Source organism: Mycobacterium sp. OAE908, from assembly GCF_017872775.1.
In the GTDB taxonomy this organism is placed as follows: domain Bacteria; phylum Actinomycetota; class Actinomycetes; order Mycobacteriales; family Mycobacteriaceae; genus Mycobacterium.
Genome location: NZ_JAGGJL010000002.1, coordinates 1 through 113,294, shown reverse-complemented (window position 1 = coordinate 113,294; position 113,294 = coordinate 1). Strand labels below are relative to the sequence as shown.

The following is a 113,294-nucleotide window of genomic DNA, read 5'->3' as shown; positions in this document are numbered from 1 at the left end:
CGCTCTCCCCTTCGTTCTGCACAATGTTTCCAAGGGTTTTGGCAATGGCGACCTGTTGCTCGTCGCTGATCTCCTGGCCGCGGAAGAACACCACCCCTCGCTGCTCCAGCGTGGCACGGATGTTGTCGGCTTCCCGTCCACTGAGCAGCGTTTCGAGATCGGTCTTGATCTCACTGCCGATCCGCGGGCTCAGGTCGACGACATCGAGTTGGGCGGAGGTAAGTCCCATGTTCAGCTCACTCTCGTGAGAATGGTTTTGGCGGAGTGCTTTACGCGCGGTTGCTTCCACAACTCCACTGCCAGGGAAACGGTGATCAAGGAGTAGAGCAGGTTGCGCAGGTTGGCGACGTCGTCGGGCAGGGGTTCGGAGTAGTCGAACTTGTCGATGTAAGTCACCGCCTCTTCGGCGAGCGGAAACACCTCGTCGTAGAACGCCTGGATTTCTGACATCGAGCTGTTCACCCGTTTCAGGTAGCGCTCGTGCCCGTCTTCGATCGCCCACTCCGGGACCAGGTGCTCCAGCCGCGAAAACTCCGGGGGCAGAGTCGCAGTCATCGCTTTTCACCCGCTTCGACGTATTCTGCGACCGTCTTGTGGAGATGGCGCAACAGGATCTCTTCGTCGTTCATCGTGAAATGGGTGAGCGCACCACTGTTCAGCATCGCCTGTAGCCCTTCCGACGGGCTGGCGTCTTCCAGGATGATGTCGTTGAGGAACGTCACCGTCAGCTCCTGGCCGAGCCGCTCCTTGTGTGTCTTGGGCGGCTGGTAGAACATCTCGACTTCAAAGATGTGCGAGTGGGGACCGGTCGGCCAGTGAGTGTGCGTGGAGAAGCCCGACGACCCGAAGATGAGCACGAAATTGGGAAAGAACTGGAACGAGTCGAAACCATATTTCTCCGACCGGGTCGGATTGATTCCCGGCGGCATCGGCCCCCGATCGACCCGCTTGTTCCACGGGCCTGCGGCGCTGGCCTCCATCACGCACTCAATCGGCTTGGAGTACGGCGTTTTCTGCGATGGCTCTCCGGAGAACGAGAACATCCGGTGCGGACCCTTCATCTGGTAAGCGAGCGCGTCGGTAAACGGATTCGGTTGATCAAACGCTTCCCTGGCCTCAGCGGTCAGGGCGCCGAAGGAGGAGGCATGCAGATAGGGTCCGTGATAGCTCTCGGCGAAGCTGTCGACGAAAATCTTCCAGTTGCACTGCAATTCGGTCTTGAATCGGTACACCTGATGCGGGCCGGCGAAGGGGTAGCCCTCGATGCCGTGTGCCAACTCGCCGAGATACGAGCGCAGCGGTTCGGTGTTGTGCGGGTCGAGGTTGATGAAGATGAAGCCTTCCCACACTTCGCATTGAATGGCAGGCACTCGACAACTATCCGCGTCGAAGTCGAGCAGCAGATCCGTGCGAGTGGCCGAGTGCAGCGAGCCGTCGAGCTTGTAGCGCCAACCATGGAAGCGGCAGTAGAGCAGTGGGGCGCGGCCGGCCACCTCCTGAAACGGGTCGTCCTCCCAGAGCATCTTGTTGCCGCGGTGCGGGCAGATGTTGTGGAAGGCACGGATCACGTCATCCTTGCCCCGCACGACGATGACGGAGGTGTTCAGGAACCTCAGTTCGCGGGTGAAGTAGCTGCCGGACTTCGGCACGCGTTCCACCCGGCCGACGTAGAGCCAGGTCTTGGAGAAGACATGCTCACGCTCCTTCTCGTAGAAGTCGGGCGAGACGCAGTCTTCGAGTGATACCGGACCTCGGCCGAGTTCGGGATAGGCGTCGGTCCAATGTCCGCTTGCGGGTTTGGTCACCAGGCTGTTGTGACTCATGAGGCCTGACGGTACAACTGGCTGATTGACCGAAATAGCCGCAAAACCGCAACACCCTGTTGCATATTTGGAACACATGGAGCAGAACCTGCCCTTCGACGTCGACGCCTTGCTGGTTTTCGGCAAGGTGGTGGAGTCGCGGAGCTTGTCGAAGGCGGCGACGTTGCTGGGCATGCCCAAGTCGACGGTCAGCCGCAAGCTGACCAGGCTGGAAGCCGACCTTGGCATCAAGCTGCTGCGCAAGAACACCCACCAGCTCACCGTCACCGACCTCGGCCAGCAGGTCTACGCACACGCGATGAACATCCTGACCGAAGCCAACGGCGTGCGCGCCCTGGTCGAGGCCAGCAAGCAGGAACCGCAGGGCGAACTGCGAGTAGCCATACCGGTCTTCGTCGGCATCGATTACGCGTCCAGAGTCGGCGCCACCTTCCTGCAGCGGTATCCCAATTCGCAACTGGACATCCGACTCGTGGACAACATGGTCGACCCGATCAAGGACGGATTCGATGTGGTGTTCGGGACCGGCCCGCTACAGGATTCGACGCTGATCGCACGAAAGGTGTTCAGTCTCGAGCTCTTTCTGTGTGCCTCGCCGGACTTCGTCGCACAGTTGGCGGAGCCGATCGTCGAACCCACGCAGTTGCACGGCCTGCCCTTTATCGAGTTCGGCTTCGGCGGTCCCCACAAGATCGTGCTACGGAACAACCGGCGGCGACATGAGCTTTCGCCTCAGGTTCGGGCGCGGGCCAACAACTTTCAGGTATGCAAGCAGTACATACTGCACGGGCTCGGAGTCGGCGCGATGCCCACCCAGATCCTCTGCGCGGACGAACTCCGCGACGGCACGATCGTGCCCGTACTGCCGAAATGGAAACCCGAACCGTTGGACGTGCACATGATCTATCCGTTCGAGCTGTCGTTCTCCACCCTCATCAGCGCCTTCTACGAGGCGGCGTGCGACATCATCGTCGAGAACATCGCCCGCACCTGACTGCGATTTCGGCGCGCTAATCCATGCACAGCGACGGTTAGCGCGCCGAAATCGCTAGAGGCCCAACGACTTAGCGATGATCACCTTCATCACCTCGCTGGTGCCCGCATAGATGCGGGCCACCCTGGCGTCGGTGTACAGCCGGGCGATCGGGTACTCCATCATGTAGCCGTATCCGCCGAACAGCTGTAGACACCGGTCGATGACGCGCTGCTGCATCTCGGTGCAGAACAGTTTGACCCGCGCGGCGTCAGCGGCCGACAGCTCACCGTCGACGTGCAGGGCCACCGCCCGGTCCAGCATCGCCTGACCTGCCTCGACCTCCGTCGAACACGCCGCGAGTTCGAATTTGGTGTTCTGGAACGACGCGACGGGTGTACCGAACGCCTTGCGATTCTTCGTATAGTCGATGGCCGCAGCGATCGCCGAGCGGGCCTGTGACACCGAACCGACGGCGACGGTGAGCCGTTCCTGCGGAAGGTTGTGGCCGAGGTATCCGAAGGCCTCGCCCTCCTCCCCCAGCATGTTGGCAGCAGGAACGCGGACGTCGACGAACGACAACTCCGCGGTGTCCTGCACCTTGCAGCCCATCTTCTCCAGCTCCCGCCCGCGGGTGAAGCCGTCCATGCCGTCCTCGACGACGAACAGCGTCAGACCCTTGCGCCGGTTGTCCGGATCGGTTGCCGTACGGGCCACCACGATCACGAGGTCAGCCTGCATGCCGCCAGTGATGAATGTCTTGGCGCCGTTGATGATCCAGTCGTCTCCGTCGCGCACCGCAGTCGTGCGCATGCCCGCGAGGTCTGAACCCGTGCCGGGCTCGGTCATCGCGATGGCCGTCAACAGGGTCCCCGCGGCCAGGCCGGGGAACCACCGCTTGCGCTGCTCCTCGTTCGCGTAGTGCAGGAAGTAGGGCAGGATCACCTCGAGCTGAGTGCGCACCGTCGACAGCGTGACCAGCGCGCGCGCCGCCTCCTCCTGCATGACGACGTTGTAGCGATAGTCCGGCTCCCCGCCGCCCCCATACTCGTCGGGGATCGCCATCCCGAGCATGCCGAGCGAGCCCATCCTCTCGAAGACCTCACGGGGCATGCGGCCACCCTTCTCCCACTCGGGATAGGCGGGCACGACCTCCTTTTCGACGAAGTCGCGGCACAGCTCCCGGAAGGCTTCGTGATCCTTGGTGAACAGATCGCGGCGCACTGGTCCTCCTCTTCAGTTCTTGTCTATGCGATGAGTTCGACCAGTGTGGCGTTGGCCGTCCCGCCGCCTTCACACATGGTCTGCAGGCCGAAGCGAATCCCGTTGTCGCGCATGTGATTGATCATGCGCGTCATCAGCACCGCGCCCGAAGCACCGAGCGGGTGGCCGAGCGCGATCGCCCCGCCCAGCGGGTTGAGCTTGTCTTCGTCGACGCCGGTCTCGGCCAGCCAGGCCAAGGGCACGGGCGCGAACGCCTCGTTGACCTCGAACACGCCGACCTCGTCCAGCCCGACACCGGCCTTGTGCAGCACCTTTTCGGTCGCGGGGATCGGGCCGGTCAGCATCAAGACCGGGTCCGCTCCGGTGACCGCGCCTGCGCGGTAGCGGACGATCGGCGTCAACCCCATCGCGACCGCATTCTCCGCCGTCATCACCAGCAGCGCGGCCGCGCCGTCGGAGATCTGCGAGGAGTTGCCTGCGTGAATGACGCCGTCCTCCTTGAAGGCAGGCTTCAGGCCGGCCAGCTTCTCGACCGTCGTCCCCCGGCGAATTCCTTCGTCGGCCACGACCGGTTCACCGTCACCGAACACCGGCATGATCTGCGTTTCGAACGCGCCGTTGTCCTGCGCCTTGGCCGCCAGTTCGTGGGAGCGCACCGAGTACTCGTCGAGACGGGTACGCGAAAAGCCCCACTTCTGCGCGATCAGCTCCGCCGAGATGCCCTGGTTGAATGAGAAATCCCCATAGCGCGCAAGCACTTTCGGTCCGTAGGGCATGCCCGTCGCGCGCGCCGAACCGAGCGGGACCCTGCTCATCACCTCGACACCGCCTGCCACGACGACGTCCTGCTGGCCGGACATCACGGCTTGCACGGCGAAGTCCAGCGCCTGCTGGCTGGACCCGCACGCGCGGTTGACGGTTGTTCCCGGAATGGTCTCCGGCCAGCCGGCGGCAAGCACCGAGTAGCGGCCGATGTTGCTCGACTGGTCACCGACCTGCGAGACGCAACCCCACACCACGTCGTCGACGATGTCCGGGTCGATGCCCGCGCGTTCGGCGAGCGCGTTGAGCACGATCGCCGACAGATCGGCGGCGTGCATCTCGGACAGTCCGCCGTTGCGCTTGCCGACCGGTGTGCGCACCGCCTCGACGATTACGGTTTCACGCATCGATCTCACTCCGATCTCGGTACGGCCCATCGGCCGGTGAATGCGGGCTCGCGCTTCTCGGCGAACGCCGCGTACGCCTCTATGGAGTCTGCGGTGGCGAAATTGCCGGGTTGCGCGCGGGCCTCATTTGCGAGCGCTTGGCGCAGGGTCGCGTCGGCACCGTCGTTGAGCAGCGCCTTGCTCTGTGCCAGCGCGACGGGCGGGCCTGCCGCGAGCCGACCGGCCAGGTCGACGACAAACTGGTCGATCGCGTCTGCTGGTTTCACCCAGGTGACCAACCCCAGCGATAGCGCTTCCTCGGCGTCGATCATGTCGGCGAGCAGCACCAGACGTTTGGCCTGCTGCAGCCCGACCAGCTTGGGCAGCAGCCACGACCCACCGAGGTCCACCGACAGCCCGCGCTTCGAAAAGACTTGGCAGAACCGCGATTCGGGCGTCGCGACCACGAAGTCGCAGCCAAGCGCGAGGTTCCACCCCGCGCCGACGGCCACACCGGTCACCTTTGCGATGGTGGGGATGGCCAGCTCATGCAACGCCAGCGCCACGTCGGTGAGCCTGCGCAGCTTGTGCCTGGGGTGGATGTCCTCGGGGACAGAGATGTCTGCACCCGAGCAGAAGGCGCCGCCCGCGCCGGTGATCACCAGGGCGCGCACGTCGTCGCGGGCGGTGGCGCGCAGCGCGTCGGCCAGCTCACGCCACAGCTGCGGGTTGATCGCGTTCCTGCGCTCGGGACGGTTCAAGGTCAGCGTCCGGACGCCGTCGTGGTCGGTCGACAACAGCACCTGTTCTACGGTCATCAGCAGCTATCCAATGACTCCGTCGGCTCGCAGCGTGGCGATCTCCTCCTCGGCGAGCCCGAGTTCGGCAAGCACCGCATCCGTGTGTTGGCCCAAGCCGGGCACTGCCCCCATCGGCGGATCGTATCCGGCGATGACGGGCGGCGGCAGCAGCGACGGAATATCACCCTTGGAGGTGCCGATGGTGCGCCAGCGGTCACGCGCAGTCAAGTGAGGGTGGACCACGACTTCGCTCGGGACGTTGTATCGCGAGTTGCCGATGCCCGCGTCGTCGGCGGTCTTCTGGATGTATGCCAGGTCGTGTTGGGCACACCACGATCCGATGGCTTCGTCGAGAATGTCGCGATGCGCGCAGCGCCCCGGGTTGGTGGCGAACCGCGGGTCATCAGCGAGGTCGGGGCGATCGATGATTTCCCTTGCCACCCTTTGCCATTCGCGGTCGTTCGTGGTTCCGAGCACCACGGTATGGCCGTCGCGGGTAGGAAACGCACCGTAGGGCGCCACTGCGGGCGAGCCGACGCCGAGCGGTTCCTGGTCAATGCCGGAGTGCTGGGTGTAGGTCAGCGCATAGCCCATGACGTCGGTCATCACGTCGAAGAGGCTGAGTTCGACGGACGGCGCGGGGCCCGCTGGACGATTACCACGCCCGACCAGCAACGCCAGGATCGAGATCGCGGCGTACAGGCCGGTGGTGAAGTCCGCCATGGCCGGCCCGGGCTTGGCGGGCATGCCCGGGTAGCCCGTGATCGCGCATGATCCCGATTCGGCTTGTACCAGCAGGTCATACGCGCGCTTGTGCGATATCGGACCGCCCGGTCCGTACCCGTCGATCTCGACGGGAATGACGTTGGGGTGGCTGTGCGCCAGGTCGGCGGCGGCGATGCCCATCCGGGCCGTCGACCCCGGTGCGAGGTTCGACACGAACGCATCGGCGCGATCGAGCAGCCGGTGCAGGATCTCCATACCCTTCGGCGACTTGGTGTTCAGCGTGACCGACTCCTTGCCCCGGTTGCACCAGACGAAGTGCGCGGCGAGTCCGCCGGGGCCGTTGACCACGTCGTCGTAGTCGCGGGCGAAGTCGCCACCGTTGGGGTTTTCCACCTTGATGACCCGCGCCCCGAGATCGGCGAGGACGCGCGTGCACATCGGCGCGGCCACGGCCTGTTCCATGGCGACGACGGTGACACCGGCAAGAGGGGCGGTCACATGACCATTCCGCCGTCGACCGGCAATACCTGCCCGGTGATGTACGACGCGGCGTTCGACGCCATGAACACGAACGCTCCTGCGATCTCCGCCGGGTCGGCCCAGCGCTTCATCGGGATTCGGTTCATCATGTTCGCCGCGAATTTCTCGTTGGTGCGGATGGTTTCCGTCATCGGTGTGGCCGCCAGCGGGGCCAGCGCGTTCACGTTGATGTTCTTGGTCGCCAACTCACGCGCCAGCGATTTGGTGAAGCCGATGATGCCGGCCTTGGCCGCCGAGTAGTTGACCTGCCCGAGCGTTCCGGTGAGACCGGCGGCCGACGTCACGTTGATGATGCGTCCGGTCCCGTCGGTCGGGATGTACTGCAGGGCAGCCTGAGTGACGTTGAAGGCGCCCATCACGTGAATGTCGAACAGCAGCCGGAACGACTCCTGCGTGGTCTTGTCGAACATCGCCGGCTTGGTGACGCCCGCGTTGTTGATCACGATGTGCAGCGCGCCGTCAGCGAGTGCGGCCGCCTGCGCGGCCGCCGCGTCCGCGGAGTCGCGATCCGACACGTCAAGGGCAGCCGACTCTGCCCGACCGCCACCGTCCGAAATACGTTCGGCCACAGCGGCGGCGCCGTCCTTGTCGAGGTCGGTGACGAGCACAGCTGCGCCCGCCTCCGCCAGCGCTGTGGCGACGGCCGAGCCGATTCCGCCCGCGGCGCCGGTCACCAGCGCCGAGCGGCCGGTCAGGTCGAAATAGTTGGTCATCAGTAGCTCCTGGGCATGCCGAGCACGTGTTCGCCGAGGAAGTTCAGGATCATCTCCTGACTGACCGGCGCTATCTTCATCAGGCGCGACTCGCGGAAGTACCGCGACACGTGGTACTCCTCGGAATAACCCATCCCGCCGTGCAATTGCAGCGCTCGATCGGCGGCACCGAAACCGGCATCAGCGCACAAGTACTTCGCGGTATTCGCCTCGCGCCCACAGGGTTTGCCGTTGTCGTACAACCAGGTCGCCTTGCGCAACACCAACTCCGCGGCATCCAGCCGGGCCAGCGAATCGGCCAACGGGAATTGCAGGCCTTGGTTCATGCCGATCGGCCGGTTGAACACCACCCGCTCGTTGCCGTACCTGACGGCCTTCTCGAGTGCCACCCTGCCGATGCCCAACGCCTCGGCGGCGATCAGCATCCGTTCGGGGTTGAGCCCGTCGAGGATGTACTTGAAGCCCTTGCCCTCTTCGCCGACGCGGTCGGACACCGGCACCATCAGGTCGTCGATGAAAACCTCGTTGGAGCTCACCGCATTTCGGCCCATCTTGTTGATCGGCCGGATGTCGACATGGTCGCGGTTCAGATCCGTCAGAAACAGCGTCATGCCGTCGGTCTTCTTGGTCACCTCGTCGTAGGGAGTGGTCCGCGTCAGCAGCAGGATCTTCTCCGACTCGAGCGCCTTGGAGATCCAGACCTTGCGGCCGTTGACGCGATAGTGGTCGCCCTCGCGCTTGGCGAACGTGGTGATCCGCGAAGTGTCAAGGCCCGCACCGGGTTCGGTGACGCCGAAGCACACATGCAGATCGCCATTGACGATCCGGGGCAATGTGGCCTTCTTGAGCTCATCGGAGCCGTGCTTGACCACCGGCTGCATGCCGAAGATCGACAAATGGATGGCGCTGGCGCCGTTCATCGCCGCGCCCGAGCGAGCGACCTCCTCGAGTAGCAGCGTCGCCTCGGTGATGCCCAAGCCGTGGCCGCCGTACTCTTCCGGGATCGTCATGCCCAGCCAGCCGCCCTTGGCGATGGCGTCGTAGAACTCCTGGGGGAACTCGTGCGCCTGATCCTTGGTCATCCAATAGTGATCGTCGAACTTGCCTGCCAACTCGGCGACGGACTTACGGATCAGCTCCTGATCCTCGGTCAGCTCGAAACTCATCCCGCCGGGCACGATGCCCCTCCTCAAGTCACATAGCAGTACGCCGGTGCGTGAACGGTCCGTCCGCACCGGCGCACTTCACCCTTAAAGCTACGACCTAGTCCTTATTGCCCGACAACTCCTTGGCATTCGCGGCGAAGTCCGCGAAGTTCGCGCCGCCGTGCTCGTGCTTGGACATCGCCTGGATGGAGACATCGTGGCCCTCGGCCGCCTTGCGCAGCGCGCCAACCGTCGCCTGCTCCTTCGGGATGTGGGTGAACGGATCCCAGTGATACCAGCGCATCGCGTTCTCGAAGGTTATTTTGTTGACCTCGTCGTCGGGCACGTCGTTCTTCTCGAGCACCTCGTGCAGTTGCTCGGGGGCGCCGGGCCACATGCTGTCGCTGTGTGGGTAGTCGGCTTCCCAGCAGATGTTGTCGATGCCGATGTCATTGCGCAGTTTGACGCCAACATGATCGGAGATGAAGCAGGTCAGGAAGTGCTCGCGGAACACCTCTGACGGCTTCTTGCCCTTGAAGTCCTGACCCGTCCACGTCGAGTGCATCTCATAGGTGCGGTCGGCCCGCTCGAGGAAGTAGGGAATCCAGCCGGTCCCGCCCTCACTCAGGGCGATCTTGAGGTCTGGGTACTTCTTGATCGGCTTGGACCACAGCAGATCCGCGGCGGCCTGCACGATGTTCATCGGTTGCAGGGTGATCATCACGTCCATCGGCGCATCCGGGGCTGTGATCGCCAACCGGCCCGACGAACCGATGTGCACGTTCATCACGGTGTCGGTGTCGACAAGCGCCTCCCACAGCGGCGTCCAGTAGTCGTCGTGGAAACTCGGATATCCCATTGCCGCCGGGTTCTCGGTGAAGGTCAGCGCATGCACACCCCGCTCGGCGTTGCGGCGCACCTCTTTCGCGCAGGCCTCGGCATCCCAGATCACGGGCAGACACATCGGAATGAACCGGGCCGGATACGCCCCGCACCATTCCTCGACGTGCCAGTCGTTGTATGCCTGCAGCAACGCCAACGAGAACTCGGGATCCTCTGTCGCGAACAGCCGGCCTGCGAAGCCCGGGAACGACGGGAAGCAGATCGAGCCGAGGATGCCGCCTGCGTTCATGTCCTTGACGCGCTCATCGACCTGCCAGCAGCCGGGCCTGATCTCGTCGAGGCCCTGCGGTTCCAGGCCGTACTCCTCCTTGGGTCGGCCGGCCACGGCGTTCAACGCGACATTGGGGATCACCACATCACGGAACTGCCAGGTGTCGCTGCCATCGGGGTTGTGCACCAACCGTGGCGCTTCGTCCAGGTACTTCTTCTGCAGATGGTTCTTGAACATGTCCGGCGGCTCGACAACGTGATCATCAACGCTGATCAGGATCATGTCGTCTTTATTCATGCCTCGACTCCTCCTCGACGCCGGGGCGTCATTGGACCAGTGATGTTCTCTATCTGAGGAAACTACCTTCTCATTCCGCGAGAATCAATGTCCGTTACCGGCGTCATGGCCTCCAGGCAGCACCGTTGCCTCCTTGCGGGCACGGCTGTGACCGGCACGTCTGCTGTCTGGCATTGACCAAATGTCAGAAAAGTGGAAACCTATTGGCGAAATATGAGAACCTGATTCTCGTGCGTGAGAGGAGACCACCCGTGCGGGTGCCACCGCTGCCTGCAGACCAGTGGGACGACGCCGTCGACCACGCGCTGTCCTCGCTGCCTGAAGAGCGGCGCAACCCGCAGGCGTCGGGCAACCTGCTCGCCACGCTCGTCCGTCATCCGAAGCTGACGCGGGCCTTCCTGCGCTTCAACAACCATCTGCTGTATTCGTCAACGCTGCCGCCGCGACTTCGCGAACTGGCGGTGCTGCGAGTCGCCCACCGTGCCCAGTCGGAGTACGAGTGGCGTCACCACGTGCGGATGGGCCTCGAGGCCGGGCTCACCGAAGAGAACATCGACGGCATCCAACGCGGTGAGGCAACCGACGATCTCGACCGCGCGATCATCCACGCCGTCGACGAACTCCAGGACAAGTCCGTGGTGTCCGACGAGACGTGGGTGGTCCTGACCGAGCACCTCGACGAGCGTCAGTGCATGGATCTCGTCTTCACGATCGGCTGCTATGGCGCACTTGCCATGGCCATCAACACATTCGGCGTAGGACCCGACTCCGAAACGAACTCAGAGAGGTAGTAAACAGTGGGACATTTCCCGAAGCCGGCCGCCGGAAGCTGGACCGAAAATTGGCCAGAACTCGGCACTGCGCCAGTCGATTACACCGACTCCATCGACCCCGAGCACTACAAGCTCGAGCAGCAGGCGATCTTCAAGAAGCTGTGGCTGAACGTCGGGCGGGTGGAACGACTGCCACGCAAGGGCAGCTATTTCACCAGAGAGATGCCGTCGGTCGGCGCAGGCACGTCGGTGATCATCGTCAAGGACACCGACGAGCAGGTCCGCGCGTTCTACAACATGTGCCGCCACCGCGGAAACAAATTGGTGTGGAACGACTATCCGGGCGAAGAGGTTTCGGGCTCGTGCCGTCAGTTCACATGCAAGTACCACGCCTGGCGCTACAGCCTCAAAGGCGACCTGACCTTCGTTCAGCAGGAGGACGAGTTCTTCGACCTGGAAAAAGCGAAGTTCGGTCTTGTGCCGGTGCGTTGCGAGGTTTGGGAAGGGTTCATCTTCATCAACTTCGACAACGACGCCGAGCCGCTGGTCGATTACCTCGGTGACTTCGCGAAGGGCCTCGAGGGCTATCCGTTCCACGAGATGACCGAGACCTACACCTATCGTGCGGAAGTCAACGCGAACTGGAAGCTGTTCATCGATGCGTTCACCGAGTTCTACCACGCACCGGTGCTGCACCAGAAGCAGGCGACCAAGGAGGAAGCCGACAAGCTGCTCGGAATCGGCTTCGAGGCATTGAGTTACGACATCAAGGGCGATCACGCGATGATCTCGTCCTGGGGCGGGATGTCGCCGCCCAAGGATCTCAACATGGTCAAGCCGATCGAGCGGGTCCTGCACAGCGGTCTGTTCGGACCGTGGGATCGCCCGAAAATCACGGGCATCCTTCCCGAGGAATTGCCGCCTGCCATCAACCCCGGCCGCTACGACAGCTGGGGCACCGACTCTTTCGAGTTCTTCCCCAACTTCACGCTGCTGTTCTGGGCGCCGGGTTGGTACCTCACCTATCACTACTGGCCGACCGACGTGGACAAGCACATCTTCGAGTGCACGCTGTACTTCGTGCCCGCCACCAACACCCGTGAGCGGCTGGCCCACGAACTCGCCGCGGTGACGTTCAAGGAGTACGCGTTCCAGGACGCCAACACCCTGGAGGCCACCCAGACGATGATCGGCACCAAGGTGGTCACCGACTTCCCATTGTGCGATCAGGAGGTCCTGCTCCGGCACCTGCACAAGACGGCAGGCGACTATGTGGAGAAGTTCAAGAAGGAGAACATCGATGTCTAAGCTCCCTGCCGAGTTCGCCGACCTGGAACGGTTCTCCGACTGGTGCCTGCCCCACGAGGAGGATCGCTACCAAAAGCGGCTCTCCTCAACGATGGCCGAGATGCAAGAGTTCTATGACGCCGCGTTCCCGCGACTCGAAGCCGTCATGGAATACTGCGACTCACGATTCCCTCTGGACGGAATGCCCGACGACGCAAAGGCTCTCATTCACATGATGCAGTCATTGGTCAACGTGTCGTTCCCAATCGAGGTATGGAAGCAGCCGCGTGTGCTCGACAGCGGCGCCGCGTACATCCAATGCACAAAGGAGCCGGTGGTCTAACCGTGCCGACCCTCAAAGCAGCGGGTCTAGTTGACGTCGAAGCCGGCGAGATCGTCCGGCCGGGAATCGTCCGGGTCGAAGACGACCGGATCGTCGGTGTTGGCGGCGACCCCGAGGGAGACGTTATCGATCTCGGGGACGCCATCCTGCTGCCCGGGCTGATGGACATGGAGGTCAACCTCCTCATGGGCGGCCGCGGGGAGAATCCCGGCCTGTCCCAGGTGCAGGACGATCCCCCAACCCGGGTGCTGCGCGCGGTCGGCAACGCCCGCCGCACGCTGCGCGCCGGCTTCACGACCGTGCGCAACCTCGGGTTGTTCGTCAAGACAGGCGGTTACCTGCTCGACGTCGCGTTGGGCAGGGCGATCGACGCCGGGTTGATCGAGGGACCGCGGGTGATCCCTGCCGGCCACGCGATCACCCCGACCGGCGGACATCTCGACCCGACGATGTTCGCCGCGTTCATGCCGGGCGTGCTCGAGTTGACGATCGAAGAGGGCATCGCCAACGGCGTCGACGAGATCCGCAAGGCCGTGCGCTATCAGATCAAACACGGCGCCCAACTGATCAAGGTGTGCTGTTCGGGCGGGGTCATGTCGCTGACCGGAGAGGCTGGCGCACAGCACTATTCGGATGAAGAGCTTCGGGTCATCGTCGACGAGGCACACCGGCGCGGCCTGCGCGTGGCCGCGCACACGCACGGCGCGGAGGCGGTCAAGCACGCCATCGAGTGCGGTATCGACTGCATCGAGCACGGCTTCCTGATGGATGACGAGGCCATCAAGATGATGGTCGACAACGACCGGTTTTTGGTGACCACGCGCAGGCTGGCGCAGGCGATGGATGTATCCAAGGCTCCGAAAGAGTTGCAGGACAAGGCCGCCGAGATGTTCCCCAAGGCGGAGACCTCGATCAAGGCCGCCTACGACGCCGGGGTGAAGATCGCCGTGGGTACCGATGCGCCGGCGATCCCGCACGGCCGCAACGCCGATGAACTGGTCACGCTGGTCGAGTGGGGCATGCCGCCGGCAGCGGTGCTGCGCGCGGCCACCGTCGTCGCGGCGGATCTGATCAACAAACCCGACCTGGGCCAGATTGCCGAGGGCTATCTCGCCGACATCATCGCGGTTCCCGGTGATCCTTTGGCGGATGTTACCGTTACACGAAACGTCAACTTTGTAATGAAGGGCGGTAAGGTCTTCCGACATGACGCGCACTGAAGATCTGGTCGAGATCCAGCAGCTCCTGGCGAAATACGCGGTCACCATCACCCAGGGCGACATCGATGGCCTGATCTCGGTGTTCACTCCGGACGGCACTTACAGCGCGTTCGGCTCGACGTACACACTGAACCGCTTCCCCGAACTCGTCGACGCGGCCCCCAAGGGTCTGTTCATGACCGGCACGTCACTGGTCACCCTCGACCCCGACAACCCGGACGCGGCCACGGGCACACAACCGCTGTGCTTCATCGAGCACTCCAAGCACGACATGCGCATCGGCTACTACAACGACACCTATGTGCGCACCGACGATGGGTGGCGGCTGAAAACCCGTGCCATGACGTTCATTCGGCGCAGTGGCGAGCACGATTCGGGTCGGCCGCACGCGATCGGGAGACCAGAAGCCGGATGACGGATCTGTTCGAACCCGCCGCCTTCCGCACCGCGCTGAGGACGTGGCTCGACGAGAACGATCTGACGCCTCCGCCGGACGGCGGGTCGCTCGACGCCCACCAGGCGCAACACCTGCGCGTGTTGAAGGCGCTGTACGACGCGGGCTGGATGCGTTATGGCTGGCCCGAATCGGCTGGCGGTCTGGGCGGTCCGGACATCCTGCGCGCGATCGTCGGCGAGGAGATTGTCGGCCGTGGCATCGACCATCCAGGGCCGTATTCGATGCTCGACGTACTGACCCCGACCATGATCGACTATGCGCAACCCGAACTGGCAGCCGAGATGGTGCCGAAGCTGTTGTCGGGCCAGGAATCGTGGTGCCAGGGCTTCTCCGAACCCGGCGCAGGCAGCGACCTCGCGTCGTTGACCACCCGTGCCGTGCAGGACGGCGATCACTGGATTGTCAACGGGCAGAAGGTGTGGACGAGCTTCGCGCAGTACGCGACTCGGTGTGTGCTGCTGACCCGGACCGGCGGACCGGACACCCCCAATCACGAAGCCATCACCGCGTTCTTCGTCGACCTGGACTCCCCCGGCGTCACGGTGCGACCGCTGCGAACCATGCACGATGTCGACGAGTTCTGCGAGGTGTACTTCGACGACGTGGCGGTGCCGGCCGACCGCATGCTCGGCCGACCTGGGGACGGCTGGCGACTGGCCATGGACCTGCTGCCCTACGAACGCTCGACATGCTTCTGGCAGCGCATCGCCTACCTCTACTCGCGGTTCGACGCGCTGATCGGTGAAGTCAAAGGTCAAGGCCAAGCAGTGGATTCGGATATGGGCGAGGCGTATCTGGCGTTGCACACGCTGCGGTGCCGGTCTCGCGCCACCCAGCACCGTCTTGGCGAAGGCCTGAAGCTGGGCCCAGACACCTCGATCGACAAGGTGCTGCTGGCCGGCGCCGAACAGCGGCTGTACGACACCGCTCACGATCTGCTGCCGGGCGCCATCGAACTCGACGACACCCCGTGGCGCACGGAGTACTTGTACTCGCGCGCGGCCACCATCTACGGCGGCACCGCCGAGGTGCAGCGCAACATCATCGCCCGCCGTCTGCTCGATCTCGGGAAGGAGTGACCGTGGGCGTGAATTCCGAGCTTGAGTTGCTCGAAGACGGACTGCGCAAGACCATGCTCTCGAAGTCCGGGCCGGAACTCGATGCCGCGCTGACTGAACTCGGCTGGGCCGAAATGCTGTCCGACATGCTCGAGGTAGCCGTGCCGATGGTGTTCCGGCTACTCGGCGAAACCGGTTCGCACGCTTCGGTTCTCGTCGACGTCGTGCTGCACGCCACCGGCAATACCATCGGCGACACCGTGGAGTTGCCGCTGCCGTATGCCGGCAACACCTGGGTGGTGTGGGACCGCACCGGTGCCGGCGACGGGTCGACTCTTGGCGGACTGCCGCTGCGCCGGGAGGAGGAGGGCTATCCCATCCGGGTCGCGGAGGCTCGCGTTGCGGTGGGCTGGTGGCTGGTCGGCGCGTCAAGGGCGATGCTGACCCTGGCGCGTCAGCATGCGCTGGATCGCACGCAGTTCGGCCGACCGATCGCGTCGTTCCAGGCGATTCGGCACCGGTTGGCGGAAACGCTGGTGGCGATCGAAGGAGCCGAGGCGACGCTGAATCTGCCCGGCGTCGACAATCCAGATCTGACCGCGCTGCTGGCCAAGGCCGCCGCGGGCAAGGCCGCGCTGACCGCAGCCAAGCACTGTCAGCAGGTACTCGGTGGTATCGGCTTCACCGCCGAACACGATCTGCACCGTCACGTGAAGCGGGTCCTGGTGCTCGACGGATTACTCGGCAGCTCAAGGGAACTGACTCGCAAGGCGGGAGCGGGACTGCGCGCCCGCGGCTCAGCCCCACGCCTGGCCCAGCTCTAAAGGCCCCGCTCCAACTACCGCGAGCGTGCGTGTCTGCACACGACACGCCCGCAAAATGTGGCATTTCGCGCACGCTCGCGCTATTGAATGTTGGCCTTCATCTCTTCGAGGTTCACCAGCACAGGCCATCCACCGACGCTCAGCGCATTGCCGTGGCCGGTCTGGTGAATGTCGAACACGGACTGAATCGCCGCGTAGAAGCCCTGCACGTCGAGCGTCTGGTTGACCGCACGCTTGGCCTGACGCAGCGCGAACGGTGGCATCTTGGCGATCTGCTCGGCCAACGCCCGCGTCTCGGAGTCGAGCGCGTCGCGCGGCACCACCCGGTTGACCATGCCGGTGGCCAGCACCTCGTCGGCGGTCATCGCGCGACCGGTGAACAGAATCTCCTTGGCCTTACGCGGTCCCAACTCCCAAGTGTGGCCGTGGTATTCGACTCCCCCGATGCCCATCAGCACCACTGGGTCGGAGAACTGCGCGTCGTCGGCGGCGATGATCAGGTCGCACGGCCAACACAGCAGCAGCCCGCCGGAGATACACCGGCCCTGCACGGCGGCGATCGACGGCTTCGGCACATTGCGCCAGCGCAACGTGTACTCGAGGTAACGCTTGGCCTCGTGCTGGATGATGAAGTCGAGCGTGATCTTGTCGGGAACGGGTCCGCCGCCACGCAAATCGTGACCAGCCGAGAAGTGTTTTCCGTTGGCGCGCAACACGATCACCGTCACCTCGGGATCCTCTGCGGCGCGGGTCCATGCGGCATCGAGTTCGTCGAGCAGTTCAGGATTCTGCGCATTGGCGGCCTCGGGGCGGTTCAGCGTGATGGTGCCGATGCGGTCGGCGACCTCATAATCGATGTACACAGTTGTTCCTCAATTTCGGGGTAAGCCCAGCACCCGCTGGGCGATGATGTTTCGTTGGATCTCCGACGTCCCGCCGGCAATGGTGCCGCCGAACGAGCGGACGTAACGCTCGAACCAACCGGTGCGGTACACGTCGAGATGCACGGCGCTATACGGGCCCGAGAAGGTCGGGTGCGCCAACGCGTCAGCGCCCGCCGCCGCCAGCGCGTGCTCGGCGGCCAGCTGCGAGGCCTCCGACCCCAACAGCTTGAGCACCGACATCGCCGAGGGATCCTCGTCGCCGCGCGAAGCTGCCGCCAACGCCATTGACCCCATCAGGCGAAGAGCCTGGTTGTCCATCACCAGCGTCGCGTAACGGTCACGATCCAGCGTCGTGCGCGGACAGAAATCGTCGACGAACTCCTGCAACCGGTCGGCGTAGCTCAGCCACAACATGTTTCGCTCATGGCCGAGCGAACCATTCGCCACCCGCCAGCCTTCGTTGAGCGGTCCGACCAAATTCTCTGCAGGCACCCGCACATCGTTGAAGAACACTTCGTTGAAGTCGAGATCGTCGCGGTCGCATACGGACGCGAACGGCCTGCGCACCACGCCCGGAGCATCGGTCGGGATCAACAGCACGCTGATCCCTTTGTGTTTGGGGGCATTTGGATCGGTGCGAACAAAAGTCAGCAACACGTCTGCATCGTGGGCGCCAGACGTCCACACCTTCTGGCCGTTGACGACGAACTCGTCACCGTCCAGTACGGCCCTGGTGCGCAGGGACGCCAGGTCCGATCCGGCGCCGGGCTCGCTCATGCCCAGCGACGCCGCGATGTCGGCACGCAGAATCGGGATAGCCCATTTCTGCTGCTGCTCCGGTGTCCCGAACGAGATCAACGACGCCGCGATGATGCCGACACCCTGCGGGTTGAATGTCAGGTAGGCAGCCCTGCGTGTGAGTTCCACCTGATGCACGTACTGCTGAAGAATGGTGGCGTTGCGGCCGCCGAATTCGGGTGGGTAGCCGGGACACAACCAGCCGTTCTCGAACATCAGCCGTTGCCATCGCCGCGCCCAGTCGGGGACGTCACTGCTCGAGTGGGAGCGAGCCAAGGCCTCTTCGTCACTGGGCAGATGTCCGTCCAGGAATGCCACGAACTCCGCGCGAAAAGCCTCGACGTCAGCGTCGAAATTCAGCTGCACGGCGCTCCTGGGAAAGAAAAACTAAAGACTTCTGTTATCTCCAAAATGAGAATACTATTCTCATGGTGAGAAAGTTACAATCTCTGACACGTGAACCGCGAGGGGGTCGACGACCGCGATGGCAAGGCGTTCTCCGGTACAGTCAGTGCATGTTTTGCCTAATCGGCCTGGATCCGAGCCGCCGGTGACTAGTCCCAGCGAAGAACCCGCCTGGAAGCAACGCGCGGTCGAGCGATCGATCAAGACAGCGAAGCTTCGGGCCGCGCAGCGCGTTCAGCGGTTCCTGGACGCCGCCCAGGCGATCATCATCGAGAAGGGCAGCACCGACTTCACGGTCCAAGAGGTAGTCGACCGCTCGCGGCAGTCGCTGCGAAGCTTCTACCTGCAGTTTGACGGTAAGCATGAGCTCCTGCTCGCCCTGTTCGAGGATGCCCTCAGCCGGTCGGCCGACCAGATCCGCGCCGCGACGGACAGCCAGAAGGACCCGCTCGAACGCCTCAAAGTAGCCGTCAAGCTGCTGTTCGAGTCCTCGCGACCAGACCCCACCGCAAAGCGGCCGCTGTTCACCGACTTCGCGCCGCGGCTACTTGTCTCCCACCCCACGGAGGTCAACGTCGCCCACGCGCCACTATTGGCCCTGCTCACAGAGCTGATGGAGGCCGCAAGCGAGGCCGGCGAATTGCGGCCCGGCATCAACCCCAAGCGGATGGCCGCGATGACGATGCAGACCGTGATGTTCGTCGCGCAGCACAGCGGCGAGTCCGCCGATGGCGTTGCGCACCCCATCACTGCGGACGAAGTCTGGGACTTCTGCTCCCACGGATTCGCCTCCAGCTAGCGCGAGAATTACGTTCTCACTGACGTAGAATCAGGCTTACACTCAGTGAGTGCCCGATCTCTGGACCGACCTACTGGCCTGTTTTGATCTGCACCCGGTGCCGTCGGGGGGCACCGGACAAGGCAACGTCACCGAGTTCGAGGGCCGCAATCAACACCTGGAATACCATCGCGTGTTCGGCGGCCAACTGCTCGGCCAATTCCTCCAGATAGCGTCGACGATCTGTCCGGACAAGGCCGTCAAATCCCAGCACGCAGTGTTCGCGCGCGAAGGCCACGCCGATGAGCCGATCCACTACCGCGCCACCTGCCACCATGACGGTCGCTCCTTTGCGACGGTGGCCGTCACCGCACAGCAGAGTCGCGGAATAGTGGCGACCTCGTCGATCTCCATGCACGCATTCGAGGATGGTCCACAACGTCAGTCGATCGACGATGTGCCCGCTGTCCTCGGCCCGGAGCATCGAGTCGCACTCGACCTGATCCCGTGGGAGACCCGCGCCGACGTCGATCTGACCGCCACCACCACCGGGCCTCCGGAGTACGAAGTGTGGATGCGCACGCCCGCCGTCGAGCCGGCGCTGGCACCCGCGCTCGCCGCCTACGGCACCGATCTCACGCTCATCGGAACCGCCCTTCGGCCGATGGAAGGCGTCAGCCATCGAGGCAACGGCACATGGTTCACGTCCGCGGTCACATCCCACACGATCTGGTTTCATCGGCCGTTCCGCACCGACTCGTGGTTTCTACTCAGGCAGCACAGCCCGCTACTGGCGCACGGCCGCAGCTTCGGCCGCGGCGACATCCTCACCGAGGACGGCACGCTGGTCGCCTCGTATGCCCAAGAAGCGCTCCTGCGATTCCCGGACTGAACTCGATGTCTCCAAATGCGTTGCCTCATAGAATCTTTCACCGGCCGATCGGCACCGTCGGCGCCCGCGCACTGCGGGCCGTGATCGAACACCCACGCATGATGCTGATCGGCGGCGCCGACGTAGTGACCTTCCGCAGGTCGCCACGACACTGGCGCGAGAAGCTGATTCTTCTAAGCAGAGAGCTTAAGTTGCAAGAAAAGAGTCTGTTATTGACACCCGCGGCCCGCCGATGCCAGAGTTGTGAGACAAATACAGTCCATATGTCTTACGCCCCTGCTCAGCGAGAGGCAACACCGTGACGATCAGTGCGGAGAATTCCGACGTGCAACACGCCGCGACCGCGGACGAGTTGTACTACGACCCGTACAGCGTCGAGCTCAACATGAACCCGTTTCCGGTGTTCGCCCGCATGCGCGAGGAAGCGCCGCTCTACTACAACGACAAGCACGACTTCTACGCGTTGAGTCGATTCGACGATGTCAACAAGGCCGTGATCGACCACGAAACATTCATCTCCGGCCGCGGCGCACTGCTCGAGATCATCAAGTCCGGCATGGAGATCCCGCCAGGCACACTGATTTTCGAGGACCCGCCGATTCACAACATCCACCGCAATCTGCTGTCGCGGATGTTCACGCCACGCAAGGTGCTCGCCCTGGAACCCCAGATCCGCGAGTTCACTTCGCGCTGCCTTGACCCGCTGGTTGGCACTGGCCGATTCGACTTCGTCAACGACCTCGGCGAGCAGATGCCGATGCGGGTGATCGGCATGCTGCTGGGCATCCCGGAAGAAGATCAACGCCGAGTGACCGACCACGGCGAAGCCACGCTGCAGAGCAAGGAAGTCAACCTGCTGGCGACGGGCGAGGTGTTCGCCGAGTTCATCGACTACCGCACCGAGCACCCGTCCGACGACATCATGACCGACCTGCTCAATGTCGAATTCACCGACGAGACCGGCACCGTGCGCCGGCTCAGTCGTGACGAACTGCTGATGTATCTGACGGTGGTCGCCACCGCGGGCTCGGAAACCACCACCCGGCTGATCGGCTGGGCAGGCAAGACGTTGGCCGAAAACCCCGACCAGCGTCGGGAACTGGCCGAGAACCCCGCGCTGATTCCGCAGGCGATCGAGGAGATCCTGCGCTGGGAGCCGCCAGCCCTGCAGATCGCCCGATACGTCGCCCGCGACGTCGAGTATTACGGGCAGACCGTGCCAGAAGGTTCCGCAATGCTCATGCTTGTCGGCGCCGCCAACCGCGACCACCGTCGCTTCCCGCCGAACGGGGATGTGTTCGACATTCATCGGGAACCCCACTCGCACATGACGTTCGGGGCGGGCACCCACTTCTGCATGGGCAACGCGCTTGCGCGCCTCGAGGGCCGGATCGCGCTCGAGGAGATCCTCAAGAGATTCCCGACGTGGGAGGTCGACTGGCCCAACGCCCGTCCGTCTCAGACCACGGCGGTCCGCGGCTGGGAATCCATGCCCACCCTGGTTTCGTGAAAAGTGTTCCACTACTGACGAATTGGAGTTGTCAATGACTGGACGTGTTGAAGGCAAGGTCGCTTTCATCACCGGTGCGGCGCGCGGCCAGGGCCGGGCGCATGCGGTGCGCTTGGCGTCCGAGGGTGCCGACATCATCGCCGTCGACATCTGTAAGAAGATCGACACCGTCGACCTGATCGCGGCGTCCACACCGGAGGATCTGGCCGAGACCGCGGATCTCGTCAAGGGCCACAACCGTCGTATCTACACCGCAGAGGTCGACGTCCGCGACTACGACGCGCTGAAAGCCGCGGTCGACACCGGTGTCGAGCAGCTGGGACGCCTCGACATCATCGTGGCCAACGCCGGTATCGGCAACGGCGGCCAAACGCTGGACAAGACCAGCGAAACCGACTGGACCGCAATGCTCGACATCAACCTGGGCGGGGTGTGGAAGACCGTCAAGGCCGGTGTCCCCCACATTCTGGCCGGCGGTCGCGGCGGCTCGATCATCTTGACCAGCTCGGTGGGCGGGCTCAAGGCCTACCCACACACCGGCCACTACGTCGCGGCCAAACACGGCGTGGTGGGTCTGATGCGGACCTTCGCCGTCGAACTGGGCGCCCAGAACATCCGCGTCAACTCGGTGCACCCGACCAACGTGAACACCCCGCTGTTCATGAACGAAGGAACAATGAAGCTGTTCCGACCCGATCTGGAGAATCCGGGTCCCGAGGACATGAAGGTCGTCGGCCAACTGATGCACACCCTGCCCATCGGCTGGGTCGAGCCCGAAGACATCGCCAACGCCGTGCTCTTCCTGGCCTCCGACGAAGCCCGCTACATCACCGGCGTCACGTTGCCTGTCGACGGCGGCAGCTGCCTGAAGTAGCGCGCTCGCTCGCCGAAAGCGACGTGATCACTCGCCCTGGGGTGCTTCGATAGACCCGGGGGTGGAACATGAAGCGACTCAACGGCATGGATGCCATGCTGCTGTACAGCGAGACGCCGAACCTGCACACGCACACACTCAAGGTCGCGATCGTGCACGCCGCCCAGTTCGACGGCGAGTTCAGCTTCGACGTGTTCCGCCGGACCATCGCCCGGCGGCTTCACCTGCTCGAACCGCTGCGCTACCAGCTCATCGACATCCCATGGAAGCTGCATCATCCGATGTGGCTGGAGGACTGCCCGGTCGACCTCGACTATCACCTGCGCCGCGTCCGGGTGCCCGAGCCTGGCGGGCGCAGGGAACTCGACGCGGTGATCGGCGAGATCGCGAGCACACCGCTGGACCGTACCCGCCCGTTGTGGGAGTTCCATTTCGCCGAAGGGATGGCCGACGACCGGTTCGCGCTGATCGGCAAGGTGCATCACACGCTTGCCGACGGCGTGGCGTCGGCCAATCTGCTGGCCCGGCTGATGGACCTTGCCGGTTCCGCACATGACGAGCGTGACGACCACCCCACGTGCGAGGCGCCCACCACCGCCGACCTGCTGCGTGCGGCGGGCCGCGATCACGTCCAGAACATCGCCGCATTGCCCCGCCTGACGCGCGACGCGGTCCGTGGCGCAAGCCGCGTCATGCGGAAAGCCCGCGAGCGGGAGGACCACGAGGGCATGGCCAAGATGCTCAAGACCCCGCCGACCTTCCTCAACCACGTCGTGTCGCCGGTACGGACATTCGCGACGGCTGCCCTGTCCCTAGCCGAAATCAAGGAAACTGCAAAGCATCTCGGCGTCACGTTCAATGACATCGTGTTGTCGATGGCCGCTGGCGGTCTGCGCGAGCTGCTGTTGCGCTACGACGGACAAGCGGATCGCCCCATCCTGGCGAGCGTCCCCGTCAGCACTGACCGATCTGCGGACCGCATCACGGGCAACGAGATCAGCGGCCTGGCCGTTTCACTGCCGGTGCACATCGACGATCCGCTGGAACGGGTACGGCTCACGGCGGTAGCCGCCAACCGGGCCAAGGAGGTCAACGAACTGTTCGGCCCGCAGTTGCACGGGCAGATGATGGAGTACCTACCGCCTCCGCTGACCCCCGCCTTGTTCCGGTGGCAATCCAAACGGGCGGCGCGCAGCATGATCATGAACGTCGCGGTGTCGAATGTGCCCGGACCGCGACAGCGCGGACACATCGGCGGTGCGCCGGTCAGTGAAATCTATTCCGTCGGAGTGCTTTCCGCGGGAAGTGCTTTCAACATGACCGTGTGGAGCTACGTCGACCAACTCGACATCGCGGTGCTGTCCGACGATCGGACCTTCAAAGACACGCACGAGGCTACCGACGCGATGATCCACGCGTTCGGCGAAATTCGAAGGGCGTGTGGACTTTCCGACGCGAGCACCGTCGAGACCGCAATGGCCCCGGCCTAGCCCAGCACGGGGTAGCGGCGTTCGCGGGCGAGTTCGTCGAGCGCCTTCTGCATCACCGCGCGCACGTGCAGGTCGACCTCGTCGACATCGGGATTCTCGCCGAACTCGGCGGCGATGTCGATCGGCTCGAGCACGCGCGCGACGATCTTGGCGGGCAACGGGATGTTCGGCGGAAGGATCACCGAGAGCCCGAACGGGAACCCGACGCTGATGGGGAGGATCTGCGCGCGCAGTCGCTGCAGACCCAGCCTCTTGGCGATCGAATCGCCACGGGCGAGGAACAATTGGGTTTCCTGGCCGCCGATCGACACGACAGGGACGATCGGTACGCCCGTCTCGATGGCGGTTCGGACGTAGCCGGTGCGACCGGCGAAGTCGACGACGTTCTCAGTCAATGTCGGGCGGTATGCGTCGTAGTCGCCGCCGGGGAACACCAACACCACTGCGCCATCCCGCAGTGCCTTCGCCGCGTTCTCGCGGCTGGCCTCGATGACACCGGCACGGCGCAGCCAGTCACCCACGTTGGCCATGAATACGCCCCAGTGCGCGAGCGTGTAGAGCGGCCGATCGAATCCGAACTTCTCATAGAACGCCGGCGCGAAGATCAGCACATCAGGGGTGAACATCCCGCCGGAGTGATTCGACACCACCAGCGCCCCGCCCGCCTTCGGCATCAGTTCCAGGTCGCGCACTTCGGCGCGGAAGTACCGCTTGATGATCGGGCCCACCCGGCTGGTGAGCTGCCTGGTGAAACCCGGATCCCACTTGGCCACCTCTGGCTTGCCCGCCCCATTGCTGCTCATGTGTAGCCCGTTCCCCGCTGCATTTCCCCCGAATCAGAGTATGGTACTTTCCTAAAAAGAGAATGTCATATCCGCAGGTAGGGAGCCATATGTCGGACACAGTGCTGGTCACGGGCGGCTTCGGTTTGGTCGGCTCGGCGACGGTGCGGCAACTTGCCGCCGACGGCCGCGACGTGGTGATAGCCGACCTCGAAACGCCTGCCAATGTCAAGAAGGCAAATGGGCTCCCCGCCGGTGTCGAGGCGCGCTGGACCGACCTGACGGATCCGGGGCAGGTACAGCGCCTCGTCTCCGACGTCGCACCCGCGGCGATCATCCACCTCGCCGCGATCATCCCGCCGCTGATCTACCGCAATGCCAAGCTCGCGCGTCGCGTCAACGTCGAGGCGACGGCCACCCTGGTCCGCATCGCCGAGGAACAACCCAGTCCGCCCCGCCTCGTGCTGGGATCGAGCAACGCGGTGTTCGGCCCGCGCAATCCGCACCGCACCACCGCGCCCTTGACGGCCGACGATCCGATGCGGCCCTGCGACCTGTACAGCGGCACCAAGGCCGAGGCGGAAGAAATCGTGCGGTCGTCGAAACTGGACTGGGTGGTGCTGCGGTTCGGCGGTGTGCTCACCTCCGATTTGTCGACCATGCCGCTGAGTGGGGACGCGATGCTCTTCGAGAGCGCTCTTCCCAGCGACAACCGGGTGCACACCGTCGACGTTCGCGACGTCGCGCGTGCATGTGCCGCTGCGACGACCGCCGACGCCGTCGGGGAGATCTTGCTGATCGCCGGCGACGACTCCCACCGGCACTGCTATGGGGACCTGGCGCCGGCCATGGTGTCAGCGCTCGGCATGCCAGGCGCCATTCCGCCAGGGCGGCGAGGAGACCCCGACAGCGAGAAGGCCTGGTTCGTCACCGACTGGATGGACCCGACGCGGGCACAGGAAGTGCTGCAGTTTCAGCATCACTCGTGGTCCGACATCATGTCCGAGTTGTCCGCGAAGTTCTGGTTCATGCGGTACTGGGGCCGGTTGCTCGCGCCGATCGTGCGCGAGGTGATGAAGCGTCGTTCGGTGTATTGGAATGCACCGGGGCAGTACGCCGATCCGTGGGGTGCGATCAAAGCCAAGTTGGGCGATCCGTCATGGGATCCGCCAACTGAACCCGCCTGACCGCATAGTGTTCGCGCCGTGGAGAGTTTCGAAGGGCGCGCAACAGTCATCACGGGCGGTGCGAACGGCATCGGATTCGCGACAGCCAAGGAGTTCGGGCGCCGCGGCGCACGGGTGATGCTCGGCGATATCGATCAGGCCGCGCTGGATCAGGCGGTCGCTACTCTGCGTGCCGACGGCGTCGATACGCACGGTGTCGTCTGCGACGTGCGCAAGCTGGATGCCGTGACCAACCTCGCTGATGAGGCGTTCCGTGTCTTCGGCGACGTGCACGTGGTGTTCAACAACGCAGGCATCGCGTATGCCGGCCCAATCGTGGAGACCAGTCACGACGATTGGCGCTTCGTCATCGACGTCGACCTGTGGGGGCCGATTCACGGCGTCGAAGCATTCCTGCCGCGCCTCATCGCGCAGGGTTGCGACAGCCACATTGTGTTCACGTCATCGTTCGCGGGGCTCATCCCGAACGTTGGACTCGGCCCGTATTGCGTTGCGAAATATGGTGTTGTCGCGCTTGCGGAGACGCTGTCGCGCGAGGTGCGGCCAAACGGCATCGGGGTCTCGGTGCTGTGCCCGATGATCGTCGAGACCAACCTGCTGGCCAACACCGAACGCGTTCGCAGCGCCGACTACGGGCCTGCCCACTCCGAAGCCGAGACGGTGCAACAGTTGGCGTCAGACCCCACCGACGACTCTGTGCTCAACGTCGACGACGTGGCCCGCTTGACCGCCGACGCGATTCTGGCGAACCGCCTCTATGTGCTGCCACACCGCGCGGCGCGGGACTCGATCAAGCGTCGGTTCGAGCGCATCGACCGCACCTTCGACGATCAGGTCGCCGAGGGCTGGACGCACTAGCCCGGCCCCAGTTGGTAGTCGCCGGTCTGCGGGTTGTGGTACCAGCCGCCTGCGGCCTGCGTGCCACCGTCGACGTGGATGGTCTGTCCGGTGATGTAGCTGGACATGTCCGACGCGAGAAAGACTGCTGCACCGGCCATTTCGTCGACGTGTCCGGGGCGGCCCATCGGAATCATGTAGCTCGCGCTTTCCGATAGCCCATTCGGCGCCACCCGCAGCAGGCCTTCGGTGACGGTCAGATCAGGCGCGAGCGCGTTAACGCGAATGTGGTGCGGCGCCAACTCGAGGGCGGCTGTCTTGGTGTAGTTGATGACACCGGCCTTGGCCGCAGCGTATGCGGCGTAGCCCGGCGCAGCCCGAACGCCTTCGATCGACGTCACGTTGATGACGCTGCCCGGCAGGCCGGAGTCGACAAGGCCGCGGGCGATACGTTGCGTGCAGAGCAGCACGTGGCGAAGGTTGCTCTTGTACAACGCATCCCAGCCGTTTTCGGTGGTTTCGAGCAGCGGTGACGAGAACACGCCGCCCGCGTTGTTGACGAGGATCGTCGGGACGCCCAATTCTGCTCTGGTGCGCTCGAGCGCAGCATCGACTTGCTCGCTGTCCCTGACATCAGTCACGATACCCAGCGCGCCGATGGCTTCCTCGGCCGAAGCGCAGGTATCGGTGTTGCGTTCCCAAATCGCGACGTGTGCACCGAATGCGGCGAGGCCTTCGGCGATGCCGCGGCCGAGGCCCTCTCCCCCGCCGGTCACGACCGCGACGCGGCCGGTGAGCAGGATGTCGGAGGGGTCGATGGCCATCGGCTGGAAGCTATCAGACCTTCGAGCCGTGCATGGCCGGAGCCGTGCCGATGATGCCCTTGGCTTCCAGTTCGTCGATGTCCTTGTCGCTGAGCCCGAGTTCGGCGAGCACTTCGCGGTTGTGCTGTCCGAGCAGTGGCGCGGGCTGGCGATGGACCCGGCCGGGCCCACGTGTCGATCGGAACGGCAGCGTGCTGTGCGGCGTACTTGCGTTCACGGGATGGTCTACATCCTCGAAGAATGCGCGAGCGGCGAGTTGCGGTAGCTCGGATTGGCGGTGCGGCTGGATGACCTTGGCCACCGGTACGCCGTGGCGCCACAGCGTGTCGACGATGTCGTCGCCCGTGCGGGTTTCACACCATGCGGTGAGCTGCCGGTCGATCAGGTCGTGGTTCTTGCGCCGACAATCGGCGGATGTCAGGGCGGGATCGGCGGCCCACTCCGGATGGCCGAGCGCCTCGGTAAGCCCGGCCCACTGCTCGTCGGTGGCGACGGCCACCGCGACCCAGCAGTCGCGTCTGCCGAACTCGTCGATCTCGTTGGCGCGGTACAGGTTTTGCGGTGCCGCCGCCGGTCCCCTGTTCCCGTCACGCTGAAGGAGCGCACCGTACGCGGAGTATTCGATCACCTGCTCGGCGGCGACGTTGAGCGCCGCGTCGACCATCGCCGCCTCGATGTGCACACCCTGCCTGGTGCGGCGGCGGTGTTCCAGCGCGAGCAGCAGTGCATTGAGCGCATGCACGCCCGCGTTGGGATCACCGACCGAATACGGCTCGTATGGGTTGGCGTCGGGATAACCGGTCAGCCAACTGATCCCGGATGCTGCCTCGATGACATAGGCGAACGCGGGGTTGTCGCGCCATGGCCCGTCCAGACCGAAGCCCGGCATGCGCAGCATGATCGCATCTGGCCGAACCGCTTGCACCGCAGCGAAGTCCAGGCCGATCTGCTCGAGCACCCGCGGCGTGAAATTCTCGACGATGACGTCGGACGTCGCGATCAGCCGCAGGAGAAGATCGCGTCCCGCGGTGCTCTGCAGGTCGAGCGTCAGCCCCTTCTTGTTGGTGTTGAGTCCCGAAAAGATCGGCGACCTCTCCCACCACTGCTCCTCGGTGATCGGGATACCCGCGATGAGCCGGGTGCCGTCGGGTCGTCGGGTCGACTCCACGTGAATGACCTCGGCGCCGAGCATGGCGAGCATGTGGGTGCACGACGGCCCGGCCCAGAACGTTGTCATGTCGACAATCCGCAAGCCCTCGAACGACATTGGCCCGGCCATCTCTCGCTGACGTGGACCGCGCCTGCGGTAGTGGTCGGTGTGCTCGCCCAACCGCGGGGCGGCCTTTGGTTGCTGCAACAACTCCGGCTGGGTCCGGTACGGCGGCCCGGGCTGGGTGAAGCCGTCGCGTGGATTGGCGACGAACGAACCACGCTCGACGAAGTGATCGAGGGACTCGATGTTGGCGCCGTTGGCGACCGGTGCGTTGGGTATCCGGAACGCCGTCGCCAAGTCCCGGATCTCGTCGACGGTTTGGCTCTCGACCCAGGCGTACAGTTCGTCGGCCTTCTCATTGGCCTGTTCGGTGATCGACAGCGGCGACTCCTCGTCGATCCAGTCCTGATGCCCGGTCATCGCGCACAGGTCGAACCACTGCTGTGCGGTGCCGCAGCCGATGTCGATCAGGCCGTCCTTAGCCCTGGCGATGCCGGGCACGGTGAGCCGACGCGCGTCACGCCATGGCCTGCCCAGCATCTGGAAGTAACTCACCGGATAATAAGTCAGGCCGAGGATCTGGGTTTCCAGCATCGACAGGTCGATCAGTTCTGCGGCGCCCCGCAGCCGGGAGGCCATCGTCGCCGCGCTCGCATATGCCCCGGCAAGGTACTCGCCTACCTGGCCGCCGACGAAAACCGGTGCGCGGTCGGCGGATCCGCGGCCAAGACCGACAATTCCGCCGGACCATGCCTGCAGCGTGAATTCGGTGGCGGGGCGGTCGCGCCAAGGCCCTTCGAGGCCGAACGGCGTGATGGCCGTGACCGTTAGATGGGGGTGTGCCTGGTGGATATCGACGGGTGTGAGGATCGAGCCGGCTGACCATATGACCGCATCCGCGTCCGCAAGCAGGGTATGGATGAAGTCCATGTCGGCCTCGGGCCTGGCGACGACACTGTGCTTGGAACACGCAAGGAAAGTGAACAGTGCACCGTCGCCGTCGGCCGGAATCGCAGCCCCGGATGCGGACCATCGTCGCAGCGGATCACCCTCGGGCGCTTCGACTTTGACGATCTGGGCCCCGCCGTCGGCCAGCAGCTTGGTGCAGTACGCGCCGGCGATGCCACTCGATAGGTCGACGACGAGGTACCCGTCAAGCGGGCCGTTCACGACAACCGGTCCAACCCCTGCGCGAGATTGCAGTTGTTGCGAGCAAGTGCGAGTGAGCCGCGCAGAAAGTGCAGTTTCGCGGAATCGCGCCTCACGCCACTAGTCCTTCTTCTTGCGGTTCGACTTGCTGAGCCTGAAGTCTGGCGGGAACTTGTCGTCGTTGTCGTTGACGGCGTCGGCCAATCCGCTGTCGATCGCTTCCATCATGTCCAGGTCGTCGGCGTCGTCGTTGGCGACACCGCTGCCCATCGACTCGAAGAAAGCGGACAGCAGGCTGCCCATGTACTCGCCCTGATGCTGCTTGTAGACCTCGAAGAAGACTTTCTGCTGAAAAACGGTGTCGACAGGCCGGTTTCGCGCGCATGCCCGCGCGTACTTGTCGACCTCGGCTTCGAGTTGATCCCGCGTCACGACCTTGTTGAGGAAGTTGCAGTCATACATCTCCTCGGCGGTGAACGGACGTCCGGTGAATACCATCTCCTGGAACTTGCGCAGCCCCATCATCTGCACCCACGTCCACATCCGCGGACCCCAGCCGTAGTACCGGAACGACGGGTGGCCGAACAGCGCGTCGTCGGAGGAGATCACCAGATCGGCGTCGGCGCACTGGTAGAAGTGCCAGCCGTAGCAGTAGCCCTTCGCTTCGACGATGCTGATCTTCTTCAGCTCCTGCAGCGGCCGGTTACCGGCCTGGACGTTCGCGTACCAGGCGCTGATCGTCGCACCGTGCCGGAACGACCCCTTCGGCGGGTAGGTGACCTCACCGACACCGTCGTCCTCCAGCCGCAGCTCGGCCAGTCGCAGGTCGGTGTTGTCGTTGCCCTCCATGAACTCCGGAAGATCCGCACCGCTGCCGAGGTTGTCGCCGACGCCGCGGATCACGACCACCTTCACGTCGTTGTCGACGGTGGCCGCGCGCAGCAGATCGGCATAACGCAGCCGCGCCGCCGATGTCGGGGCGTTCAAGTACTCCGGACGGTTGAAGGTGATGGTCGCGATCTTGGTCTTGGGATCCTTCTCGTACAGGATCAGCTCTTCGGGCTTGGGCCGCTCAGCCATTGGTTGCTCCTACTGCCGCCGGAGATGGGCTTGACGTCAGCACCTCGGGACCGTCGGGTGTGACGAGGACCGCCTCGCGGCCGAACACCGCGCCGACGCCCTCCTGCCAGACATAGCCAGTGACGGACAGCACCATGCCCGGCTCCAGGATTTCAGCCGCGGCAGTGGCCTGCAGTTGCGGCGTCACCACCGGGGGGTCGAATCCCAGCCCCAGACCGTGGGCAACCGGCATCGGCGGCAGCGGCTCGCCCGCGGCCTGATACGCAGAGAGAAGATCACTGGCGGGCCGGCCGGGGCGGCACGCCGCGGAGAGCTTGTCCCACAGTATCTTCCAACGGTCGGACAGCGCCGACGCGTCGACGTCGACGGGCCACGTCCGGCCCACTTCGCCGACGTACCCGTCTGCCAGTACACCCGCGGAGAAGGCGACCAGGTCGCCCTGCTCGATCCGCCGGTCGCTGCGAACCGCCCGCCACGGATGCTCGCGCGATGTCACCCAGGCACCGTCCTGCGTCGCAGGAGTGCTCACCCCGCCTGCGGCCTGCGCCTCGAGCATGAGGCCGGTGAGTTCCTGCTCGGTGGCGCCCGCCCGCAGCTCAGCGACCGCGGTGGCCAGGGACTCCTCGGCCACCCGAAGCGAGCCACGCAGTGCGGTCACTTCGTCCGGCGTCTTGATTCGCCGGGCGGCCCGCATTGCGAGTTCGCCGTCGACGAGCTCCGCATGGGGAAACGCCATCGGAAGCAACTTCGCGAACGATGGTGTGAGAGCGTCGGTTCCGACCCGGCGAGCTGTGGCGGCACCCTCGATGTCCTTCAACACGTCGATCAACGTCATCGGGTTCCACGCAAGACCGTAGAGATGGTCGTGCGGGATGTCGGCGGGGATGCCTTCGTCCCAGGTGCTGTTCAGGTGTATCTCGCCCGTGGACCGCACGACCGTGCAGATCGGCCCGAATGGGCGAGTGCCCGCCACCCACAGCTGCGGTGCGCCCGAAATGTATCGAACGTTCGCCTGTCGCCCGAGCACCAGCACGTCGAGATCGTGTACTTCCATCTGGGCCAGCGCACGCTCGCGCCTGCCGTTTCGCAGTGCCCGCTCGTCGGGCAGGATCTCAGTCTTCATAGGGGGCATAGGGGTAGTCGGTCAACGGCACGTAGCCGTCCTCGGTGATCACCACAATCTCCTCGCTTCGATAGCCGCCGGTGCCGTCCTCCCAGACCACCGGCTCGAGCACAAGCACCATCCCGGCCGGGAACACGAAGTTGTCGTCGAACTCCTCGCCGAGATCCGTTCCGATCATCGGCATTTCGGCCGCGTTGGTGCCGATGCCGTGGCCGAGGTAGAAGTGCGGCAGCCATGGCTTCTGCCCGCCGTTGGCGGCGATTGCCGCGCGGGCCAGGTCACCAGAGGTCGCGCCGGCCTTCGTCACCTTCAGCACCGCATCGAGGATGTGGCGCCATTGGCGGAACTGATCCTGCTGACGGGCCGACGGCGTTTCGCCAACCAGCCAGGTGCGCCCAAAGTCGGAGCAGAACCCGGTATGGGTGATGCTGACATCGGTCCACAGCACATCGCCCGCGGCGAGTTCACGTTCGGTCGTCAACAACGGCAGCGCGAGATCGCCGTGCGTCGTCCAGGTGCCCTCGGCCTTGGAGGTCGGCATCACCTGCCAGATGGCCTCGAGCATGTTGGCCGTCGCGCCCAGTTCAAATGCCCTGCGCACGAATTGTGCCGACAGGTCGATCTGCCGAACACCCGGCGCCAGCGCCTTCTGCACGTCGACGACCGCCTCTTCGGTGATGCGGCACGCCTTTCGGATGCAGGCGATCTGATCGGGTGTCTTCACCAGCTTGGCGGCGCCGACGACGGGAGCGGCGTCAGCCGGAGCGCCGCCAGGAAACAGCCGGTTCGCGGCGCGGCGCATCGCGCCGGTGAGCTCGTCGACGGCGACCGTCGCGCCCGGGCGGATCAGCTCCGCGAGGACCCGCGCGAAATGGTCGACGCCTTCGTCGAATTCGAGGAAGAGCGCGGAGTGCAAATGGTCGGACGGAATCTCGGACGCCGACGCGGCGCCCTCCCGGAACGGCATGAACAAGTGCGGGTGCTCGTCGTCGGCCAGCACGATCGCGATGGGCCGTTCGACATGGGAGAGTCCCGCGTCGAGCAGCGGCCAGCTCGCCCCGGTGGCGTACACCACGTTGCCGTTGCCCAGCAGAATCAGGGCGTCAACGCCGTTGTCGGCCATCGCGGCCCGCAACCGGGCGCCGCTCTCGCGGTACATCCGGGCTCGGTCAGGCAGGTCCGGGATGTCAGCGGCGGTGGTGACCGCGGTCAGAGATGTGGTCATCCGTCGATACCCAGGAACTTCTTGATGTTTCCGCCCACGATCTTGACGGCGTTGTCGGGGCCGACCGCGTCGACGACCGTGGCCAACGACTTCTCGGAGTAGCCGAATGTGCTCTCGTTGTGGGGGTAATCCGACGACCAGAACACGTTGTCCACGCCGATCCGGTCGATCAACTGCAGACCGAGCGGGTCCACCATGAACGAGGCAGCCATGTGGTGGTTCCAGTAGTACTGAACGTCGTGGGCGAGCTCATGGTTGAACATGTGCCGGTACGAAGCCAACATGTGCTCGGCGTCCTGTAATGCCGTTGGCACCCAGGCGATTCCACCTTCGAACCAGCCGATCTTGAGTGTCGGGTGCCGGTCGAGGATGCCCGAGAAGACATACTTTGCGAATTGCTCGCGGAACGAGTCGACGTTGATCATCATGCCGACGACCACGCTGTTGTTCTCGCATGGCGTCTTCGGCGGGGTCTCACCGATGTGATGCGTGACGGGCAGGCCCGCGGCCTCGATCTCGTCCCACATGGCGTCCATTGATGCGCCGCCGTAGTCGTAGACGTTGCCGTCATCGTCCTTGCCGGGATTCAGCGGTAGCAGGAACGTCTTGAGTCCCAACGCCTTCAGTTCCTCGAGCGTGCTCCTGGTGCCCTTCGGATCCCACCAGTTGATCAGTCCGACGCCGTAGAAATGGCCGTTCGACCGCTCCTGCAAGTCCGCCATGTACTCGTTGTAGATACGGAAGACCCGCTCGCGTATCGCCTTGTCGGGATAGTGGAACAGCGCCAGCACGGCGTTCGGGAAGGCGAGTTCCTTGTCGATACCGTCCTCGGCGAGCTCTTGGATGCGTGCCTCGATGTTGTTCGACGCGGCGCCCGCCAGGTCGTCGTATTGCATCAGCACCCGGCCGAAGTCGCCGCCTACCCACGACTTGCCCTTCATGCCGACCATGTATGCGCCGTCCTCGTACCAGATGCGCGGGGCTTGACCCTTGAGGTCATCAGGAAAGCGTTCGAAGAAGATGTCGTCGGCGACCGAGATGTGGTTGTCGGCCGAGAAGATCTCGGTTCCTTGAGGAAGACCGGTGAGGCCGCCCTCCAGGGCGTGGCCGCGGCGGTTCTTCGGTGCCCCCCAGCCTTCGGCCGGATAGAGAGTCGTTGTTGACGCGGTGGACATCGGTACTCCAATCACCAGGTAACGGGAAGTTCGTAGACGCCGTAGGCGAGGCGGTCGTGCTTGAACGGCACCTCGTCGAACGGCACGGCCAGACGCAGCGTCGGAATGCGCCGCAGCAATGTGTGGAACACGATCTGCAGTTCGGCGCGCGCCAACTGCTGGCCGACGCACTGGTGACGGCCGTAACCGAAGCCCAGCTGCTGACCCGCGTCACGGGTGAGGTCGAGCTTGTCGGGCTCCGGATACGCGTTGGCATCCCAGTTCGCGGGGGCAAGGTCGAGGATGATGCCCTCGCCGGCACGTATCGTCTCGCCACCGATCTCGATGTCCTCGATGGCCACCCGGCGCTGCCCGTTCTGGATGATCGACAGGTAACGCATCAACTCCTCGACGGCGTTGGCGATGAACTTCGGGTCATCCGAATCACGCAGCAGCGCAGCCTGGTCGGGGTTCTCTAGCAGGGCAAGCACCCCGATGCCGATCATGTTGGCGGTGGTCTCGTGCCCGGCGATCAACAACCCCGTGCCCAGCTGCGCGGCTTCCTTGACGTTGATCTCGCCGGCGTTGACCCGCTCGGCCAGATCCGAAACGGCGTCCTCTGACGGGTGCTCCATCTTCTTCTTGACGAGGTCGATCAGGTACCCCGCCAGGCTCATCGCGCCCTTCTGGCCGTCCTCCGCGGTGGCATACCGGGCGAGTCCGACGTTGGCGTGATGCTGGAAGAATTCATGGTCTTCGTATGGCACGCCGAGCATTTCGCTGATCACCCTGGTCGGCACCGGCAACGCGAGCTTCGCGACGATGTCGGCGGGCTGCGGGCCTGCCAGGATCGCGTCGATGCACTCGTCGGTGACTTCTTGGATGGCTGGGCGCAGGCCCTCAACGCGCTTGAACGTGAACGGCTTTGACAGCATCCGGCGGAACCGGGTGTGCTCCTCGGCGTCGGAGGTGAACACCGACCGGGGCCGCTTGTACACCGTCGAGAGCATGTGCTCGTTCCAGTGCGGGAAGCCCTCGCGGCGGTCGTCGACGCTGACGCGCGAGTCGGCGAACAATTCGCGCGCCACCTCGTGGCCGGTGATCAGCCACGGGGTGCTGCCATCCCAAATGCGCACCCGCGACAGCGGTTTGGCCGTACCCATGTCGAGCACCTGCGGCGGCGGCGCGAAGGGGCAGCGCGCGTCACGGTCCATGGGGTATTCGGGGATGTCCAATTGCGTCAGGGTTTCCGACATGTCATTCCTCGATATCGATGGCCAGGGCGGGGCAGGCCGCGGCGGCCTTACGGACGTTCTCGGCCTGCTCGGCAGGCGGGTTGTCGGTCAGGAGCAGCACGACGCCGTCATCGTCGCGCTGGTCGAACACCTCGTCGGCGTTGAGCACGCACTGGCCAGAAGAGACGCATTTGTCTTGATCGACAGTCACTTTCACGTCAGGGGTGCTCCGTCACCGGTGCGCGCCACATTCCGACGATCGCATCGATCAGGCCCGTTCCGACCGCACCCCAACTGGTTCTGGGCACGTCGGCGCCTTCGGCGAAGGCACGCTCGAAGTCGGCACAGGTATGCATCATCAGGTTGCGTGCCATGATGTTGCGTTCGGTCACCACGGCCATCGGCAGATCCGGCAGGCAACGGGTGATCCCGTCGACCACTTGCACCAGCGACGGCGACGCGAGCGCATCCTTGATGACGATCTTGTGATACTCCGGGTCGGTCAGCGCCTGGGCGGCGAACCGCGCATACCAGGTGGGATTGCCGAGCTGCGCCAGGTGCTCGGTGAGCGAGCACACCAGACAGGCGATCCAGTCACGCAACTCCGTCGAATCGCCGGTGTCGGCGACCATCCGCTCGAGCAGTCGCTCGATGGACGCTCGGTGTTTCTGCTCGATCGCCCGAACCAGGTCGGTCTTGGTGCCGAAGTGATAACCGACGGCCGCGTTGTTGCCTTGCCCGGCGGCCTCGCTGACTTGCCTGTTCGACACGGCGAACACGCCGTGCTCGGCGTACAGCCGCTCGGCGGCCTTCAGTATTGCCTCCTGGGTACTGCTGGCCCGATCGGCGCGCACGGTCCTGGCGGTAGTCACCTGCCCAGTCAACGCCGCCGTGCGTCTTAAGTCAAGCGACTGATTTAAACAGCTCACTTGCGCGGAATCACCTTGCCCGCGACCGTGCCGCCGTCCACCGGCAACACCGTTCCGGTGACATACCGCGAGCGATCGGTGGCGAAGTACAGCGCCGCCTCGGCCACATCCTCGGCGGTGCCCTCGCGCTTGAGTGGGCGATCGTTGCGCATCTGCGCGCGGATCTTCTCCTCGAACTCCGCGAGCTTCTCCAGGTCCTCGCCCGCCGCCGACTTGCGGACAATCGCGGTGCGGATATTGCCGGGGGCGATAGCGTTGACGCGAATCTCGTAGTGCGCCAACTCGATTGCGGCGGACTTGGTGAACTGGATGACCGCGGCCTTGGAAGCGCGGTACGTCATGACGCCGCCGCCGGCCTGGATGCCGCCAATCGAGGTGATGTTGATGATCGATCCGCCGCCGTGCTCGGACATGTGCCGCGCCGCGTCGCGCGTCCCCGCCATCACGGCACCGACGTTGATCGCCATCACCTTGTGGAAGTCAGCCAGGTCGTCATCCATGAAGCGCCGGTGCATCGTCCCGGAAATGCCTGCGTTGTTGACCATCACATGCAGTCCGCCGTAGCGCTCGACCGCCGTCGAAACCAGCCGGCCGACCTGCTCGAAGTCGGCTACGTCGCTGTCGACGAACGATGCGTCGCCACCGAGTTCTGCCGCCAGCGCCTTGCCGCCGTCGCGGTCCACGTCGCCGATCACGACCTTGGCGCCTTCTGCTGCGAACCGCCGCACCAGTCCTTCGCCCAGCCCCGAGGCGCCGCCGGTGACGACGGCGACCTTGCCCGTCAGTTCGTTGACCATGACGCAGGCACCTTTCGTTGCACCTCGCTCAGGAAGTCGACCAACACGTGGTTGACCATCGACGCCTGCTCAATCTGCGGACAGTGACCGGCCTTTGGGATCACCACCGAGCGACCGCCGGGTATCTGGCCGGCGACCTCGGCCGCCCATCCGGGCGGCAGGAGCTTGTCGCACTCCCCCTCCACCACCAACGTCGGCACTGCGATGCGCTCGTAGGCTCGCTTGCTCGACGGCAGCGCGGGCGGCTCCAGACCCGGTCGCCGAAACCGTGCCGCCGCCAACGCCTCCCACGCGCCTGGTGCGATGCTGGACTCGTAGCGGCGGTGCACGTAGGCGTCATCGGCAGGATATGACGGGTCGTGAAAGAGCGCCTCGACGATGCGGCGCATCCCGGGAACCGTTGCGTCGTAGTCGTAGAGCGCGGCCGAGTGCTCGTTGCGCTGGATCTCACCGCCTCCGCAGATCATCACCAAGCTGCGGGCGGGCAATACCGGAGCTTCCGAGGTGGTGTCGACGAAGAGGTTGATGGCGCCCATCGAGTTGCCCACGAAATGCGCCGATTCGACACCGACCGCCGCGCAGAACCGCGCGATGTGCCTGATGCGCATGCCGCGGCCGTCGTTGAAGTCGATGACCTTCGCGGAGCCACCGAACCCCAGCATGTCCGGTGCGAGCACGCGATGGTGCTCCGCCAGCGCGGCGATGCTGCGCTCCCACCCGATCTCTGCGCTGACGCCGAACTCGCCACCGTGCAGCAGGACAACGGGATCGCCCTGTCCCGCTTCGAGATAGCTGGTAACCAACCCGTCGACCAGAATCGTCTTGCGCGCGACGTCCATCACGCCGTTTCCCAGGCGGCGCGGGCGAACGTGAGTAACTGGGTGGCGAGCAGGTCAAGCTGTCCCTGCACGCCGGTGTCCGCAAGCCGGCCCGCGCTGTCCCAGATTTGGTCGGCCGAGTTGATCGCGACTCCGAGTGGGGTCGGCCACGCGCGCAGGGCGTGTCCGATGCTGCGCAATTGGCCCAGGGTTCCGACCGCCGCCTGCCATCCGTATGCACAGCTGATGCAGCCCCACGGGGTGTTGTCGAGATAGACCCGAGGATCTTCGCGGAGATCTTCGATGTAATCCAGTGCGTTCTTGACGAGTCCGGACACCGCTCCGTGATAACCGGGTGAGCCGACGACGACGGCATCGGCTGCTCGTAGTGCGCCGACCAGTTCGAGCGCCTTGGGCGTGCGCTCTAGTTCATGCGGCGCATACATCGGCAGGTCGAGGTCCTCGCCAGAGAAGAACTTCGTCCGCCCGCCTTGGCGTTCAACGGATTCCAGGCAGTACCGCAGCGCGCGCTCGGTGGACGAGTTGGCCCTCAGCGTTCCGCCGAGCCCGACGACCAGTGGCGCACCGCCCGTGGTTGTACTTGCAGTCATGTCCTCACCTACTTGATGGCGATCGGGTTGATGGGTGAGCCGACGGCACCGGTCACTCGTAACGGTGGTGCGACGAGCTGGAATTCATAGACACCGTCGGCGGCGCAGTCCGCTGCCAGCGCAGTCAGGTCCCAGTACTCGCCGAGCATCAGGCCCATGTCTCGCAGGCAGAGCATGTGCATCGGCAGAAACGCGCCTTCGACCCCGGACACCGGGTTCTCGACCATCAGGTTGTCGGCCGCGACTGCCGCGACCTCGTGGTCGTGCAGCCACTGCGCGCATGTCCAGTCGAGGCCCGCTCCAGGTTCGCCGCCGTCACCGGTCTCCAAAAAGCGTGCCCACCAACCGGTTCGGACCAAGACGATGTCACCGCGCGTGACGGTGACGCCTTGTGCTTTCGCGGCCGCGTCGAGCTCGTCGGGCGTGATCGGATCGCCCATTTCGCAGAAGGTCTCCACACCGCGGAGCGCGACGATGTCGAGCAGCACGCCGCGGGAGGTGATGCCCTTGCCGTCCACCTTGTCGATACCGCAGTAGAAGGCGCCGGCACTCGTGACGGAGTTCGCCGGAAAGCCGTTGTACAGGTAGTCCTCGTAGTAGACGTGCGACAACGCATCCCACTGGGTGGCGGCCTGCAGCGGCATGATGATGATGTCGTCGTTGAACCGCATCGGGTTGCCCTCGAAATATCCGGCCAGCTGGCCGGCCGCGGGGTTGGTCAACCATTTGGGTCCGTACTGCAGCAACGTCGCGGCGTCGCCGCCGTCGATGGTCATCACGTGTAGCGGGTTCTGCCGGAAGTGAAACGCGCCTTGGGGCCCCGAGGATCCGAAGTCGACGCCAAGCGGAAACACCTTGCCGTGCTTGACGAGGCCGGCCGCCTCGGCGACCTTGGCCGCCGTGATGAAGTTCAGCGTTCCGAGCTCGTCGGCGTCGCCCCAGCGTCCCCAGTTGCGAACGTCGTCGGCCACCCGGCGGAAATCGGTCATGCTTGCCATCACTTGCCTCCCGGCTTCATCGTCGCGGCGCCGACCGTGCCGCCGTCCACCCAGATCACCTGTCCGGTGAGGTAACTGGCGGCCCGGCTGTTCAAGAAGACCAGCACACTGGCCTGTTCATCGGGTTCAGCGGCCCGGCCCAGCGGCGTGCTGAACGAATCGAGGAACTCCGGGCCGTACGCCGTCCGCAGCTGGTCGAGAATCGGGGTGTCGGTGACACCCGGTGCGGTGCAGTTGATCCGGATTCCCTTGGCGCCAAGGGCTGTGACATTGGCCATCCCGTAGAGGATGATCGCCTCCTTGGACAGCCGGTAGCCGCCACCGTCAGCGACCGGCCGCGGATTGCGCTCGCACCATTCGATGCCCGCGGCCATCGACTCAGTGTCCAGCAGGCCGGCGGTCACAGAGGCGTTTTCCCGGAAGGCCGACGCCGCCAGCGACGCCACGTTGGCGATCGCGGATCCGGGCGGCATCTTGGGCACCAATGCCTCGGTGAATCGCCGGGTGCCGAGGAAGTTGATGGTGACCACGCGCAGCGGGTCGCCGATGCCCGACGAAACGCCCGCGATGTTGAACAGGGAGTCGATTGGACCGGCTATCGCCGCGGCGGCCCGATCGATCGACGCGGCGTCGCCCAGATCGACCGCGTGAAACTCCTTGAGCTGCAGCGCAGGCCGTTGAACGTCGAGGCCGACGACCTGAGCGCCGAGATCGGTCAGCTGCCGTGCAACGGATGCACCGATACCGGACGCACATCCGGTGACAACGGCGCGGCGGCCGTCGTAACGGAACAGCTCATCGGTCTGCGTCACTTGTCCGCGTTCGGATTCCTGCTCGTCCAGCCCTCTCCCGACTTGAGTTTGGCGGCCGCAGCCTCGATACCGGCGTTCATTTCCTCCATCGCCAGCGACACCTCGTTGGCGGTGTAGTTCTCACGACCGGTAGGCAGACCGCCGAATGAGTAGGTCTCGTCGAACAGCGGAGCCGTCGACGTCGGCCTGCGCGCCTCTGCCTTCTCCAGAATCGGCGCCATCCGCTTCGCCTTCTCGGCGGCCGCCTTCTCCTCGCGCTCGATGAACTCGGGCAACACTTCGGAGCCCATCAGCTCGATCGACTCCATCGTCTCTTCGTGGCGGCGCGGAGTCAGCAGCAGGATCAGTTCGTCGACCCCGCTCTCCTCGTAGCCCCGCAGGAACTCCCGCACGGTGGCGGGGCTGCCGATCGGACCGCGGTCAGGCCCGTAGACGATGCTCGGATCCTTTTCGATCTCCTCGAGGTGGCGCTGCCACACGCCGGTGCGACCGGGCGTGTGCATGCCGGTCATGTAGTAGTGCATGATGCCGAACGCGAAGAACCCGCCGCCCTTGCCGAGGCGCTCGATGGCCTGCTCGTCGGTCGGTGCCACCATCATCGACAAATCGCCGCCGATGGCGAGGATGTTCGGGTTCATCTGCGGCGTGACGGGCACCGCGCTCTCCTCGAACTCCTTGTAGTAGCCGTTCACCCGCTCTGTCAGAGGGCCCGGTCCGGTGTACGCGAAACTCAATGCGCCGAGACCCTTTTGCGCGGCCATCGACACCGACGCCGGGCGGGTGCATGCGACCCATACCGGCGGGTGTGGCTTCTGTAGCGGCTTGGGAACCACATTGCGCGGCGGCATTTCGACGTGCTCGCCCTTGAATCCGGTGAACGGCTCTTCGATCATGCAGCGGATCGAAACCTCGAGAGCCTCTTCCCACATCTTGCGTTTGTCGGCCGGATCGATGCCGAAGCCGCCGAGCTCGCCCACCGATGACGACTCGCCGGTGCCGAACTCCACGCGGCCATTGGACAGCAGGTCCAGTGTCGAGACGCGCTCGGCAACGCGAGCGGGGTGATTGACCGCGGGCGGCAGATGCATGATGCCGAAGCCGAGCCGAATGTCCTTGGTGCGCTGGCTCGCTGCGGCGAGGAAGATCTCCGGCGCGGTGGAGTGGCAGTACTCCTCGAGGAAGTGGTGTTCGGTCAGCCACACCGTCGAAAAGCCCGCCTTGTCCGCGGCCTCGACCTCGTCGAGCCCGTCCTGGAAAAGCTTGTGCTCATCGTCGGGCGTCCACGGCCGCGGCAGCGGGAATTCGTAGAACAGGGAAATCTTCACTTGCTTCCTCCTTGGGAGATCGAGCGGTCTTGTCGGTTGATCCCGGATGTCGCTGCGATGTGTGTGGCCGCGACGTAACCGAACGTCATGGCCGGGCCGATGGTTGCGCCCGCTCCCGCGTAGCTGCGTCCCATCACAGCAGCCGACGCATTACCCACGGCGTAAAGGCCTTTCACGATGCTATCGTCCTCGCGCAGCACGCGCGCGAACTCGTCGGTGCGCAGACCGCCCGACGTGCCCAGGTCGCCGAGGATGATCTGGAACGCGTAGTAAGGCGGCTTGCCCAGCGGATACAGGTTGGGGTTGGGCAACGTCGGGTCGCCGTAGTAGTTGTCGTAGGCGGAGTCGCCGCGGTTGAAGTCGTCGTCGTGGCCCCTGCGCGCCAACTCGTTGAAGCGCTCGGCCGTGGCACGCAGATTGGCCGCAGGCACGCCGATCTTCGCGGCGAGTTCATCAAAGCTGTTGGCCTCCTTGACCACACCGGACTCCAGCCACGCCTTGGGCACTTTCCAGCCGGTGGGTACCGGCGCGAACGGAATCTTGGGGATCGGGAGATGACCGGCGACGACGTATCGGTGAAAGGACCGGATGTCGGTGATCAGCCAGCACGGGATATGGGTGACGCCGGAGCGCTGGCCGTCGATCATCGCGTGGGCGAAGTCCATGTACGGCGCCGCCTCGTTGATGAAGCGCTTGCCGTCGCCATTCACGACGAACTGGGACGGCATCATGCGCTCGTTGAGCATGAACTGCAGTCGTCCATCGGGCCAGCAGATCGCGGGGAACCACCAGGCTTCGTCGAGCAGGTCGGTCGAGCCGCCGACCTTCTCCCCCGCCCTGATTCCGTCGCCGGTAGCAGCGGGATTGCCGAAACTCCAATCCTTCTCGAGCACCGGAAGATGCTGCCGGCGCCAGGCCATGTCATGGTCGAACCCACCGCTGGCGAGGATCACCCCGCGCCGGGCCTGGATGCGCACCAGCTTGCCGTCCTTCTCGACGACGGCGCCCGTAACGGTTCCGTCGACATCGGTGATGAGCTCGGTCATCGGTGAGTGCAGCCACAGCGGAACGCCTTGCTGTTTGAGCGCCAGCCGCATCCGAGCAGCAAGTGACTGGCCGATGGCCGCCATCCGGTCACCGAACACCCGTGCGCGAAACATCCGCCAAATCAGTTTCAGCAGCACCGCTTTGCCTCGCCAGTTCTGCCGCACCTGGTAGAACAGCCGAAGATCCTTCGGGGCGAACCAAATTCCCTTCGGTGCAAGCGCCAACGGGTGCAGCAGGTTCTGCTCCTCGTCGCCGAGCTTGCGCAGGTCGATGGCGGGCACGTTGATGGTGCTGCCGAGTTCGGAGCCGCCGGGCAGTTCCGGGTAGTAGTCGGCGTATCCCGGTTTCCACACGAATTCGAACCACGGGCTGAGCTTTTCGAGGAACTCCATCATCTTCGGCGCACTGTCGACGTACTGCCGCAGCCGCGCATCGCTGACCAGGCCGCCGGTGATCTGCTTGAGGTAGCCGAACACCTCGTCGGGATCGGGGACGTAGCCCTCCTTGCGCTGGCTCGGCGCACCCGGCACCCAGATGCCACCGCCGGACAACGCGGTCGAACCGCCGAACTGCGGAGACTTCTCGACCACGAGCGTCTCGAGTCCCGACGCGTCGGCGGCCAGTGCCGCAGTCATGCCGCCGCCGCCGGAGCCGATGACCAGCACGTCGACGGTGTGGTCGAAGTGGTCAGACATCGAGTACCGCCGTTCGGATCGCAAAACCTGCGATCAGTTCCGGTGCCGCCCGGTAGAAGCGATGCTGTGTCTGATAGGGCCCGTGCGCGGCCAAGGCCGCGAAAGCGGCCACCCACGTGCGGATTTCGTGTGCCGAGTGGCCGGCTTCCTTCTCGATCCACGCGTTCGACCACGCGTCGACGTCGGCAAGCCGGTTGGAGTCGAGCAGTTCCAGAAAGGCATGGTCCCAGTCGGGGTTGAGGGCTTGCAGCGAGCCTTGACCGTGTGCGAACTCGCGCGCGGCCTCCATCACGGCGACCTGCCTGGCCTGTCGCTGCTCGGCTGTCATCGGGTTGCCATGCACGATCCGGTCCAACGCCGCAGGAGGTGCCGTCGCCAATGTCGGCACCGGCGGATCGTGCGACAGCCCACCGGATCCGATGACCAGTACCCGCTTGCCGAGCGTCGCAAGGTACGTCCCCACAACGGAACCCAACGCCCGCACCCGACGCAGTGGACCAAGCGGGGTGGCGACCGAGTTGATGAAAATCGGGATCACCGGGCGGGCCGTCGCGTCGCCGAACAACTTCTGCAGCGGTTGCACTGTGCCGTGATCGACATCCATGCTGGCCGAGATCGCCACGTCGACACCGGATTCGAGGACCCCCTTGGCACATTCGGTCGCGATGTCCTCCGGCACATCGAGTGGCCCGGCGTAGGTGTCGTAATCTCCGACGCCTTGCGCTGCGGTGCCGATGCAGAACGGCGGCATCGTCCGGTAGAAGAAGCCGTTGTAGTGATCAGGCGAGAAGATGACGACCAGTTCGGGGTCGTACGCGGCGACGAAGTCGCGCGCCTGCCCCAGCGCGGAGTCGATGTCGTCAAGCAGTTCCTGCGACGGTCCCGGAAGGTTCAGCAGTGGGCTGTGCGACATGCAACAGAGGGCGAGTGGCACCGTTACCTCCTCCCTGGGTCAGACAAAGCACTTTGAACAGTGATGTGGACATCTCGGGTGCGCGTTGGGCGATACAAGCGCCCGCGACGCAGCGATCGGGCCGCAGGAACAGCACCGACTCGGTATGCGCGTCGAACCACGATTTCAGCGCGCCGGTGCGATCGCCGACGATCCCGACGTCGGGGTCGTCGTGCCCGGTCCAGTGCAACTGTGTCATCGGCCGAGCGGCAAAGAACTTGGTGCCCAACGCCTTCCAGCGGTCGAACACCTCGGCGCCGAGGAACGCGCGTGGGTTGTTGCTCCAACACAGCACGGCGAAGCCCGGCCCCAGCACATCGTCGAGCAGAACGTTCTGCTGTTCACGAGTGTCGACTCGCGGCTGGATGAACAGGGTGCCCGTCGGTGAGGTGTCCTCACCGACGTGGACCACCGCGCCGTCTGTGTACCGCGGCATGGGCTTGAACCGCATCTCGAGGATGTAGCGCTTGAGCGTGGGCACCACGGAGGCCGCGTGGATGACGCGGTCGCGCAGCGCCGCCACCCGCCGGTTGGTCGGCGAGATGACTCGGCCCACCAACGTCGACAGGTCGATCATCGCGCGGGCGTGCTTGCGACGTTCGACGTCATAGGTGTCGAGCAGCGCGTCGTCGGCGTGGCCGTTGACGACCGCGGCGAGTTTCCAGCCGAGGTTCGCCGCGTCCCGGATGCCGCTGTTGTAACCCTGTCCCTGCCACACCGGCATCAGGTGCGCGGCGTCGCCGGCCAGCATCAGCCGTCCTTTCCGGAACGCCCCTGCGATGCGCGAGTGGTGGGTGTAGACGCGGTGCCGGATGATGTCGACGCGCTCGGGATGCGGAACAAGTTGCGCGAGCATCCGTCTGACGAAGGCAGGATCCTCGGCCTCTTCGTCGGACTCGTCGCCGTGGATCATGAACTCGAAGCGTCGGATTCCGTGCGCAATGGCGATCGAGACATACGGGCGCGCAGGATCGGCGCCGACTTCGCTGTTGGGGTGGCCGAGCGGATCGTTGGCACAGTCGATGACAAGCCACCGCGTCGAGGACGTGGTGCCGTCGAACGACACCCCCATCAGGCGGCGGGTGACACTGCGACCGCCGTCGCACCCCACCACATAGCGTGTCCGCACGGGCTGCTGCCCGTCGGCGAACTCGAGCGTCACGCCCTCTTCGGTTTCGACGCACGTCTGCATCCGATGCCCGAATCGAACCTCGACGTGGTCGAATCGCTCGAGGCCGCCGAACAATTCAGCGTCGACCATCGGCTGAACGAAGCCGTTGCGCTTGGGCCAGCCGAACCGCGCATCGGGCGGGGCCATCTCGGCAAGCAGCTTGCGCTTGGCATCGAAGAATCGCAGGATCTGGTTCGGGACAGTGTGTGGCAGGACGCGGTCGACAAGGCCGATCGACTGGAAGGTGCGCAGCGCCTCATCGTCGAGGCCGACGCCGCGGGGATAGTCGATGAGAGTGTCGCGTTCCTCCACGACTAGTGTCCGAACACCCTGCAGGCCAAGGATGTTCGCCAGAGTCAGGCCCGAAGGGCCTGCCCCGACGATGACGACATCCGCCTCGTTGGTCATCGTCAACGGCCCAACAGGAACTCGAGGTGAAGCGAGTTGAACGTCTTGGGATCCTCGTACTGCGGCCAGTGCCCGCAGCCCGGCATCACTTCGAAGCGGGCGCCGCGGATCATCGATGCCATGCGGCGACCTTCAGCGACGTCGGCGGTCGGGTCGTCGCTGGTCCACACCACCAGCGTCGGCGCGGTGATCGCGCCATACTCTGCTGGGCCGAGCAGGTTGCGTGCGCGAATCTCCGGATCCTGCAGCGCCATAATGTCTTTCATTGCCGCAACGAAGCCGGGTTGGCGGTAGACGCGTTGTCTGCTTGCGACGATGTCGTCGTAATCCTTGGACTTGTCGGCCATCAGCCACTTGATCCGCGCCTGCACGGTTTCCCATGACGGATTCTCCGCGGCCGCCATCGACAACGTGATGATCCGCTTCATCACCTCGGGGTCGGCTTGTGAGCCGCCTGCGGTGTTGAGCACCAGCCTGTCGATCCGATCGGGGTGGTCGATCGCGGCGCGCGCGGCGACCCAACCCCCGAGCGACTCGCCGCTGATGTGAGCACGCTCGGCACCGATCGCATAGAGGAACGCCATCAGGTGATCCACATAGTGCCGCACCTCGAGCGGATGCCCCGGCTTGTCGGTGTAGCCGTGGCCGAGCATGTCGATCGACCAGGTGGAGAAGTGTTCGGCGTGGGCTTCGAGGTTGCGCACGTACGCCTCGGCGTGACCGCCGGAGCCGTGCAGAAACACCAGCGCAGGACTGCCGGGATCACCGGCGTGCAGGTAGCGGGTGCGCACTCCGCCCGCGTCGAGGTAACCCTGCGAGAACGGGACGCCCTGAAGGTCGCTCCAGATGCTCTCGAAGTCCGTCACTGCTTCCCCTCTTGACGGCGAGAATCCGATTCTCGTATTTTGTAAGCACTCTGCTCATTTATCGCACATCCATGTGCACTATAGTCAGAGCATCACTCTCGCAGAGTGGATCTGTCAAGGAAGGGGCGCGATGTCGTCGGAGGGCGCAGCCCGGCATGGAACCGAGCCGACACCGAACGGTGCGCCGGGCTCGCAGACCCTGGCCAGGGGCTTGGCAGCATTGCAACTGGTCGCCGCGTCCCCGAACGGGTTGACGGTGCAGCAGGTCGCCGACGACATCGGCGTCCATCGCACGATCGCCTACCGACTGCTCAGCACGCTCGCGCAGTTCCGGATGTTGGTAAAAGGCGAGGACGGCAGGTATCGATCAGCCGCCGGACTCGCGGTGCTGGGCGCGTCGTACGACAACAACGTGCGGCAGCTGAGTGTGCCGACGCTGCGCAAACTGGCCGACGGACTCGGCACGACGGTGTCCCTCCTCGTCGCCGAGGGCGATCAGCAGGTGGCGATCGCGGTCATCGTGCCAACCAATGTCTTCTATCAGCTGAACTTCCACGAGGGCAGCCGATACCCGCTGGAGCGCGGCGCCGCTGGTATCGCGCTGCTCGCCAGCATGCCGCCGCGCCCGGGCGAACGTGAACTCGTTCCCCAAGCGCGACAACAGGGTTGGATCATCACCCACGGTGAAGTCGAGCCGAACACCTTCGGCCTTGCGGTACCGGTGAGGCGCCGGCCACCGTCTCCGCCGACGTGCATCAATCTCATCTCGCACCGCGAGGACGTCGTGATGGACGGCAGAGACGCGGTCATCAAGGCCGCCGACGAACTTTCCGCGATCCTGAGCTGAAGGAGCCTCGAACATGAGCGACTGGGACACCGAAGTCGACGTGGTCGTGCTGGGCAGCGGCGGTGCGGGTTTGACCGCCGCACTGACCGCGGCGAGCAACGGCGCGTCGGTGGAGGTCTACGAGAAGGCGGCGACGGTCGGTGGCACGACTGCGGTTTCCGGGGGCATCGTCTGGATTCCGGCGCACAGTCGGGCGTCCGATGGCGAGTTGCCGGTCGAGGACGCGATGGCGTACTTGCGTGCCCAGTCTCTCGGTTTCATGGACGACGAGCTGATGGAGACATTTGTCCGGACCGGCGCCGAAATGTTGGATTACGTTGAGGCGCATAGCGAGTTGCAGTTCGAGATCGCCGAGGGGTTTCCTGACTACAAGCCGGAACTGCCCGGCGGACGTCCCGGCGGCGGGCGGTCGCTGAACGCCCGACCCTTTGACCTGGCGCGGCTCGGCGAGTGGCGGGACCGAATCACGTCGTTCCCTGCGGATTTCAGCAATGTCGGCATCGACGCGGAGACACGCGCGAGGATCCACGCGTCGGTCGACAACGAAGACGGCGACTTCTGCGTGGCGGGCACCGCGTTGATCGCCGGGCTCCTCAAAGGTCTGCTCGACCTCGGCGTCGCGCCGCGGACGAATGCCCGTGCGGTGGAGCTGATTGGCGACTCGTCGGCGATCACGGGCGTGCGGATCGATGTGGACGGCATGGATATTCGCGTTGGTGCCCGACGCGGTGTGGTGCTGGCGACCGGGGGGTTCGAATGGGACACCAAGCTCGTCGAGGCATATCTGCGCGGACCGATGCACGGGGCGGTGTCACCGCCGAACAACACCGGCGACGGGCTGCGGATGGCGATGGCACATGGCGCCGACCTGGCGAACATGGGCGAGGCGTGGTGGGTGCCGATCGTGCAGCTGCCCGACGACACGTTCCAGGGGCATCCGCGCAGTCGCAGCGTGCGCCTCGAGCGGACCCGGCCGCGCAGCATCATCGTCAACCGGTCCGGCAAGCGGTTTCTCAACGAGGCGGGCGAATACAACTCGATGGCCGGACCGTTTCAATACCTCGACCCGCGCGACGGGTACGCGAACGACCCGGCGTGGATCGTGTTCGACTCGCTACATCTCAAACGCTACGGCTTCCTCGGTGTCGCGCCCGGCGAGCCTGCCCCAGAGTGGTTCTCCCCGTCGGCCGACCTCGCCGAACTCGAGGCGAAGACCGGCATAGACGCCGACGGCCTCGCCCGCACGCTGGCGGCGTGGAACGTCAACGTCGCTCACACCACCGACCCCGACTTCGGCAGGGGCTCAAGCGCTTACGACGGATACTGGGGCGACGACAAAGCGACCACGACCGCGGGCAAGACGCTTGGCCCCATCGACACCCCGCCGTACTACGCCGTGCCGGTGTCCGTCGGCGCGATGGGCACCAAGGGCGGCCCACGGACCGACCGCGACGGTCGCGTCCTCCACGTCAACGGCTCCGTCATTCCCGGGTTGTTTGCCGCGGGCAACGCGATGGCGGGGGCAACCGGCAAGGCATACGGCGGCGCGGGCGGGACGCTGGGCCCGGCTATGGCCTTCGGCTACCGTGCGGGTCTTGCCGCTTCAGCCAGCTAACGCCGAGGCGATGAAGTAGCTGCCGAGCAACATCGTCGCCATCAGCAGAACCCACCCGTCAGTGAGGCGACGCAGCAGCACCGGAGCGTGTCGCACCTCCATGAACTCCCGAAAGATGATGCGCACTTTGACAAGAGCGATGACGATAGCGGCGACCGTGACGACCGTGCTCGCCTTCAGCGCCCCGTGGTCATCGGCCGAGTGGTCCAGCCAGATGTAAGCCAGCGTCATGGCGGTGAGCACGAGCCAGACGATCGCCAGCCTCTTGTTGAAAGTTCCGCTCACGGCTCACCTCACCACGTAGAGCAATGCGAAGATCAGCACCCACAGGAAATCGACGGTGTGCCAATAGGTGGCGCAGGTCTCGACCAACTGCTGCGATCGCCTGGCGGGACTCCACAACTGGTAGACCGCAACACCCATCACAATGAAGCCGATCAGCAGATGCAGCAGGTGGATCGATGTCAGAAAGAAGAAGTGCTGGAAGAACTCGTTGCTGGTGAATGTGTTGCCGAGCCGAATCTCCCTGCCCCATTCGAGCACCTTGGAGACCAGGAATGCGACACCGAACCCGATCGTCAGGAACGCGTCTCTCAGTGCGTCCCGGTACGCCCCTTCGCGAGAAGCCTGGACGCATCGCGCGATCGCCCACGAACTCAGCAGCAGGGCAATGGTGTTGAACACCCCGAAGCGGAGATCCAACGCGGCCTGGGACTGCAGGTAGAGCTCCCGGTTCTGAATCCGGCCGACGAGATAGACCGAGAAGTACCCCGTGAAGAGAAGTGATTCGAAAAGAACGAACACCCACATGTCCGGTTGCCCCGGCACGAACCGGGTAGCCTGGCGCCCGGCTTCCGTTGAGGAGTCTTCCTGCAGATTCGTCACTGCATCGCCCCCACCGAATCATGTTGGGTGCGTTGATGTTTGGGCGGTACTTCAGGCAGGGGTCCGGTGCCGAAATCCTCGCGAACAATCATCCTGCGCAGCAGCACGATGAAGCAGGCGGTGTAGGTGACGAAGACGACCATGTTGATCCACCATGCGATCGCACCGTTCCAGGCGAAGACGCCGCGTTGGAAGATCCATGCAGGCGCGACGACGAATTCGGTCAGCGCATTGCACAGGCCCAGATAGCCGAACCACTTCGGGAACACGTCGTTCTTGTCGATCAGGATCGCAACCAACCACACCAAAGAGCCGATCATGAACACACCCATGGTCCCGCTGAACGACAGGAACGCGAAGTCGTAGAGCCAACGGATCATCTCGGGATCGCGGTCTGGCCGCATGGCCCCGGCGGTCATCGCAATGGCCATCACCAACATGCCAGGAATGGCGCTGAGCGAATACATGACGAGGTACGAGTATCCGAAAATCCGGCTCACCGACATACGCCGCATCGAATATGCGAGAAGAGCATTCATCGGCGCGCACAACCCCGAGATGAGAAACACGATTCCGAACCCGGCGAGAATCCCGTAGTGCCGCGCGTCGAACCATTGCACGACCATCGGGGTGGTCCAGGCCGGGCTCGGCGGCGGCTGAACGCGGGTGACCAGGAAGAACAGCACACCGTACAGCTGATAGAAGATGACCATCACCCACCACGCGAACCACAACTCGCGCTTGGGATGATCGCGCACGTTCGACAACAACCGGCGCAGCGTACTCATGCGGTGATCCGCTCCTCGGCGCGCCGACGCAAGATGGATGGGCCGAGAACGACTCCCATCACAACGATCCAAGCGGCGATCGCGATGTTCTTGACCCAGAACGACAGCAGTCCGTCCCACGCCAGCGGCCCGCTGAACGTCAGCGCCGTGAACGCGGCAGGCGCCAAGGCAACCGCGACAAGAATATTGAAATGCGCCACCCACATCTTGAAGACGGGTTGCTCCTGACGGTCCCAGTAGATCGCCAGTGCAAGAAGCAGGCATTGCGCGATCAGGTACGGAACCGAAATGGTGAACGTGATCCAGGCAAGGTCATTGAGCAGCTGGGTCAGCTCCGGCGCACGTTCCGGACGAAACGAGCCCAGCAGCCAGAACATGTTGGCAATCAAGAAGAGACAGGGCGGCCCGCCCGCGCAGGCGATCAGACTGTAGGACAAGATCGGCGTGCGGTGCGCCATTCGACGTACCTGCATCGCCAGCAGCATGACCGTCGGGATCAGACCAACACCGAACCAGTTGAACAAGATCATGCTGTAACGAATCCGCGCGGTCTCGTCGCGATAGAAGCTCGCGATTTGGTCCGCGGACATCGTCGGTGACATCGGGTGCACGAAGCCAGGGAAGATGAAGAAGGCGGATACCCAAATGATGGCGATCGCGGGCAGGGTCCAGAACAGGATCAACTCGCCATCCGTGCGTCTCATCGTCGAACCCCTCGCTCAGCGTCGGTAGCCGATCGGCAACTGGGACGGTAGCCGATCGGCTACTAGACGGTCAATCCTCGGTTACCCTCGTGGCTGTGACCTCCACCCACGAGGACCGCAGGTTCAGCGCAATCACACGGACCGCCGCGCAGACACGTGTATTGGACGCCGCGTTGAAACTCATTGCCGAGCGCGGTGTCAGCGGCACGTCCCTGCAGATGATCGCCGACGAAATGGGTGTGACGAAGGCGGCCGTCTACCGCCAGTTCAAAACGAAGGAAGAGATCGTCATCGCCATCACCGAGCGGGAGATGAGCAGGCTCGAGGATGCCGTCGAAGCCGCCGAGGCGCAGGGCCACCCGCTGCGGGCGCGCCAGGTTCTGCTCGACAGGATGATCGAGCAGGCCATCGAGCGCCGTGGCGACTTCAGTGTTCCGCTCTTTGATCCCGTCATCATTCGGCTGCAGGCCGAGTACGAACCGTTCCAGCGGTTCATCGAACGTCTCTACGCCGCGCTGCTCGGCACGGAGGCCGGCGTCGAGGCGCGCCTGCACGCTGCGATGCTGTCGAGCGCGATCAGCGTCGCGGTGATGCACCCGCTGCTGGCCGACGTCGACGGTGAGACACTGCGCGCGCAGCTCAACGAAATGACACGACGGATGCTCAACCTGCCCGCGTCAGCCGCTGGCGGCTAGGTTGTCACGCTTGACCTTTCGTATTGGTCAGCTGCTCCGCGGCTGTGTACGGATCGTCCAAGCCCTCGGCGACTTGTTTCGCCAGTCGGTCTAACTCCGAATGGTTCCGCAGCTGTGTTTGTGCCAACGACAAGATCTGCGCCCTGGCACGCGCGATTCGACGTTCCGGGCTGTCCGCCCGATGGTGCTCCTCGATTGCGTCCACCAGCTTGTCGATGCCTTCGCCCTGCGCGGCAACGAGTTTGAGGATCGGCGCCATGGTCTCGCCGCGAAGGTCGCGCACTGTTTGGTCAGCGCCCTCGCGGTCCGCCTTGTTGACGACGACGATGTCCGCCACTTCCAACAAGCCGGCCTTCGCGGCCTGAACCGCATCGCCCGCACCGGGATTCAGGATCACGACCGTCGGGTCGGCGACCGCAGCGATCTCGATCTCCGACTGACCGACGCCCACGGTTTCCAGCACGATCTGGTCATACGACAGCGCAGCCAACAGCCTGATCGCCGCCGGAACCGAGGCCGCCAGCCCGCCAAGATGTCCCCGGGTGGCCACCGAGCGGATCAATACATCGGAGTCGTTGATATGTGCGGCCATTCGAATGCGGTCACCGAGCAGCGCTCCCCCGCTGTACGGCGACGACGGGTCAACGGCGAGCACCGCGACGCGCATGTCTCGCTCCCGGTAGGCACCGACCAACGCGCCGACCGTCGTCGACTTGCCGGCGCCCGGCGGTCCAGTCACGCCGACGATGCGTGGCGGCGTCGTCGGCCCGACCGCATCGAGAACCTCATTGCGGCGCGGACTCTCGACCAGGCTCAGCAACCGGCCGGCGGCACGGATGGACCCGTTGCGCGCCGACTCGATGAGCTCGTCGATCGTCATCGCCCTCAGTCTAGGGAGCTGGAACCTCGATCACGGTGGCGGAACCCATTCCGCCGCCCGCACACATCGCCGCGACACCGATACCGCCGCCGCGCCTGCGCAGTTCATGCACCAGCGTCACAAGCATCCGGGCTCCCGTCGCCGCGACGGGGTGGCCGAGCGAGCAGCCACTGCCGTTGGGGTTGACCTTCTCGGGGTCGAGGTCGAGCATCTTGATCGTGGCCACGCACATCGAGGCGAACGCCTCGTTGATCTCGAACAGATCGACATCGGCGAGTGAAAGTCGAGCCCTGCCAAGCGCTTTCGGGATCGCTTCGACAGGCGCAAGGCCCGTCGACGCAGGGTCCACGCCTACCGACGCCCACGACCGGATGGTCGCCAACGCGGGCAGCCCCAGGCGATCGCTGGCGATGCCAAGTATTGCGGCGGCGTCGTTGCCGCCGCAGGCGTTGCCCGCGGTGATCGAAAACCCTTCGATCTCGGGGTGAAGCGGCTTTAGCGCGGCCAGCTTCTCCAGAGTGGTGTCGCGCCGCGGATGCTCGTCGACCTCGAACAGGCCGTGCGGCGTCTCGATGGGAACGATCTCGTGCTTGAACCGTCCCTCGTCAATGGCCTGAATCGCCTTGCGGTGCGAGCCGAGCGCCCACTCGTCCATCTCCTCGCGAGACACCCCGGCCTTGACGGCGGCGTTCCATCCGACGGTGATCGACATGTCCATGTTCGGCGCGTCCGGCCGGTTCGGATGGGTCGGCGGGAACCAGTCGACTACTTCGTCACCGACCCGACGCGTGAACCGCGGTGACGTCGACGCCGAGTTCACCCCGCCCGCCAGGATCAGCTGATCCATACCGGCGCGGATGCTCGCCGCTGCGCTCTGCACGGCGGCCTGGCCCGCGGCGCAGTGCCGATTCACCGCAAGGCCCGGCACCGACGGCAGCCCGGCGGTGATCGCAGCGTGGCGGGCGACGACACCGCCGCCGTAGAGGCCCTCGCCGAGAATCACGTCGTCGATTTGCGAGCTGTCGAGATCGGATACCGCGGCGCCGACAACGTGCTCTGCCAGCTGATACGCGTCGGTGTCACGCAGTGTGCCCTTCACGGCGGTGCCGATGGGTGTGCGCAGCGCGGACACGATGACGGCGTCAGGCATGGGTGTCTCCGTTTCGTATGAGAATGCTATTCTCTCAGTTCGAGAGTGCCAGTTGCAAGAAGGGGAACCACATGCAAATCGCAGGTAGCTCGGCGATCGTTGTCGGCGGAGCCGGTGGCCTGGGTGAGGCAACCGTTCGACGCCTGCACGACGCGGGAGCCAAGGTCGTCGTTGCCGACCTCGCCGATGACAAAGGCAAGGAACTCGAAAACGAGCTCGGCGTGCGCTACGTCCGCACGGACGCCACGTCCGAAGAGTCGGTCAACGCGGCCATCGCGGAAGCGACGTCGCTGGCTCCCCTGCGAATCTCGATCGACACCCATGGCGGCCCGGCCGGCGGCGGGCGGCTGGTCGGCAAGGACGGTTCTCCGCTGAGCATGGAGGCCTTCGAGAAGACCATCACGTTTTATCTGACCGCGGTGTTCAACGTGATGCGGTTGGCGGCAGCCGAGATCGCGAAGTCCGAGCCGCTGGAAGAGGGCGGGCGTGGCGTGATCGTCAACACCGCATCGATCGCGGGCTATGAGGGGCAAATCGGCCAGCTGCCCTACTCCGCCGCCAAGGGTGGCGTGCTGGGCATGACACTCGTTGCGGCGCGCGACCTTTCGCCACTCGGGATCCGCGTCGTCACCATTGCGCCCGGCACCATCAACACCCCGGCATACGGCAAGGCTGCCGATCAGCTGGAGCAGTACTGGGCGCCGCAGATTCCGTTCCCCAAGCGCATGGGTCGCTCGACTGAGTATGCGCAACTGGCGCAGAGCATCATCGAAAACGACTATCTCAATGGGGAAATCATTCGTCTCGACGGGGCGCTGCGGTTTCCCCCGAAATGACCCTGGCGGGGAAAGTCGCGTTCGTCGCCGGCGCCAGCCGAGGCATCGGGGCGACGATCGCCCAGGCGTTGGCCCGCGAAGGTGCGGCCGTCGCGGTTGCTGCGCGCTCCGAACACGAGGGCAAGGTACCGGGCACGATCCACACGGTCGCCGACCGAATCACGTCGGCCGGTGGCCGCGCCATCGCTGTCTCGTGCGATGTCACGAGCGAGGATTCGGTCGAAGCAGCTGTCGCACAAACGGTTTCGGAGTTCGGTGGGATCGACATTCTGGTTGCGAATGCGGGGGTGCTGTGGCTCGGCCCGATCGAGTCGACTCCGCTGAAGCGGTGGCAGCTGTGTCTGAACGTCAACCTGACCGGTGTCTTCTTGGTGACGAAGGCCGTGATCCCGCACGTGAAGGTGCGCGGCGGCGGGTCGCTGATCGCGATCACGACGACCGGCGTCGGTATGGTCGAGCACGGCTCGAACGCGTATTGGGTGTCGAAGGCCGGCGCCGAGCGGTTGTACCTCGGCCTGGCCGCGGATCTCAAGGCCGACAACATCGCGGTGAACTGCCTCAGCCCCTCGCGGGTGGTGCTCACCGAGGGCTGGGCCGCCGGTGGCGGCGGCATGCAGATTCCTGACGAGATGGTCGAGCCACCCGAGGCGATGGCCAACGCCGCGGTGCTCTTGGCGCATCAGGATGCAACTGGCATCACCGGTACGATCCAGCGCTCAGAAGAACTCGTCCCCTAGCACTCTTTGGGAAAGGGCCCGCGAATGAATCAGGTCTCCGTAATCACCGGTGGCGCAGGCGGAATGGGGGTGGCCACGGCCAAGGTCGTCGGCCAAACCCACACAGTCGTCCTCTGCGACGTCCGGCAGAACCGGCTTGATGATGCGACCGCCACGCTCAAGGACCTTGGAATTGCGCCAATAGTCGTCAACTGCGACGTCACCGACCGGCAGGCGGTCAACCGTCTGCTCGCGACCGCGGCCGATCTCGGAAAGATCGCCTCGGTCATCCACACTGCTGGGGTCAGCCCCAGCATGGGCGACGCCGAGTTTGTCATGAGGACCAACGCGATTGGCACGGTGAATGTCAACGAGGCCTTCTTCGCGTCCGCCGGCGAGGGATCGGCGATCGTCAACGTGGCGTCGATGGCGGCCCACATGCTTCCCGAGGAGATTATTCCGGCGGAGCGATTTCCGCTTGCCTTGCGGGACGAAGCGGCCTTCATGGACCACATGATCTCGGCCTGCAACCTCGTACCCGAGGAGGCGCGACCTGGCATCGCCTACGCCGTGAGCAAAAGCTTTGTCAGGTGGTACAGCACGTCGCAGGCCGAAAGGTTCAACGGTCGGGGCCTGCGCGTCGTCTCGGTTTCTCCAGGGTCCATCGACACCGAAATGGGCAGGCTCGAGGAGCAGGCCGGCGCCGGTGCGATGGTCGCCGACGCCGCAGTACCGCGGTGGGGCAAGCCGGAGGAGATGGCTGAACTGATGGCCTTCTGTGCAAGTGATCGAGCCGGATACCTCACCGGCACCGATATCCTCAACGACGGTGGAGTGATCGCCTCGATGAGAGAGCGCGCCAGAATCGCCGCCCAAAACACTTGAGCGAGCGTGCGTGTCCGCACGCCGACACGCCGCGAAATGCGTACAGTCCGCGCACGTTCGGCGCCGTCGAACGTGACAAAACGGCGCGTCCACGGTTGGAGTTCCTCTTCATCGACGCGGGAGAGCTGCCCCAGCAGTCAGCTGAAGGGCGTGTTCCGCAGCTGACTTCACGATTCCTCAGCCAAACCCGCTCGTTCGGCGCAGTCTGTGGCGTAGTGGTGCAAGGCCGCGTGGGGAGGAAGTGCTATGCCACGAATCATGGGGTTCTCGCATGTCGAGTTGACGGTTTCCGACTGCGACCGGGCTGCCGTCTGGTGGAACGACGTGCTGGGCTTCACGCTGGTGCACCGGGTCTCCACGGATGTATTCGAGATCCGATCGCTGCTACATCCCTCGGGTATCAACGTCAACGTGATGACTCATACCGCGACCGCGGAGGGTGGCGCGTTCGATGAACGGCGCGTGGGCCTCGATCATCTCGCATTCCAAGTCTCGGATCGAGACGAATTGCAACAGTGGGTAGAGCATTTGGACGCACTGGCTGTACCGAACTCGGGAATCATCGACATTGGGTATGGACCTACAGTCGTGTTCCGCGATCCCGACAACATGCAGCTCGAGCTGTATGTCCACCCAGATCCGAATACCATACAGATGACCGACGCGGATTCCCCTGAGGCGCAAAAGATCTTGGGCCGCGGGTAGCGAGCGACCGCAGAATGCCACCAAACCGCGGCATGTCGTGCACAGACACGGTCGCTCGCGGTAGTTGGGGTGTGCGGTAGTTGGGGTGTGCGGTAGTTGGGTTACTTCTCCTTGGCGATGAGTCCGTCGACGATCTTGTTGAAGTCAGCGGTCCCGAAAGACACGTACTCGGACAAGTTCGCGTAATCGAGCGACGCCATCACCGACTTCTCGAGTTGCATGTTCATCAGGCGCTTGGTGCTCTCCAGCGCTTGTTGCGGCAACTCCATGATCTTCTTCGCGCACGCGATCGCCTCGGCCAACGGGTCGGCGACCACATGGTTGGCCATCCCCAACTCGAGCGCTCGCGCGGCCTTGATCCGCACACCGGTAAATGCGAACTCCTTGGCCTGCAACAAGCTGATCTGCGACGGCCATACCAGCGGCCCGCCGTCGGCGGCGACCAGTCCGATCGACACATGTGGGTCGGCGAAGAACGCCGTCTCCGCCATGTAGACGATGTCCGAGAGCGCCGCCAGGCTGCAGCCCAACCCGACAGCCGGACCGTTGACCGCGGCGACCACGGGGATGCGGCAGCGCACCATGCCGATGACAAGGTCACGGCCGTGCTTGATGGTCTTCTGACGCAGCGCCTCGTCGTTGCGCAACTCGTCGAGGTAGTTGAAATCACCACCTGCCGAAAAGGCCCGGCCAGCGCCGGTGATCACGGCCGCCCGCGCGCCGACATCCTCGTTGAGTTCCTCCCAGATCCTGGCCAGCCCCACGTGCAGCGCGTCATTGACCGCATTGAGTTCATCCGGGCGATTGAGCGTGATGATGCGCAGACCGCCGTCAGCCTTGACATCGATTTCCGCTGGCATGCCATACATTTCAGACCCCTAATCCCAGAATGCGCGATGCGATGATGTTCTTCTGAATCTGGCTCGTGCCGCCCATCACGCTCTGCGCGCGGCTGTACATGTAGGCGGCGAACAACTCGGGGTCGCTGGTGCCGACGGTCTTCAGCGCGGCATGGCCGACGGACTGCTCGACCCACGTCATCAGCAGCTTGTCCAGCGATCCCTGCGGACCATGGGTGATGCCGTCAAGCTGCTCGGACAACCGCCTGCGCACATGCAATCGCAGCATCTCGGTCTGCACCCACGCCCACGACAACTCCTCGGGCGTAGGGCCGTCCACCCGGGTTGCCAACTGCCGCACCAGTTTTCCGTACCGTGCCGAGAAGCCGAGCGTCGACGGCTCCCGCTCATGGCTGACAACCGTCATCGCCAACTTCCAGCCCTCACCCGGTGCGCCCACCATGTTCTCGGCAGACACCCGAGCACCGTCGAATTCGACCTGACCGAATTCCTTGGTGACCCCGCTGATCATCTTCAACGGTCGCTGGGTGACACCCGGCTGATGCATATTGACGATGAAGGCCGAGATGCCCCGGTGCTTGGGCACATCCTTGTCCGTGCGCGCCAACAACAGACACCAGTCTGCGACATCCGAATAGCTCGTCCAGATCTTGTGCCCGTGGATGACGTACTCATCGCCCTCGCGCGTCGCAGTGGTGGTCAGCGACGCCAGGTCGGACCCCGCACCCGGCTCGGAGAAGCCCTGGCACCATCGCTCGGTGCCATTGATCATGCCGGGCAGGAAACGCTGCTGTATTTCCTTGCTGCCGTGGTGGCCGAACGCGACGACTAGATATCCCAGGCTCGGCCGGGCGGGGGCGCCGGCCTTCGCGATCTCCTCGTCGACGATGACGTCGTACACCGGCGGAAGGTCCTGGCCACCATATTCTTTGGGCCACGACGTGCCGAAGAAACCGGCCTGATAGAGCGCCTTGTGCCAGTCACCCTGAGCGGCCCAATAGTCGTCGCCCGACGTCGGGAACTGGCCCTTCTGCTCCGTCAGCCAACCGCGTAACCGTTCCCTGAACGCGGCCTCGTCCGGTGAATCACGAAAGTCCAATGGTCAGCTCCTCCAGTGTCACCGGCCATGTCTCGGTGGCCGTCAGCACCCGGCGCAGGTAGACATGGGCCAGGCATTCCCAAGTGTTGCCGATACCGCCGTGCACCTGGATCGATGTCTCGCAGACCGTGAGTGCCGCACGCGCACAGTAGATCTTGGCTACCTTCGCCGCCTCGATCGCCTCCGCGGCGGGCAGTTCGTCGACAGCCCACGCCGCGTGGCGCAGCACGCTGATCGACCCTTCGATCAGCGCCAAGCTTTCCGCCAGCAGATGTCCGACCGCCTGATAGGACCCGATGGTCGCGCCGTACTGCTCGCGGACCTTCGCATAGTCGACTGCGAGCGCCTGCGCGCCACGCGCTGCACCGACCAGGTCGGCACACGTCACCGCGAGCGCCAGCGCGCGCCAGCGGGCGGCGTCATCTTCGGAAAGCTCGCTCAGCTCAGCCGGTGATTCGACCACTCCCCCAAGGCTTCCCGTCAAATCCACCGATGCCGGCGCGCGGTCCGGGACCGACGGCTCCAGACCCAGGCGGGTCAATTCGTCGGCAAGCACCGGCCCCAGGAAAGGCACATCGACGAGGCCACGCGCGAATTCCTCAGCCACGATAGCGACCTCGACGCCTGATGCGCCGTCAGACCGCAACGTCCGAAAGCCCGTTGCCTCGACGGCCTTCTCCAGCCGGGCGATCCGACTCGCGTCGTCGAGGTCAGCAACCGAACCCGGCCCGAGGTCATCGGCCAGCTTGGCTGCGGCCTCCCGCAGCTGTTGCTGTTCACTGGTCAGACGGACGTCCACAGACGCTCCTTCAGCACTCGACGCAATACCTTCCCCGATGGCAGGCGCGGTATTTCGGGTACGAACACCACGCGGTTCGGCCGCTTGTAGGACGCTAGCCGGTCTGCCACCAAGGCCACCAGCACGTCCGCCTCGACCGGGCGACATGTCTTCACGGCAGCAACGATGGCCTCACCGTTCGCCGCGTCGGGCACCCCGAACACCGCACAGTCTTCGACGGCTGGATGTCCGTGCAGCACGGCCTCGATCTCCGCCGGAGCCACCTGAAACCCCCGCACCTTGATCATCTCCTTGGCTCGATCGGTGATCCGCAGCCAGCCGCCGACATCCAGATAGCCGACATCGCCGGTCCGATACCAGTCCCCCGAAAATGCCTGCGCCGTCGCCTCACTCGGCAGGTAGCCCGCCATCACCGAATCCGAGCGCACCTGGATCTCCCCGATCGCGCCCGGCGACAGCACCTCGCCGTCGTCCAGTGACACGATGCGCACGCTGACCCCCGGCACCGGCCGACCCACGGTGTCGAGCCGCGCCCCGTCGAGGTCGTTACACGCAATGACCGGCAATTCGCTGGTCCCGTACGCAGTTACCCAGCTCACGCGCGTCCTGGCGGTGACGGCCTCGGCGACGCTCTGCGTGACGGGCGTTGCGCACCACATGATGTAGCGCAGCGACGACATGTCATAGTTCTCCAGCTGCGGATGCGCGGCCAATGCCAAAGCGATTGGCGCGACGGCCATCTCGACAGTGATCCGATCTGTCTCGATGTGGTGCAACATCAGGTCGATGTCGAACCGGCGGTGCAGTCGGATCCATGTTCCGGTGTCGAGCGCCATCGCGATGTTCAGCAGACCCAAGATGTGCGACGGCGGCGTCATCACCTGCATGCGATCGGCCGACGTCAGCTGCAGCGCATCACGCCAGTGCCGCACCGCGACGGCGAACGAACCGTGGGTGTGCCGCACCGCCTTGGGCATGCCGGTCGTGCCGGAGCTGAACACGAACAGCGCGTCGCTATCGGGAGCAGGTTCCTCGAAGGTTCGTTGCCCAGGTGTGATCGCCTCGTCCAGCGAGAGCATCGGCATCACTTCGGCGAGCACCGGATGATCGCCGACCGCATGTGACGGCCCAGTCAGCGCCACGGCGTTGGAGACCTCGGTTCGCTTCCAGGCCGGACTCAGCAGTACCGCTGCCGCACCGAGCCGCCAGATGGCCCATAGTGCGATCACGAATTCTGGGCGGTTCGACGACATCAGTGCGACCCGACTGCCCGACCGCACGCCGCGGTGTTCCAGCACTGTGGCCATCCCGTTGGCGAGGGCGTCGAGCTGCGGGAGGGTGTATTCCCGCTGGTCGAAGGCGAGCGCCGTCCGCTCACTCACGTCGCGCCCGCTCCTTTCCGCCAGTTGAGAAGGTTTCCGTTGTCGAGGAGAATGGTATTCTCTTATTATCAGAATGACAATGCCAGACGACAGGGGGACCATGCCGAAGCCGCACCTGTTCCACCGTGCGACGGTGTCTCGGATCATCAAGGAGACGGCCGACGCCAGGACCTACGTGCTGGCCCCCGACGAGTCGCCGTTCCCCTACAAGGCCGGACAGTTCTGCACGTTCAAGGTGTGCGTCGACGGCAAGGACCTGTACCGGTCCTACTCGATGTCGAGCGCCCCGGAGACCGACTCCGAGATGGCGACGACGGTCAAGCGGGTGCCTGGCGGCAAGGTGTCGAACTGGATGCTCGACAACCTCGTCGAGGGTGACGAGGTCACGCTCACGCGGGCCGCGGGCACCTTCTGCCTGACTGAATCGACCGGACCGCTGCTGGGGTTCAGCGGCGGAAGCGGCGTGACACCCATCCTCTCGCTCGTCAAAAGCGCGTTGGCGACTACCGATCGCCCCGTGCGACTGCTGTGCGCCGACAAGGACCGGGCGTCGGTGATCTTCGACGCGGTGCTCGACGACCTGGTCACGCGCTACCCGGACCGACTGTCGGTGGTTCGGCATATCGATGCCGAGAGCGGGCTGATCGATCCCGCCGCGATCGTCGGCTTCGTCGGCGCCGACACCGCTGCTGACTGCTATGTCTGTGGCCCAGAGGGTTTCATGTCCGTCGTGACATCAGCGCTGCCAGGCCCGGGACGGATCTTCATCGAGGACTTCGACGCGACGCCGCAGGCTCACGAGCCCGCAACCACTGAGCAGGTCGGCGACACCGGCGGCATCATCACGATTCACATTGACCGCAAGAAGGCCGAGGTGCCTCGGGTGCCCGGCGAAACACTGCTGGAAAGCGCGCGGCGTGCCGGAGTTTCGCCGCCGTTCTCATGCGAGGCGGGCAATTGCGGTACCTGCATGGCGCGGCTGTCCGAAGGCCACGCGACCATGAAGGTCAACGACGCGCTGGAGCCGGACGAGGTCGAGGACGGCTATGTGCTGACCTGCCAGGCGATTCCGGATACGCCGTCGGTCACTGTGCACTACGAAGACTAAGACTCGACGTCGCCATGCTCGTCGAGCGACGGTGGGGGCCGGAACTGCGGCTCGTAGCCTGCGATGCGAATCGGGCTGCCCACCAACCTGAAATCCCCCGCCGTGACCAGCGCCTCGGGTGTTGCCTCCAACGCTTCGGGAAGCGTGCGGACCGCCGCCGCCGGAATGCCGAGTGGACGCAGCCTCGATTCCCAGCCGAGCGCGGTGTCGGTGGCCAGCGCCGCGGTGACGACCTTCAGGACCTGATCACGCTTGGCAGCGCGCTCCGCCATCGTCGGGAATCCATCGATTTTCGCCTCATCGGCGAACGCCTTCCAGAACGCGTCGTGCGTGATGAACAGCGCCAGATATCCGTCGGCTGTCGAAAAGAGTTGCGCTGGAACATAATACGAGTGTGCTCCGTATGGGTAGCGCTGCGGCGCCGCGCCGTCGTTGAGGTAGGCCGACGCCCGGTAGTTCAGCTGCGACAACATCACGTCGCGCAGACACACGTCCACCTGGCCGCCGCGCCCCGAGACGATCTGAGCGAGCAACCCGAGCGCCGCGGCGAGCCCGGTCGAGTTGTCGGCCGACGAGTAGCCGGGCAACGTCGGAGGCCCAGCGGGATCACCTGTCATGGCGGCGACACCTGTGGCCGCCTGGATGACGTAGTCGAACGCCGGGTCATCGCCGCCGTCCAACCCGAAACCGGTCATCGCAACGCAGACGATCTTTTCGTTGAACTCTCGCAACGCTTCGTACGTGAGCCCCAGCCGCTTGATCGCCGACGGTTTCATATTCACCAGCAGCGCATGCGAATTCGCGACGAGCTCACCCAAGCGCCTGCGCCCCTCCTCCGAACGCAGGTCGAGGCACACGCTCTGCTTGTTGCGGTTCAGGCTGGCGAAGTAGCTGTCGCTGACCTGCCGCGAGATCTCGCCGCCGGGCGGTTCGATCTTGATGACCTCTGCGCCCAGATCGGCCAGCAGCATCGTTGCGTACGGGCCGGCCAGCATGACACCGACCTCGAGGATGCGGATGCCGGCGAGGGGGCCTTGATTCATCGCACTGCGGTGGCCAACTGCGAAATGACTTCGCGTGTACGGTATTTCGAGGCGATCAACTCGTCACGGTTCTCACCGATCGGCAACAACCGCACCGAAAGGTCGGTGACACCAGCGTCGGCGAATTGCCGGAACCGCGCCAGAATCGCCTCTTCATCGCCGGCGGCGGTCAGGTCGCCGACATCGCGGGCATCGCCGCGATCGAGCAACTTCTGGTAATTCGGCGACGTTTCCGCCTCGGCCAAAATCCGATTAGCCCGCTCCTTCGCCGCGTCGATCTCAGAATTGGCACACAGGCACACCGGAATGCCCGCGACGATCCGTGGCGCCGGACGACCCGCATTATCGGCGGCCTTGGTGATCCGCGGGGCGATGTGGTCGCCGATCGCCCGCTCGTCGGCCATCCACAGCACCGTCCCGTCGGCGAGTTCGCCTGCAATCTGCAGCATCACCGGCCCGAGCGCCGCAATCAGGACGGGCATCGGTGAATCAGCGCCAAGCACAGTCGGATTGTGCACGGTGAACGAGTCGTTCTCCACGTCGACGTCACCTGGACCCGCGAGCGCCTTGTTGAGCACCTCGAGATAATCGCGGGTGTAGGCCGCTGGCTTCTCATACGGGATGCCGAGCATGTCGCGCACGATCCAGTGGTGTGACGGCCCCACGCCCAGCGCCAGCCGTCCGCCGGTGCCTGCATGAACCGACAGCGCCTGGCGCGCCAACGCGATTGGATGCTGAGCCTGCAGCGGCACGACCGCGGTGCCGAGTTCGATGCGCGATGTGCGTGCGCCCATCAGCGACACCATCGTGAGGCAGTCGAAGTCGTTGGGCACCTGCGGCATCCACGCAGTGTCCAGCCCCGCCTGTTCAGCCCACTCGATGTCCTCGAGCAGCTTCTTGACCTTGCGCGCCATGTCACCGCGCTCGGCCCCGATCATCACGCCAAGGCGCATGTCAGTCCACCTTCTCCGATGTCAGCTTGCGCACCTCTGCGACGAGAACGTCCAGCGCTGTGCCGGTGGGAAAGACCGCTGCCGCGCCGGCATCCAAGAGTTTCGGGACGTCGCCCTGCGGGATGGTGCCGCCGACGACAACGGCGATGTCACCTGCGTCTGCGGCCCGTAAGGCTTCCACCGTGCGCGTCGTCAGCGCGACGTGCGCTCCGGACAGGATCGAAAGGCCAACCAGCGCAACGTCCTCCTGCAGCGCGATCGACACGATGTCCTCGATGCGCTGACGGATGCCGGTGTAGATGACCTCGAAACCGGCGTCGCGCAACGTGCGCGCGACGATCTTCGCGCCTCGGTCGTGACCGTCGAGGCCCGGTTTTGCGACAAGAACACGAACGGCCATCTAGAACACCACCGGTTGCTGGAACTCGCCCCACACGGCCTTGAGAGCCGAGACCATCTCACCGACAGTGCAATAGACATTGGCGCAGTCGATCAGCTTGTGCATCAAATTGTCATCGCCTTCCGCCGATCGCGACAGCGCGGCCAGCGCATCGGCCACCGCCGCCGGATCGCGCTCCGCTTTGACCTTGGACAGCCGCTTGAGTTGAAGATCGCGGCCCTCGGCATCCAGTTCATAGGTCGCGATCTCCGGTGGCGGTTCGTCGGCGACGAACTTGTTGACGCCCACGACCGGGCGCTCGCCGGACTCGATCTCCTGGTGGATCTTGAACGCCTCGTCGGCGATCAGGCCCTGCAGATAGCCGTCCTCGATGGCGCGCACCATGCCGCCATGGTTCTCGAGATCAGCCATGATCTCGACGATCTTCGCTTCGGTGGCATCGGTGAGCGCCTCGACGAAGTACGACCCGCCCAGCGGGTCGGCCACCTTCGTCACCCCGGTCTCAAAGGCCAAGATCTGCTGCGTGCGCAGCGCCAGCGTCGCCGACTCCTCACTGGGTAGCGCGAACGGCTCATCCCAGGCGGCGGTGAACATCGACTGCACCCCGCCCAGCACCGCGGCCATCGCCTCATACGCCACCCGCACGAGGTTGTTCTGGGCCTGCGGCGCATACAAAGACGCCCCGCCGGCCACACAGCCGAACCGGAACATCGACGCCTTGTCCGTGGTGGCACCGTAGCGCTCACGCACGATCGTGGCCCAGCGCCGGCGACCCGCCCGGTACTTGGCGATCTCCTCGAAGAAATCCCCATGGGTGTAGAAGAAGAACGAAATCTGCGGCGCGAACTGGTCGATGCTCATCCGGCCGCGCTCCACCACGGTGTCGCAATAGGTGACGCCGTCGGCGAGCGTGAAGGCCATCTCCTGCACCGCATTGGCGCCCGCGTCCCGAAAGTGCGCACCGGCCACCGAGATCGCGTTGAACTTGGGGACCTCGGCCGCACAGAACTCGATCGTGTCGGCGATCAACCGCAGCGAGGGCTCCGGCGGCCAGATCCAGGTGCCGCGCGAGGCGTACTCCTTGAGGATGTCGTTCTGGATGGTGCCGGTGAGCTTGGCCCGCGGCACACCCTTCTTCTCCGCGGCCGCAACATAGAAGGCCAAGAGGATCGCCGCCGTGCCGTTGATCGTGAAACTGGTGCTGATCGCGTCCAACGGGATGCCGTCGAACAGGATCTCGGCGTCGGCCAGCGTGTCCACCGCGACACCGACGCGGCCGACCTCCTCCCCGTACTCGGGATCGTCGGAGTCATACCCGCACTGCGTCGGCAGATCCAGCGCCACCGACAACCCCGTGCCGCCCTGATCCAACAGATAGCGATAACGGCGGTTGGATTCCTCGGCGGTCCCGAAGCCCGAATACTGCCGAAACGTCCACGTCTTACCGCGATACCCGCTGGCGAAGTTGCCCCGGGTGAACGGATAGGTACCCGGCGCAGGCGGATCGCCCGCGCGGTCGGCCGGTCCGTACACCGGCTCCAGCGGGATCCCGGAGGGGGTCTGTACTGGGTCGTTCATCAATGGATAACGTACTTGCAAAAAATGAGAATGCCAATACCGCTCTGTGGAAACATGCACTGGGCGCGGGGCGCGGAAGCGGGCTTCGCACCGGCGAAGGGCCGGTACACAGCGATTATGAGACTTGCTTAGAATGAGAATGCCAATTCCAATCGGGTAGCATCCCGGTGAGGCACCCGAGGAGGCCCATGTCCACCTTCACTGACCGCACGCTCGTCGTCTCGGGCGGCAGTCGCGGCATCGGGCTGGCGATCGCAATCGGTGCCGCCAAGCAGGGCGCCAACGTCGTGCTGCTGGCCAAGACCGCCGAACCGCACCCCAAGCTGCCGGGCACCGTGCACACCGCCGTCGCCGACGTCGAGGCCGCCGGCGGCAAGGGCGTCGCGGTGGTGGGCGATGTCCGCAAGGAGGAGGACGTGCAGCGCGCCGTTGACACCGCGGTCGAGCACTTCGGCGGCGTCGACATCGTGATCAACAACGCCAGCGCGATCGCCACCGAGCCGACGGAACAGCTGTCCGCCAAGAAGTTCGACCTGATGATGGACATCAATGTCCGGGGCACGTTCCTGCTGACGAAAGCTGCGCTGCCGCACCTGCGTAAGTCGGCGAACGCGCATGTCGTGACGCTGGCGCCGCCGCTGAACATGAATCCCTACTGGCTGGGCGCGCACCCGTCCTACACGCTGTCGAAGTACGGGATGACGCTGCTGTCGCTGGGCTGGGCCGCCGAGTATGCCGATACCGGCATCGGGTTCTCCTGCCTGTGGCCGGAGACGTATATCGCGACGTCGGCGGTGGCCAACCTCGCCGAGGGCAAGCTGATGTCGTCGTCGCGCACCCCGGACATCATGGGCGATGCCGCGGTCGAGATCCTGTCGCGCGCTCCTGCCGACGTGAACGGCAAATGTTTCATCGACTCTGCGGTGCTGGCCGAAGCCGGCGTCACCGACCTTTCCAGCTACGGCGGCGGTGACGATCCCATCCTTGATATCTTCGTCGACAAGCCATGAGTATTTCGTTGCTGCTGGAGATGGCAGCGTCGTCGAATCCGGACCGCACCGCGGTGGTTTCCGGCGAGATCCGGCTGACCACAAGTGAACTGAGCGACCTCGCTGACGGCGGGGCCGGCGTCATCGCTGCCTCAGGTGCCCAGCACGCGGCATATGTCGGTACCGGTGGGGCGATGCTGCCGCTGCTGTTGTTCTCCTCGGCACGCGCAGGGGTCGCGTTCACGCCGCTGAACTACCGGCTAAGCGAGGACGGCCTGCGCCAACTGATCGACCGGTTGCCGACGCCGCTGGTGATCGCCGACGACGAATACCGCGATGTCGTCGCGGGCGCAGGTAAGCAGGTCCTCAGCTCCGACGAGTTCATCGACGCGGCCCGAACCGCAGAACCCGCCGCCGAATTCGCCGACCCTGACGACGTCGGCGTGGTCCTTTTCACTTCCGGCACCACATCGAAGCCCAAAGCCGTTGAGCTGACGCACAACAACCTGACCAGTTACATCACCGGCACCGTCGAGTTCGATTCCGCTGAACCTTCCGATGCCGCCCTGATCTGCGTGCCGCCGTATCACATCGCGGGAGTCAGCGCAGCGCTGTCGAATCTCTACGCGGGCCGAAAGATGGTCTATCTGCAGCAGTTCGACGCCAACGAGTGGGTACGCCTGGTGCGCGACGAGGGTGTCACATCGGCCACCGTCGTACCGACCATGCTGGACCGCATCGTTTCGGTGCTCGAGACCGAACCGGTCGCCCTTCCGACCCTGCGCAACCTGGCCTATGGCGGCTCGAAGGTGGCACTTCCCTTGGTACGCAAGGCACTTGGCCTGTTGCCCGCCGTCGGCTTCGTCAACGCCTACGGCCTCACCGAGACCAGTTCGACCATCGCGGTGCTCACCCCCGACGATCATCGGGAGGCGCTGGCCGCAGCCGACGAAGCGGTCGCTCGTCGGCTGGGATCGGTCGGTCAACCGGTGCCCAGTATCGAGGTGCAGATCCGCGGCGAAGACGGCAGCGTACTCGGGCCGGGTGAAACCGGAGAGCTGTTCGTGCGCGGCGAGCAGGTTTCGGGCCGCTACACGGACATCGGTTCGGTGCTCGATGCCGACGGCTGGTTCCCCACCAAAGACGTTGCGATGCTTGACGAAGGCGGCTACCTGTTCATCGGGGGTCGATCCGACGACACGATCATCCGCGGCGGCGAGAACATCGCGCCCGCCGAGATCGAGGACGTCCTCGTCGAGCATCCCTCGGTACGCGACTGTGTGGTCGTCGGTCCCGAGGATCCCGAATGGGGCCAGATCATCGTCGCTGTCGTGGTTCCCGCTTCGGGCGCCGCACCTGACCCTGACGAACTGCGCGACCATGTGCGCGCGCAACTACGTGGATCTCGCACACCCGATCGGGTGGTGTTCCGCGACGAACTGCCGACGAACGCGACCGGCAAGGTGCTGCGCCGCGAACTGGTCGACGAATTCCAAAGGAGTCGAACATGATCAAGAACGGCACCCGGCTGCAAAGCCAGGTCTGCGACACCCAGGTGATCGTTGTGCGCAGCGCCGACAGCCTCGACGACTTGCGTGCCGGCGGCGTGCCGATGGTGCCGCTCGACGCCGAAAAGTCAGCCGACGCCAACTTGGACCCCGACTTTGCCGACGGCAACGTGATGGGCAAGCGCTACGTCGACGAGAACGGTGCCGAGGTGCTTGTCACCAAGGCCGGCGCTGGCACGCTGAGCATCGGTACCACCGCGCTGAATCTGAAGGAAGCCAAGCCGCTACCTGCCAGCGACTGACACTATGGGCCGATGAGGCCACGCAGCCTGGTCGTTCGATATGCGGCAGGCCTTGCGTTCGCCTACCTGCTGTCGGCTGCTGAGGTCGTCGCGATCGTCATCTCGGTCAGCCGAGAAACGGTCCTCGAAGCACAATCGGTCCTGAACGTCACGAATCTGATCGCGACCGCCGCGATCATCGTCGTCGGAACCTTCTCGGTCGGGCTGAGCGGCGTGGCATTGGTAGCTCGTGCACTCGGCCGCGCTGCGAATCCGCCAAAGACGCCCAACATCACCAGGCGGCAGTCCGCAATTCTGTTGACGCCGTGGGTCCTCGCAGCCGCGGTGATGATTCCCCTGAACGTCGACGCGGGCCTACGTGTGCTGATCCTGATTGTTTCAGCGATCATGTTCGGTTCCACCGCGACCGTATGCACCGGGTTCCTGTTCACCCAGCGTGCTCTGCGCGCGTTGATGGTTGCCGCCACATGGGATTTGGAGCATGCGGAGCGAGCGCCTGGCGTTCGTGCCCGTTTGATATTGATGTGGACGATGTGTTCGGCGCTCCCGGGCGCCGGGATAGTCGTGCTGGTGATGTTGCGGGCCAATGGCTGGATCATTCAGCGCGACGCGCCAATTGAGGTGCCGGTGTTGGTGCTCGCATTGGTCGCCGTGGTGCTGGGCATGCGCGCGATGATTCTGGTCGCGTCGTCGATTTCGGATCCGATCCGCGATGTCGTCGACGCAATGGCGGAGGTCGAACGCGGCCATCTCGGCGACAAAATCGAGGTGTATGAACGATCCGAACTCGGCCAACTACAGAGCGGGTTCAACCGCATGGTGGCGGGTCTGCAGGAACGCGACCGGTTGCGGGATCTGTTCGGCAGGCACGTCGGTGAAGAAGTCGTCCGTCGCGCGATCGAGGAACACGAGTCGGTATCGGAAGACGAGCGCGAGGTCGCGATCCTGTTCATCGATCTGGTCGGCTCAACGCAACTGGCGACGAAGCGTGAACCGCATCAAGTGGCCGCCGTGCTCAACGACTTCTTCCGTATCGTGGTCGCGCAGGTGGACAAGCGCGAGGGCTTGATCAACAAGTTCCAGGGCGATGCCGCGCTGGCGGTGTTCGGCGCACCGCTGCACATCGACGATCCGGCGACCGCAGCCTTGGCCACGGCGCGCGCTTTGGCCGAGGAATTGCGGCTGCTTCTCGTCGACTTCGGAATCGGGGTATCCGCCGGGCCGGTCTTCGCGGGCAACATCGGAGCGGAAAACCGCTATGAATACACGGTTGTCGGCGACGCGGTCAACGAGGCCGCACGGCTGGCCGACCGGGCCAAGGACTTCGAGAGCCGGGTGTTGTGTTCGAGCGCCGCGATCGAGCGCGCCGATCAGGCCGAGCAGAGGTGCTGGAAGCTTCAGGGCTCGGAGATGCTGCGCGGGCGATCAGAACTCACGCAGATCTCGGTTCCCGTTCGGTAATCGCCAACTTGCGTTAGTTGCCCGGCCCGAACGGGAATGCAAGGGCATGTCGCCTGACGTCCGCACAAACGAGACCGGCCGCGCCGACCCGGGCCCCGAAGCCGTGCGTAGAGCGGTTCGCGGCGCGTCGATCGGCAACCTGGTGGAGTGGTACGACTTCGCGGTCTATGGCTTCCTAGCGACCTACATCGCACAGAAGTTCTTCCCGCCCGGCAACGAGACCACGGCACTGCTCAACACTTTCGCGATCTTCGCGGCTGCGTTCTTCATGCGACCGCTCGGCGGATTCTTCTTCGGGCCGCTCGCTGACCGGATCGGCCGCCAACGGGTCCTGGCCCTTGTCATCTTGCTGATGTCGGGCTCGACATTCGTCATCGGTCTCGTTCCCAGCTACGCCGTCATCGGCGTGGCGGCACCACTGCTGTTGCTGCTGCTGCGCTGCATCCAAGGCTTTTCGGCGGGCGGCGAGTACGGCAGCGGCGCATGTTTCCTGGCCGAGTACGCACCCGACAAGCATCGCGGGTTCGTGGTGTCGTTCCTGGTTTGGTCTGTAATCGTCGGATTCCTATTGGGATCGCTCACCGTCACCGGCCTCGAAGCGGTGCTTTCCGACGCCGCGATGGACCACTACGGCTGGCGGATTCCGTTCCTGATCGCCGGCGTACTGGGTGTGGTAGGCCTCTACATCCGGCTGCGACTCGAGGACACACCGGATTTCGAGGCGCTGCGTGAGGGCGGAGAGGTGTCCGCCTCGCCGCTCAAAGAAGCGATCTCCTCGTCGTGGCGGCCGATCCTCCAGATCGCCGGACTCGTAGTGATTCACAACGTCGGTTTCTACGTCGTGTTCACTTTCCTGCCGAGCTACTTCACAAAGACCCTGGGCTTCACCAAGGTGGACGCCTTCGTCTCCATCGCCGTGGCCAGCCTCGTCGCGATCGTTCTGATCCCGCCCCTTGGCGCGCTGTCAGACCGGATCGGGCGCAAACCTCTGCTCATCACGGGGGCGGTCGGATTCGCAGTATTTGCCTATCCCCTTTTCCTGCTGCTGAATACCGGCAACTTGGCCGCGGCGATCACCGCTCACGCCTGCCTGTCGGCGATCGAGTCGGTGTTCGTTTCCGCGTCGCTGGCGGCCGGCGCCGAACTGTTCGCCACCAGGGTGCGCTCCAGCGGCTATTCCATCGGCTACAACCTCTCCGTAGCGGTGTTCGGCGGGACGGCGCCGTATGTCGCCACCTGGCTGGTGGCTCGCACCGGCAACGACGTCGCGCCCGCCTACTACGTCATCGCCGCGGCTATCGTCTCGCTCGTCACCCTGCTCACCATGCGCGAAACCGCAGGCCGTCCGCTGCGGCAACTGGTATCCGTGGACGCCTCTAGGTGAACACTCGCAGTTCGTCGCAATAACACCGGCGCGCCGCCGACATGCAAAGATGCTGGGACATGCGGGTCGACGGGCGGGACATCACCGTTTCGGGCAGCTTGCTGCAACCGCTCACCCGGCGTACGAACGACATCCTGCGACTGGCCCTTGCAACGGTGTTCCTGGCTGCCGTCGTCACAAGCTCGCTGATCACCCGCTACGAATGGGTGACGCTCGAGAAGTCCATCTCCGAGATCGTCGGCGTGCTGACACCCACCCAGTCGAATCTGGTGTATCTGGTGTACGGCCTTGCGATCCTGGCGCTGCCGTTCGCGATCCTGATCGGGTTGATCGTCTCTCGGCAGTGGAAGCTGCTTGCCGCGTATGCCGCCGCGGCGTTCCTGGCGTTCATTTCACTGTCGATCACCGGCAACGGCATCTCCGCGCCGCGATGGCATTTCGACTTGTCTGACCGGTTGGACACGCTCCTTTCGCAGTTCCTCGACGACCCGCGATGGATCGCGATGCTGGCCGCCGTGCTGACGGTTTCCGGGCCGTGGCTGCCCGCCCGGTGGCGGCGGTGGTGGTGGGCGCTGCTGCTCGCCTTTGTGCCGATTCACCTCGTGGTCAGCGCGGTGGTGCCGGCACGGTCGCTGCTCGGTCTGGCGGTCGGTTGGTTCGTCGGCGCATTGGTGGTGCTTGTGGTCGGGACGCCCGCACTCGAAGTGCCGCTCGACGGCGCGGTGCGCGCGCTGGCCCGGCGCGACTTCTTGCCGTCGACGCTGACCGTGGTGCGCCCCGCCGGCCGTGGACCGTTGCTGCTGTCCGCCAAGTCCGACGAGCCCGACGCGGTGGCCGTCGTCGAGATGTATGGCCCAAATCAGCGCAGCGGCGGGTTCATCCGCCAGTTCTGGCGTTGGCTGCGGTTGCGCAACCGCGAGACGGCGCCACTGCAGCCCTCCATGCGGCGCGCGGTCGAGCATCGCGCGTTGATGGCCATCGCGATCGGCGATCTGGGCGTCGCGAGCACGTCGACACTGGCGATGGCGCCGCTCGACCGCGGTTGGACGCTGTACGCACACACTCCGCCATCGGGTACCCCGATCACCGATTGCCGCGACGACAACGACGCGGTCACGCGGGTGTGGGAATCGCTTCGCACCCTGCACAACTGCCAGATCTCCCACGGCGACCTTCGCGGTAAGGAGATCAGGATCGACGGCGGCACCGCGCGCTTCGGCGGATTCGGCAGCGCCGAATTCGGCGCGACGGACGAACAGCTACAGGCAGATGTCGCCCAGTTGCTCGTGACGACGACCGACTTGTACGGCGCTGAGCCCGCGGTCACCGCGGCCGTCGACGTCTTCGGCAAGGGCCCCGTGTTGAGGGCGTCGCGACGACTGACCAAGTCCGCCATGCCAAGTCGCGTCCGCAAGTCGGTTGGCGATGTAGGCGCGGTGATGTCGGCCGCGCGTGACGAGGTGAAGCGTCAGACCGGGGCCGATCAGATCAAGTCCGAGACCATCACGAGGTTTACCCGCAGTCAGGTCGTCCGGCTGGTCTTGCTCGTCGCGCTGGTGTACGTCGCCTACCCGTTCATCAGCACGGTGCCCGCGTTCGTCTCCGCGCTGAAGACAGCGAACTGGTGGTGGGCGCTGCTGGGCCTCGCGGTTTCGGCGACGACGTATGTCGGTGCGGCAGCGGCCTTGTGGGCCTGCGCCGACGGGCTGGTCAGCTTCAAGAACCTCACCATCATGCAGGTGGCCAACACGTTCGCAGCGACCACCACACCTGCCGGCGTCGGAGGCCTGGCGTTGTCCACGCGGTTTCTGCAGAAAGGCGGTCTCGGCGCGCTGCGTGCGACCGCGGCCGTCGCACTGCAACAGAGCGTGCAGGTCATCACCCACGTCGCGCTGCTGATCTTCTTCAGCGCCGTTGCGGGAGCCTCGGCCGATCTGAGGCACTTCGTCCCGTCCACCACGGTGTTGTATCTGATCGCAGGCGTGCTGCTCGGACTCGTCGGCACCTTTCTGTTCGTGCCGAAGCTGCGACGATGGTTGGCGACGGCGGTGCGGCCGCGCCTGGCGGAGGTGCTCGTCGACCTCGCGGAGTTGGCGCGCGAGCCCAAGCGCCTCGCGATCATCGTGTTGGGTTGTGCTGCAACCACTCTCGGCATGGCCCTGACGTTGTGGGCCAGCATCGAGGCGTTCGGCGGCACCACATCGTTTGTCACGGTGACAGTCGTGACGATGGTCGGTGGCACACTCGCGTCGGCGGCGCCCACTCCCGGTGGCGTCGGCGCCGTAGAGGCGGCGTTGATCGGCGGTCTTGCCGCGTTCAGCGTGCCCACCGCCATCGCGGTGCCGTCGGTGCTGCTCTACCGCGTGCTGACCTGCTGGCTGCCGGTGTTCCTCGGTTGGCCGATCATGCGATGGCTCACCGAAAAAGACATGATCTAGGGTTTGGTGAATCCCGCTGCGGTGAGGGTCTTTTGGCCCGCCTCACCCGTGACGAGGTCGACGAACTTGCGCGCCAGTTCCTGGCTCCTGGATTGTTTCAGCACCGCGATCGGATAAATGTTGACGGTGCCTGCGGCCTCGGGAAAGGGCACCTCGGCGACCTTGTCTCCCGCGCCTTTGGCGTCGGTGACGTACACGAGACCGGCATCGGCCTGCCCGGTTTCCACCTTGTTCAGCACATCGGTGACGGCCGACTCCTCGCTCACGGGGTTCAGCTTGACTCCGGTGGACTGTTCCACCTTCTGAGTCGCCGACCCACACGGCACCTGCGGCGCGCACACCACCACGTTGAGTCCTTGCCGCGTCAGGTCTTTGAACGAGGTGATCTTCTTCGGGTTGCCGGGTGCGACGGCAATGGTGAGCGTGTTGGAGGCGAAGTTGACCGGGTTGTCTGTCAGCAGACCCGCCTGTGCTGCCTTGTCCATGTTCTTGGTGTCGGCCGAGGCGAACACGTCGGCCTGTGCGCCCTGCGTCAGCTGGGTGACCAGATCCGACGAGCCCGCGAACGAGAATTCCACTGAGCTGCCGGGGTTTTCGCTCTTGAACCGCTCGCCGAGATCAGTGAAGGTCGTCTTCAGGGAGGCCGCGGCGAACACGACGATCTTTGTGTTCGAGGCCGCAGGCTGTTCGGTGGAGGTGCAGCCGCTGATCAGAAGTAGTGTCAGCGCCGCAGTCGCCAGTCGCCTCAAGATTGCCCTCCGGTGGTTTCGACGATCACGGTGGTGGCCTTGACGACGGCGACGGCGACGCTGCCCGGCTCGAGTCCCAATTCGCGAACCGCGTCCGCGCTCATCAGCGAGACGACGGTGAAAGGCCCGCACTGCATTTCGACCTGAGCCATCACTTTGTCGGCGATCACCCTGGTGACCAGTCCGGCGAAGCGGTTGCGCGCAGAGCTGGCGATGGTCAGTGGATCCTTCGGCGCCGCAGCCGCGTTCGCGCTCGCGAACTTGGCCAGCACGTCACCGGCGATGACCTTGCGGCCTGATTCGTCGAGTGTCGCCGTCAGACTGCCTTCGTCAATCCAGCGCCGCACGGTGTCGTCGCTGACACCCAACAGTTCGGCCGCCTCGCGCACACGAATGAATGCCACGGCGGCATCTTATCCGCGAATGCGTTCATAAGACCTACTTTGATCCGCAAATGCGGGTCTAGGCCTTGGCGAGCTGCTTCTGCTCGTACAGCCGAGCCCACTCCTTGCGCGGCCGGATCGACACGTCCACGTCGGCGCCTTTGGCGCGCAACGCTGCGACGTTCGCCTCCTCGCGCGGCGTGCGCGCGAACGGATCCCAACTGAAGAACCGGCAGGCGTTCTGCCACGTGATCTTGTCGATGTCGTTGTCGTCTGCGCCGGCGGCGTTGAGTTCGGCCAGCACCTGCTCGGGCGCGTCGGGCCAGAAGCAGTCGGAGTGCGGGTAGTCGCACTCCCACGCGATGATGTCGATGCCGATCTCGTGGCGCAGCTTCAGCGACGTCTTGTCGGTGACATAGCAGGCCAGCGAGTGCTCCCGGAACACGTCGCTGGGCAGCTTGTCGCCGAAGTCGCGACGCAGCCACTTCTGGTTGGTGTAGTGCCGGTCGCTGCGGTCCAGATAGAACGGGATCCAGCCGATGCCGCCCTCGGAGAACGCGAACTTCAAATCGGGATAGCTGCGCATTGCGGGGCCCCACAACAGATCCTGCGCACACATCGCCGAAATCTGGGTCGCGAGAATGATCATGTTGTCGATCGGGGCGTTGGGCGCCATGCTGATCGCCCCGAATCCGGTGCCGATGTGCAGACACATCACCACGTTCTCTTCCGACAATGTCCGGAACACCGGGCCCCAGTACTCGTCGTCGTGGTAGCTCGGAAGGCCTTCCAGGTGCGGCAGTTCCGGCATCGTGACAGCGCGGCAGCCCTTGGCGGCGACGCGGCGGATCTCGGCGCACATCGCTTCGGGATTCCACGTCGGCAGCACGGCGATCGGAATGAAGCGATCCGGGTAGCTGCCCGCCCATTCGTCGATGTGCCAGTCGTTGTAAGCCGACACCATCACCAGCGTGACCTCCTCGCGGTGCATGTTGAGGTGCCGGGCGGAGAAACCGGTGAAGGTCGGGAAGCACATCGAGGCGAGGATGCCGTTGCGGTTCATATCGCGAACGCGCTCGTGGACGTCGTACACACCGGGCCGCATCTCGGCGAAGCCGGCGGGGTCACGACCCCACTCCTCCGGAGGCCACGACACGACGGCATTGAGGCCGCTGACGCCTTGGGGTCGGCCCTGATACATCCATTGATCGACGCCCTTGTCGTCGGTGACGACGACCGGCGCCTCGGCCTTGTACTTGGCAGGCACGTGGTTGAGGAACATGTCGGGCGGTTCCACCACGTGGTCGTCGATGCTCACCAGGATCAGGTCGTCGGTCTGCATAGCTTCAAGTAGTACCGTCTAGCGGTGTGACCGTCTCTGCGCTTTCGGACAAGGTTTTAGCCGAATCGGCCAGTGGGCTCGACCTTTCCCACCACCCCACCCGCCGGGTCATCGAGTTGCGCCGCGGCGGGCGGGCCCTTGGCGGCAGTTACCTCTACGAGGGCGACGCGCTGATCACCGGTTGGCACTCGCACGAGGTGCATCAGATCGAGTACGCGATCGGCGGGGTCGTCGAGGTCGAGACGGCGTCGGCGCACTATCTGCTGCCACCGCAGCAGGCGGCGTGGATTCCGGCCGGACTTGAGCACCAGGCCACGATGAACCCGGATGTCCGAACGGTCGCGGTGATGTTCGACCGCGAGTTGGTCGGCGATGGCGGAGACCGCGCCCGCATCCTCGCGGTGTCACCCTTGATCCGGGAAATGATGATCTACGGCCTGCGGTGGCCGATCGACCGCCCGCAGGGCGACGCGGTTTCCGACGCCTTCTTCCGGACGCTGGCGAACTTGGTCGTCGAGGCACTCGATCATGAGGCGCCGCTGAGCCTGCCGACATCAGACAACCCGATCGTGGCGGCGGCTATGGCGTACACGAAGGAACATCTGGATTCGGTGACGGCGGCCGACGTCGGGCGCGCGGTGTCGGTGTCGGAACGGACATTGCGGCGCCTATTTCAGGACACTCTCGGATTGTCGTGGCGGACATACCTTTTGCATGCCCGGATGCTGCGAGCGATGGCCCTGCTGGCAGGGCCGGGGCAGTCGGTGCAGGAGACGTCGTCGGCCGTCGGCTTCGAGAGCCTGAGCGCATTCACGCGCGCATTCACGCAGTTCTGCGGGGAGACACCGACCACGTACCGGAAAAGGGTTGGGTTTCAACAGAGGCCGTAGCGGGCAATCTCTGCGCCATGAGCGAGGAGGGGATGGCCGAGGCCATCGCGACAACCGGGCTGTTTCTGAACGTCATCGCGGTGATCGCGGTTGCGGTCTGTCTGGCGAGCTGGGGGGCATCACATGTGGCGACGGCAGCCGTCGCGGGGGCGGTGGCCCTGGTCAGCTTCGGCGCCAGCATCGCATGCTTTCGCGCCCAGGCTGACGACGCGGAAGAGGTTGCCGTCAGCTGAGGGGCCGAAAAAGCCCGTCGCGCAACAACATGTTGACCGACTGCTGCCAACGTTCTAGTTGAGTCGGTGCGGTGAGCGGCTCGGGAAGCTGCCGCTCGATATGGCCGCGCATGATCATGGTGCCCAGCGCGAGCACAAGCGAGTTGAGAGCGCCCCACGTCACGTCGACTTCGGGACGCGTTTCGCCCCGCTCGGCTCGTTGGTTCCACCGGGCGATGCCGAACGCCGTGAGGGTGTCGAAGATCGCCGCACCCAGTGGGCTGCCGTCGATGAGCGCGCGGCCGACGTAGTCTGCGATCTCCGGATGATCGGCGACGATTCGGGTGACGCGGCTGCCCATCTCGGCGATCGAGTCGGCCGGCGGCGGTGGAATCGGTTGGGAGATGGTCGATATGACGACCCCCATAACGTGGTCGTCGACCGCTTGGATGAGGCCGGCCTTGTTGATGAAGTGGTGCTGGACCAGGCCGACGGAAACCCCTGCGGCTTCGGCGACGGTGCGCAAGGACGTCGACGAGGTCCCGTAGGTACCGAAGGTTTTCAGCGCCGCGTTGCGGATGCGCTCGATACTCGAGCGATCCTCCGCGGTAACCCCGCCAAGCTCCGACAACACAGAGTTCATTCATACACCTATGTGATATGCCCGCTCATTCGGCGCGGTCGACAATATGGCTGTATCGCCAATACAATATAGGCATATTGTCCGTTTAGGTGCGACTTTGGAAGGCAGACTCGGTGCTAGACGTCTTGTGTGCGCGCGATCCAGACCGATGGACGACGGTCGCCGACGAGGGCGCCAAGGAGTTGTGCCGGGCATGTCCACGACGCTGGCAGTGCGCTCAGGACGCGTGTGAGACGCCGGGCGCGCAGGGGGTGTGGGCGGGCGTCCTCATCCCCCCGGCGGGACGTGGACGGCGGTTCGCGCTGAAGCAATTGCGGTCTTTGGCGGAGCAGAACGGATATCCAGTCCGGAAGGCGGGCTGACCGGTCTCCCTAGGCATATGCCGTCCGCGGATTGTCATCAATTGTTGACAGCTCCTGGAAGAACACATCTCCAGAGATGGTGCGCGAGGGGGGACTCGAACCCCCACGTCCGAAGACACGGGTACCTAAAACCCGGGCGTCTGCCAATTCCGCCACTCGCGCGTGAGCGTCCCAAGAGTAGCGCGGTACCGTTGAACGGTGTCCACTACACGGCGTAGGAGACCAGCGCTGATCGCGTTGGTCGTCGTCGCCGCCGCTGGTTGCCTGGCCCTGGCTTGGTGGCAGTGGACCCGCTTCGAGTCGGCCTCTGGCACATTTCAAAACCTCGGCTACGCCCTGCAATGGCCGCTGTTCGCCGGGTTCTGCTTTTATGCCTATTACAAGTTCGTCCGCTACGAGGACGCGCCACCCGAGCCGCGAAAGCACGACACCGTGACCGAGATCCCATCCGGACTCCTGCCCGAAAGACCCAAGGCCGCAACGCCTTCCGACGACAACGACCCCACCCTCCACGAGTACAACGCCTACCTTGCCGAGCTCGCCGACAAAGACAAGGAAAGAAAGACACCATGACCGAAGCCCCCACGCCGACCACGGTCGAGTCAATCCGCAAGGCGCTGTTGGCATACCGCGTCATGGCCTGGACAACCGGCGTTTGGCTCATCGCCTTGTGCTACGAGATCTACATCCGCTACGTGGTCAAAGTCGACAATCCCCCGACCTGGATCGGCGTCGTGCACGGCTGGGTGTACTTCATCTATCTGATCGCCACCGCGAATCTCGCGGTCAAGGTGCGCTGGCCGATCGCCAAGACCATCGGAGTGCTGCTGGCAGGCACCATCCCGCTTGTCGGCATCATCGTCGAAAACATTCAGACACGAAACATCAAGTCGCAGTTCGGGTTCTAAAGGCACCGACACCGCATCGGTACACTCGATGCAGTGTCAGCCAACCCCGGGGTGTGCTGTAACCGCACCCCGACGAGCGGTGTGACAGCGGCCACTTCCCCATCCCGTGTTCCCGCTCTGACGGGCCTGCGCGCCGTCGCGGCGCTGCTCGTCGTCGGCACTCACGCCGCCTTCGCAACCGGCAAGCTCACCCACGGCTACGTCGGAGCCGTCTATGCCCACCTCGAAGTCGGCGTCGCGATCTTCTTCGTCCTCACCGGGTTCCTGTTGTTCCGGCCATGGGTGCGCGCGGCAGCGGCAGGCTCAGCGCCACCCGACCTGACCCGATACGCGCGGCACCGGTTCCGCCGCATCCTGCCCGGCTACGTGCTGACAGTGTTGACGGTCTTCGCGCTGTACACCGTTTTCACTCCCGGTCCCAACCCGGGACAGACGTGGTACGGCTTGCTGCGTTATCTCACGTTCACGCAGATCTACACCGACGACTACCTCATCACGCTGTTGCACACGGGCCTGTCGCAGACGTGGAGCCTGGCCGTGGAGGTTTCCTTCTACGCGGTGCTCCCCGGTCTTGCCTACCTGCTGCTGCGCTGCGGTTGGCGACCGTGGCGCACCCTGGCCGCCCTCGCGGCGCTCGCCGCGATCACACCGCTCTGGCTCCTGGTCACCGACGCCGAATTCCTGCCGAACTCCGCCGGGATGTGGCTGCCCGCCCACCTCGCATGGTTCGTGGGCGGCATGGCGTTGGCCGTTCTCGAAGTCGCCGGTGCCCGCTGCAGAGCCAACGCCGCGATCAGCCTGGCGGTCGTTCTCTACCTGGCCGTCTCGACGACGGACACCGCATCTGCTCCGGTAGTCAAGGCGCTGGCATACGCCGCCATCGCGACGCTCGTGGTGGCACCGATAGCACTCAACGAGTCGGGTTGGTACACAAAGCTTCTGAGCACGCGGCCGATGGTCTGGCTGGGCGAGATCTCCTACGAGATCTTCCTGTTGCACGTGCCGATCATGGCGGTGACAACATATCTGGTATTGCGGTGGCCGTTGTTCACCGGCTCACTGCCAGGTCTTGTTGCCGCGACGCTGACCCTGACGATTCCGGCAGCATGGATGCTGCACCGGTACACCGTCAGCCGGACGCCAACTGTCGCAGCGCCGGAAGCAATGCCGACAGTGCGCGGCCCCGGTGTGACACCGAGTCCTTCTCCTCGGCACTGAGTTCCGCCGCGGTGCGATACCAGCCCTGCGGCAGGAAAACCGGGTCGTAGCCGAAGCCATTCGCGCCGCGTGGCTCGCGCGCAATGTCGCCCGGCCACCGCCCGCGCACCACGAGCTCCCGCGACTCGGACACCAACGCGCACGCCGATACGAACGCCGCTCCTCGCCGGGAGTCCGGCACGTCGGCCAGCTGGGCCAGTAGCAGTGCGGTGTTGGCTGCGTCATCGCCGTGCCGCCCCGACCACCGCGCCGACAACACGCCGGGCATCCCGTTCAACGCATCGACTTCCAGCCCCGAATCGTCTGCGACCGACGGCAGCCCCGAAGCGCGGAACGCGTCGCGCGCCTTGGCCAATGCGTTCTCCTCGAACGTCGCACCCGTCTCGGGAGCCTCGTCGAACGGCGCGACGTCCTCCAACGACAGGAGCGTCAGCGCGACTCCGGCGCTGTCGAGCACGCGTCGCAGTTCGGCCAGCTTCTTGTGGTTGCGGCTGGCAACCAGGAGTTCGGTCAGCTTCCGAACGCCTTCTTCGTCGGCTCTGCAGACTCGGGCAACACACCGGGATACGGCAACTCCAACGCCTCGCGCTGAATCGCGAACAACTGCTCACACGCCACCATGGCCGCGTCGAGCATCTTGTCCAGGGTCGTGCGCGGGAACGTCGCGCCCTCGCCTGTGCCCTGGATCTCGACCAGCGTGCCGGTGTCCGTCGCGACGACGTTCATGTCGACCTCGGCCCGCGAGTCCTCGGAGTACGGCAGGTCCACCCGGACGCGCCCGTCGACGACGCCGACACTCACAGCGGCGATCGCGCACGACAGCGGCCGCGGATCCGACAGTCGGCCCGCCGCGCCCAGGTACGTCACCGCATCGGCCAGCGCTACGTATGCACCGGTGATCGCCGCGGTTCGGGTGCCACCGTCGGCCTGCAATACGTCGCAGTCGAGTGCGATCGTGTTCTCGCCGAGCGCCGCCAGGTCGATGCACGCCCGCAACGACCGGCCGACCAGCCGGCTGATCTCCTGCGTGCGCCCGCCGACGCGGCCCTTGACCGACTCCCGGTCCGAGCGCTCGTGGGTGGCCGCGGGCAGCATCGCGTACTCGGCCGTCAACCAGCCAAGGCCGGAGCCCTTACGCCAGCGCGGCACGCCCTCGGTCACGCTCGCCGTGCACATCACCCTGGTCTGACCGAACTCCACCAAAACCGATCCGGCGGGGTGCGAGGTGAAACCACGGGTGATGCGGACCGGACGAAGCTCGTCGTCGAGTCGGCCGTCTTCTCGTCTGGACACGGGCCAACCCTAACCGGTCGCCCCGACGGCAATCAGGAGCGAGTGACGTCGAACGCCTCGTTGCACACCACCGCGTGCACGGGCCCGTCGAACTCCGCCTTCGCCTCGCTGATGACGTCCTCGCGCGATGTCCACGGTGGAATGTGGGTCAGCAACAGCTCGCGGACGCCGGCCTGCTTGGCGGCGCGGCCCGCCTCGGTGCCCGACAGATGCAACTTCGGCGGGCGCGACGCATCGTGCGTCCACGACGCCTCGCACAGGAACACATCGGCGTCGCGAGCCAGGTCGATCAGCTGATCGCAATAGCCGGTGTCGCCGCTGTAAACGAGCGTCGCGCCAGAGGGGTCACTGATGCGCAGTCCGTAGGACTCCGTCGGATGGCACACCAACTTGGGCACGATCGAAAGCGAGCCGATCTGCACCGCTTCGTTGTCGACCCAATGCCGGATGTCGAAGATGTCTGAGAAGTCGTCGATCTCGCCGCCCTCGGGCGAGGACGCCGCACCCAGCCGAGCCCACGTGTTGGCCGGGCCGTACATCAGGCCGCGCTCGGCGGCGGGCGTCGGGTGATACCGCCGCCAAACGAAAAGGCCGGGCAGGTCCAGGCAGTGGTCGGCATGCAGGTGCGACAGCAATACGTGCACCGCGTTGGGATCGGCGTGGCGCTGCAGGGCGCCGAGCACACCACCACCGAAATCGATCACCATAGGCGGGGTGTCAGGGGCGGTCAGAAGGTACCCCGAGGCTGGCGAATCTGGCCCGACAACACTGCCGGAGCAACCGAGTACGGTGATTCGCACGCTCACTAGCTTGCCATGCCCGCTATCCGCTTGACGAAAACATCGCCCGTTTACGCGACACAAATCATCTTTGGGCCGCAACGTGACGCTGAACAGGCCGAACGCCATCCAGCGTCGGACCGAGGAATCTCGCCGCAAGTGTGGTGAAGGCCTCAGGATCACCGGTGGACTCGAACAGCCGGCGTGCCTGCGGCGCGTCATGCGGGCGCAGCAAATCAAGCTCGGTGAGCACTCTCAGCAAGTCCTTGGCAGTCTCTTCCGCACTGGACACCAGCGTGACCTGATCGCCCATCGCCAATTGGATCAGCCCGGACAGCATCGGGTAGTGCGTGCAGCCAAGCACCAACGTGTCGACCTCGGCGCGCTGCAGCGGCTCCAGGTACCCCTCCGCCAGGCCCAGCACCTGCCGTCCGCTGGTCACCCCGCGCTCGACGAAGTCGACGAACCGCGGGCACGCCACGCCCATCACCTCGGTGTCGCGGGCCGCTGCGAACGCGTCCTGATACGCACGGGACGCGATCGTCGCCTCGGTTCCGATCACTCCGATGCGGCCGTTTCGCGTCGCGGCCACGGCCCGTCGGACGGCAGGCAGGATCACCTCGACCACAGGGACGGGCGCATACCGTTCGCGCGCATCGCGCAGCATCGCCGAGGACGCGGTGTTGCACGCGATCACCAGAGCCTTGACGCCCCGCGCGACGAGGTCGTCGCCGATCGCCAGCGCGTGCGCACGGATCTCCGGAATGGTCAGCGGGCCGTACGGGCCGTTCGCGGTGTCGCCGACGTAGATGATGTCCTCGTCGGGCAACTGGTCGATGATCGCGCGCGCAACGGTGAGGCCGCCGACGCCGGAATCGAATATCCCGACGGGCGCCAACTGTGCGCTCACGACGTCAGATATGGGTTGGCCGCTTTGCGCTTGCGTTGCTCGCGCGACTTACGTTCGGGGCCGGACAGCAGATACGCGGCGAGCACGCCGGCAACCGCTCCGCAGAAGTGGCCCTGCCATGACACCCCTGGTGTGCCGGGCAGCACGCCGAGCAGCACGCTGCCGTAGACGAGCAGCACGATGACGCCGACCACGATCTCCCACACCTTGCGGGTGAAGAAGCCGAACACGATCAGGAACGCCAGCCAGCCGAAGATCAGGCCCGACGCCCCGATGTGGTTGGTTTCGCATTGGACCCCGACGTATGGGCAATGTGCGCCGATGTTGCCGATCAGCCACGTGCCGAAACCGCCGAGGATCCAAATGATCACGGTCGCGTAGACGAAGCGGGACATCCCCGCGAGTGTCATCAGGAAGCCGAGGATCAGCGCCGGAATGGTGTTGGCGATCAAGTGATCCCAGTTCGAATGCAGTAGCGGCGCGAAGAGGATTCCGAGGAGGCCGTCGCTCTCCAGCGGCCGGATGCCGTTGTCGTCCAGGCGATGGTTCGACAGTGAATCGAACAGCTCGATGATCCACAGCAGCGCGACAAAGGTGACGATCGTGACCCCGCCAACGAGCCAGGCCGGCCGTTTCTTCGGCTGCGGCTGAGTCGGCGTGTATCCCGGGCCTACGCCCATAGCTGCCCTTCCAATGCGTCCTCGGCATCATCCAGGCTACCGGCGTACGCACCGGTCGACAGGTACTTCCAGCCGGCGTCGGCCACGACGAACGCGATATCAGCGCGTTCACCGGCCTTGACCGCCTTGGCGGCCATCCCGAGGGCGGCATGCAGCACGGCACCGGTGGAGATTCCGGCGAAGATGCCTTCGACCTGAACCAGTTCACGCGTGCGCTTGACCGCGTCGTAGGACCCGACGGAGTAGCGGGTGGTCAGCACGTCGGGGTCGTACAACTCGGGGATGAAACCCTCGTCGATGTTTCGCAGCGCGTAAACACCCTCGCCGTAACGGGGTTCGGCGGCGACGATCTGCACGCCGGGCACCTGCTCGCGCAGATACCGCCCTGTCCCCATCAACGTGCCGGTGGTCCCGAGGCCCGCAACGAAATGGGTGATCTCGGGCAGGTCGGCCAGCAGCTCGGGCCCGGTGCCCTCGTAATGGGCCAGCGTGTTGGATTCGTTGCCGTACTGGTACAGCATCACCCACGAAGGATTCTGGGCCGCAAGCTCTTTCGCGTGTGCAACCGCGGTGTTCGACCCGCCCTCGGCCGGGGAGTAGATGATTTTGGCGCCGTAGAGTTCGAGCAGTTGACGACGCTCGATCGACGTGTTCTCCGGCATCACGCAGATCATCTGATAGCCCTTGAGCAGCGCGGCCATCGCGAGCGAGATGCCGGTGTTGCCGCTCGTCGGCTCCAGGATCGTCGCACCGGGTGACAGCACCCCGCTGCGCTCGGCGTCCTCGATCATCCGCAGCGCGGACCGATCCTTGATGGACCCGGTCGGGTTGCGGTCCTCGAGCTTGGCCCACAACCGCACATGCGGTTGGTCATTCCACTTCGGCGAAAGCCGTTGCAGCCCAACCAGAGGCGTGTCGCCGAGCGCCTGCAGCAGCGAGTCGTAGCGCGTCAACCTAGCCGCCTGCGACGGCGGGCAGGATGGTCACCGAGTCGCCGTCGGAGATCTCGGTGTCCAGCCCGCCGGAGAACCGCACATCCTCGTCGTTGACGTAGATGTTCACGAAGCGGTGCAGCTTGCCGTTATCGACAAGGCGCTCGGAGATGCCCGAGTAGTTCGACTCCAGGTCGCTGATGACCGCCTGCAGCGTGGCGCCGGTTGCCGAGACTCGCTTCTCGCCGCCGGTATGGGTGCGCAGGATGGTCGGGATCGACACGGTTACAGACATGGGGTCAAACCTTTCTAGTACTGCTCAACGATTTTGACGGGTTCTTCGGTGACGACGCCGTCGACGATGCGATAGCTGCGCAGCTCGTGATCGTCGGGATCGCGCGTCGACACCAGCACGTAATGGGCGTCGGGCTCGGACGCATAGGAGATGTCGGTGCGGCTCGGGTAGGCCTCGGTGGCGGTGTGCGAGTGATAGATGACGACCGGCACCTCGTCGGCCTCGTCCATCGAGCGCCACACCTTGAGTTGCTCCATCGAGTCGAACCGGTAGAACGTCGGCGACCGCTCGGCGTTGAGCATCGCGATGAACCGCTCGGGACGATCGGCCCCCTGCGGGCCCGCGATCACCCCGCACGCCTCGTCGGGATGGTCGGCGCGCGCATGCGCGACCATGGCGTCGACCAGGTCGGCGCGGATCACCAACACGGTTGTTTCCCTCTCATTCGAACGCTCCGGGCAACATGTCCCGGTACGACGGTATTCCGGCGACCGACTCGGCGGCCAATACGCCCACCACCACCGCGCGGGCCAGGCAGTCGGCGGCGGCGGAGCCGACATCGGTGATCAGCGGCGTCTCGGGCGACATCGACGCCGGTGTCAGCGGGTCCGGCGGGATCTCGATGGCACCGGTGGCCAGCGCGAATACCGTATCGCCATCCAGTGGGGTGTGGCATGGGCGGATGGTGCGGGACAGGCCGCTGTGCGCCGCGACCGCCACTCGCCGGCATCCCGCCGGGCTCAACGCGGCGTCTGTGGCCACCACCGCGATCGTGGTGTTGAGCGGGCTGAACTCGGCCCGTCTGGCGGCGTATGCCGCGACCTGCTCGGCAGGCGGTGAAACAAGGCCGAACTCCTCGATCTGATAGGCCAGCCAGGGCAGTCCCGTATCGGTATCGACCACGTCGCCCGCGGCGTTGACCACGACGATCGCGCCGACCGTGACCCCCGAATCCAGCCGGATCGAGGCGGTTCCGACGCCACCCTTGAGCACGCCGACGCGTGCGCCGGTGCCCGCGCCCACGGTCCCGACGGCAACCTCGGTGCCAGCGCTGCGGGCGGCGGCATAGCCGAACTCAGCGGTCGGCCGGCACTGCCACCCGCCGACGGGCAGATCGAAGATCACCGCTGCGGGCACGATCGGCACCACACCGGCCTCCATCGCGACGCCGCGGCCCTGCTCCTCGCAGAAGGTCATCACGCCGTCGGCGGCCGCGAGCCCGAACGCACTGCCACCGCTCAACACGATCGCGTCGACATGGCACACCGAGTTCATCGGGTCCAGCAGGTCGGTCTCGCGGGTGCCCGGCGCCCCGCCGCGACCGTCGACCGCGCCGACCGTGCCGGGTGGTGTCAGCACGACCGTGGTGCCGGTGGCCCAGCCACTGCCGATCGAGGCATCGGGGTCGAGACGATGATGCTGGCCGACGAGGATGCCGCTGACATCGGTGATGGAGCTCATTTCTTGCCCATCAGCCCCAGCACGAGGTACTCCTGCAGCACGGTCAGCCATTGATACACATCGAGGTGTCCGGCCATCGGATGGTCAGTGGGCAACGCATCTGGGCCATTCGGACCGATGTCGAGCATGGTGCCGAGCGCCAATCTCACGTCGTTGACGGCGGCCGCCCAGGCGTGCGCGTCATCCTCGTTGAGTTCGAACTTGCCCCCACCCGGGGGGCAGGTGTCCAACAACCGTTGCGCCGCTTGACGTTTCGCGTCGATTATTTCCGGCTCATGCAAACTGCGCAGCGCACTGTTGAGGCTCTCCGCGGTGCCTGTGCCTGCCGGATGGTCTCGCTGCGTGCGGTAGAAGTTGGGCAGCAACCGCTTCATCGTTTCGTCTTCCGGCGGCCGCGAATTACCGGTCTTCATGCCCGTGATTTCTTCGAGTTCATCTGAGGGAGCGGATGATTCACGCTCCTCGAGCATGCCGAGCATCGACGTCACCAGGCTGTTGAGAAGCCCGGCCTCGTGCGCGGCAAGCGCGGACCGAAAGCGCGGGCCGTCGGGGGTGTCGACCCGCTTCCACTTACGCACAGCGAGATCAGCGGTCCTGCTGCAGGGTCGCCCACAAACCGGCGGCGTGGAGCTTGGACACGTCGACCTCCATGGATTCCCGGCTGCCTGCGGACACCACGGCCTTGCCTTCGTTGTGCACCTGAAGCATGAGCTTGGTTGCGTGCGGCTCGCTGTAGCCGAACAGCTTCTGGAAGACGTACGTCACGTATGTCATTAGGTTGACGGGGTCGTCCCAGACGATCGTCACCCATGGGGAGTCGGTCGCGTCGACACTCTTGACGTCGCGTTCCTCGCGGGTTCCCGGTCGGGTCTTCGCCGGAGTCGCCATGTTGGTAAGGATACCGAGGCGAACAAACCGATACCGTTGCGGTGTGGCTTCGTCGTTTTCAGCGTTGTTGACCGACAAATACGAGCTCACCATGCTCGCAGCGGCGCTGCACGACGGCAGCGCACACCGTCGCGCCACCTTCGAGGTCTTCGCCCGCCGGCTGCCCGAGGGCAGGCGCTACGGCATCGTCGCGGGCACCGCGCGCTTCGTGGAAGCGTTGGCGCACTTCAGATTCGACGACGCCGCGCTGGCATCACTGAAGGGGTTTCTCGACCCTGAAACGCTCGCGTACCTCGCCGACTACCGGTTCGCCGGCGACGTCGACGGCTACGCCGAAGGCGAGCTGTACTTCCCCGGTTCTCCCGTGCTGTCGGTGCACGGCACCTTCGGCGAATGCGTGGTACTGGAGACGCTGGCGCTGTCGATCTTCAACCACGACACGGCGATCGCGTCCGCTGCTGCACGCATGGTCAGCGCGGCCAAGGAGCGCCCGCTGATCGAGATGGGCTCGCGGCGCACCCACGAGCAGGCGGCCGTCGCCGCGGCGCGCGCCGCCTACATCGCCGGTTTCACGGCGTCGTCGAATCTCGAGGCGCAGCGGCGCTACGGTGTGCCCGCGCTCGGCACCAGCGCGCACGCGTTCACGCTGCTGCACACGACTGAAAGCGGCCCGGACGAAAAGGCCGCGTTCAAGGCGCAGGTCGACGCGCTCGGGGTCGGCACCACACTGCTGGTCGACACCTACGACATCACGCAGGGCGTGGCGAACGCCATTGAGGTGGCAGGTACGGAACTCGGCGCGGTGCGCATCGACTCCGGCGACCTCGGCGTGATGGCCCGCCAAGTCCGCGAGCAGCTCGACGGGCTCGGCGCCACCAAGACCCGCATCGTGGTGTCGGGTGACCTCGACGAGTACTCGATCGCTGCGCTGCGCGCGGAGCCCGCCGACATCTTCGGCGTCGGCACCTCGGTGGTCACCGGCTCGGGCGCTCCGACGGCCAGCATGGTCTACAAGCTTGTCGAGGTCGACGGCATGCCCGTCGAGAAGCGCAGCAGCCACAAGGAATCCCACGGCGGCCGTAAGCAGGCGCTGCGGACGTGCAAACCCACGGGCACCATCCTCGAGGAGATGGTCCACCCCTTTGGCCACCCGCCGGATGAGTCAGGGCGGGCGCTGACGGTCGACCTCGTGCGCGGCGGTGAGCCGGTCGGCGACCTTTCGCTCGACGCGGCCCGGCGTCGGGTGAAGGAAGGCCTGCACAGCCTGCCGTGGGACGGCCTCAAACTGTCTAAAGGAGAACCAGCCATTCCGACCCGGATGATCCCGCCCGCCAGCTAGGAGCAATCACGTCGCACGTCACTGAACTGCTGGGCAAGGCGGTCGCCGCGCTGGGCGGCAGCGAGCGCAGCGGCCAGATCGAGATGGCCGAGGCCGTCGCGCGCGCTTTCGAAAGCGGCGAGCACCTGGCCGTCCAGGCGGGCACAGGAACCGGCAAGTCGCTGGCATACCTGGTGCCCGCGATCGCGCGGGCCATCGAGACCGAGGAGCCGGTCGTGGTTTCGACCGCGACCATCGCGCTGCAGCGCCAACTCGTCGACCGCGACCTGCCACGGCTGGCCGACGCGCTGACCGACACGCTGCCGCGGCGGCCGGAGTTCGCGCTGCTGAAGGGTCGCGGAAACTATTTGTGCCTGAACAAGATTCACAACGGTGCGGCGACGGAACCCGAAGATCGGCCGCAGGAGGAGCTGTTCGAGCCGATGGCCGCCAGCGCCCTTGGCCGCGATGTGCAGCGGCTGATCGCCTGGTCGTCTGATACCGAGACCGGTGACCGCGACGAGCTCACGCCGGGCGTGCCGGACAGGTCGTGGTCGCAAGTGTCCGTCTCGGCACGAGAGTGCATCGGCGTGGCGCGCTGTCCGTTCGGCACCGACTGCTTCGCCGAACGCGCCAGGGACAAGGCCGGCCACGTCGACGTCGTCGTCACCAATCACGCGCTGCTCGCGATCGACGCGATGACCGACGCCGCCGTGCTGCCCGAACACCATCTGCTGGTGGTCGACGAGGCACACGAACTGGCCGACCGCGTCACCGGTGTGGCCACCGGCGAACTGTCGGCCACCTCGCTCGGCGTTGCGCACCGCCGCGTCAGCAGGCTGATCGACCCCGAGCTCGCGGAACGCCTCGAGGCGACGATCGCGGTGCTGTCGTCGGCGATCCATGACGCCACCCCGGGGCGCATCGATGTCCTCGATGACGAGATGGCCACCTACCTGACGGCGCTGCGCGACGCCGCGAGCAAGGCCCGCTCGGCCATCGACACCTCACCGAGCGATCCGCAGGCAGCCTCCGCACGCGCCGAAGCGGTGACCGCGCTGACCGACATCAGCGATACCGCGACGCGGATCCTGTCGTCGTTCGTCCCGGCGATCCCCGACCGAACGGATGTGGTGTGGCTGGACCATGAGGACAACCGCGGCACCATTCGCGCGGTGCTGCGGGTTGCGCCGTTGTCGGTCGCAGGATTGTTGCGCGCCAGACTCTTTGAGCACACGACCGCCGTGCTCACATCTGCGACACTGACCATCGGCGGCAACTTCGAGGCGATGGCTTCGGCGTGGGGGCTGGCCGGTGAAGACGCGGCCAAGTGGCGCGGCCTCGACGTCGGCTCGCCGTTCGAGCACGCGAAGTCGGGCATCCTCTACGTCGCCGCGCATCTTCCCCCGCCCGGTCGCGACGGCACCGGCTCCGCCGAGCAACTCGAAGAGATCCAGGCGCTCATCACCGCGGCGGGAGGGCGCACGCTTGGCCTGTTCTCGTCGATGCGCGCCGCGAAGGCCGCCGCCGAGATCATGCGCGAGCGGCTGAAGACGCCCGTGTTGTGCCAGGGCGAGGACACCACGTCGGCATTGGTGCAGCGGTTCGCCGATGATCCCGAGACGTCGCTGTTCGGCACGCTGTCGCTGTGGCAGGGCGTCGACGTGCCCGGCCCGTCGCTGTCGCTGGTGCTCATCGACCGCATTCCGTTTCCCCGGCCCGACGACCCACTGCTGACCGCGCGACAGCGCGCCGTGGCGGCCCGCGGCGGGAACGGGTTCATGGCCGTGGCCGCCAGCCATGCCGCGCTGCTGTTGGCGCAGGGCGCGGGGCGCCTGCTGCGCCGCATGGACGACCGCGGAGTGGTCGCGGTGCTGGACTCGCGGATGGCTACCGCGCGATACGGCGGCTACCTGCGCGCGTCGCTGCCGCCGTTCTGGGCGACGACGGACTCACGTCGGGTGCGGGAAGCACTCGAACGTCTGCGCGCAGGCTGACAGCTTTCATTAAGCTGCGTCCATGAGGCGACGCCGCGTAGTTGCTGCCGTGATCGCGACCTGCACGACGCTGCTGATACCCGCGTGCACCACAACCCTTCAGGGCAAAGCGGTCTCGGTGTTCGACGACCCGTTCCACGTGGCTGGGCTGCCCGCCAGCGACGGCCCGACCGGGCTGCGGCCCGACGCGCACGGGGACGTGCGCGACGTCGAGGGCACCGACCACGGACAGATGGACAAGCTGGCCGCGAACGCCGTGAGCGACATCGAGGAATACTGGGGCCAGGTGTACGGCGATACCTTCGACGGTCAGTTCAAACCCGTCGAGGCGCTGATCTCGTGGGACGCCAACGGTTTCGAGGGCACCACGTTCTGTGGCGACGACACCTATGGACTCGTCAACGCGGCGTTCTGCTTCGACGACGAGACCATCGGCTGGGACCGCGGCGAGCTGCTGCCGTCGCTGCGAAAGGCGAACGGGGACATGGGCGTCGCGATGGTTCTCGCCCACGAGTACGGCCACGCGATACAACACCAGGCGGGGTTGACCACCAAGAAGACACCGACGCTGGTCTCCGAACAACAGGCCGACTGCTTTGCGGCCGCGTATATGCGCTGGGTGGCCGAGGACAAGTCGCCACGCTTCACGCTGTCCACCGCCGACGGACTGAACAATGTGCTTGCCGCGGTGATCGCGTTCCGCGATCCCCTTCTGGCAGAAGGTGATCCAGAAGCCGGCATCGATGAACACGGTTCTGCGTTCGAGCGACTGTCGGCCTTCCAGTTCGGATTCACCGACGGTCCCTCGGCGTGTGCGGCGATCGACATGCGCGAGATCGGCCAGCGTCGCGGGGATCTGCCTGTGCTGCTGCCGGAGGACCAGACCGGCGAGTTGCCGGTCACCGAGGAGTCGGCGCGCTCGATCATCGACGCGATGGGCATCGTGTTCTCGCCCGCCGATCCACCCAAGCTCAGCTTCAAGACATCCGACGCCGAAAAGTGTCCGGACGCCAGGCCAAGCCCGCCTGCGTCCTTCTGCCCCGCGACGAACACCATCGTCGTCGACCTGAAGGAGCTGCAGGCGATGGGTACGCAATCCGACAATGCCGACGGCGGCGGGCTTGCGAGCGGCGACAACACCGCCTACTCGGTGCTGGTCTCGCGCTACATGCAGGCGCTGCAGCACGCACACGGCGGCGTACTGCTCGACAACGCCGAGGCAGCGCTGCGCACGGCATGCCTCACCGGCGTGGCCACCGTGAAGATGTCGAAGACCATCACCACACCCGACGGCAACACCATCGCGCTGACCGCTGGTGACGTCGACGAGGCGGTGTCGGGCATCTTGACCAACGGCCTTGCGGCAAGCGATGTCAACGGCGAATCGGTGCCATCGGGCTTCTCGCGGATCGACGCGTTTCGGGTCGGTGTGCTCGGCGATCAGGACCGCTGCTTCAAGCGCTTCCCCTAATTCACCGCGAGCGACCGCAAAATGCCGTGCAAATGCGGCGTGTCTGCGTGCAAACACGGTCGCTCGCCGAGAACAACTAGACCTTCTTCGTCACGCCGTACCACGCTGAGACCGCGTCGGACTCATCGGTCGAACGGGTCAGGAACGCATACGAGCGAATGAAAGACTCGCCGACGCAGCCGTCGATCTTGATGCGGAATCCGTCAACCATGATCCAGGGGCTGTCGCCCCTGAACTCCTTCTTCGACACCGGGATGGTGTTGATGAGCCCTGGCTTGAGGCCGACGGTGACACCACCGCCGACGTTCGCGCCGACTCCCGGGATGATCCCTTCCGGCAGCGGCGAGATGATGTCGGTGCCAACGACTCCGATCGACGGGTTGAGCCCCACGGTGCCCGTCAGGGACACACCGTTTGACGTACTCATATCGATGCCGCAGCCGATCTGATAACCCACTTCGAGGGTCCCCTGCGCGCCCTCCTCGTCCTCCTCGGGGCCGACCAGTGAGCCGCTGTAGATGCCGCCCACCTCGTACTCGCGGGTCGAGATCGCGGTTGTCAGCGGCGCGGTGACCCTCTGAGTCTCGTCTTTGGCTGACACCGTGAGGGTCCAGCCGTCCGGCGAGTAAGTCGTCTTGGGAGGCGACGAATCGACCCGGCCGTCATCGGGGGGCGCCGCCTCAGGCGCAGGCACTTCGGCGGAAACGGCTTCCGTCTCAGGGTCGGCTGATGCGATCGGAACGACCAACGCGCCGGTCGCTACGCACGCAGCCAGCACGGCCATGGGACGAACCAGCACAGCGCAGCCTCCTCGGCCGGAACACATTCCGCCTTGGATCATTACCCAGTGGCTGAGCCGCCTGCCGCGAAGGCGTGCCGCATGTCGGCGAGTCTTTATCCGAGCGTGACCCCGCCGAGTTCACGTGGACATGCGCAGCACGAACCCCGACTCCAGCGCGACCCAGGCCACGCCGTCGTGGTCGATCGCCAAGCCATGCGGCTCGCTGCCCGGCGGAAGATCGATCGTGACGACGTCCGCGCCGTCACCGCTGATGCGCGCGATCTGGTTGGCACCCCACAGGCTCACCCACACACCGTCGTCGGGGTCGGCGACCACCGCGTGCGGCTTACCCGGCAGCTCCATCTCCTGGATCGCGTCGTCCATCGGGATCCGGCCGATCTTCTCGCCGAGGATCTCGGTGAACCACACCGCGTCGTCGTGCGTGGCGGCGATACCGACGGGACCTGCTCCCGCAGTTGGCAATTCACGCACGGTCAGTCCGTCTGTCGGTGTGAACCGGCCAATTGCGTTGCCCTGATTGAGCGTGAACCACAACGCGTGGTCCGGCCCCACGGTGATCATGGACGGAGCACCGCCGACGGTCGTGCCCGCCGACAGCTCGCCGTCGACCGAGATACGGCCGATCTCACCCGACGTCATCCCCGTGAACCACAGCGCGCCATCCGGGCCCGCGGTGATGCCGTACGGCCCGGTGTCCTCCCCCAGCTCGAACGCGCTCAGTTCGCCGTCCGTCGTGATCCGTCCGATGCGGTCGTCGCCGGTGCGGGTGAACCACAGCGCACCGTCGGGGCCAGCGGTGATGATCGACGGCCGCGATTGCGGACCGACCGGGTACAAGCTGACATCGCCGCTCTTCGTCACCCGGGCGATCGCGCCGCTGTGCACCAGCGTCACCCACATCGCGCCGTCGGGACCGGCCGCCAGCGCATACGGCCCGCCGTCGAGTGCGACCTTGAGGGCGGCGCTCACGCCAGCGTGACGAGGCCGAGTTCGTTGTCCCCGGCCAGCAGTGGATGGTGCGGCAGGACCCGCACGGTGTACCCGACAGGACCTGCCACCGGCAACGGCGTTGTCGTGGAGAACACCTCGTTGCCGCCGTCAGCGGTACCGGTGTGCGCCATCTGCACGGTGATCGGATTCACCAGCACGTCGCTGCCGTTCACGCGGCCCAGCACCGCCTGAACCACCACCTCGTCCGCGCGCAGCCCGGCCAACTGCACCGTCGCGGTCAGCGTGAGCTCCGAGCCGAGCAGCGGGGTATCAGGAAGGCCGTAGCTGTCGACATCGGTGATCTGGATCTTCGGCCACGCCTCGTTGGCGCGCTGCCGGTAGGCCGCCAGCTCACGCGCCGCGCCGAACGGCTCGCCATCGGCACCCGGTTCGACTGTCTTGCGCAGCGACGCCGCCGCCGGGGCGTAGTACTTCTCCGTGTAGTCGGTCACCATCCGCGACGCCAGCACCTTCGGCCCCAGCTCCATCAGGGTGTGCCGCACCATCTCCACCCATCGCGTCGGGACGCCGTGCTCGTCACGGTCGTAGAACTTCGGCGCCACCGACTGCTCGAGCAGGTCGTAGAGGGCAGCGGCCTCGATGTCGTCGCGGCGGCCTTCATCGAGCAGCCCATCGGCCGTCGGGATTTCCCAGCCGTTCTCGCCGTCGTACCACTCGTCCCACCAGCCGTCGCGGATGGACAGATTCAGGCCGCCGTTGAGCGCGCTCTTCATGCCCGACGTCCCGCACGCCTCCAGCGGCCGCAGCGGATTGTTCAGCCAGACATCGCAGCCGTAGTACAGCTGCCGGGCCATCGACATGTCGTAGTCAGGCAGGAACGCGATGCGGTGCCGCACCTCCGGCCGGTCGGAGAACTTCACGATCTGTTGGATCAGCGCCTTTCCACCATCGTCTGCCGGGTGCGACTTACCGGCGACGATCAGCTGAATCGGGCGCTTCTCGTCGAGCAGCAGCTTCTCCAGCCGCTCCGGGTCGCGCAGCATCAACGTCAGCCGCTTGTACGTCGGTACCCGGCGGGCGAACCCGATAGTCAGCACATTGGGATCGAATGCCGTTGCGATCCAGCCCAATTCGGCATCCGACGCGCCGCGGTCGTGCCATGACCGGCGCAGCCGGGCCCGCACGTCCTCGACGAGCGCCTCGCGCAACTGCGACCGGATCCACCACATGTGGCCCGGGTCGACCTCCTTGAGCCGCTGCCACGTCTCAGGCTCGGTGAGCGAGCCGAGATCGTCGCTGCCCAGCAGTTCGCGGCCCAGCTCGAGCCACTGCGGCGCAGCCCATGTGGGTCCATGCACACCGTTGGTGATGGAGCCGATCGGCACCTCGGCCGCGTCGAAGCCCGGCCATAGCTCGTTGAACATGTAGCGGCTGACCTGCCCATGCAGCAGCGACACGCCGTTGGCGCGTTGTGCGAGTCGCAGGCCCATGTGGGCCATGTTGAACTTCGACGGGTCGTCCTCGGCGCCGAAGGCGATGATCCGGTCCAGCGGCACACCAGGCAGCAGCCGCGACATCGCGCCCAACGGGCCGTCCGTCGACCCGCCGAAGTATCGCTTGACCATCTCCACCGGGAACCGGTCGATGCCCGCTGGCACCGGGGTGTGCGTGGTGAACACAGTGGACGAACGAACCACCGTCAGCGCGGTGTCGAAGTCGAGCCCGGCGTCGATCAGCTCGCGGATACGTTCGACGCCGAGGAAGCCTGCATGGCCCTCGTTCATGTGGAACACCTCGGGCGCGGGCAGGCCCTCGATCTCGGTGTAGGCGCGGATAGCGCGCACCCCGCCGATGCCTGCCAGGATCTCCTGCTTGATCCGGTGCTCCTGGTCGCCGCCGTAAAGCCGGTCGGTGACGCCCCGCAGCTCGTGCTCGTTCTCCGGAATGTCGGAATCCAACAGCAGCAACGGAATTCGGCCAACCTGTGCGATCCAGACCCTTGCCCGCAGCTGGGTGGCGTCGGGCATCGCAAGCTCGACCAACACCGGGTCGCCCCGGTGGTCGGCGAGCAGCCGCAGCGGCAGACCCTGCGGGTCGAGCGACGGATAGTCCTCGTGCTGCCACCCGTCGGCGGTCAGCGACTGCCGGAAGTAGCCCGAGCGGTACAGCAAGCCGACCGCGATCAGAGGAAGCCCGAGGTCCGAAGCGGACTTCAGGTGGTCGCCGGCCAGGATTCCCAGGCCGCCGGAGTAGTTCGGCAGCACCTCGGCAACGCCGAACTCCATCGAGAAGTAGGCGATGCCGTGCGGCAACTGTGCGCCCTCGTCTTGTTGCTGCTGGTACCACAACGGCCGGGTCAGGTAGTTGTCCAGATCGGCCGCCAGCCCGTCGAGTCGCCGCAGGAAGGATTCGTCGACGGCGAGTTCGTCGAGGCGCTTGGGCGTGACCTGCCCGAGCAGCGCGACCGGGTCGCACCCGACCTGCTTCCACAGCTCCGGGTCGATGGCCGTGAAGAGGTCCTGGGTGGGTTTATCCCACGACCATCGCAGGTTGATGGAAAGGCGTTCGAGCGCGGTCAGACGATCGGGCAGATGCGTGCGGACCGTGAACCGGCGGAGAGCTTTCACGCGAGTCAACCTTACTGACAAATCGGCTGACCGCAGCGTGGTGTGGTGATCGCTTCACCCGCATTGGGTTGGGCCGACCACTACGGTGGGTATAGGGCGCCCAGGACGATGAAGCGACGACGAGCACAGCCAGCGTAAGGAGTGATGGGGTGGCCGGTCGTATCGAGATCGATGACGTCGCACCCGTAGTTTCAGGCGGACGGTACCCGGCCAAAGCGGTAGTCGGTGAGATCGTTCCCGTTCGTGCCACGGTGTGGCGCGAAGGCCATGACGCGGTATCGGCCACGCTGGTGGTGCGTTACCACGGCACGAGCTATCCGAAGCTCGCCGACGATCCGCCGGGCCGAGCCAAACAGCCGGCGCCGGTGCCGATCGAAGAGGTGGTCATCCCGGCGCCGCGCATCAAACCACAGCAGCTGCCGATGTCGGCCGGTCGAACGCCCGATGTGTTCCACGGCCAGTTCAGTCCCACCAGCGTGGGGTTGTGGACCTTCCGTGTCGACGGTTGGGGCGACCCGATCGCAACGTGGCGCAAGAACGTCACCGCAAAGCTGGACGCCGGCCAGAGCGAAAGCGAACTGTCCAACGACCTGCTCGTCGGCGCGAAGCTCTTGGAGCGCGCCGCGACGGGCGCACCGCGTCAACACCGCTATCCCCTGATCGACGCCGCGGCGCGGTTGCGAACCCCTGGTGACCCGTTCACCCGCGCGGGCGCCGCCCTTTCGCCGGAAGTAGCCGAGGTGCTCGATCAGTATCCGCTGCGCGAATTGATCACGCGCGGAGAGCAATACGGTGTCTGGGTGGATCGCCCGGCGGCCCGGTTCAGTTCGTGGTACGAGATGTTTCCGCGGTCGACCGGCGGCTGGGACGCCAAGGGCAATCCCGTGCACGGCACCTTCGCCACCGCAACCAAGGACCTGTCCCGCATCGCGAAGATGGGCTTCGACGTGGTCTACCTGCCGCCGATCCACCCGATCGGCAAGGTGCACCGCAAGGGCCGCAACAACAGTGTGACCGCCGCACCCAACGACGTCGGCTCACCGTGGGCCATCGGCAGCGACGAGGGCGGCCACGACGCGGTGCATCCGAAGCTCGGCACGGTCGAGGATTTCGACGACTTCGTCGCGGCGGCCCGCGACGAGGGCATGGAGGTGGCCCTCGATCTGGCGCTGCAGTGCGCGCCCGACCACCCGTGGGCGCGCAATCATCCGGAGTGGTTCACCGTGCTGCCCGACGGCACGATCGCCTATGCCGAAAATCCTCCGAAGAAGTACCAGGACATCTACCCGCTGAACTTCGACAACGATCCGGCCGGGCTCTACGAAGAAGTGCTTCGGGTGGTGCGGTTCTGGATCTCGCACGGCGTCAACGTGTTTCGCGTGGACAACCCCCACACCAAACCGCCGAACTTCTGGGCATGGCTGATCGGTGAGGTGAAGAACGAGAACCCCGACGTGCTGTTCCTGGCCGAAGCGTTCACCCGACCGGCGCGGCTCTACGGGTTGGCCAAACTCGGCTTCACGCAGTCGTATACCTATTTCACCTGGCGCACAGCGAAATGGGAGCTGACCGAATTCGGGGAACAGATCGCCGAACACGCCGACGAGGCCCGGCCGAATCTGTTCGTCAACACGCCCGACATCCTGCACGAGAGCCTGCAGCACGGCGGTCCCGGCATGTTCGCGATCCGGGCCGTGCTGGCGTCGACGATGAGTTCGGTGTGGGGGGTGTACTCGGGCTACGAACTCTACGAGCACCGACCGGTGCGGGAAGGCAGCGAGGAGTACCTGAACTCCGAGAAGTACGAACTGCGGCCACGTGATTTCGACGCCGCACTGGCCGACGGCGAATCACTGGAGCCATTCCTGACTCGGCTCAACGAGATTCGTCGTGTCCATCCGGCGTTGCACGAGTTGCGCACCATCAAGTTCCACCACCCCGACAACGACGCGGTGCTGGCCTACAGCAAGTTCGACCCGGTGACCGGCGATCAGGTGCTGGTGGTGGTGACGCTCAACCCCTTCGGGCCCGAAGAGGCAACGCTGTGGCTCGATATGGGAGCGCTCGGTATGGAGCCCTATGACCGCTTCTGGGTGCGCGACGAGATCACCGGCGATGAATATCAGTGGGGGCAAGCGAATTACGTCCGTCTCGATCCGGCACGAGCGGTGGCCCACGTGCTGAACATGCCCCAAGTTCCGGCCGACCAACGACTCAAGCTACTGCGCAGGGAGTGACTGATGACGCAGACCAACCAACGCACCAGCCCGCACTTGCGGCCGCACACGGCAGACCTCAACCGGCTGCTGATCGGCGAGCACCACGACCCGCATTCGATTCTGGGCGCCCACGAATACACCGATCACACGGTGATTCGCGCCTACCGACCGCACGCAGTCGAGGTGGCCGCGCTCATCGGCGGTGAACGCTACGTGTTCACCCATATCGAGGCGGGATTGTTCGCCGTCGCAGTGCCGTTCACCGATCTGGTGGATTACCGGCTCGAGGTGACGTATGACTCGGGCGGCGACGAGCCTCATGTTCACACCGTGGCCGATGCGTACCGCTTCCTGCCCACCCTCGGTGAGATCGATCTGCACCTGTTTTCCGAGGGACGGCATGAGCGGCTGTGGGAGATCTTGGGCGCTCACCCGCGACGCTTCACCACCCCCGACGGTGTCGTGGAAGGCGTGTCGTTCGCGGTATGGGCGCCAAATGCCAAGGGTGTCAGCCTGATCGGTGATTTCAACCATTGGGACGGCAACGAGGCGCAGCTGCGCGTGCTTGGCTCGACCGGCGTGTGGGAGTTGTTCTGGCCGGGCTTTGAGATCGGCGGAATGTACAAGTTCCGCGTACACGGCGCCGACGGGGCAGTGACCGAACGGGCCGACCCCATGGCTTTTGCCACGGAGGTGCCGCCGCAGACCGCGTCGAAGGTGACCAAGAGCGAGTACACCTGGGACGACGCCGACTGGATGGCGAACCGGGCGGCGCAAAACCCGGTGTTCGAACCGATGAGCACCTACGAGGTGCACCTGATGTCATGGCGGCCGGGACTGAGTTACCGACAGCTGGCCGACGAGCTGACGGAATATGTGGTGGCCCAGGGCTTCACACATGTGGAGCTGATGCCCGTCGCCGAGCACCCGTTCGGCGGGTCATGGGGCTATCAGGTCACGTCGTACTACGCGCCGACGTCGCGACTGGGCAGCCCCGACGATTTCCGTTACCTCGTCGACAAGCTGCATCAGGCCGGAATCGGCGTGATCATGGACTGGGTGCCCGCACACTTCCCGAAGGACGCCTGGGCGCTGGGCCGCTTCGACGGCACCGCACTCTACGAGCACTCCGATCCGCGCCGCGGTGAACAGTTGGATTGGGGCACTTATGTGTTCGACTTCGGCCGAGCCGAGGTGCGCAACTTCCTGGTCGCCAACGCGCTGTACTGGCTGCAGGAGTTCCACATCGACGGGCTGCGTGTCGACGCCGTCGCCTCGATGCTCTATCTCGACTACTCACGCCCAGAGGGCGGCTGGACGCCGAATATCTACGGCGGCCGCGAGAACCTCGAGGCCGTGCAGTTCCTGCAGGAGATGAACGCCACGGTGCACAAGCTCGCGCCGGGCATCGTCACCGTCGCTGAGGAGTCGACGTCGTGGCCTGGCGTCACGCGGGCGACCAACCTTGGCGGCCTTGGCTTCTCGATGAAGTGGAACATGGGCTGGATGAACGACACGCTGGAGTTCATCAAGCGCGACCCGATTCACCGCAGTTTCCACCACCACGAGATCACGTTCTCGATGCTGTATGCGTACAGCGAGAACTTCGTGTTGCCGATCAGCCATGACGAGGTGGTGCACGGCAAGGGCACGCTGTGGGGCCGGATGCCCGGCAATGACCATGTGAAGGCCGCGGGGATGCGTGGGCTGCTGGCCTATCAGTGGGCACACCCTGGCAAGCAGTTGCTGTTCATGGGGCAGGAGTTCGGTCAGCGCGCGGAGTGGTCCGAGGAGCGCGGCGTCGACTGGTACCAGCTCGATGAGAACAGCTTCTCCAACGGTATTCAGCGGCTGATGCAGGACATGAACGGCATCTACCGCGGCCGTCGGGCGCTGTGGTCGCAGGACACCCGGCCAGAGGGCTATTCGTGGATCGACGCGAACGATTCGGCCAACAACGTGTTGAGCTTCATGCGTTTCGGTGACGACGGCTCGATGCTGGCGTGCGTGTTCAACTTCTCGGGCGCCGAACATACGCGCTACCGACTGGGCTTGCCGCACGCGGGCACCTGGCGCGAGGTGCTCAACACCGATGCCGACATCTACAACGGCACCGGCATCGGCAACTTCGGCGCGGTGGAGGCCACCGACGAACCGTGGCACGGCCGTCCGGCGTCAGCGGTCATGGTGCTGCCGCCGCTGGCGGCCCTGTGGTTCGAACCGGCCTGATCTACAGCGGCTAGTACAGCGCGTTGGCCAGGTTGCGCCGGCCCGCGATGACCTCGGGGTCGGCGGGGTCGAACAGCTCGAACAATTCGATCAGCCGGGTGCGCACCTTGGTGCGGTCGTCGCCTGCGGTCCGCTTGATCAATGCGATCAGCCGGTTGAACGCCGACGCGACGTCCTGCTGAAGGATCTCGACATCGGCTGCGGCAAACGCCAACTCGATGTCGTCGGGCTTGGCGTCGGCTGCGACGACGGCACCAGGTGCGCGCGAGGTCGCGCGCTGCAGGAAGCCGATCTGCCGCACCGCGCCCTTCGCTTCTTCGTGGTTCGGGTTCGCGGTGAGCAGCCCTTGGTACGCCTGCAGCGCCGCATCGAAATCGCCTGCGTCCAAATGCGCTCGAGCTTGGGCCAGTTGAGGATCGACCTGCTCGGGCTCCTCGCCCTCGCCGTTGCCTGCGAGCTTGCCCGCCGTCGCGTTCAGCACTTGGTCGATGACCCCGCGAAGCTGCTCTGGAGGTGGCGCTCCCTCGAACTTGGTCAACAGCGTTCCGCCGGCAACCACCACGACAGTGGGGATCGCCTGTACCCGCAGCGCCTGTGCGACCTGCGGAGCCGTGTCGACGTTCACCGTCGCCAACGACCACTTACCGCCATCGGCGTCCGCGAGAGCGCTCAGGTCTTGGCCCAGTCGTACGCTGGCTTCGCTGCGAGGCGACCACAGCAGCACGAAAACCGGCGCCTCGTTCGACCGGACCAGCACCTCGGCTTCGAAGTTGGCCTCGGTGATCTCGACGCCGCTCGGCGGGGCCGCGCCCTCGCCCGCAGGTGCCGATCGTTGTTTGAGGGCTGACAGGTCAACCGCACCGGCCATGGAGGCCGCGATGGGAGGACGGGGACGACTCACGCCCCCAAGTCTGTCACGTCGTTTCCGGTGCGCGCCGCCCTGGTTGGGAGGCGGCCGAGACGGCCTCCGCAGGCCCGATACGACCCGTCCGATCGGCCCATATGAGGAAGATCACACTGGCCAGCGGCACAATGCTCGCCAGCAACGCCAGCAACCACGTACGAGCCGCCCAGTGGTACGCAATTCCGACCAGTAGACCGGTCACGACAAAGGCGATGAAAACGAGGCCGTGGGCCATGCCGAACACCTTGACGCCGATTTCGGTGCGCGTCGTGCCCAGGTACTTGAAGTACATGCCTACCAGCAGACCGACCCAGCTGACGGCTTCCGCCGGCGCGATCAGCCGGAACCAGCCGAGGGCGCTACGCAGATCAAACGCGCTAGTCATAGCGCACATACTACAGAGCGTCGTAGTAGCTACCCGGCGCGAAGAATCAGGGCGTCACCCTGGCCGCCCGCACCGCACAGCGCGGCCACTGCGTAGCCGGAACCGCGTCGGGCCAGCTCAAGGGCGGCGTGCAGGGTGATGCGCGCCCCGGACATGCCGATCGGATGACCGATGGCGATGGCACCGCCGTTGACGTTGACCTTCTCCGGGTCGACGCCGAGTTCCTTCGTCGACGCCAGCGCGACCGCCGCGAACGCCTCGTTGATCTCGATGACGTCGAGCTGGTCCACCGAAATGCCTTCGCGGGCAATGGCTTTCTTGATGGCGTTGGCGGGCTGTGACTGCAATGTGGAGTCCGGGCCCGCGACGACGCCGTGGGCGCCGATCTCGCACAGCCACGTCAGGCCGAGCTCCTGCGCCTTGGCCTTGTTCATCACCACGACGGCCGCAGCGCCGTCGGAGATCTGGGAGGCGGACCCGGCGGTGATCGTGCCGTCCTTGCGGAACGCGGGCTTCAGACCGGCCAACGACTCGGCCGTGGTGTTGGCACGGATGCCCTCATCCTCGGTGAACTCGATCGGATCGCCCTTGCGCTGAGGGATCTTGACCGGCACCACCTCGTCGGCAAAGACGCCGTCTTTCCATGCGGCAGCGGCCTTTTGGTGCGACTGCGCGGCGACCTCGTCCTGCTCGGCGCGGGTGAACCGGTCGACGTCGTTGCGCTGCTCGGTGAGCGCACCCATCGGCTGGTCGGTGAACACGTCGTGCAGACCGTCGTAAGCCATGTGGTCGAGCACCGTGACGTCGCCGTACTTGTAGCCGGAACGGCTGTCCATCAGCAGGTGCGGCGCCTTGGTCATCGACTCCTGGCCGCCTGCGACGACGACGTCGAACTCGCCTGCACGAATGAGCTGATCGGCCAGAGCGATCGCGTCGATGCCCGACAGGCACATCTTGTTGATGGTCAGCGAAGGCACATCCCAGCCGATTCCGGCGCCGACGGCGGCCTGGCGGGCAGGCATCTGGCCCGCGCCGGCGGTCAGTACCTGACCCATGATCACGTACTCGACCAGCGACGCCGGAACTCCTGCCTTCTCCAGCGCGCCCGCAATGGCGATGGCGCCGAGATCGCTGCCGGAGAAGTCCTTCAGCGAACCCATGAGCTTGCCTACGGGAGTGCGAGCTCCAGCAACAATCACCGACGTCGTCATTTGTTCCCTCCAAGGAATGGGTATTCGGAGATGTGGCCCATGACACATTCCGCAAACATCTGTCTCAAGGTTACCGTTACGTTATGAGCACCGAGCACGTAGAGGCACGTCCAGCGCTTGCGAGTGCTCTCGTAACGGCGATCGACCACGTCGGCATCGCTGTCCCCGATCTCGATGCTGCGATCAAGTGGTACCACGACCACCTCGGCATGATCGTGCTGCACGAGGAGATCAACGAAGAGCAGGGTGTCCGCGAGGCCATGCTGTCGGTGCGTGGCGCTCCGAAGGGCAGCGCCGAGATCCAGCTGATGGCACCGCTCGACGAGACGTCGACCATCGCCAAGTTCCTCGACAAGCGCGGCCCCGGCCTGCAGCAGTTGGCCTACCGCACCAGCGACATCGACCTGCTGAGCGAGAGGCTGCGCGCCGAGGGTGTCCGGCTTCTGTACGACGCGCCCCGACGTGGCACGGCGAATTCACGGATCAACTTCATTCATCCCAAGGATGCAGGCGGCGTGCTCATCGAGCTCGTCGAGCCGGCCGAAGAGCATTAAGACCACTTCCGCGTAGGACTGCGCCGCTGCACCCAACACGGCGTGTGCCAATGCCGTCTGTCCTCAGCGGCGTGTTCACCGCCGTCGGCGGGCCATACCACCAAATGCGCTGTGCCCGATCGGATCTCGTGATCACATCCCGGGCAGCGATAGACCTTGGTGGCGCGCGCCGCCGTGATGGCCCTCACCTCGTAGTCGTATCCGTCGGGCCCGGTCTCGATGCGCCGACTCTCCGGCAACGGCGCTAGCGGGCGTTGCCTGCGAGGTGGCGTTCGACGCCGCGGCATTTACCCAGTCTGTCAGAACAGCCGGAACTCGTCGCTGTCCATGCCGCGCATCGCGTCGTAGTCCAAAGTCACACAACGGATCCCGCGATCGGTGGCCAGCGTTCGGGCCTGCGGCTTGATCTGCTGGGCGGCGAACACGCCGGCAACCGGGGCGAGCACGGTGTCGCGGTTGAGCAACTCGAGATAGCGGGTCAGCTGCTCGACGCCGTCGATCTCGCCGCGTCGCTTGATCTCGACGGCCACCGACCGTCCCTGTTCGTCGCGGCACAGCAGGTCGACCGGTCCGATCGCGGTCATGTACTCCCGTCGCACCAGGGTGTACCCGGCACCGAGCAGCTCCACGTGCTCGGCAAGCAGCGCCTGCAGGTGCGCCTCGACGCCGTCCTTGACCAGGCCGGGGTCGACGCCAAGCTCGTGGCTGGAGTCGTGCTCGATGTCCTCCACCGTGATGCGCAACTGCTCGCCGGCCTTGTTCTGCACCACCCAGACGGGCGCAGGCCCTTCGAGCTCCTCGGAGAGCCAGCAGGGCGGGCTCATCCAGTTCAACGGCTTGTAGGCCCGGTCATCGGCATGGACGCTGACCGATCCGTCGGCCTTGAACAGCAGCAGCCTGCGGGCAGAGGGCAGGTGGGCGGTGAGCCGCCCCACGTAGTCGACAGTGCACTGGGCGATCACGAGACGCACCCGAACACCTTATGCGGCGCGACCGCCAAATTAGGCTGAGCCACGATGAGCGTTGCGCAGAGGCTGGGCCGTGTCCTGGAGAAGGTGACCAGGCAGAGCGGTCGGCTGCCCGATACGCCCGATTACGGGTCGTGGCTGCTTGGCAAGTCCACCGAAAGTCAGGCGCGCCGACGGGTCCGTATCCAGGTGATCCTGACCGTGTTCATCTTGGTCGCCAACGTCATCGGCATCGGCGCCGCGCTGCTCCTGGTGACCGTGGCTTTTCCAGTGCCGAGTGTTTTCAGCGACGCGCCGTTCTGGGTGACCTGGGTGGTGTGCCCGGCGTACGTGCTGGTGGCACTGTTGATCGGCACTTTTTGGATCACGCGCCGAACGGTCAACGCACTGCGATGGGCCATCGAGGAGCGCGCGCCGACGCACGAGGACCAGCTCAACGCATTCCTCGCCCCGTGGCGGGTGGCAAGGGCGCACCTGATCCTGTGGGGTATCGGCGCGGCGCTCTTCACCACCCTGTACGGATTGCAGAACACGACGTTCATCCCGCGGTTCCTGTTCACCATCAGCTTCGCCGGTGCGGTGATCGCGACGGCGTGCTACCTGTTGACCGAGTTCGCGTTGCGACCGGTGGCGGCGCAGGCGCTGGAGGCGGGTCCGCCCCCGCGCCGGCTCACCGCGGGGATCATGGGCAGGCTGATGGTCGTGTGGTTTCTCGGATCACTGCCCGTGGTCGGAATCGCGTTGCTCGCGGTGTTCGCGGTGTCGCTGCAGAACCTCACCGAGACGCAATTTGCCGTCGCGGTATGGATTTTGGCGATCGTTGCGTTGCTTGTCGGTTTCATCCTGATGTACATCGTGTCCTGGCTGACCGCGACTCCGGTGCGCGTGGTGCGGGCGGCGCTCAAGCACGTCGAACAGGGCGACTTCGACTGCAACGTGGTGGTTTTCGACGGCACCGAACTGGGCGAGCTGCAGCGCGGATTCAACACGATGGTGGGCGGGCTGCGTGAACGCGAACGGGTTCGTGACCTGTTCGGCCGCCACGTTGGGCGCGAGGTTGCGGCCGCCGCCGAACAGCAGCGGCCCAAGCTGGGTGGCGAAGAACGTCATGTCGCAATGATTTTCGTCGACATCATCGGCTCGACACAGCTGGTGACGGGCCGGCCTGCGACCGAAGTGGTCGACCTGCTGAACCGGTTCTTCGCCGTGATCGTCGAGGAAGTCGACCGCCACCACGGCTTTGTGAACAAGTTCGAGGGCGATGCGGCGTTGGCTGTGTTCGGCGCTCCGAATCATCTGGACAATCCCGAAGACGAGGCGCTGGCGGCCAGTCGCGCCATCGCGCGCCGGATCCGCGACGAGGTGCCCGACTTCGAAGCCGGTATCGGAGTTGCCTCGGGCGAGGCTGTCGCCGGAAACGTCGGCGCCAAAGAACGTTTCGAGTACACCGTGATCGGCGAGCCGGTCAACGAAGCAGCCAGGCTCTGCGAACTGTCCAAGGAGACGCCCGGACACTTGCTGGCATCGTCGGACACGGTTCGCAACGCCAGCGAAAGCGAATGTCGTCATTGGACTTTCGGGGACACGGTGACGTTGCGTGGCCACGACGAGCCGACCAGGCTTGCGTTGCCCGTGTAGTTGTCAATCTGTAATCGGTTGCACAGCGGGCGCACATCGTCAGCACAGAGCCAACCAAAGTCGGCCTCATAACGTTTCGTCGGGTGGCAGCGATTGCCGCACGACGAGAAACGGAGTGAGGAAATGTCTTTCAAACGTGCGTTGTCCGCATCGGCGCTCGCAGCTGGAATCGGAGTTGCCGGGCTGTTCGGTGTCGGTCTTGGAACGGCAAGCGCAGATCCGTGGGGTTGCGACCGCCCGGGCCAACCAGTGTGTGGAGACCACCACGACGACCGCGGCCCCGGCCCTGTGGACTGGCACGGGCGCGGCATCGACCAGGCCCGCGGTGACCATCAGCCGTTCAACTGGATGGGTCAGCAGGTGAACCCCGTTCCCGCCGGTGACGGAAACGGCTGGGGCTTCTGGTTCCTCGGTCAGTGGATTCCGCTGTAGCGAGTCGAGTTCGAGGCGGGTCGCCACAATCCGGCGGCCCGCTTCGTCGCGCTCGCGTTCTGCTAGCTGTCGAACTTTTCGTTCGGTTCGGCAAAGCCGGCGTCGGCGAAGACCTTTCGGCTGGCGACGTCGGTGACGTCCTGCACGAACTTCTTCGCGAGTTGGGCTTGATCAGAGTCCTTCAACGGTGCGATCCACGAGGTGACCGTCGCGTCGGCGGCCTCAGGAAAGGCGAACCACGAAACGTTGTCGCCGGCGTTCAGCGCATCGGTCTTGAACACCAGACCCGCGTCGACTTTCCCCGTGCCTACGTCTCGGAGAACGTCCGTTTCGGTCATGTCGATGTTCACCGGGTTCAGCCGGACCCCCGAGCGGTCTTCGAGTTGGCGGACAACAGACCCGCAGGTGCCCGGCCCACCGCACACCGCCGCACGCACTCCAGGTCGGGCCAGGTCTGCCAGCGAGGCCAGATGAGCAGGGTTGCCCGACGCCGTGGCGATGACCAGGCTGTTTGCCGCGATCGGTACCGGAGTCGAATCGATGAGACCGGCTTTTTCGACTGCTGCCATGTTCTCGTGGTCACCGGACACGAAGACGTCCGCACCGTTACCGTCTGCCAACTCTTCCGAAAGGCCCGATGAGCCCGCAAAGATGAATTCGACTGAAGTCCCGGGGTTTTCGGCCTCGAATCGCTTGCCGATCGCAGTGAGGCTCTTGATCATCGCCGACGATGCGTACACCGTGATCGACGTCGTCGGTACCGGGTGTGACTGCGCGCTGCAGCCACTCGCCGTGACCACCAAGAGAATCCCGGCTGCCATTGTTCGCTCGAATCGGCCGCGCATCGGTCATGACCATACCGATTCAGCTCCAGCGAATGAAACTCACACCGGTATGTCATGTTGTGGACTTGCGTCACGTCACCTGCGAATTGGCTTGCGTTCATCCCATAAAGCATCACCAGGGGGCAGGCTTGAGCACGTGGGAAAGGTTGGAGGCGTCGTCCGCCACACGACGATGGTCAGCGAGCCTCGGGTGCGGCTCGCCGATGGCGACACGACGCGGCCCGCAGAAGACGACCGTCTGAGCTCCCGTGCGGGACAAGGGTTGTTGATGGTCGAGGGACTCGTGATCGGCGTGCTCGGCGGTGTAGCGCTGGCCTGGTCGATGGGATACACCCGCTTCGGCGCGGACGGTATCCCGATGCTCGGCCTGAAAGTAACCCCGCCACACGCCGGCCTTCTGCTGGTCGTCGGCACGCTGGCACTGCTCTCCTGCTTGGGACCCCGAGCAGCGCTCGTTTTCAGCGCTCTCACAGCTTTGGGGTGGGCGACATTGACTTTCGTCTGTGCGAGCAACGTCGCACACCATGCGCCCGGCGTCCTCGGCTTCGATCCGCGCGACAGCTTCGTCTACGGCGTACTGAGTGCCTACAACCTCGTGACGTGCGTGCTGCTGGCCCTGGCGCTTTTCAAATACCGTCGCGAGGTCTAGTGCACGCAAGCTCCGGAGTGTCGCTCCGGACTACCCCGGGTTCGCCGCAGCGCTGGGTTCATGTCATCGACGCCGGCCATTTCGCGCTCGACGAAGCCCCCGACCTTGTCGCCGACCTCACGGGCGCATTCCTCGTTGCGATACGGCCCTGACGTCCCCCCGTTTGGCGCTGCCACGACATGTCGTTTTTCCGCCAGTGATGTCGGTGGGCTCGTGTAATTGTCGATGCATGCACGAAGATTTCGACCGCTGTTACCGGGCCGTGCAGTCCAAGGACGTCCGGTTCGACGGCTGGTTCGTCACCGCCGTGCTGACCACGAAGATTTACTGCCGACCGAGCTGCCCGGTACGGCCCCCGTTCGCCCGTAACATGCGGTTTTATCCCACCGCAGCCGCCGCGCAGCGAGCCGGCTTCCGTGCTTGCAAGCGTTGCCGTCCGGACGCCTCGCCGGGGTCTCCGGAGTGGAATGTGCGCGGCGACGTGGTGGCCAGGACGATGCGACTCATCGCCGACGGCACGGTTGACCGCGAAGGTGTCACAGGACTGGCAGCACGCGTCGGCTACACCACCCGCCAGCTCGAGCGGCTGCTGCAGGCCGAGGTCGGTGCCAATCCGCTGGCGCTGGCAAGGGCGCAGCGCAGCCAGACCGCGCGGGTGCTGATCGAGACGACGGAGCTGCCGTTCGGGGACGTCGCATTCGCTGCTGGCTTCTCGAGCATCCGCCAGTTCAACGACACCGTCCGGGCGGTCTGCGACCTCACACCAACGGCTCTGCGTCAACGGGCCCGAACCCGATTCGGGCGAGGCAACGGTGCCTTGTCGCTACGGTTGCCGGTACGGACTCCGTTCGCCTATGAGGGACTGTTCGGTCATCTCGCGGCGAGCGCGGTGCCCGGCGTCGAGGAGGTGCGCGAGGGCGCCTACCGGCGCACTCTGCGATTGCCTAACGGCAACGGAATCGTAAGTCTCACACCGCAACCCGACCACGTGCAGTGCCAGCTGGTACTGGATGACTTCCGTGATCTGTCCACCGCGATCGCCCGGTGTCGGCGGTTGCTCGACCTTGACGCGGATCCCGAGGCCGTCGTCGACGCACTGAGCGCCGATCCCGACCTGACCGCGCTGGTGGCCAAGGCACCTGGGCAACGGATACCGCGCACAGTCGACGAGCAGGAGCTGGCGATCCGAGTAGTGCTCGGCCAGCAGGTGTCGTTGAAGGCCGCACGCACCCACGCCGGGCGCCTCGTGACCGCGTACGGCCAACCGGTTGCCGATTTCAATGGCGGTCTCACACATGTGTTTCCGGCGGTCGAGCATCTCGCCGAGATCGATCCCGTGCATCTGGCGTTTCCGAAGTCCAGGCAGCGATCCCTGGTCACGCTCATCAGAGCGATGGCGGACGGCGAGGTCGTCCTCGACGCGGGCTGCGACTGGAACCGCGCCCGCGAGCAGCTGTTGGCGCTGCCCGGGATCGGCCCCTGGACTGCCGAGGTGATCGCGATGCGCGGTCTGGGTGACCCCGACGCATTCCCGGCCACCGACTTGGGTGTGCGACTTGCGGCCAACCAGCTGGGGCTGCCCGGCGATGCCCGCCCGCTGACCGAGCACAGCATGCGATGGCGGCCATGGCGGTCGTATGCGACTCAGCACCTGTGGACGGCCCTCGATCATGCGGTCAACGAATGGCCGCCGAAGGAGAAGTGATGCAACACGTGCTATTTCGGTCGATGGAGAGTCCGGTCGGGAAGTTGACCCTCGCGGGTACCGATGGGCGGCTGATGCATCTGCGCATGGTCGACCAGACATACGAGCCGAGCCACGATGGCTGGGAACCCGATGACGACGCGTTCCCCGAAGCAGTCCAACAACTCGAGGCGTATTTCGCAGGCGACCGGATCGACTTCGACCTCGACCTGAATCTGGTCGGCACTGCATTTCAGCGGCGAGTGTGGGAGGCCCTGTTGACAATCCCGTACGGAGAGACACGGTCGTACGGGGAGATCGCGCGACAGATCGGATCGCCCGGGGCGTTTCGCGCTGTTGGCCTGGCCAACGGCCACAACCCGATCGGCATCATCGTGCCGTGCCATCGCGTGATCGGATCAAACGGCAGCCTCACCGGGTACGGCGGCGGCCTCGACCGCAAAAGGGCATTGCTGGCCTTGGAAAAGAGCCGTTCCGCGCCCGCGTTGTTCTGAACTAGCGTTCCAGCGCTTTGGCGCAGCCAGCGAGAACCGCCGCGAAGCTCGAGCGAAGTAGCCGAAAGCTCAATGCCTCCAGCACTTTTCCGCCAGCGTAGACCGGATGGCTGTATACAGTTCGCCAGCCGACATGTGTGCCATCGCCCGCCCTGGTGAACGTCAGCGTGCCGCCTTCGTGGTTGAACGGCGGCAACGAACGAAGGATGAGGTACGAGTAGCTCCGTGGCCTCTCGTATGCGGTGATCTCCTCTTCGAACCACATTCCGGCCCCGACCACCCATCGTCTGACGCCGGCCGCCGGTGCCGACGCACCCTTCGTGAACCCTGCCCGTAGCGCGAGCGGAGCCGCCGTCAGATTGACCGGGTCTGCCAGCCAATCGAACACGGCTTGCGGAGCCGCGGCGATCGTCCGCTCGACATACAACTCGACCATCAAGGACTCCTTGCAGATTTCTTCTCCACAAATGCCTTTGCCCCCCAATAGAATTGGGGGGCAAAGGACTTAAATTGTGTTCGGCGGTGTCCTACTTTTCCACCCGGGTTGGGTAGTATCATCGGCGCTGGCAGGCTTAGCTTCCGGGTTCGGGATGGGTCCGGGCGTTT

The 113,294-nt window shown here is 65.1% G+C and carries 117 protein-coding genes, 1 tRNA gene and 1 rRNA gene (1 of these 119 running past the window's edge); 46 read left to right on the top strand and 73 right to left on the bottom strand.

The window, feature by feature from the left end:
* The 3 genes in view from J3E61_RS25675 to J3E61_RS25665 are tightly spaced (at most 2 nt apart) and all read right to left on the bottom strand, a layout consistent with a single transcriptional unit that may run on beyond the window.
* Positions 1–229, bottom strand: partial view of a TauD/TfdA family dioxygenase gene (locus J3E61_RS25675; protein ID WP_210085768.1) — the 5' portion only. It extends 602 nt beyond the left edge of the window; 229 of the gene's 831 nt are visible here — the first part of the coding sequence; its start codon is at positions 227–229; the stop codon falls past the left edge of the window.
* A 2-nt stretch (positions 230–231) separates the two neighbouring features.
* Complete coding sequence (locus J3E61_RS25670; RefSeq protein WP_192723684.1) at positions 232–555, bottom strand: hypothetical protein; 324 nt, start codon at positions 553–555, stop codon at positions 232–234.
* Complete coding sequence (locus J3E61_RS25665; RefSeq protein ID WP_210085767.1) at positions 552–1,823, bottom strand: aromatic ring-hydroxylating dioxygenase subunit alpha; 1,272 nt, start codon at positions 1,821–1,823, stop codon at positions 552–554. Before J3E61_RS25665 ends, J3E61_RS25670 begins: the two co-directional genes overlap by 4 nt.
* Before the next feature lie 76 nt (positions 1,824–1,899).
* Here J3E61_RS25665 and J3E61_RS25660 point away from each other — a divergent pair, with 76 nt between their 5' ends.
* The gene (locus tag J3E61_RS25660) at positions 1,900–2,817 is read left to right on the top strand and encodes a LysR family transcriptional regulator (RefSeq protein ID WP_210085766.1); all 918 of its coding nucleotides are present in this window, start codon (positions 1,900–1,902) and stop codon (positions 2,815–2,817) included.
* A gap of 54 nt (positions 2,818–2,871) precedes the next feature.
* Here the strand turns inward: J3E61_RS25660 and J3E61_RS25655 are convergent, their stop codons facing one another.
* From J3E61_RS25655 to J3E61_RS25625, 7 genes are all read right to left on the bottom strand, one after another.
* Positions 2,872–4,020 (bottom strand): acyl-CoA dehydrogenase family protein, encoded by a 1,149-nt coding sequence (locus J3E61_RS25655; RefSeq protein ID WP_192723687.1) that lies wholly within the window; start codon positions 4,018–4,020, stop codon positions 2,872–2,874.
* Between the two features lie 23 nt (positions 4,021–4,043).
* Complete coding sequence (locus J3E61_RS25650; RefSeq protein WP_210085765.1) at positions 4,044–5,189, bottom strand: thiolase family protein; 1,146 nt, start codon at positions 5,187–5,189, stop codon at positions 4,044–4,046.
* 5 nt (positions 5,190–5,194) lie between these two features.
* On the bottom strand, positions 5,195–5,986 hold the full coding sequence (locus J3E61_RS25645) for an enoyl-CoA hydratase/isomerase family protein (protein WP_210085764.1): 792 nt from the start codon (positions 5,984–5,986) through the stop codon (positions 5,195–5,197).
* 6 nt (positions 5,987–5,992) lie between these two features.
* Positions 5,993–7,192 (bottom strand): CoA transferase, encoded by a 1,200-nt coding sequence (locus tag J3E61_RS25640; RefSeq protein WP_210085763.1) that lies wholly within the window; start codon positions 7,190–7,192, stop codon positions 5,993–5,995.
* Positions 7,189–7,947 (bottom strand): SDR family oxidoreductase, encoded by a 759-nt coding sequence (locus tag J3E61_RS25635; protein WP_210085762.1) that lies wholly within the window; start codon positions 7,945–7,947, stop codon positions 7,189–7,191. Before J3E61_RS25635 ends, J3E61_RS25640 begins: the two co-directional genes overlap by 4 nt.
* Positions 7,947–9,113 carry an acyl-CoA/acyl-ACP dehydrogenase gene (locus tag J3E61_RS25630; RefSeq protein WP_210086690.1) on the bottom strand — a complete coding sequence of 389 codons (1,167 nt, stop codon included), beginning with the start codon at positions 9,111–9,113 and terminating at the stop codon, positions 7,947–7,949. Before J3E61_RS25630 ends, J3E61_RS25635 begins: the two co-directional genes overlap by 1 nt.
* Positions 9,114–9,210: 97 nt before the next feature.
* A complete protein-coding gene (locus J3E61_RS25625) occupies positions 9,211–10,503 on the bottom strand; it encodes an amidohydrolase (protein WP_210085761.1) in 1,293 nt (430 codons plus the stop codon).
* Between the two features lie 251 nt (positions 10,504–10,754).
* Here J3E61_RS25625 and J3E61_RS25620 point away from each other — a divergent pair, with 251 nt between their 5' ends.
* The 7 genes from J3E61_RS25620 to J3E61_RS25590 are packed head-to-tail and all read left to right on the top strand — an operon-like array spanning position 10,755 to position 16,465.
* The gene (locus tag J3E61_RS25620) at positions 10,755–11,294 is read left to right on the top strand and encodes a carboxymuconolactone decarboxylase family protein (RefSeq protein ID WP_210085760.1); all 540 of its coding nucleotides are present in this window, start codon (positions 10,755–10,757) and stop codon (positions 11,292–11,294) included.
* A gap of 6 nt (positions 11,295–11,300) precedes the next feature.
* Complete coding sequence (locus tag J3E61_RS25615; protein ID WP_210085759.1) at positions 11,301–12,584, top strand: aromatic ring-hydroxylating dioxygenase subunit alpha; 1,284 nt, start codon at positions 11,301–11,303, stop codon at positions 12,582–12,584.
* On the top strand, positions 12,577–12,906 hold the full coding sequence (locus tag J3E61_RS25610; RefSeq protein ID WP_210085758.1) for a hypothetical protein: 330 nt from the start codon (positions 12,577–12,579) through the stop codon (positions 12,904–12,906). The genes J3E61_RS25615 and J3E61_RS25610 overlap by 8 nt, the downstream gene beginning before the upstream one ends.
* A 2-nt stretch (positions 12,907–12,908) precedes the next feature.
* Positions 12,909–14,126, top strand: a complete 1,218-nt coding sequence (locus tag J3E61_RS25605) for an amidohydrolase family protein (RefSeq protein ID WP_210085757.1) — start codon at positions 12,909–12,911, stop codon at positions 14,124–14,126.
* Positions 14,113–14,541 (top strand): nuclear transport factor 2 family protein, encoded by a 429-nt coding sequence (locus J3E61_RS25600; protein WP_192723697.1) that lies wholly within the window; start codon positions 14,113–14,115, stop codon positions 14,539–14,541. Before J3E61_RS25605 ends, J3E61_RS25600 begins: the two co-directional genes overlap by 14 nt.
* Complete coding sequence (locus tag J3E61_RS25595) at positions 14,538–15,662, top strand: acyl-CoA dehydrogenase family protein (protein WP_210085756.1); 1,125 nt, start codon at positions 14,538–14,540, stop codon at positions 15,660–15,662. Before J3E61_RS25600 ends, J3E61_RS25595 begins: the two co-directional genes overlap by 4 nt.
* A gap of 53 nt (positions 15,663–15,715) precedes the next feature.
* Positions 15,716–16,465 (top strand): acyl-CoA dehydrogenase, encoded by a 750-nt coding sequence (locus tag J3E61_RS25590; RefSeq protein WP_210086689.1) that lies wholly within the window; start codon positions 15,716–15,718, stop codon positions 16,463–16,465.
* A gap of 80 nt (positions 16,466–16,545) precedes the next feature.
* On the opposite strand, the gene J3E61_RS25585 is transcribed toward J3E61_RS25590, so the two are convergent.
* Both J3E61_RS25585 and J3E61_RS25580 read right to left on the bottom strand, forming a co-directional pair.
* A complete protein-coding gene (locus J3E61_RS25585) occupies positions 16,546–17,328 on the bottom strand; it encodes an enoyl-CoA hydratase (RefSeq protein WP_192723699.1) in 783 nt (260 codons plus the stop codon).
* Positions 17,329–17,337: 9 nt separating this feature from the next.
* Positions 17,338–18,513 carry an acyl-CoA dehydrogenase family protein gene (locus J3E61_RS25580; protein WP_210085755.1) on the bottom strand — a complete coding sequence of 392 codons (1,176 nt, stop codon included), beginning with the start codon at positions 18,511–18,513 and terminating at the stop codon, positions 17,338–17,340.
* A gap of 184 nt (positions 18,514–18,697) precedes the next feature.
* Between J3E61_RS25580 and J3E61_RS25575 the strand changes: the two genes are divergently transcribed.
* The 5 genes from J3E61_RS25575 to J3E61_RS25555 all read left to right on the top strand — a co-directional run bounded on the left by J3E61_RS25575 (position 18,698) and on the right by J3E61_RS25555 (position 24,096).
* A complete protein-coding gene (locus tag J3E61_RS25575; RefSeq protein WP_192723701.1) occupies positions 18,698–19,351 on the top strand; it encodes a TetR family transcriptional regulator in 654 nt (217 codons plus the stop codon).
* A gap of 49 nt (positions 19,352–19,400) precedes the next feature.
* Positions 19,401–20,222, top strand: a complete 822-nt coding sequence (locus J3E61_RS25570; RefSeq protein WP_210085754.1) for a thioesterase family protein — start codon at positions 19,401–19,403, stop codon at positions 20,220–20,222.
* Between the two features lie 298 nt (positions 20,223–20,520).
* A complete protein-coding gene (locus J3E61_RS25565; RefSeq protein WP_210085753.1) occupies positions 20,521–21,732 on the top strand; it encodes a cytochrome P450 in 1,212 nt (403 codons plus the stop codon).
* Positions 21,733–21,766: 34 nt separating this feature from the next.
* A complete protein-coding gene (locus J3E61_RS25560; RefSeq protein ID WP_192723704.1) occupies positions 21,767–22,606 on the top strand; it encodes a mycofactocin-coupled SDR family oxidoreductase in 840 nt (279 codons plus the stop codon).
* Positions 22,607–22,674: 68 nt separating this feature from the next.
* Positions 22,675–24,096 carry a wax ester/triacylglycerol synthase family O-acyltransferase gene (locus tag J3E61_RS25555; protein WP_210085752.1) on the top strand — a complete coding sequence of 474 codons (1,422 nt, stop codon included), beginning with the start codon at positions 22,675–22,677 and terminating at the stop codon, positions 24,094–24,096.
* Here J3E61_RS25555 and J3E61_RS25550 read toward each other — a convergent pair.
* Positions 24,093–24,899 carry an acyltransferase family protein gene (locus J3E61_RS25550; protein WP_210085751.1) on the bottom strand — a complete coding sequence of 269 codons (807 nt, stop codon included), beginning with the start codon at positions 24,897–24,899 and terminating at the stop codon, positions 24,093–24,095. The genes J3E61_RS25555 and J3E61_RS25550 overlap by 4 nt on opposite strands.
* A gap of 89 nt (positions 24,900–24,988) precedes the next feature.
* Here J3E61_RS25550 and J3E61_RS25545 point away from each other — a divergent pair, with 89 nt between their 5' ends.
* Both J3E61_RS25545 and J3E61_RS25540 read left to right on the top strand, forming a co-directional pair.
* Positions 24,989–26,065 carry an NAD(P)-dependent oxidoreductase gene (locus J3E61_RS25545; RefSeq protein WP_210085750.1) on the top strand — a complete coding sequence of 359 codons (1,077 nt, stop codon included), beginning with the start codon at positions 24,989–24,991 and terminating at the stop codon, positions 26,063–26,065.
* An 18-nt stretch (positions 26,066–26,083) separates the two neighbouring features.
* Positions 26,084–26,923 carry an SDR family NAD(P)-dependent oxidoreductase gene (locus tag J3E61_RS25540; protein ID WP_210085749.1) on the top strand — a complete coding sequence of 280 codons (840 nt, stop codon included), beginning with the start codon at positions 26,084–26,086 and terminating at the stop codon, positions 26,921–26,923.
* Here J3E61_RS25540 and J3E61_RS25535 read toward each other — a convergent pair.
* The 19 genes from J3E61_RS25535 to J3E61_RS25445 form a co-directional block, all read right to left on the bottom strand.
* Positions 26,920–27,726 (bottom strand): SDR family oxidoreductase, encoded by an 807-nt coding sequence (locus J3E61_RS25535; protein WP_210085748.1) that lies wholly within the window; start codon positions 27,724–27,726, stop codon positions 26,920–26,922. The two genes, J3E61_RS25540 and J3E61_RS25535, sit on opposite strands and share 4 nt — an antisense overlap.
* 13 nt (positions 27,727–27,739) lie before the next feature.
* Entirely contained in the window at positions 27,740–30,109 is a 2,370-nt protein-coding gene (locus tag J3E61_RS25530; RefSeq protein WP_210085747.1) for a CoA transferase, read from the bottom strand.
* A gap of 99 nt (positions 30,110–30,208) precedes the next feature.
* Positions 30,209–31,168, bottom strand: a complete 960-nt coding sequence (locus tag J3E61_RS25525; RefSeq protein WP_210085746.1) for an enoyl-CoA hydratase/isomerase family protein — start codon at positions 31,166–31,168, stop codon at positions 30,209–30,211.
* Positions 31,161–32,291 carry an aminopeptidase P family protein gene (locus J3E61_RS25520; RefSeq protein WP_210085745.1) on the bottom strand — a complete coding sequence of 377 codons (1,131 nt, stop codon included), beginning with the start codon at positions 32,289–32,291 and terminating at the stop codon, positions 31,161–31,163. Before J3E61_RS25520 ends, J3E61_RS25525 begins: the two co-directional genes overlap by 8 nt.
* Positions 32,281–33,516 (bottom strand): aminopeptidase P family protein, encoded by a 1,236-nt coding sequence (locus J3E61_RS25515; protein WP_210085744.1) that lies wholly within the window; start codon positions 33,514–33,516, stop codon positions 32,281–32,283. The genes J3E61_RS25520 and J3E61_RS25515 overlap by 11 nt, the downstream gene beginning before the upstream one ends.
* Entirely contained in the window at positions 33,513–34,691 is a 1,179-nt protein-coding gene (locus J3E61_RS25510) for an amidohydrolase family protein (RefSeq protein ID WP_210085743.1), read from the bottom strand. Before J3E61_RS25510 ends, J3E61_RS25515 begins: the two co-directional genes overlap by 4 nt.
* Positions 34,692–34,702: 11 nt before the next feature.
* Positions 34,703–35,926: a cytochrome P450 gene (locus tag J3E61_RS25505; protein WP_192723715.1), complete on the bottom strand. Its 1,224-nt coding sequence runs from the start codon at positions 35,924–35,926 to the stop codon at positions 34,703–34,705.
* Between the two features lies 1 nt (position 35,927).
* Positions 35,928–36,122, bottom strand: coding sequence for a ferredoxin (locus J3E61_RS25500; RefSeq protein ID WP_210085742.1), 195 nt, complete (start codon positions 36,120–36,122; stop codon positions 35,928–35,930).
* Position 36,123: 1 nt separating this feature from the next.
* A complete protein-coding gene (locus tag J3E61_RS25495) occupies positions 36,124–36,834 on the bottom strand; it encodes a TetR family transcriptional regulator (protein ID WP_210085741.1) in 711 nt (236 codons plus the stop codon).
* On the bottom strand, positions 36,831–37,631 hold the full coding sequence (locus tag J3E61_RS25490; RefSeq protein ID WP_210085740.1) for an SDR family oxidoreductase: 801 nt from the start codon (positions 37,629–37,631) through the stop codon (positions 36,831–36,833). Before J3E61_RS25490 ends, J3E61_RS25495 begins: the two co-directional genes overlap by 4 nt.
* On the bottom strand, positions 37,616–38,470 hold the full coding sequence (locus tag J3E61_RS25485; RefSeq protein ID WP_210086688.1) for an alpha/beta fold hydrolase: 855 nt from the start codon (positions 38,468–38,470) through the stop codon (positions 37,616–37,618). Before J3E61_RS25485 ends, J3E61_RS25490 begins: the two co-directional genes overlap by 16 nt.
* A complete protein-coding gene (locus tag J3E61_RS25480; RefSeq protein WP_192723719.1) occupies positions 38,470–39,060 on the bottom strand; it encodes an NAD(P)H-dependent oxidoreductase in 591 nt (196 codons plus the stop codon). The genes J3E61_RS25485 and J3E61_RS25480 overlap by 1 nt, the downstream gene beginning before the upstream one ends.
* 8 nt (positions 39,061–39,068) lie before the next feature.
* Positions 39,069–40,058, bottom strand: a complete 990-nt coding sequence (locus J3E61_RS25475; RefSeq protein ID WP_210085739.1) for a cyclase family protein — start codon at positions 40,056–40,058, stop codon at positions 39,069–39,071.
* Complete coding sequence (locus J3E61_RS25470; RefSeq protein ID WP_210085738.1) at positions 40,058–40,870, bottom strand: coniferyl-alcohol dehydrogenase; 813 nt, start codon at positions 40,868–40,870, stop codon at positions 40,058–40,060. The genes J3E61_RS25475 and J3E61_RS25470 overlap by 1 nt, the downstream gene beginning before the upstream one ends.
* Complete coding sequence (locus J3E61_RS25465) at positions 40,867–42,195, bottom strand: LLM class flavin-dependent oxidoreductase (protein WP_192723722.1); 1,329 nt, start codon at positions 42,193–42,195, stop codon at positions 40,867–40,869. The genes J3E61_RS25470 and J3E61_RS25465 overlap by 4 nt, the downstream gene beginning before the upstream one ends.
* Complete coding sequence (locus J3E61_RS25460) at positions 42,192–43,937, bottom strand: FAD-binding protein (protein ID WP_210085737.1); 1,746 nt, start codon at positions 43,935–43,937, stop codon at positions 42,192–42,194. The genes J3E61_RS25465 and J3E61_RS25460 overlap by 4 nt, the downstream gene beginning before the upstream one ends.
* Positions 43,930–44,850, bottom strand: a complete 921-nt coding sequence (locus J3E61_RS25455; protein ID WP_210085736.1) for a 3-carboxyethylcatechol 2,3-dioxygenase — start codon at positions 44,848–44,850, stop codon at positions 43,930–43,932. The genes J3E61_RS25460 and J3E61_RS25455 overlap by 8 nt, the downstream gene beginning before the upstream one ends.
* Entirely contained in the window at positions 44,798–46,468 is a 1,671-nt protein-coding gene (locus J3E61_RS25450; RefSeq protein WP_210085735.1) for a bifunctional 3-(3-hydroxy-phenyl)propionate/3-hydroxycinnamic acid hydroxylase, read from the bottom strand. Before J3E61_RS25450 ends, J3E61_RS25455 begins: the two co-directional genes overlap by 53 nt.
* Before the next feature lie 2 nt (positions 46,469–46,470).
* Positions 46,471–47,334 carry an alpha/beta hydrolase gene (locus tag J3E61_RS25445; RefSeq protein ID WP_210085734.1) on the bottom strand — a complete coding sequence of 288 codons (864 nt, stop codon included), beginning with the start codon at positions 47,332–47,334 and terminating at the stop codon, positions 46,471–46,473.
* Between the two features lie 130 nt (positions 47,335–47,464).
* Between J3E61_RS25445 and J3E61_RS25440 the strand changes: the two genes are divergently transcribed.
* Together J3E61_RS25440 and J3E61_RS25435 are read left to right on the top strand one after the other, a co-directional pair.
* The gene (locus J3E61_RS25440; protein WP_192723727.1) at positions 47,465–48,181 is read left to right on the top strand and encodes a helix-turn-helix domain-containing protein; all 717 of its coding nucleotides are present in this window, start codon (positions 47,465–47,467) and stop codon (positions 48,179–48,181) included.
* Positions 48,182–48,194: 13 nt separating this feature from the next.
* The gene (locus J3E61_RS25435; RefSeq protein ID WP_210085733.1) at positions 48,195–49,796 is read left to right on the top strand and encodes an FAD-dependent oxidoreductase; all 1,602 of its coding nucleotides are present in this window, start codon (positions 48,195–48,197) and stop codon (positions 49,794–49,796) included.
* Here the strand turns inward: J3E61_RS25435 and J3E61_RS25430 are convergent.
* The 4 genes from J3E61_RS25430 to J3E61_RS25415 all read right to left on the bottom strand — a co-directional run bounded on the left by J3E61_RS25430 (position 49,785) and on the right by J3E61_RS25415 (position 52,173).
* Positions 49,785–50,081 carry a cytochrome C oxidase subunit IV family protein gene (locus J3E61_RS25430; RefSeq protein WP_192723729.1) on the bottom strand — a complete coding sequence of 99 codons (297 nt, stop codon included), beginning with the start codon at positions 50,079–50,081 and terminating at the stop codon, positions 49,785–49,787. The two genes, J3E61_RS25435 and J3E61_RS25430, sit on opposite strands and share 12 nt — an antisense overlap.
* Positions 50,082–50,084: 3 nt before the next feature.
* On the bottom strand, positions 50,085–50,606 hold the full coding sequence (locus J3E61_RS25425) for a cytochrome c oxidase subunit 3 (RefSeq protein ID WP_192723933.1): 522 nt from the start codon (positions 50,604–50,606) through the stop codon (positions 50,085–50,087).
* A 71-nt stretch (positions 50,607–50,677) separates the two neighbouring features.
* A complete protein-coding gene (locus J3E61_RS25420; protein WP_210085732.1) occupies positions 50,678–51,469 on the bottom strand; it encodes a hypothetical protein in 792 nt (263 codons plus the stop codon).
* Positions 51,466–52,173 carry a hypothetical protein gene (locus tag J3E61_RS25415; protein ID WP_210085731.1) on the bottom strand — a complete coding sequence of 236 codons (708 nt, stop codon included), beginning with the start codon at positions 52,171–52,173 and terminating at the stop codon, positions 51,466–51,468. Before J3E61_RS25415 ends, J3E61_RS25420 begins: the two co-directional genes overlap by 4 nt.
* Before the next feature lie 89 nt (positions 52,174–52,262).
* On the opposite strand from J3E61_RS25415, the gene J3E61_RS25410 reads away from it, so the two are divergent.
* Positions 52,263–52,868, top strand: coding sequence for a TetR/AcrR family transcriptional regulator (locus tag J3E61_RS25410; protein ID WP_210085730.1), 606 nt, complete (start codon positions 52,263–52,265; stop codon positions 52,866–52,868).
* Between the two features lie 4 nt (positions 52,869–52,872).
* On the opposite strand, the gene meaB is transcribed toward J3E61_RS25410, so the two are convergent.
* Both meaB and J3E61_RS25400 read right to left on the bottom strand, forming a co-directional pair.
* A complete protein-coding gene (meaB, locus tag J3E61_RS25405; RefSeq protein ID WP_210085729.1) occupies positions 52,873–53,748 on the bottom strand; it encodes a methylmalonyl Co-A mutase-associated GTPase MeaB in 876 nt (291 codons plus the stop codon).
* Between the two features lie 10 nt (positions 53,749–53,758).
* A complete protein-coding gene (locus J3E61_RS25400) occupies positions 53,759–54,898 on the bottom strand; it encodes a thiolase family protein (RefSeq protein WP_210085728.1) in 1,140 nt (379 codons plus the stop codon).
* A 71-nt stretch (positions 54,899–54,969) separates the two neighbouring features.
* Between J3E61_RS25400 and J3E61_RS25395 the strand changes: the two genes are divergently transcribed.
* From J3E61_RS25395 to J3E61_RS25380, 4 genes are all read left to right on the top strand, one after another.
* Entirely contained in the window at positions 54,970–55,734 is a 765-nt protein-coding gene (locus tag J3E61_RS25395) for an SDR family NAD(P)-dependent oxidoreductase (RefSeq protein WP_210085727.1), read from the top strand.
* Positions 55,731–56,471, top strand: a complete 741-nt coding sequence (locus tag J3E61_RS25390) for an SDR family oxidoreductase (protein ID WP_210085726.1) — start codon at positions 55,731–55,733, stop codon at positions 56,469–56,471. Before J3E61_RS25395 ends, J3E61_RS25390 begins: the two co-directional genes overlap by 4 nt.
* A gap of 24 nt (positions 56,472–56,495) precedes the next feature.
* Positions 56,496–57,335: an SDR family oxidoreductase gene (locus J3E61_RS25385; RefSeq protein WP_210085725.1), complete on the top strand. Its 840-nt coding sequence runs from the start codon at positions 56,496–56,498 to the stop codon at positions 57,333–57,335.
* A 246-nt stretch (positions 57,336–57,581) separates the two neighbouring features.
* Positions 57,582–58,040 carry a VOC family protein gene (locus tag J3E61_RS25380; protein ID WP_210085724.1) on the top strand — a complete coding sequence of 153 codons (459 nt, stop codon included), beginning with the start codon at positions 57,582–57,584 and terminating at the stop codon, positions 58,038–58,040.
* A 101-nt stretch (positions 58,041–58,141) separates the two neighbouring features.
* Here J3E61_RS25380 and J3E61_RS25375 read toward each other — a convergent pair whose 3' ends face one another.
* The 4 genes from J3E61_RS25375 to J3E61_RS25360 are packed head-to-tail and all read right to left on the bottom strand — an operon-like array spanning position 58,142 to position 62,180.
* Complete coding sequence (locus tag J3E61_RS25375) at positions 58,142–58,909, bottom strand: enoyl-CoA hydratase/isomerase family protein (protein WP_192723739.1); 768 nt, start codon at positions 58,907–58,909, stop codon at positions 58,142–58,144.
* A gap of 1 nt (position 58,910) precedes the next feature.
* Positions 58,911–59,999 carry an acyl-CoA dehydrogenase family protein gene (locus tag J3E61_RS25370; RefSeq protein WP_210085723.1) on the bottom strand — a complete coding sequence of 363 codons (1,089 nt, stop codon included), beginning with the start codon at positions 59,997–59,999 and terminating at the stop codon, positions 58,911–58,913.
* Positions 59,986–60,798 carry an acyl-CoA dehydrogenase gene (locus tag J3E61_RS25365; RefSeq protein ID WP_210085722.1) on the bottom strand — a complete coding sequence of 271 codons (813 nt, stop codon included), beginning with the start codon at positions 60,796–60,798 and terminating at the stop codon, positions 59,986–59,988. The genes J3E61_RS25370 and J3E61_RS25365 overlap by 14 nt, the downstream gene beginning before the upstream one ends.
* A complete protein-coding gene (locus J3E61_RS25360) occupies positions 60,783–62,180 on the bottom strand; it encodes an acyl--CoA ligase (RefSeq protein WP_210085721.1) in 1,398 nt (465 codons plus the stop codon). The genes J3E61_RS25365 and J3E61_RS25360 overlap by 16 nt, the downstream gene beginning before the upstream one ends.
* 100 nt (positions 62,181–62,280) lie before the next feature.
* On the opposite strand from J3E61_RS25360, the gene J3E61_RS25355 reads away from it, so the two are divergent.
* Complete coding sequence (locus tag J3E61_RS25355) at positions 62,281–63,288, top strand: ferredoxin--NADP reductase (protein WP_210086687.1); 1,008 nt, start codon at positions 62,281–62,283, stop codon at positions 63,286–63,288.
* Here the strand turns inward: J3E61_RS25355 and J3E61_RS25350 are convergent.
* The 4 genes from J3E61_RS25350 to J3E61_RS25335 are packed head-to-tail and all read right to left on the bottom strand — an operon-like array spanning position 63,285 to position 67,262.
* Positions 63,285–64,331, bottom strand: a complete 1,047-nt coding sequence (locus tag J3E61_RS25350; protein WP_192723743.1) for a CoA transferase — start codon at positions 64,329–64,331, stop codon at positions 63,285–63,287. The two genes, J3E61_RS25355 and J3E61_RS25350, sit on opposite strands and share 4 nt — an antisense overlap.
* The gene (locus tag J3E61_RS25345) at positions 64,328–65,284 is read right to left on the bottom strand and encodes an LLM class F420-dependent oxidoreductase (RefSeq protein WP_210085720.1); all 957 of its coding nucleotides are present in this window, start codon (positions 65,282–65,284) and stop codon (positions 64,328–64,330) included. Before J3E61_RS25345 ends, J3E61_RS25350 begins: the two co-directional genes overlap by 4 nt.
* Position 65,285: 1 nt before the next feature.
* Positions 65,286–65,684 carry a cobalamin-dependent protein gene (locus J3E61_RS25340; RefSeq protein ID WP_192723745.1) on the bottom strand — a complete coding sequence of 133 codons (399 nt, stop codon included), beginning with the start codon at positions 65,682–65,684 and terminating at the stop codon, positions 65,286–65,288.
* Complete coding sequence (locus J3E61_RS25335; RefSeq protein WP_192723746.1) at positions 65,685–67,262, bottom strand: methylmalonyl-CoA mutase; 1,578 nt, start codon at positions 67,260–67,262, stop codon at positions 65,685–65,687. It abuts the gene before it with no gap.
* A gap of 188 nt (positions 67,263–67,450) precedes the next feature.
* Here J3E61_RS25335 and J3E61_RS25330 point away from each other — a divergent pair, with 188 nt between their 5' ends.
* From J3E61_RS25330 to J3E61_RS25305, 6 genes are read left to right on the top strand one after another with little or no spacing between them, the layout of a single operon-like run.
* Positions 67,451–68,272 (top strand): NAD(P)-dependent oxidoreductase, encoded by an 822-nt coding sequence (locus J3E61_RS25330; RefSeq protein ID WP_210085719.1) that lies wholly within the window; start codon positions 67,451–67,453, stop codon positions 68,270–68,272.
* On the top strand, positions 68,269–69,762 hold the full coding sequence (locus J3E61_RS25325) for a long-chain fatty acid--CoA ligase (protein ID WP_210085718.1): 1,494 nt from the start codon (positions 68,269–68,271) through the stop codon (positions 69,760–69,762). Before J3E61_RS25330 ends, J3E61_RS25325 begins: the two co-directional genes overlap by 4 nt.
* The gene (locus J3E61_RS25320; RefSeq protein WP_210085717.1) at positions 69,759–70,061 is read left to right on the top strand and encodes a hypothetical protein; all 303 of its coding nucleotides are present in this window, start codon (positions 69,759–69,761) and stop codon (positions 70,059–70,061) included. The genes J3E61_RS25325 and J3E61_RS25320 overlap by 4 nt, the downstream gene beginning before the upstream one ends.
* 12 nt (positions 70,062–70,073) lie before the next feature.
* The gene (locus tag J3E61_RS25315; RefSeq protein ID WP_210085716.1) at positions 70,074–71,522 is read left to right on the top strand and encodes an adenylate/guanylate cyclase domain-containing protein; all 1,449 of its coding nucleotides are present in this window, start codon (positions 70,074–70,076) and stop codon (positions 71,520–71,522) included.
* 46 nt (positions 71,523–71,568) lie between these two features.
* Complete coding sequence (locus tag J3E61_RS25310; protein ID WP_210085715.1) at positions 71,569–72,906, top strand: MFS transporter; 1,338 nt, start codon at positions 71,569–71,571, stop codon at positions 72,904–72,906.
* Positions 72,907–72,965: 59 nt separating this feature from the next.
* Entirely contained in the window at positions 72,966–75,344 is a 2,379-nt protein-coding gene (locus J3E61_RS25305) for a flippase-like domain-containing protein (RefSeq protein WP_210085714.1), read from the top strand.
* On the opposite strand, the gene modA is transcribed toward J3E61_RS25305, so the two are convergent.
* The 3 genes from modA to J3E61_RS25290 are packed head-to-tail and all read right to left on the bottom strand — an operon-like array spanning position 75,341 to position 77,818.
* Positions 75,341–76,093: a molybdate ABC transporter substrate-binding protein gene (gene modA / locus J3E61_RS25300; protein WP_210085713.1), complete on the bottom strand. Its 753-nt coding sequence runs from the start codon at positions 76,091–76,093 to the stop codon at positions 75,341–75,343. The two genes, J3E61_RS25305 and modA, sit on opposite strands and share 4 nt — an antisense overlap.
* Positions 76,090–76,497 carry a TOBE domain-containing protein gene (locus J3E61_RS25295; protein ID WP_210085712.1) on the bottom strand — a complete coding sequence of 136 codons (408 nt, stop codon included), beginning with the start codon at positions 76,495–76,497 and terminating at the stop codon, positions 76,090–76,092. Before J3E61_RS25295 ends, modA begins: the two co-directional genes overlap by 4 nt.
* A 58-nt stretch (positions 76,498–76,555) precedes the next feature.
* Complete coding sequence (locus tag J3E61_RS25290; RefSeq protein ID WP_192723755.1) at positions 76,556–77,818, bottom strand: amidohydrolase family protein; 1,263 nt, start codon at positions 77,816–77,818, stop codon at positions 76,556–76,558.
* A gap of 26 nt (positions 77,819–77,844) precedes the next feature.
* Between J3E61_RS25290 and J3E61_RS25285 the strand changes: the two genes are divergently transcribed.
* A complete protein-coding gene (locus tag J3E61_RS25285; protein WP_210085711.1) occupies positions 77,845–78,708 on the top strand; it encodes a helix-turn-helix transcriptional regulator in 864 nt (287 codons plus the stop codon).
* 17 nt (positions 78,709–78,725) lie between these two features.
* A complete protein-coding gene (locus J3E61_RS25280) occupies positions 78,726–78,941 on the top strand; it encodes a hypothetical protein (protein ID WP_192723757.1) in 216 nt (71 codons plus the stop codon).
* Here the strand turns inward: J3E61_RS25280 and J3E61_RS25275 are convergent.
* The gene (locus J3E61_RS25275; protein WP_192723758.1) at positions 78,934–79,563 is read right to left on the bottom strand and encodes a TetR family transcriptional regulator; all 630 of its coding nucleotides are present in this window, start codon (positions 79,561–79,563) and stop codon (positions 78,934–78,936) included. The two genes, J3E61_RS25280 and J3E61_RS25275, sit on opposite strands and share 8 nt — an antisense overlap.
* A gap of 89 nt (positions 79,564–79,652) precedes the next feature.
* Here J3E61_RS25275 and J3E61_RS25270 point away from each other — a divergent pair, with 89 nt between their 5' ends.
* Entirely contained in the window at positions 79,653–79,925 is a 273-nt protein-coding gene (locus J3E61_RS25270) for a WhiB family transcriptional regulator (protein WP_210085710.1), read from the top strand.
* A gap of 77 nt (positions 79,926–80,002) precedes the next feature.
* Here the strand turns inward: J3E61_RS25270 and J3E61_RS25265 are convergent.
* A tRNA-Leu gene (locus J3E61_RS25265) sits at positions 80,003–80,087 on the bottom strand.
* Between the two features lie 36 nt (positions 80,088–80,123).
* Between J3E61_RS25265 and J3E61_RS25260 the strand changes: the two genes are divergently transcribed.
* From J3E61_RS25260 to J3E61_RS25250, 3 genes are read left to right on the top strand one after another with little or no spacing between them, the layout of a single operon-like run.
* Positions 80,124–80,498 carry a hypothetical protein gene (locus J3E61_RS25260; RefSeq protein ID WP_210085709.1) on the top strand — a complete coding sequence of 125 codons (375 nt, stop codon included), beginning with the start codon at positions 80,124–80,126 and terminating at the stop codon, positions 80,496–80,498.
* Complete coding sequence (locus tag J3E61_RS25255) at positions 80,495–80,833, top strand: DUF3817 domain-containing protein (RefSeq protein WP_192723761.1); 339 nt, start codon at positions 80,495–80,497, stop codon at positions 80,831–80,833. Before J3E61_RS25260 ends, J3E61_RS25255 begins: the two co-directional genes overlap by 4 nt.
* A 51-nt stretch (positions 80,834–80,884) precedes the next feature.
* Positions 80,885–82,051, top strand: a complete 1,167-nt coding sequence (locus J3E61_RS25250; RefSeq protein WP_210086686.1) for an acyltransferase — start codon at positions 80,885–80,887, stop codon at positions 82,049–82,051.
* Here the strand turns inward: J3E61_RS25250 and rdgB are convergent.
* The 11 genes from rdgB to clpS are packed head-to-tail and all read right to left on the bottom strand — an operon-like array spanning position 81,963 to position 89,289.
* Positions 81,963–82,565: an RdgB/HAM1 family non-canonical purine NTP pyrophosphatase gene (gene rdgB, locus J3E61_RS25245; RefSeq protein WP_210086685.1), complete on the bottom strand. Its 603-nt coding sequence runs from the start codon at positions 82,563–82,565 to the stop codon at positions 81,963–81,965. The two genes, J3E61_RS25250 and rdgB, sit on opposite strands and share 89 nt — an antisense overlap.
* Positions 82,562–83,344, bottom strand: a complete 783-nt coding sequence (rph, locus tag J3E61_RS25240; protein WP_192723762.1) for a ribonuclease PH — start codon at positions 83,342–83,344, stop codon at positions 82,562–82,564. The genes rdgB and rph overlap by 4 nt, the downstream gene beginning before the upstream one ends.
* Positions 83,345–83,376: 32 nt before the next feature.
* Positions 83,377–84,150, bottom strand: a complete 774-nt coding sequence (locus J3E61_RS25235; RefSeq protein ID WP_192723763.1) for an MBL fold metallo-hydrolase — start codon at positions 84,148–84,150, stop codon at positions 83,377–83,379.
* Positions 84,151–84,208: 58 nt separating this feature from the next.
* Entirely contained in the window at positions 84,209–85,033 is an 825-nt protein-coding gene (locus J3E61_RS25230) for a glutamate racemase (RefSeq protein ID WP_210085708.1), read from the bottom strand.
* Entirely contained in the window at positions 85,030–85,713 is a 684-nt protein-coding gene (locus J3E61_RS25225; RefSeq protein WP_210085707.1) for a rhomboid family intramembrane serine protease, read from the bottom strand. Before J3E61_RS25225 ends, J3E61_RS25230 begins: the two co-directional genes overlap by 4 nt.
* A complete protein-coding gene (locus J3E61_RS25220; RefSeq protein WP_210085706.1) occupies positions 85,704–86,666 on the bottom strand; it encodes a cysteine synthase in 963 nt (320 codons plus the stop codon). Before J3E61_RS25220 ends, J3E61_RS25225 begins: the two co-directional genes overlap by 10 nt.
* A 1-nt stretch (position 86,667) precedes the next feature.
* A complete protein-coding gene (locus J3E61_RS25215; protein ID WP_192723767.1) occupies positions 86,668–86,940 on the bottom strand; it encodes a MoaD family protein in 273 nt (90 codons plus the stop codon).
* 14 nt (positions 86,941–86,954) lie between these two features.
* Positions 86,955–87,368 carry a M67 family metallopeptidase gene (locus J3E61_RS25210; protein ID WP_210085705.1) on the bottom strand — a complete coding sequence of 138 codons (414 nt, stop codon included), beginning with the start codon at positions 87,366–87,368 and terminating at the stop codon, positions 86,955–86,957.
* A 13-nt stretch (positions 87,369–87,381) separates the two neighbouring features.
* The gene (locus J3E61_RS25205) at positions 87,382–88,401 is read right to left on the bottom strand and encodes a P1 family peptidase (protein ID WP_210085704.1); all 1,020 of its coding nucleotides are present in this window, start codon (positions 88,399–88,401) and stop codon (positions 87,382–87,384) included.
* Entirely contained in the window at positions 88,398–88,979 is a 582-nt protein-coding gene (locus J3E61_RS25200; protein ID WP_192723770.1) for a DUF2017 family protein, read from the bottom strand. The genes J3E61_RS25205 and J3E61_RS25200 overlap by 4 nt, the downstream gene beginning before the upstream one ends.
* 7 nt (positions 88,980–88,986) lie before the next feature.
* On the bottom strand, positions 88,987–89,289 hold the full coding sequence (clpS, locus tag J3E61_RS25195; RefSeq protein WP_192723771.1) for an ATP-dependent Clp protease adapter ClpS: 303 nt from the start codon (positions 89,287–89,289) through the stop codon (positions 88,987–88,989).
* Here clpS and J3E61_RS25190 point away from each other — a divergent pair.
* Genes J3E61_RS25190 through J3E61_RS25180 form a run of 3 tightly spaced genes read left to right on the top strand, consistent with a single transcriptional unit; the run spans position 89,288 to position 94,075 of the window.
* Positions 89,288–90,628, top strand: a complete 1,341-nt coding sequence (locus tag J3E61_RS25190) for a nicotinate phosphoribosyltransferase (RefSeq protein WP_210085703.1) — start codon at positions 89,288–89,290, stop codon at positions 90,626–90,628. The genes clpS and J3E61_RS25190 overlap by 2 nt on opposite strands.
* Positions 90,629–90,633: 5 nt before the next feature.
* Positions 90,634–92,604: an ATP-dependent DNA helicase gene (locus J3E61_RS25185; RefSeq protein WP_210086684.1), complete on the top strand. Its 1,971-nt coding sequence runs from the start codon at positions 90,634–90,636 to the stop codon at positions 92,602–92,604.
* Between the two features lie 22 nt (positions 92,605–92,626).
* Complete coding sequence (locus J3E61_RS25180; RefSeq protein WP_210085702.1) at positions 92,627–94,075, top strand: neutral zinc metallopeptidase; 1,449 nt, start codon at positions 92,627–92,629, stop codon at positions 94,073–94,075.
* A gap of 76 nt (positions 94,076–94,151) precedes the next feature.
* Here J3E61_RS25180 and J3E61_RS25175 read toward each other — a convergent pair whose 3' ends face one another.
* The 3 genes from J3E61_RS25175 to glgP all read right to left on the bottom strand — a co-directional run bounded on the left by J3E61_RS25175 (position 94,152) and on the right by glgP (position 98,455).
* Positions 94,152–94,859, bottom strand: a complete 708-nt coding sequence (locus J3E61_RS25175; protein WP_210086683.1) for an MspA family porin — start codon at positions 94,857–94,859, stop codon at positions 94,152–94,154.
* A 135-nt stretch (positions 94,860–94,994) separates the two neighbouring features.
* On the bottom strand, positions 94,995–95,846 hold the full coding sequence (locus J3E61_RS25170; RefSeq protein WP_210085701.1) for a virginiamycin B lyase: 852 nt from the start codon (positions 95,844–95,846) through the stop codon (positions 94,995–94,997).
* Positions 95,843–98,455, bottom strand: coding sequence for an alpha-glucan family phosphorylase (gene glgP, locus J3E61_RS25165; RefSeq protein WP_210085700.1), 2,613 nt, complete (start codon positions 98,453–98,455; stop codon positions 95,843–95,845). The genes J3E61_RS25170 and glgP overlap by 4 nt, the downstream gene beginning before the upstream one ends.
* A 149-nt stretch (positions 98,456–98,604) precedes the next feature.
* Between glgP and J3E61_RS25160 the strand changes: the two genes are divergently transcribed.
* Both J3E61_RS25160 and glgB read left to right on the top strand, forming a co-directional pair.
* A complete protein-coding gene (locus J3E61_RS25160; protein ID WP_210085699.1) occupies positions 98,605–100,692 on the top strand; it encodes an alpha-1,4-glucan--maltose-1-phosphate maltosyltransferase in 2,088 nt (695 codons plus the stop codon).
* Between the two features lie 3 nt (positions 100,693–100,695).
* Complete coding sequence (gene glgB, locus J3E61_RS25155; RefSeq protein ID WP_210085698.1) at positions 100,696–102,903, top strand: 1,4-alpha-glucan branching protein GlgB; 2,208 nt, start codon at positions 100,696–100,698, stop codon at positions 102,901–102,903.
* A gap of 10 nt (positions 102,904–102,913) precedes the next feature.
* On the opposite strand, the gene J3E61_RS25150 is transcribed toward glgB, so the two are convergent.
* Genes J3E61_RS25150 through J3E61_RS25140 form a run of 3 tightly spaced genes read right to left on the bottom strand, consistent with a single transcriptional unit; the run spans position 102,914 to position 105,403 of the window.
* Positions 102,914–103,804: a tetratricopeptide repeat protein gene (locus J3E61_RS25150; protein ID WP_210085697.1), complete on the bottom strand. Its 891-nt coding sequence runs from the start codon at positions 103,802–103,804 to the stop codon at positions 102,914–102,916.
* Positions 103,805–103,817: 13 nt separating this feature from the next.
* Positions 103,818–104,201 carry a DUF3817 domain-containing protein gene (locus J3E61_RS25145; RefSeq protein WP_210085696.1) on the bottom strand — a complete coding sequence of 128 codons (384 nt, stop codon included), beginning with the start codon at positions 104,199–104,201 and terminating at the stop codon, positions 103,818–103,820.
* Between the two features lie 20 nt (positions 104,202–104,221).
* Entirely contained in the window at positions 104,222–105,403 is a 1,182-nt protein-coding gene (locus tag J3E61_RS25140; protein WP_210085695.1) for an acetyl-CoA C-acetyltransferase, read from the bottom strand.
* Between the two features lie 83 nt (positions 105,404–105,486).
* On the opposite strand from J3E61_RS25140, the gene mce reads away from it, so the two are divergent.
* A complete protein-coding gene (gene mce / locus J3E61_RS25135; protein WP_192723782.1) occupies positions 105,487–105,957 on the top strand; it encodes a methylmalonyl-CoA epimerase in 471 nt (156 codons plus the stop codon).
* On the opposite strand, the gene J3E61_RS25130 is transcribed toward mce, so the two are convergent.
* Both J3E61_RS25130 and nucS read right to left on the bottom strand, forming a co-directional pair.
* A complete protein-coding gene (locus tag J3E61_RS25130) occupies positions 105,954–106,244 on the bottom strand; it encodes a hypothetical protein (protein ID WP_192723783.1) in 291 nt (96 codons plus the stop codon). The two genes, mce and J3E61_RS25130, sit on opposite strands and share 4 nt — an antisense overlap.
* Before the next feature lie 12 nt (positions 106,245–106,256).
* The gene (gene nucS / locus J3E61_RS25125; RefSeq protein ID WP_192723784.1) at positions 106,257–106,928 is read right to left on the bottom strand and encodes an endonuclease NucS; all 672 of its coding nucleotides are present in this window, start codon (positions 106,926–106,928) and stop codon (positions 106,257–106,259) included.
* Between the two features lie 45 nt (positions 106,929–106,973).
* Here nucS and J3E61_RS25120 point away from each other — a divergent pair, with 45 nt between their 5' ends.
* Positions 106,974–108,563 carry a HAMP domain-containing protein gene (locus J3E61_RS25120; RefSeq protein ID WP_192723785.1) on the top strand — a complete coding sequence of 530 codons (1,590 nt, stop codon included), beginning with the start codon at positions 106,974–106,976 and terminating at the stop codon, positions 108,561–108,563.
* A 123-nt stretch (positions 108,564–108,686) separates the two neighbouring features.
* On the top strand, positions 108,687–108,995 hold the full coding sequence (locus tag J3E61_RS25115) for a hypothetical protein (protein WP_192723786.1): 309 nt from the start codon (positions 108,687–108,689) through the stop codon (positions 108,993–108,995).
* A 62-nt stretch (positions 108,996–109,057) separates the two neighbouring features.
* On the opposite strand, the gene J3E61_RS25110 is transcribed toward J3E61_RS25115, so the two are convergent.
* Positions 109,058–109,840, bottom strand: a complete 783-nt coding sequence (locus tag J3E61_RS25110) for an extracellular solute-binding protein (protein WP_210085694.1) — start codon at positions 109,838–109,840, stop codon at positions 109,058–109,060.
* Between the two features lie 136 nt (positions 109,841–109,976).
* Here J3E61_RS25110 and J3E61_RS25105 point away from each other — a divergent pair, with 136 nt between their 5' ends.
* From J3E61_RS25105 to J3E61_RS25095, 3 genes are all read left to right on the top strand, one after another.
* On the top strand, positions 109,977–110,489 hold the full coding sequence (locus tag J3E61_RS25105; protein WP_192723788.1) for a hypothetical protein: 513 nt from the start codon (positions 109,977–109,979) through the stop codon (positions 110,487–110,489).
* 229 nt (positions 110,490–110,718) lie between these two features.
* A complete protein-coding gene (locus J3E61_RS25100; RefSeq protein WP_210085693.1) occupies positions 110,719–112,194 on the top strand; it encodes a DNA-3-methyladenine glycosylase 2 family protein in 1,476 nt (491 codons plus the stop codon).
* The gene (locus J3E61_RS25095) at positions 112,194–112,688 is read left to right on the top strand and encodes a methylated-DNA--[protein]-cysteine S-methyltransferase (RefSeq protein WP_210085692.1); all 495 of its coding nucleotides are present in this window, start codon (positions 112,194–112,196) and stop codon (positions 112,686–112,688) included. The genes J3E61_RS25100 and J3E61_RS25095 overlap by 1 nt, the downstream gene beginning before the upstream one ends.
* Position 112,689: 1 nt before the next feature.
* Here J3E61_RS25095 and J3E61_RS25090 read toward each other — a convergent pair whose 3' ends face one another.
* Both J3E61_RS25090 and rrf read right to left on the bottom strand, forming a co-directional pair.
* Positions 112,690–113,124: an SRPBCC family protein gene (locus tag J3E61_RS25090; protein ID WP_192723831.1), complete on the bottom strand. Its 435-nt coding sequence runs from the start codon at positions 113,122–113,124 to the stop codon at positions 112,690–112,692.
* 78 nt (positions 113,125–113,202) lie between these two features.
* Positions 113,203–113,294: ribosomal RNA gene (gene rrf / locus J3E61_RS25085) — 5S ribosomal RNA — on the bottom strand; the annotation flags it as partial.

Excerpts from the sequence above, each read along its gene's own strand:
- meaB (WP_210085729.1), bottom strand. The coding sequence starts at position 53,748 with ATGACGATCGACGAGCTCATCGAGTCGGCGCGCAACGGGTCCATCCGT.
- J3E61_RS25350 (WP_192723743.1), bottom strand. The coding sequence starts at position 64,331 with ATGAATCAAGGCCCCCTCGCCGGCATCCGCATCCTCGAGGTCGGTGTC.
- J3E61_RS25650 (WP_210085765.1), bottom strand. The coding sequence starts at position 5,189 with ATGCGTGAAACCGTAATCGTCGAGGCGGTGCGCACACCGGTCGGCAAG.
- J3E61_RS25130 (WP_192723783.1), bottom strand. The coding sequence starts at position 106,244 with ATGCCGCGGCGTCGAACGCCACCTCGCAGGCAACGCCCGCTAGCGCCG.
- J3E61_RS25375 (WP_192723739.1), bottom strand. The coding sequence starts at position 58,909 with ATGTATGGCATGCCAGCGGAAATCGATGTCAAGGCTGACGGCGGTCTG.
- J3E61_RS25510 (WP_210085743.1), bottom strand. The coding sequence starts at position 34,691 with ATGTCCACCGCGTCAACAACGACTCTCTATCCGGCCGAAGGCTGGGGG.
- J3E61_RS25325 (WP_210085718.1), top strand. The coding sequence starts at position 68,269 with ATGAGTATTTCGTTGCTGCTGGAGATGGCAGCGTCGTCGAATCCGGAC.
- J3E61_RS25145 (WP_210085696.1), bottom strand. The coding sequence starts at position 104,201 with ATGTGCGCTATGACTAGCGCGTTTGATCTGCGTAGCGCCCTCGGCTGG.
- J3E61_RS25480 (WP_192723719.1), bottom strand. The coding sequence starts at position 39,060 with ATGACTGCAAGTACAACCACGGGCGGTGCGCCACTGGTCGTCGGGCTC.
- J3E61_RS25280 (WP_192723757.1), top strand. The coding sequence starts at position 78,726 with ATGAGCGAGGAGGGGATGGCCGAGGCCATCGCGACAACCGGGCTGTTT.
- mce (WP_192723782.1), top strand. The coding sequence starts at position 105,487 with ATGAGCACCGAGCACGTAGAGGCACGTCCAGCGCTTGCGAGTGCTCTC.
- J3E61_RS25590 (WP_210086689.1), top strand. The coding sequence starts at position 15,716 with ATGCTCTCGAAGTCCGGGCCGGAACTCGATGCCGCGCTGACTGAACTC.
- J3E61_RS25320 (WP_210085717.1), top strand. The coding sequence starts at position 69,759 with ATGATCAAGAACGGCACCCGGCTGCAAAGCCAGGTCTGCGACACCCAG.
- J3E61_RS25310 (WP_210085715.1), top strand. The coding sequence starts at position 71,569 with ATGTCGCCTGACGTCCGCACAAACGAGACCGGCCGCGCCGACCCGGGC.
- J3E61_RS25355 (WP_210086687.1), top strand. The coding sequence starts at position 62,281 with ATGCCGAAGCCGCACCTGTTCCACCGTGCGACGGTGTCTCGGATCATC.
- J3E61_RS25420 (WP_210085732.1), bottom strand. The coding sequence starts at position 51,469 with ATGAGTACGCTGCGCCGGTTGTTGTCGAACGTGCGCGATCATCCCAAG.
- J3E61_RS25635 (WP_210085762.1), bottom strand. The coding sequence starts at position 7,947 with ATGACCAACTATTTCGACCTGACCGGCCGCTCGGCGCTGGTGACCGGC.
- J3E61_RS25225 (WP_210085707.1), bottom strand. The coding sequence starts at position 85,713 with ATGGGCGTAGGCCCGGGATACACGCCGACTCAGCCGCAGCCGAAGAAA.
- J3E61_RS25100 (WP_210085693.1), top strand. The coding sequence starts at position 110,719 with ATGCACGAAGATTTCGACCGCTGTTACCGGGCCGTGCAGTCCAAGGAC.
- J3E61_RS25335 (WP_192723746.1), bottom strand. The coding sequence starts at position 67,262 with ATGAACGACCCAGTACAGACCCCCTCCGGGATCCCGCTGGAGCCGGTG.
- J3E61_RS25120 (WP_192723785.1), top strand. The coding sequence starts at position 106,974 with ATGAGCGTTGCGCAGAGGCTGGGCCGTGTCCTGGAGAAGGTGACCAGG.
- J3E61_RS25290 (WP_192723755.1), bottom strand. The coding sequence starts at position 77,818 with ATGCAGACCGACGACCTGATCCTGGTGAGCATCGACGACCACGTGGTG.
- J3E61_RS25630 (WP_210086690.1), bottom strand. The coding sequence starts at position 9,113 with ATGAGTTTCGAGCTGACCGAGGATCAGGAGCTGATCCGTAAGTCCGTC.
- J3E61_RS25385 (WP_210085725.1), top strand. The coding sequence starts at position 56,496 with ATGAATCAGGTCTCCGTAATCACCGGTGGCGCAGGCGGAATGGGGGTG.
- J3E61_RS25140 (WP_210085695.1), bottom strand. The coding sequence starts at position 105,403 with ATGACGACGTCGGTGATTGTTGCTGGAGCTCGCACTCCCGTAGGCAAG.
- J3E61_RS25395 (WP_210085727.1), top strand. The coding sequence starts at position 54,970 with ATGCAAATCGCAGGTAGCTCGGCGATCGTTGTCGGCGGAGCCGGTGGC.
- J3E61_RS25535 (WP_210085748.1), bottom strand. The coding sequence starts at position 27,726 with ATGGCCATCGACCCCTCCGACATCCTGCTCACCGGCCGCGTCGCGGTC.
- J3E61_RS25625 (WP_210085761.1), bottom strand. The coding sequence starts at position 10,503 with ATGAATAAAGACGACATGATCCTGATCAGCGTTGATGATCACGTTGTC.
- J3E61_RS25180 (WP_210085702.1), top strand. The coding sequence starts at position 92,627 with ATGAGGCGACGCCGCGTAGTTGCTGCCGTGATCGCGACCTGCACGACG.
- J3E61_RS25115 (WP_192723786.1), top strand. The coding sequence starts at position 108,687 with ATGTCTTTCAAACGTGCGTTGTCCGCATCGGCGCTCGCAGCTGGAATC.
- J3E61_RS25190 (WP_210085703.1), top strand. The coding sequence starts at position 89,288 with ATGTTGGTAAGGATACCGAGGCGAACAAACCGATACCGTTGCGGTGTG.
- J3E61_RS25485 (WP_210086688.1), bottom strand. The coding sequence starts at position 38,470 with ATGGACGTCGCGCGCAAGACGATTCTGGTCGACGGGTTGGTTACCAGC.
- J3E61_RS25595 (WP_210085756.1), top strand. The coding sequence starts at position 14,538 with ATGACGGATCTGTTCGAACCCGCCGCCTTCCGCACCGCGCTGAGGACG.
- J3E61_RS25450 (WP_210085735.1), bottom strand. The coding sequence starts at position 46,468 with ATGACCAACGAGGCGGATGTCGTCATCGTCGGGGCAGGCCCTTCGGGC.
- glgB (WP_210085698.1), top strand. The coding sequence starts at position 100,696 with ATGACGCAGACCAACCAACGCACCAGCCCGCACTTGCGGCCGCACACG.
- J3E61_RS25545 (WP_210085750.1), top strand. The coding sequence starts at position 24,989 with ATGTCGGACACAGTGCTGGTCACGGGCGGCTTCGGTTTGGTCGGCTCG.
- J3E61_RS25315 (WP_210085716.1), top strand. The coding sequence starts at position 70,074 with ATGAGGCCACGCAGCCTGGTCGTTCGATATGCGGCAGGCCTTGCGTTC.
- J3E61_RS25440 (WP_192723727.1), top strand. The coding sequence starts at position 47,465 with ATGTCGTCGGAGGGCGCAGCCCGGCATGGAACCGAGCCGACACCGAAC.
- J3E61_RS25505 (WP_192723715.1), bottom strand. The coding sequence starts at position 35,926 with ATGTCGGAAACCCTGACGCAATTGGACATCCCCGAATACCCCATGGAC.
- J3E61_RS25400 (WP_210085728.1), bottom strand. The coding sequence starts at position 54,898 with ATGCCTGACGCCGTCATCGTGTCCGCGCTGCGCACACCCATCGGCACC.
- J3E61_RS25660 (WP_210085766.1), top strand. The coding sequence starts at position 1,900 with ATGGAGCAGAACCTGCCCTTCGACGTCGACGCCTTGCTGGTTTTCGGC.
- J3E61_RS25665 (WP_210085767.1), bottom strand. The coding sequence starts at position 1,823 with ATGAGTCACAACAGCCTGGTGACCAAACCCGCAAGCGGACATTGGACC.
- J3E61_RS25425 (WP_192723933.1), bottom strand. The coding sequence starts at position 50,606 with ATGTGGGTGTTCGTTCTTTTCGAATCACTTCTCTTCACGGGGTACTTC.
- J3E61_RS25670 (WP_192723684.1), bottom strand. The coding sequence starts at position 555 with ATGACTGCGACTCTGCCCCCGGAGTTTTCGCGGCTGGAGCACCTGGTC.
- J3E61_RS25600 (WP_192723697.1), top strand. The coding sequence starts at position 14,113 with ATGACGCGCACTGAAGATCTGGTCGAGATCCAGCAGCTCCTGGCGAAA.
- J3E61_RS25090 (WP_192723831.1), bottom strand. The coding sequence starts at position 113,124 with ATGGTCGAGTTGTATGTCGAGCGGACGATCGCCGCGGCTCCGCAAGCC.
- J3E61_RS25275 (WP_192723758.1), bottom strand. The coding sequence starts at position 79,563 with ATGAACTCTGTGTTGTCGGAGCTTGGCGGGGTTACCGCGGAGGATCGC.
- J3E61_RS25345 (WP_210085720.1), bottom strand. The coding sequence starts at position 65,284 with ATGCGCCTTGGCGTGATGATCGGGGCCGAGCGCGGTGACATGGCGCGC.
- J3E61_RS25555 (WP_210085752.1), top strand. The coding sequence starts at position 22,675 with ATGAAGCGACTCAACGGCATGGATGCCATGCTGCTGTACAGCGAGACG.
- J3E61_RS25560 (WP_192723704.1), top strand. The coding sequence starts at position 21,767 with ATGACTGGACGTGTTGAAGGCAAGGTCGCTTTCATCACCGGTGCGGCG.
- J3E61_RS25550 (WP_210085751.1), bottom strand. The coding sequence starts at position 24,899 with ATGAGCAGCAATGGGGCGGGCAAGCCAGAGGTGGCCAAGTGGGATCCG.
- J3E61_RS25610 (WP_210085758.1), top strand. The coding sequence starts at position 12,577 with ATGTCTAAGCTCCCTGCCGAGTTCGCCGACCTGGAACGGTTCTCCGAC.
- J3E61_RS25215 (WP_192723767.1), bottom strand. The coding sequence starts at position 86,940 with ATGTCTGTAACCGTGTCGATCCCGACCATCCTGCGCACCCATACCGGC.
- J3E61_RS25330 (WP_210085719.1), top strand. The coding sequence starts at position 67,451 with ATGTCCACCTTCACTGACCGCACGCTCGTCGTCTCGGGCGGCAGTCGC.
- J3E61_RS25255 (WP_192723761.1), top strand. The coding sequence starts at position 80,495 with ATGACCGAAGCCCCCACGCCGACCACGGTCGAGTCAATCCGCAAGGCG.
- J3E61_RS25435 (WP_210085733.1), top strand. The coding sequence starts at position 48,195 with ATGAGCGACTGGGACACCGAAGTCGACGTGGTCGTGCTGGGCAGCGGC.
- J3E61_RS25520 (WP_210085745.1), bottom strand. The coding sequence starts at position 32,291 with ATGAAGACTGAGATCCTGCCCGACGAGCGGGCACTGCGAAACGGCAGG.
- J3E61_RS25205 (WP_210085704.1), bottom strand. The coding sequence starts at position 88,401 with ATGAGCTCCATCACCGATGTCAGCGGCATCCTCGTCGGCCAGCATCAT.
- J3E61_RS25455 (WP_210085736.1), bottom strand. The coding sequence starts at position 44,850 with ATGTCGCACAGCCCACTGCTGAACCTTCCGGGACCGTCGCAGGAACTG.
- J3E61_RS25490 (WP_210085740.1), bottom strand. The coding sequence starts at position 37,631 with ATGGTCAACGAACTGACGGGCAAGGTCGCCGTCGTCACCGGCGGCGCC.
- J3E61_RS25110 (WP_210085694.1), bottom strand. The coding sequence starts at position 109,840 with ATGCGCGGCCGATTCGAGCGAACAATGGCAGCCGGGATTCTCTTGGTG.
- J3E61_RS25645 (WP_210085764.1), bottom strand. The coding sequence starts at position 5,986 with ATGACCGTAGAACAGGTGCTGTTGTCGACCGACCACGACGGCGTCCGG.
- J3E61_RS25390 (WP_210085726.1), top strand. The coding sequence starts at position 55,731 with ATGACCCTGGCGGGGAAAGTCGCGTTCGTCGCCGGCGCCAGCCGAGGC.
- J3E61_RS25380 (WP_210085724.1), top strand. The coding sequence starts at position 57,582 with ATGCCACGAATCATGGGGTTCTCGCATGTCGAGTTGACGGTTTCCGAC.
- J3E61_RS25475 (WP_210085739.1), bottom strand. The coding sequence starts at position 40,058 with ATGGCAAGCATGACCGATTTCCGCCGGGTGGCCGACGACGTTCGCAAC.
- J3E61_RS25515 (WP_210085744.1), bottom strand. The coding sequence starts at position 33,516 with ATGACCACATCTCTGACCGCGGTCACCACCGCCGCTGACATCCCGGAC.
- J3E61_RS25340 (WP_192723745.1), bottom strand. The coding sequence starts at position 65,684 with ATGGCCGTTCGTGTTCTTGTCGCAAAACCGGGCCTCGACGGTCACGAC.
- J3E61_RS25525 (WP_210085746.1), bottom strand. The coding sequence starts at position 31,168 with ATGGCTGAGCGGCCCAAGCCCGAAGAGCTGATCCTGTACGAGAAGGAT.
- clpS (WP_192723771.1), bottom strand. The coding sequence starts at position 89,289 with ATGGCGACTCCGGCGAAGACCCGACCGGGAACCCGCGAGGAACGCGAC.
- J3E61_RS25305 (WP_210085714.1), top strand. The coding sequence starts at position 72,966 with ATGCGGGTCGACGGGCGGGACATCACCGTTTCGGGCAGCTTGCTGCAA.
- J3E61_RS25460 (WP_210085737.1), bottom strand. The coding sequence starts at position 43,937 with ATGTCTGACCACTTCGACCACACCGTCGACGTGCTGGTCATCGGCTCC.
- J3E61_RS25175 (WP_210086683.1), bottom strand. The coding sequence starts at position 94,859 with ATGGCCGTGCTGGCTGCGTGCGTAGCGACCGGCGCGTTGGTCGTTCCG.
- J3E61_RS25415 (WP_210085731.1), bottom strand. The coding sequence starts at position 52,173 with ATGAGACGCACGGATGGCGAGTTGATCCTGTTCTGGACCCTGCCCGCG.
- J3E61_RS25095 (WP_210085692.1), top strand. The coding sequence starts at position 112,194 with ATGCAACACGTGCTATTTCGGTCGATGGAGAGTCCGGTCGGGAAGTTG.